The sequence below is a fragment of the Mesorhizobium sp. BHscii genome (assembly GCF_053848065.1).
In genome coordinates, this window is record NZ_JBSPKW010000002.1 from 1 (window position 1) to 108595 (window position 108595).

Genomic DNA, 108595 nt, shown 5'->3' on the forward strand with positions numbered 1-108595 from the left:
ACGGAGATCAGCGATCGCGGCTCGGGCGTCGAGTTTCCGGACAGGATATTCGAGCCGTTCTTTACCACGAAACAGCAGGGCATGGGCATGGGGCTGGCGATCTGCCGCTCGATCATCGAGTCTCACGGCGGGCGATTGTGGATGGAGAACGAGCCGCATGGAGCGACGTTCATCTTCACGTTACCCGTTGAAGCGAAAGCGGCGTCATGACGATGGACGATCATATTATCTTCATCGTGGATGACGATGAACGCATTCGGGAAGCCCTCAACGAACTCCTGGCTTCACACGGCCTGCGCGCCATCGCGTTTGGATCGGCCGGCGACTATGTCAGCGCGGACAAGCCGGACGCCCCGGCGTGCCTCATCCTCGATGTCGAGTTGCCGGATATTAACGGCCTTGATCTGCAGAGGCAGATCGCGGAGGGCGATCATCCGCCGATCGTTTTCATAACGGGACATGGCGACATCCCATCCTCAGTGCGCGCGATCAAGCATGGCGCCGTGGATTTCCTTACCAAGCCTTTCAGTGATGCGGACCTTATGGCAGCAATCCAGGCGGCGATCGCCCAGGATCGGAAAAAGCGATCAGAGCGCGCCGAACTTGGTGTGTTGCGGCAACGCTATCTTGACCTGACGCCGCGCGAACGTGAGGTGCTGCCGCTGGTGGTGAGTGGGCTTCTCAACAAGCAGGCCGCTGCAGAGCTGGGGATCAGCGAGGTCACGCTGCAAATCCATAGAAGGAATGTGATGCAGAAAATGGCGGCGGCGTCGCTCGCCGATCTCGTGCGTATCGCGGAGAGACTGGAGATACCGATCACTCACTCGCGCCGAGCGGGAGGGAACTGAACGTGACTAAGCGAAAACCTGTCGTGGCAGTTGTCGATGACGATCCAAGGCTGCTTGAGTCGCTCGAGGACCTTCTGGAGTCCGCGGGCTATGTGGTTCGCAGCTTCTCGTCGGCGGGATCGCTACTCATCGACGGGCTGTCGGGCGTGGACGTGCTCATCACCGACATTGGGATGCCTGGCACGGACGGCTTTGAGCTTCGTGACCTGGCGAAGAAGGCGCGTCCGGAACTGCCGGTGTTCCTGATCACCGGCCGTCACGAAATAGCGGATCAGTACCGCGCGAAGGGCATCAGCGGGTTTTTCCGCAAGCCTTTTGATGGCCAGGCCCTGCTTGCTGCCGTTGGCGACGCTTTACGCAACCAAGAAACCGAGGACAAACATGAGAGTTGACCAGCCGCTCTTACGGAAATCGGCGCCGTTGTCACAGCAGCGGAGGAGTGAATCGGCGCAGCCGCTCGTCATCATTGTCGATGACGATGCGTCTGTTCGAGAGGCGCTGTCCGAATTGATCCTGTCGGCGGGGTTTCTGCCGGTCTGCTTTACCTCGACCCGCGAATTGCTCGACGGCAACATACTGGACAGCCCCGGCTGCCTGATCCTCGACGTGCGCATGCCGGGGACGAGCGGTCTCGATCTGCAGCATCATCTAGCGAAAAACGGAAACCCCAAGCCCATCATCTTCCTGACCGGCCATGGCGACATTCCGATGACTGTCCAGGCGATGAAGGCTGGCGCCGTGGACTTTCTCACCAAGCCGGTGCGAGACCAGACGCTGCTTGACGCTGTGATCGCGGGCATCGCGATGGATGCCGAGCGGCGGGCTCAGGCAGTGGTCGTCAAGCGCAACATTGAGCGAGTCGAGACCCTGACGCCACGCGAGCGCGAGGTTCTGCATGAAGTGGCGCGCGGACGCCTCAACAAGCAGATCGCCTTCGACCTCGGCATCAGTGAAGTAACGGTCAAGCTGCATCGCGGCAATGTCATGCGAAAGATGGAGGCCGCTTCCATCGGCGAGCTGATCCGGGCATGGGAAACTCTGCCCGCGCCGATGCGCGAGCCCGACGCGACTTAAATGTGAGCTTTTAGCAGGTTGTCCATTCGGACCGGACCGAGGAGACTGGAGTTGTCAAGCTTCAGCACTCGGCAGAGGGTCCTATTGGGTGTCTCGCGGCAGATCTGCGCCGAAACTGGCTATCATTGAGGCGCTCTTTGGGGTGTGTGCCCGGCCATTGCTCGGAAGATTTGCGCGAGGCTAGCCAGCCCACCATCCGCTATTATGCAACTGCGCCTGCCGTGCCGCGTTCGGTCCTCTCCCGATCCGAGGCTAAGCTGACGTGCGTCGGTAAGAAGTAGGCCTGCCTCAGCTACGCCCCACGCCTGGCGTGCCTGTCCTGCACCTTGGCATCGCATGACAGATCCTTCCGTAGAATAGGTTCGCGGCCCGGATCGGCGCATCCTTCTTCGCAAGCCATCACGACCGTCGAGTTTAGACCGCTCCTTCGCCCGTCCCCCCCCCGAATGCGATCGCGCAGGTCGATCGATGGTCGTGATGGTGAGCCGGATGTTCAAAGCCGCACATCATGGATGGATGCGATGAAGAAGGATGGACTTTTCTGCGTTGGCGGATCTCGCCGCGATGTCTTGTTGGCCGGCTTAAGCGCAGTTGCAGCAGCCGGGCTGCCTCTCGCTGCTTCGGCCACAAGCCGAAAGCAAAACCTTCCCACCTCTCAATCAAGCAAAGGAACTAAGACGATGAGCTCCATCACGACCAAGGACGGCACGGAAATCTACTACAAGGACTGGGGCAAGGGCCCTATTGTAACATTCTCGCATGGCTGGCCGCTGAGTTCCGATGCCTGGGACGGCCAGATGCTTTTTCTGGCGCAGAACGGCTTCCGCGTGGTTGCGCACGACCGACGCGGCCATGGCCGGTCCAGCCAGGCCCCGTCTGGCAATGACATGAATGGCTATGCCGACGATCTCGCAGCGGTGATCGAGGCGCTGGATCTTCAGGGCGCCACGCTGGTCGGCCATTCCACCGGAGGAGGCGAGGTCGCTCGCTATATCGGACGCCACGGGACGAAGCGGGTCGCCAAGGCCGTTCTTATCGCCGCCGTTCCGCCGATCATGCTGAAGACGCCGGCCAATCCGGAAGGCCTGCCTCAGGAAGTGTTTGACGGCATGCGGAGCGCACTCGTCAGGGACCGCTCGCAATTCTACCGAGACCTGGCGCCAACATTTTATGGCGCAAACAGGCCGGGTGCCAAGGTTTCGCAAGGAACGCTGGATCAGTTTTGGCTGTGGAGCATGCAGGCCGGTCTCTTGAACGCCTATGAATGCATCAAGGCGTTCTCCGAGACCGACTTCACCGAGGATCTCAAGAAGTTCGACGTGCCGACCCTGGTCCTGCACGGCGAGGACGACCAGATCGTCCCCGTCAAGGACTCGGCAGTCAAGTCGGCGCGGCTGATCAAGGATGCCAGGGATATCTATTACCCAGGGGCGCCGCACGGCATCACCGCCACGCACCAGGATCAAGTCAACGCTGACCTGCTCGCCTTCATCAGGGGATGATGCTGCCTCAACCCACGGCGGCGTCATCCGCAATTCCTTGGAGCTCCCGATGACCATCTCTGGCAATTTTTCGCGCGCGTTGAACCGCATGTCAGGCGGCCCGCGAGGCCAAACGTTGTGCGCTCGCATTGCCGAGCGATGGCCTGAGTGCTGGTTCTGTCGGCTGATGTCTCGGACGGTCGAGCCGAACCACTGCGCCATCGAACTCGTTCGCTGGCGCCGACACGGGACGCACGCTGGGATACAAATGGCGCACGGACGGCCACTAGGGCCACAGCCGCCAAGGCGTGAAACTTCTTCCGAACAGGCGGGCTGTGCTTACGCGCAGCTCGTCCGCGACCTGGCGAACTGGTCGTTATTTGAGGGAGGGACAACGCTGGAGGTCCTGGAGACCTCCGGCCGCACTCCGGCCGCTGCGGAAGCGGTCGCAGGCGTTCGACACCACGTCGCGTTGTCGGCCGACGTCGGCGAACGCCTACAAGGCCAACGACGGGCCACGAAGGAGAATGCAAATGCCAAATTGGCCTCTACAAGGAAGCTGAGGTGGCGCTGTGGACCGCCGGCATCTGCCTCGATGTCGTCGGCTTACAATACAACCTCATTTCCATCGCCGAGATTGCAAAGGTCGTCGGTGAAATTCCCGCGCCTTGGAATGAAGCAACGGATGACCCGGTGGTTCTGTCATATCGCCTATCCTTCGGCTACGGCCGGGAGGCGCTCTTAGGAGGACGTCATGCGCGTTGGCAGTCTGCATACAGTAACATCTGTTCGTCTCATGGTGATCGACGTCGACGCCACACTGCGGAATGCAGCGCTCTCACTTTCCGATCCAGCCATAGGTCTGGTCGTCGTGTGCCACGGCAGTGGGGAGGCGGCAGGTGTGTTGAGCAAATCCGACCTCGTGCGTCATGTGGCGAATTCGGGATCGGCAGAAGCGCTCGTATCGACATTGATGAGCCGATCCATCGTCTCCTGCGGTCCCAGTGACGATGTGCATTCAGTCTGGCAGACCATGGTCGCACAACGACTTCAGAATGTCCCGGTTCTCGGGGCTGGCTCGAAACCGCTTGGCATTCTCGATATCCGCGATGCAATGAAGGCGCTCTTCGAGCAAGAGGAGCTCCAGGAGCGGCTGCTTGCCAACTACATTGGCGGGATCGGCTATCAATAACGGCAAGAGCAGGCGGGAGTGATTGTTCCTCCTTGTCGGTCATCGCAATCACAAAGGCTTCACCATGGATACGAGCAAGGCTCCCGAGACGATCGACCATAGTCGCCGACGCATTGTTGGCGCCGCGGCAATGACGTTTGCCGCCGCCACCGAGTTCGGCTTGAGCGCGCCGGCAAAGGCAGCAGCCAGTTGGACGAACCAGGCAACAGCGTCTGCGACGCAGGCGGCGCAGAAATCATTCGGCTCGCTCAGGCAGGTCAATGCCGGCGCGCTAAGCGTCGGATATGCGGAGCTAGGGCCGGCCGACGGCGCGCCCGTCCTCCTGCTTCACGGCTGGCCCTACGATATTCACACCTACGTCGACGTCGCGCCCCTGCTTGCCTCAAAGGGGCACCGCGTGATTGTGCCGTACCTGCGCGGCTACGGCACGACCCGTTTCCTTTCGGATGAGACGATGCGCAACGGCCAGCAGTCGGTGCTCGCCACAGATACAATCTCCCTGATGGATGCGCTAGGAATCGAAAGGGCCACGATCGCCGGTTGCGACTGGGGCGCCCGGACGGCGAACGTCGTCGCCGCGCTTTGGCCTGAACGCTGCAAGGCGATAGTCTCGGTGAGCGGCTACCTCATTGGCAATCAGCAAGTCGGCATGGGGCCGCTGCCGCCGAAGGCGGAGTTGCAATGGTGGTACCAGTTTTACTTCGCCACGGATCGCGGCCGCGCCGGCTATGAGAAATATACGCGCGATTTCGCCAGGCTGATCTGGCAGCTCGCTTCGCCAAAGTGGAATTTCGATGATGCCACCTTCGAGCGCAGCGCCGTGGCCTTCGACAATTCGGACCATGTCAGCATCGTGATCCACAACTACCGCTGGCGGCTCGGGCTGGCCGAAGGCGAGCCGAAACACGAAAACCTGGAAAAGCGGCTCGCCCTAGGGCCGGTCATTACCGTACCCGCCATTACGCTCGAAGGCGACGCCAATGGCGCACCACACCCGGACGCCAGTTCCTACGCCAAGAAATTCTCGGGCAGATATTCGCACAGGGTCATCAGCGGCGGCGTCGGACACAATCTGCCGCAGGAAGCTCCGGGAGCCTTTGCCGATGCCGTCATCGACGTCGACCGTTACTGAGTGCTATCGGGCCTAGGCCAACGAACAGGCAGGACACCATCACGAGCTTCTAAAATCATCGCCATCCAGGTATCTGCGGGGCAATGCGCAGCAGCGGAAAAGCGTTGGATCGGGTCACCCACAACATTGGAATCGTCGGGTAAAATTGTACTAGGCACTACCAAAGTAATTTCAATAACTTATTAGTTTTTTGGTAGCGGGAGAGGGACTTGAACCCCCGACCCCAGGATTATGATTCCCGTGCTCTAACCAACTGAGCTACCCCGCCAGGGCGGCGAAGGTCCGAAATCCGCCTTAAATCAGAAGGCATTTCGAAGCGTTCGCCAAGGTCGGGCGGATATAAGGTTGGGACGCCAGGCCTGTCAAGCATCGATGCAGCCGGCATGCGGCACATTCTATCGCATCGTGCTTCCGAAAACCGGAATCGATTTTCGGAAAGCGCGATGCGAAGGTTTACGGTCTTGAGACGCGTACTTGTGCGTCCCAATCGGACACGCGTCGCTCTGATGGCCGAAAAGCTTTGCCGGGCAGATAATTGCGCACAGAAATGCCGGGGTTGAGTTCGGCGGGGCCCGCCGCTATGTCTCGGCCACGAAATTCTAGAGTTGGAATTGATGAAACCGCGCATTGCAGTCCTCGGTTGCGGATACTGGGGCAGCAACCACATCCGCACCCTCAAGGCGCTCGGCGCGCTGCACGCGGTCTCGGACGTCAATCCTGCCCGCGCCGAAGGCTTCGCCAGTGAGCAGGATTGCCTGGCGATCGAGCCGGAGGCGCTGTTTGTCCGCAGCGACGTCGATGCCATCGTAATGGCGCTGCCGCCGCAGTTCCACGCCGATATGGCGGTGCGCGCAGTCCGGGGCGGCAAGGACGTGCTGGTGGAAAAGCCGATCGCGCTGACGGTGGCGGATGCCGAGCGCTCGGTGAAGGCGGCGGCCGACAATGGCCGCGTCTTCATGGTCGGCCATGTGCTGCGCTTTCATCCAGCCTTCGAGACGTTGAAGGCGCTGATCGACAGTGGCGAGCTCGGCGAGGTCCGCTATATCCATTCGCACCGCCTCGGGCTCGGCAAGTTTCATACCGAGAACGATGCGCTGTGGGACCTTGCGCCGCACGATCTGTCGATGATCCTGGCCATCACCGGCACGGAACCGATCGAGGTGCGTGGCGAGGGGGCAGCGCTCCTCGACAATCTCAGCGATTTCGCGCATTTGCACATGCGCTTTCCCAATGGTCTGCGCAGCCATCTCTTCGCGTCGCGGCTCAACCCTTACCGCGAGCGGCGGCTGACCGTGGTCGGCACCAAGGCGATGGCGGTGTTCGACGATGTCGAGCCGTGGGAGCGCAAGCTCGCCGTCTACCGCCACGCGGTGTGGCAAGACAGCGGCCAATGGGCCTTCACCACCAACGAGCCGTCCTATGTGGCGGTGGGCGAGGGCATGCCGCTGACGCGAGAGCTCGAGCATTTCCTCCAGTGCATCGAGACGCGGGCAGAACCGCGTACCAGCGGCGAGGAAGCCATCAGGGTGCTGCGTATCCTGACCGCTGGCACGGTTATCCACACCGGATCGTCTTCCTGAGAGAAAAATGCGGCTGTATCAGAGCCTGATCCATCCCGATAAAATCGGGATCTTTGTCTATTCGGCGGGAATCTGCGCCGGGCGGGCTGCCAGCCGCGTCAGCATCGCCTCGGCCTCGGCGCCACGCTCGGAACGCTCGATGAAGCCGCCGCCGAACACGCGGGCTTCGTTGCCGTCGTCGGAATAGAGCACGCAGGCCTGGCCGGGCGCGATGCCGGACTCGCCGTCGACCAGTTCAACCGAAGTGATCCCGGCGTTGTGATGCAGCACGGCCGGGCGCGGCGGGCGTGTCGAGCGGACCTTGGCGAAAAGCTCCAGCCCAGCCGTCGGGATATCTGACAGTGCAGCGTCGCCCAGCCAGTTCATGTCGCGCAAATAGATCTTATGCGTCTCCAGCGCCTCGCGCGGACCAACGACGACGCGGGCCCGGTCGGCGTCGAGATGGACGACGTAGAGCGGCTCGCCCGACGCGATGCCGATGCCGCGGCGCTGACCGATCGTGTAGCGCAAAATGCCTTCATGGCGGCCGAGCACGCGGCCGTCGATATGGACGATGTCGCCCGGATTGGCAGCAGTCGGCTTCAGCTTGGCGATGATGTCGGAATATTTGCCCTGCGGGACGAAGCAGATGTCCTGGCTGTCCTGCTTAGCGGCGACCGTTAGCCCCATTTCCTCGGCGATGGCGCGAACCTGCGGCTTCGACAGGCCGCCGAGCGGAAAGCGCAGATAGTCGATCTGCGCCTGCGTGGTGGCGAAAAGGAAATAGCTCTGGTCGCGGTCCGCGTCGACAGGCCGGTACAGTGCGCGATGGGCGCCGTTGGCTCCAGAGCGGATGTAATGGCCGGTGGCCAGCGCGTCGGCACCGAGCTCCTTGGCGGTCGCCAGAAGGTCGGCGAATTTCACCGTCTGGTTGCAGGAAACGCAAGGGATCGGGGTTTCGCCGGCCACATAACTCTCGGCGAAGGGATCGATCACCGCCTTGCGGAAGCGCTCCTCGTAATTGAGCACATAGTGCGGAATGCCGAGCGTCTCGGAGACGCGGCGAGCATCGTCGATATCCTGGCCGGCGCAGCATGAGCCGGCCCGGTGCGTTGCCGCGCCGTGGTCGTAGAGCTGCAGCGTGACGCCGACGACGTCATAGCCTTCATGCTTCAAAAGGCCGGCAACGACCGACGAATCGACGCCGCCCGACATGGCAACAACGATGCGGGTATCTTCGGGGCGTCCGGGAAGGTCGAGGCTGTTCATGGTTCTTTCGTTCTGCACGGCGCCCTGGATGACAGCGCTTGAATGCCAATGGCCGGAATATAGGTCAAGCTTTCCGGGTGCGCCAGCTTCGCGAGCCGGCCGATTTTTTCTAATGGATACGGCGCTTGCGGGCAGATGCCTCAAATGCCGACGAAAAGACTAACGCGCCGTTCATGATCCTTACCTAGCTATTAGGGTTCGCTTAGGCAATTTTTAAAGCTGTGGCGGTAATGTGGTGGGGATTGGGTCTTGAGTTTTTAGTAGAGAGTACGATGACCGATCTTGTTAGGCCGCGCGTCAAATATGTTATCGGGCCCGACGGCAGCCCCCTTACGATTGCCGATCTGCCGCCGACGAACACACGTCGCTGGGTTATCCGGCGCAAGGCCGAAGTGGTGGCGGCGGTGCGCGGCGGGCTTTTGAGCCTCGAAGAGGCATGCCAGCGCTATAAGCTGACCACCGAGGAATTCCTGTCCTGGCAAGCGTCGATAGACGAATATGGCCTTGCCGGGCTGCGCACGACGCGCATCCAGCAATATCGGCATTAGGGCTGGTCCAAGTAAGTCAAAGGCGCGACAATCCGCGCCCTTTTTTGCTTTGCCGCAACGGCTCTCTCTGCTTCAGACCGTCAGCACCATATTGCCGATCGGCATGGCGGCGGGAAAGGTATGGATTGCGCCTGCGTCATCGAGCAGGTCTTTGCCACATTAGGCGGCAAGCTCTTTCGCATCGACCTTGACAAGTTCCATAAGGCCTGCGCGGTCGGGCCCGCTGGACATCCGCTCGACGCGCCGAACTCGGCCAGAACCTGATGGGCTGCTCAATCAGATAAGGCCCTGGTCGGAACCGCATACGCCCGACATTAGGGATGCCCGGATGCGGCCGGTCGCGGAATATGAAGGGGATTTGGTGGCATAGGCCTGAAACTGGCGGCTGCTCGACCGATGAGCGGCGACGTTCCAGATGAGCAACGCCCTGATCGCTGGGTGTTGACTGGCCTTAAAGCCTTGCTTTCAGCCGATCATGGCGCTGCGGCCGCCGGTCTCGGCGTCGCGAATCTTGGTGTCGCGTGATTCGAGCATTTCCGCTTTGGAAAGCTCCGCTTCGGCTTCGCCGAGCAGTGATTCGGCAATGCTTCGCTGCTGGGCGAGGTCGCTTTGCGAATTTCTGAGATTGTCGCGGCGCAGGCGCGCTGCCTTGGCGAAGGTCGGATAGGCAAAATGGTTGATGTCGGTGATGCCGGCTTTCTTTTCTTCGGCAGTGATCTGAAGCTCCAGTTCGACAGCCATGCGCTCGAATTCGGCGATCATCATGTCGAGTTGCAGCAATTGCCGCCGCTTCTCGTTCACCTGAAACTGCTTCAGCCGAACGAGGTTTTCACGTGACTTCATGATTCGGTACTCCTGGAAACGCACACCTGCACATATCGTCCAATCCACCTGGCAAACTCAGGCTTCACCCGTCTCCACCGACTTTACCGGAACTATGGGAAACAAAATCCTAAAGTTTTTTGCCGGCGGTAACCATTCGTTTACGGGCATTGTTAATCATACGGCTCAGGACTTAAGGCCGGGTAAAAATTCCGGCTCTCGATGCGGAAGCACGGCCAGCGAGTCTCTGGAGTCACTTAGCCTGACTGATTAATGTTTTGCATTAGCGTTTTGGTTCTGTGATTCACTATTAGATTCAACAAGGTGTAGAAAGGGGTTAAAAAATCTGATACCGTCAACGGCACGGAATTAGGTTTTGTTAACCATTCGATGGCAGCCTCTGCTCAGGCAATCACTGCTCCGGTCCTGGACGGGTCGTGAAATGGTCCGGCAGCAGAAAAGGGGAATGAAATGCGTGTTCTGCTGATAGAAGATGACAGTGCGACCGCACAAAGCATCGAGCTGATGCTGAAATCGGAAAGTTTCAATGTCTACACGACCGATCTTGGCGAAGAAGGTGTCGATCTAGGCAAGCTCTACGACTACGACATCATCCTTCTCGATCTCAATCTGCCCGACATGTCGGGATACGAGGTCTTGAGAACACTTCGCCTTTCCAAGGTGAAGACCCCGATCCTTATCCTCTCCGGCATGGCCGGCATCGAGGACAAGGTACGTGGCCTCGGCTTCGGCGCAGACGACTATATGACCAAGCCGTTCCACAAGGACGAACTGGTTGCCCGCATCCACGCCATCGTGCGGCGTTCCAAGGGCCATGCCCAGTCGGTGATCACCACCGGCGACCTAGTGGTCAATCTCGATGCCAAGACCGTTGAGGTCGGTGGGCAGCGCGTGCATCTGACCGGCAAGGAATACCAGATGCTGGAGCTGCTCTCGCTGCGCAAGGGCACTACGCTCACGAAGGAAATGTTCCTCAACCACCTTTACGGCGGCATGGACGAACCGGAACTGAAGATCATCGACGTCTTCATCTGCAAGCTGCGCAAGAAGCTCGACGCCGCTTCCGGCGGCCAGAACTACATCGAGACGGTTTGGGGTCGCGGCTATGTGCTGCGCGAGCCGGAAGATATCCGCGTCAGCGCCTGAGCTGACGACGCCGATCCGATCGATTTTCCGACAAAAATCCAGCTTCGGCCGGACTTTTGCGATCGTAGCGCAGACATTAGAGCGCCGACCTCCGGGGCCATGTGCCAGGGGTCGGCGAATCAGGCTGCAATTCTCAGGGTGCGGAAGCACTCGAGAAGTTGCGGCCGATTGAATGGCTTCAGCAGATAGCCTTGAGCGCCGGCGCGCTTTGCTCGCATGATCGAAGCGACGTCGACCTCAACCAGCGAAATCAGGATCTGGGGCTGTATCGGACTTTCGATGGCGCGTACGCGGCGAATGACGTCCTCCGCCTGCATGTCCGGCAAGGCGCCGTCGACGACGATGATATCCGGCATGTCAGCAGTGCACATCTCGACCGCGTCAAAACCGCGCGCAGCTTCGATGACCAGCATGTCGGAACCACCCAGGATGCGCTTTGCGACCTTCCTGATGACGCTCGAATCGTCGATGAACATGCAGCGTTTCATTTCCGGGCCCTCTGTGCCATGCGGCAATCCGGCAGCGTCGCGGTACTGAAAGGCACGGTAGGATCAATCCGGTAAAGAAGCTGAAAAGCCAATAGATAAAATTTTTGCAAGACCAGCTTTTACGGAAACTTCTTGACGATGCTTCGGTCGAACTAGCCTGGAAGGTTCATTTCATTCATCCGTGAAGGCGTAAAACATTGTCTAAAAATAGTTGTCTATTCTCGCCTTAGTAACTTCAAGCGGCCGATAGCACGATTTCTTCTGCGGTTGCGTGTATCGATATCGTCATGTTCGCCTCGCGCGCCAGAAGCAGCGTGTAGTAGGGCTGCACCGAATGCGCGTCGATCGGTTCTTCAGGCTTGTTGCCGGAATGGAGTTCCAGGAATTTGGGCGGCACGCGCAGCATCGGACCGCTCGCGGCGAGCGCAAAGCGTGGTTCTGTGTCGAGGTTTTCAAGCGTAACCGCAAGCTTACCGCCACGCGGAATGGCGGCGTTGGCGACGAGAATTAGGTTGAGCAGGAGCTTCACCTTGTTCTTGGGCAGCAGCGCACGGGTTCCGTTCCAGACCAGTTCCGGCTTTTCGTTCTTCAAAAAGGCGATCGCAACGGCCTCGGCGTCCCCCGTGTCGATCATCATGCCGGCAGAACCGGCTGCGCCGAAGGCGATGCGGGCGAATTGCAGGCGGGCCGAAGCGTTTCTGGCGCTCTGGCGAATCAATTTCATGGCGTCTTCGTCGGCGCCGCCTTCGTCGAGCAGCTCAAGCCCGTTGTTTATGGCGCCGACCGGCGAAATGATGTCGTGGCAGACCCGGCTGCACAAAAGCGCAGCGAGATCGGGTGCGGAAAGGGTGAAAAGCTCGGCCATCGGCGAAAGTCCCTGCAAAATTTCACTAAAAATGGCCGGGCGATCAATGGTCACGCCTGTCCACACGAATCACGCTCTCTCCCAAGGCCTACTGAATACACAGCGCCTGAGCGTGCAGCAACAAATCCGGAATTGCCGTTATCGAAAATGGTGTGTTCACGCAGGGTGCGGATACTGCGCGGGCGACGCGAAACCGGCTCGAAACCAGCCTTCTAACCGCCATCTTCATGTGAAAGCTTAATGGTTGAAAAAGGATTACGGCATAGTTTGCCCATAACAGTCATCCTTAGCGGCCGCCAAAGAGCCGCACGGATGCGAGGCGTCGGCGAAAGTGCTCCCTGACGGAGATTGGAAGCATGTTTTCCCGATACTACGACCGGAGCTTTTTCCGTGTCATCACCGACCGGAGTTTTCTCCGTGTCGTCTCTGACCGGGTTTCCCGTGTCATCTCTGACCGGGGTTCCCGTGTCATCTCTGACCGGAGTTTTTCCCGTGTCACCTCAATGGCGATCGCTCTGATGGGCCTTGTCGTCGTCTTTTCAACCTCGCCTTCGCGGGCCCAGGAATACACCGCTCAGGAGATCGTCGATTCCGGGCATAAATTCTTCGGCGCAACATCGGGCGGGCTTGCCACCGTCGTCGAGAAGATTTTCGCCTCCTACGGCCTGCCTAATGGCTATTTACTTGGCGAGGAGGGCTCGGGCGCGCTGATCGGTGGCCTGACCTATGGCGAAGGCACGCTCTACACCAAGAATGCCGGCGATCACAAAGTGTTCTGGCAGGGCCCGTCGCTCGGCTGGGATTTTGGCGGCGAGGGCTCGCGGGTGATGATGCTGGTCTACAATCTCGACGATGTGAACAGCCTCTACAATCGTTTCGGCGGCGTTGCCGGCTCCGCCTATCTCGTGGCTGGCGTCGGCTTCAACGTGATGAAGAACAACAATGTGCTGTTGGTGCCGATACGTACCGGCGTCGGCGCCCGGCTTGGCGTCAATCTCGGTTATCTCAAGCTTACCCAGCGTGCCACCTGGAATCCGTTCTGAGCGGGCGGTTGCCTCGTCATCCCGATTGGTTCCAGGGTCGAAGACTTGAACATTGCTGCGGCAGACCCTTGCCGCAGCACTGGAATTCCGTCATGCGAACGTGGCACAGTCCCTAACGGTCCATAACGGATAGTCACCTTGGTTCAGTCGGTCCTGTTCTTTGTCCTCGGCTTTCTCTGCGCCGGCTTTGTGGCGCTGATGATTGCCCCGGCCATCTGGCGGCGGGCCGTGATGCTGACGCGCAAACGCGTCGAGGGCTCGATGCCGCTGACGCTGGCCGAGATTCAGGCGGAGAAGGATCGCATCCGCGCCGAGTTCGCCATGTCGACGCGCCGGCTCGAAATGAGCGTCAAGTCGTTGCGCGAAAAGGCGGCCGAACAGCTTGTCGAGATCAGCCGCGGCCGCGAGGCCCTGAAGGAGCTGGCGCTCGAGCGGAAGGACAAGAAACAGGCCCTTTCCGAACTCGAGGCCAAGGGCGAAGACCTTCGACAGCGCGAAGACCAGCTGCAGCTTTTGTCGGATCGGCTTGCTCAAACCGAACATGCCCTGGAAAAGCGTGTGCTCGAGCTGAAAAAACTGGAGCATATGTATGACGACGCCAGCTTTTCTTCCAGCAGCCGTCAGATCGAACTTGTGGCGCGCGAGTCCGAACTGCAAAAGCTGGCCGACGACATTTCGGTGCTGCGTGGCCAGCGCAAGGAGGCGGACAGGCGCCAACAGGAGAGCGCGGCCGAGAGCAAGGCCGCACGAGACGCGTTGAAGGCCGAGAAGAAAAGGACCGGCGAACTGGACAAGAAGGTCGAGCGCCTGCTCGCCACGCTTGCCGATTGCGAGGCCAAGCTTGACCGCCGCGAAAAGGAAATCGCGCGGCTTCGCCAAAAGTCGAAAAGCGAAAGCGTGGAAAACGCCTCGGCGGTGCGTCTCGTCGGAGTGCAAGGTAGTCAGGGCGATGCGGCCGTCAAGGACGACGACGACATCCAAAACGCCATCGCCAAGCTCGACAGCGACCAAGAGCGGTTGGAGGCGAGGCTGACGGAATTGGCCCGCGAGAACAAGAAACTGAAAACGGAGCTTGCCGCCTTCGAGGCATCCAAATCCGAAGACGGCGACGATGCGCGCCGCGCCAGCGCTGCATTGCGTGAGCAGATGAGCGACCTGGCGGCGCAAGTCGTCGCCCTGACGGCGAAGCTCGACGGGCCGGAGTCGCCGATCGCAAAGGTTCTTGCGGCACCCAACCAACCGGGAAGCGGCGAACGCAGCCTTGCCGATCGCGTGCGGGCGCTGCAGAAGGCCGAATCGACGCATTGAACCCAGGCAGTGATGCTGTCTTCTGCGGCTCAGGTGCTGCTTGCCGAAAAATGATGTAAGGCGATGGCTGACGCGGCGGCGACATTCAGGCTGTCGAAGCCTTCTGCCATATCGATCCGCACCGTCCGCAGACGGGCGAGCAGGCTTTCGGGCAGGCCTTCGCCTTCGGTGCCGAGATAGAGCGCCAGCCGTTCAGTCCTTTTCGCATCGCGGATGCCGGTTCGCCCGCGCGGCGACAAAGCGAACTGGCCGAAGCCCAGCCGGTCGAGCGCTGTGGTGAAGCCGATGGTCTCAGTGAAGGAGGCGAAGGGAACTTTCAGCGCGGCGCCGACCGAAACGCGGATCGCCTTGCGGTACAGCGGATCGCAGCAGGTCGAGTCTAGAAACACGGCATCGGCGCGGAAGGCGGCGGCGTTGCGAAAGATCGAGCCCATATTGTCATGGTTGGCGATGCCGACCAGCACGACGATCAACGCCCGGGCGGGCAGGGTATCCAGCAAGGCCTCTGCAGGCTGCGCCGCGCCTTTGCGGCCAATCGCCAATATGCCGCGATGCATGTGAAAGCCGGCAATCCTGTCCATGACCTCGCTGGCCGCCACGTAGACCGGAAGGTCCACGGGTGCTTTGCGCAGAGTTCCGTCGAGGCCTGCCAGCCGACTTTCGAGTACCAGCAGCGATTCGGCCGCAAAGCGTTTGGCCCCGAGCAGCATTTCGAGCACCACCTTTCCTTCGGCAACGAAACGGCCCTGCCGGCCGGCAAGATCGCGCTCGCGGATGTCGAGATAAGCGGCGACGCGCGGGTCTTGCGGGTCGTCGATACGAATGGGGCGCATGCTTGCCTCTGCTGACTCGCATCGGCCCGATCGTGGTGAGCTTTCCGACAGCACGACGCGTGGATCCAAAGTGTTAGAGCGTACTTTCTGCGTCCAACTGGACGCAAGTCGCTCTTAGAATCGTTATCGAGGTAAGGGTGCCCGGGCCAGTTCTTGCATTTATGGATATCGTTATCCCAAAACCGCTTCGCACCCTCGGTCAAAGCCCAAGGGCAGGCTTTTGGGCGACATGCATTGGCCGGTTACGTCCCGGAGCGACGCGGGCGGTATGCCATCTGCGATAGCTCACCCTCGCCGAAAATCCCGTCCAGCGTGTTGAGAAGTTCGCGCACGGCATCGGATTTACAGGAATAGTAGATCATCTGCCGGTCGCGCCGGGTCTCGACGAGATCTAGCGCCCGCAGTTTGGCCAGATGCTGTGACAGGGCGGATTGGCTGAGCAGAACCTTCTCGGCGATAGCGCCGACCGACATTTCACCGTCGGCCAGATAGTTCATGATCAACAGTCGTTTCTCGTTGCCCATCAGCGTCAGAAACGCAGCCGCTGATTCGGCATTGGCAATTAGCTTTTTCGAGACCATCGATCCCCCATGCCTTCCTGCTCATCCGGCGCTATGGGGGCAATAGCGTCTGATTCCATAGGCTCACTCGCGAATGTGCGCTGGCGATTCAACGCTACCGGGAAAGCGTAGAACATCTCGCTCAAACCTCAAGACTTGCTTTCGGCCCGACGCGATTAACTGGCGGACTGTGTTTAATCCGCCACTCGGCCGGTTTTTGCCATGTCGACCAGAACATGCCTAAGCTCGCGCGCCGTCCTCAATGGCTCGGGAAAGAACACCCGGCAGACATCGTCGCCCAGCGCCAGGTCCATGCCGTCGGCGTCGAAGCCGGTGACGACCCAGCCGTCGCCCACCGCCTTGGCGAAGTGGCGCGCGTAGACGGCGATTGCGTCGCTATGGTCGGCATTCATGTGGTCGAGGGCGGATTGTTCGCCAGCGGCAAGCTCTTCGACGATCGGTCCGGTCGTGACCAGATCGGCGCGTTCGAGCAGGTAGGCCTTGCCAAAGCCGCCGTTGAGACTGGCGCGCTCTGGCTCGAGGCGGAAGATCGAGAAGTCGCCAAGACCGGCATAGAGCTTCGCCTTGGGGTTGCGGTTGAGATAGCGCCGGTCGGCGCGGGCGTGCTCGCTGGATCCACGCTCAAGCCGTGCTGCCCGACAGACGAGCGTCAACCGCGGGTGCGCCAGCGGGTCGCCCTTGCCGGGCTCGCCGACAAGCAGCGAACAGCGCGGTTCGGCAAGGATCGCGCCGGTATGGGCGGACAGCATCGATACAAGGATCAGCGGCGTGCCGTCGAGATCGGTGGCGACGCCAACCCTGCTGGCCAGCGGCGAACCGGTCCCGGGTTCGATCACCGCCAGCGCGCCGAAACGGGCACTGCGGATCAGCGTCTTTGCCAGCCTGATCGCTTCGGCGTCGGTCTCGCGGATCACGTCCTTCCTTCGGTCGGCCAAAATCCACACCGTCTTAAGCTGATGTTTAGTCTCTGGTTATCAACCTATCACACCGGATTTGACAAGGGCTTCAGTTTCGATTTCGGGAAGGCCGAAGCGTGCCAGCACGGTCGCCGCATGACAATCGTGATCGGCCGGCATAGCGGCAACCGTCGGCCGGGAGCGCGAAAAACGCGGCGCCGGTGCGGGGCGCTAAAGCGGACCCGACGTCACAAAGGCGTTGCGAGCGCGATTGTGGGGATGATCCCTGGCTTCCCGCAGGGACAGAACCGGTGCAACACAAGAATCGGTCGCAGCAAAGAGGCGGTCCCAGTCGTCCCGTGTCTTCTGCCCCACTCGATCGACAATGGCGGCGCGCATCTGCGGCCACAATGTCCTGTCGTATTGGCCGCGTACAAAACGTTCGTCGAACGGCAGCAGTCTTGCGAATTCGACGAAGAACAGGGGTTCAAGGCAGCCGACGGCGGCGTGGCGTGCGCCCGCCGTCCCATAGGTCTCGTAGAAGGACGCGTCGGAATCGAGCAGGTTCGCGCCGCGCATATCACTCCACAGGCCCGCTGCCATCAAGGCGTGCACAGGTGTCGTCAGCATCGAAGCGCCCTCGGTCATCGCGGCGTCGATCACCTGGCCCCTGCCGGAGCGCGAACGCTCAAACAGGGCGGCCAGTGCGCCCGGCAACCAGCATCACGGCGGCGCCGCCATAGTCGGCGACGAGGTTGAGCGGTGGGACTGGCCGGCCTCCTTCCTGGCCGATGGCGTGCAGCACACCCGAATAGGCGAGGTAGGTGATGTCGTGGCCGGCACGATCCGATAGCGGTCCGTTCTGGCCGAATCCCGTCGTGCGGCCGTAGATCAGCGCCGAGTTGCGTGCCAGTACCGCGTCCGGCCCAAGACCAAGCTGCTCCATGACATCGGGACGAAACCCTTCGATCAGCTTGTCGGCCTTTTCGGCAAGGCGCAGCACCAGTTCGGCGCCTTCCCAGTGCTTCAGGTCAATCCGCAGGATGGAGCGGCCGTGACGGTCGATGTCGTATTCATCCGGTAGCGTCAGAAACGGCCGGGTCGACCCAGCCCGCTTGATGCGCAGCACCTCGGCTCCCATCTCCGACAGCATCAGGCCGGCTAACGGCACCGGTCCAATCCCGGCCATCTCGATCACCGTCAGGCCGGCGAGCGGGCCGGTCTTCGCCTGCGGGGCGACTTAGGCACTCATGGACGGCTACTTCGGCGCCATGCGGATGGCGCCATCGAGGCGGATGGTCTCGCCGTTGAGCATCTGGTTTTCGATGATGTGCAGCACAAGGGCTGCATATTCGGAAGGCTCGCCGAGACGGGACGGGAAGGGTACCGCAGCGCCAAGCGAATCCTGCACCTCTTGCGGCATGCCGGCCATCATCGGTGTCTTGAAGATGCCGGGCGCGATGGTGCAGACGCGAATGCCCGACCGGGCAAGGTCGCGCGCCACCGGCAGCGTCATGCCGACGACGCCGCCCTTGGAGGCTGAGTAGGCCGCTTGGCCAATTTGACCGTCATAGGCGGCGACCGATGCCGTGTTGACGATGACGCCGCGCTCGCCGCCCTCCAGCGGCTCAAGTTTCGCGGCCCGGTCGGCGACGAGGCGGATCATGTTGAAGGTGCCGATCAAATTGACCTCGATCACCTTGCGGTACTGATCGAGCGGGTGCGGGCCGTCCTTGCCGATCGTTTTCATGCCGATGGCGATGCCGGCGCAATTGACCAGGATACGGGGTTCGCCGAACTTTTTTACCACTTCCGCCACTGAAGCAGCACCGCCGTCGGCGCTGCTTACGTCGCATTGGATGGCGATGCCGCCGATATCGGCCGCAATCTTCGCCGCACGCTCGATGCCGAGGTCGAGGATGGCAACGTCCGCGCCCTTCGCGGCCAGTGCACGTGCCGTCGCTTCGCCGAGGCCGGAGCCGCCGCCGGTGACGATCGCAATCTGGCCGTTCGGGTTCATGTCGGCGTCCCCCACCTAAAGCGCTCACGTTATCTAAAGCGCGTCGCGTTGAAACGGATTCAATCGACGCGCTTTAAATCTCTGTTTTTATGCATGTCGTTACCCCAAAACCGCTGCGCACTTTTGGGCGACATGCACCATCGGCCACATGCTACGAAGCCCGACAGGACGGCGCAACCGCATCCGGACGGTCACGCCATCGCGGCGACGTTCGCGGCAATCCTTGCCTGATCGGCGTGGCAAACCTCCCCCACCAGCCTTGCCACCGCGCCCGGCACGATCTCGTGCGACAAAAGCCGGTCGAGATCGACCGGGCGCGGCATGGAGATTTGCCCACGCGGGATTCTCTTGAAGCCGAGAGGGCCGTAATAGGGCTCGTCGCCGACAAGCATCACGGCCGGCGTGCCGGCCTTGGCGGCGGCCTCCAGCGCGATTGCAACGAGCCGGCGGCCGATACCGAGATTCTTGAAGGCCGGCCGCACGGCAAGCGGTCCGAGCATCAGCGCGCGACCGGCGCCGGCCGCGATGCGCGTCATGCGCACCGAAGCGACAACGATATCGCCATCGACGGCCACGAAGGACAGGGCGCGTTCGTGCGGGCCGCCCTCACGGATCTTGTAGGCGCCCAGCACGAAACGGCCCGGCCCGAAGGCTTCGTCGTTTATGGCTTCGATTTCGGGGTCATGCGCCGGATTTTCCGGCAGGTATTTCACGTCGGCAAGGCTCATGGTCTTTGCGTCCGGTACACGGGAAAAGGTTTGCTGCAAACGGCAGCGTTCGCCAGTCAGCGCTTCATCAAGCGCGGGCGCCCTTTCGTCGTCGGTCGAACCGGATCAAAGCGAAGTCGAACATGCGGATTTTCCGCTAGCACCAATCTTCAGCCACTGCAATCGGCCGTTTGCTTGCCGCCCTTCGGTTGCCGCCCTGGCGATTGACGAACTGTTCAACGCCTGGCGATTTCCGCATTGTCGGTTTGTGCCTACATCCTACGAAGACGAAAGGACATCGCATGGGATTGTTGGTCGGCGGCAAATGGCAGGACAGCGGGTACGACACCAAGGGCAGCGACGGCGAGTTCGTGCGGGCGCAGTCGCAATGGCGCGACTGGGTCACGGTTGACGGTACGCCGGCCGAAGGCCGCAAGCGCGGCTTCAAGGCCGAGCCGGGCCGCTACCACCTCTATGTCTCGCTTGCCTGTCCCTGGGCGCACCGGACGCTGATCATTCGAGCATTGAAGAAACTCGAGGACGTGATTTCCGTCTCGGTCGTCCATCATTTCATGGGCGCCAACGGCTGGACCTTCCTGGCCGAGGACGGCGCCACCGGCGACACGCTCTACGATTTCGATTTCCTGCATCAGATCTACACCAAGGCCGATCACGCCTATTCCGGCCGCGTGACGGTCCCGGTTCTGTGGGACAGGCGAGAACAAACAATCGTCTCCAATGAGTCCTCAGAGATCATCCGGATGCTCAATTCAGTCTTCGACAAATGGGGCGATGCCAGCCTCGATTTCTATCCGAAAGCACTGCGCGGCGAAATCGACGCGGTCAATGCGCTGGTCTATCCCTCAGTCAACAACGGCGTCTATCGCGCCGGCTTCGCCACCACGCAAACGGCCTATGAAAAAGCGTTTGGCGAACTGTTCTCGGCGCTCGATCAACTCGAGGATCGCCTATCCCGCCGGCGTTATCTCGTCGGTGACCGCATCACCGAGGCCGATTGGCGGCTGTTCACCACGCTGGTCCGCTTCGATCCGGTCTATGTCGGCCATTTCAAGTGCAACCTGCGCCGCATCGCCGACTATCCGAACCTGTCGAACTATCTGCGCGACCTCTATCAGGTCCCAGGGGTCGCAGGCACGGTGAGCCTGCACCACATCAAGGCGCACTATTACGGCAGCCATGAAACGATCAACCCGACGCACATCGTGCCGGTCGGGCCGGAACTGGACTACGCGGCGCCGCATGATCGCAATCGGTTCAGGAAGGCGGCGTGACCTACCAGTAGGGCGACGCCGCCGCGCCGCCAAAAATCTCGGCAACCCGTCGCAGTGTGGCCGGCGTCGTTGCCTCCGGCAGGCGGTCGAGAGGAAAGAAACCGGCTGCGGCGATCTCGCGGTCCGGCAGCTTCGGCGCCGTCTGATTGAACTGCTCGACCAAATAGAGCCCGACATGGTCGCGGCGGCTGGCCCGACGGTTGAAATGCATCGATTTCAGCACCGGCGGCGCGGTCAATGCAATATTGCCCTCCTCGGAGAGCTCGCGCGCCAGCGCCTCGATCATCGTCTCGCCCAGCTCGACGCCACCGCCGGGAAGCTGCCAGCCCGGTACATAGGTGTGGCGAATGAGGAACACGGAATTGGACGTGCGGTCGTGGATCAAGCCGCGCACCCCGAGCGTCATCGGCCGCCGCAGCACGAAATACAGATGAAACAGCCTTGCCCTGAGACCCGGCCAGCCGGCCTGGCGGAAAACTTGTTCCAGATCGGGCTGCGTCATCACCCACGAAACCGTGGGTGGAAAGCAGCGCGCGCGTCGCTTATGAAGAGGGGATGTTCAGGCTCGCGCATATTTCCGATATCCATCTGGGACCGCTTCCCGGTGTAACCTATCGCGATCTCGCCTCCAAGCGGGTGGTCGGTTACGTCAACTGGCAGCGCAATCGCCGCCGCCACATGCGCGATGCCGTCATCGACACGATCGTCGCCGATATCAAGGCAAGCGCACCGGATCACCTTGCTGTCACCGGTGATCTGGTCAATCTGGCGCTCGACGGCGAGATCGAGATGGGCAAGCACTGGCTGGAGACGCTGGGTTCTCCCGATGATGTGTCGGTTGTTCCAGGAAACCACGACGCCTATGTGCCTGGCGCCTTCGACAAGGCCTGCCGGTCGTGGACGGCATGGATGACCGGCGACGGCATCAATACGCCGATCGATCGCGACGCCTTTCCGTATCTGCGCGTGCGTCGCAACGTCGCGCTGATCGGTGTGACGACGGCGCGGGCCACGGCTCCGTTCATGGCCAACGGCTTCTTTCTGGAAGACCAGGCGGAAAGGCTGCGCGAAGTGCTCGATGCTACGGCCAAGCTCGGACTGTTCCGGGTGATCATGATCCACCATCCGCCAGTGCGCGGCGCCGTTTCGCAGCCCAAGCGGCTGTTCGGCATTGCCCGCTTCCACAAGGTCGTTCAGCGGCACGGGGCCGAGCTTGTGCTGCACGGCCATTCGCACGAGCCGACGCTGTTCTCCATCAAAGGGCGCGGCGCCAAAATTCCGGTGGTCGGCGTCGCCGCCGCAGGGCAGGCGCCAGGCGGCAGGCGTCCGGCGGCGCAATATAATCTGTTGGAGATCGATGGCGATAAGGACAATTGGCGGATCAGGCTGACGCGACGTGGCCTGACCGGCCCGGCCATCCCGCCTTCCGATCTGGAGATTCTGGAGCTTGGCGCGGACGCTATTGCCTAGAGCCTATTCCATCTCGATGGAATCGGGATGGGGCTCTATCTTCTTGTTTGACCATGAGCTTTTCCGAAAACCGGATTCCACTATGGCTACGCGGACCTTCGGTTCAGGGTCATGGTCTAAAAACCAGTCCCATCGCAACAAGGCGGTCCCAGAACAACACGATCGATACAGCCAGCCCGACCAGGGCGCCGGCGGCGATCAGGCCAAGACCGGAGAGAAACGCCGACCAACCCTTGCCGCGCCGCACGGATCGCAGTGGCGGCTCGGCTTCCGGGACCAAGGCACGTTTCAGGCTGGCGACAGCCTGCTCGACCCCGCCTTCCATCATTCGCTGGCGTTCGACGACGCGCTCCGCGACGTAGCGCGTCACCTGATCGGCAACCGGTTTCATCTCGGTTGATTCGGCCAGCACCACCCGGCCGATGCGCGTGTCCTTGAGGAAGCGATAGGTGCGGCGGTCGCGCCCCATGGCGACATGGCTGACGGCGTCGATCCATAGGCGCGGCTGCAGCCCGGACGAGACGGCGAAGTCGAAATTGTCCATGTCGGCGGGCACGTCGGCGAAGATGGGCGCGAGTTCGGCAGCAAGCAAATCGAGCCGCATGCGATGCGCCTCGCGCATGTCGACTACGACGTCGTCGCGGTCGGCGAAGGCGTTTTTCACGTCGCGTATGGCGTCGGACAGTTTTCGCGACTGATCGATCTGGGTGATGTTCTCGCCTGCATCCTTCATCGGCGTTGCCTCGCGGGTTTGGTTAACACCGAATTAACACAGCCGTTGGCAAAATGCACTTGCGAGATCGACAGGCCTTAAGCGGCTTACAAGACCAAAAGCCAGCCCGAAGCCGCACCATCAGTCTTTGGCAGGCAGGGATCGATCCGCCGCGGCGGCGGATTTTGGACGATGCGGCCTGCTGCGGCGTTTCATGTTGCGGCGGACGATCTCGGCGATAAGGCCGGGCGCTTCCTCGACCAGCATATGGCCGGCCTCCAACACGTGGTGCAGGTGGAAATGCGCCGGCAGACTATCGGCCTGTGTGAAGGGCAGCACCGCGTCATCTATCCCCCAAACCACCATCACCGGCATATCAAGTGTTTCGAGCCGTTCGCGCGAGATGACGCCCTGCCGATCACCCCTGGTCATAGAGGCCGCGATCTCGACAAGTTTCTGCAACTGGCCGAGACGCGCACGCATTTCGCCAAGCATATCCACGATGCGCTCCGAGGGCAGGCTTTGCGGTCCGGACATGGCGGCCAGGCAGGCGCGAATTTCACTCTTGCCGGCAGCGGCGGCGTACCGGCGCAACAGCGGCCCGTTGATCTCAGTCCCAAAACCGCCCGGCGCCAGAAGCGTCAGCGAGGCTATCCTTTCGGGCTCGGCCAATGCCATCAGCACTGCCGCCGCACCGCCCATCGAATGGCCGACGAGATGCACCCTCCTAATTCTGCGTGCGGCGAGGTCTGCAAGAACGGCCCGAGCGGCCGCCTTGGCCGGGCCACCACCCGGGAAATCGAGGGATAGCCCATGGCCCGGTAGATCATAGGCCAGCGTCCGTGAACCAAGTGCCAGTATCGAAATCACCTCCTGCCAGTCCCCGTGACAACCGCCGAAGCCATGCAGGAAGACAACCGTCTTCGGGCCGGCGCCCCGTTCGGCAGCGTAAAGGGATGAAATCATGAATTTTATGGTTTTATTGCAAAATCAAACAGGACGCGAGATTCCAGATTTTGGCTCGACTGCGCCTTGTCCAAGCCGATGGCCAGTAAAATTTCCGCGATCAGCCGTGCGTTAGAAGCGCTAGCTGGCATTGCCGAGCCCGGCGGCACGCAAGGCCTCGACCAGCCGGTCGATCAGATCGGCGGGGTATCTCCGCTCGACAAAGGTTGCGCGCGGATCTGCAGCGAATTTCGGGAATTTGACAGTCATCTCGTTCGCGAGGTCGTGCGCCAGTTGATTGCGGCCGGTTGCCTTCGCGCCGATCAGCCGCGCAGCCAGATAGTGCGATTTCGTGGGCGTCGCTTGCAGCGCATCACTGGCAAGCGCGGCCTTATTCATATCGCCCGCCATGAACTGCCCGACGAAAAGCCCGTAATCCCACCAGGTCGGATGGGCGCTGGAAGTTTCGGCGGCGTGAGCTAGGATCGGTGTTCCCTCCCTATACCTGCCGGCAAAAATCAGCCCATAGGCGTAAGCTGCCGCCATGCTGAGGTCGTAAGGGTTAAGTTCGTAGGCCTTGTGCATCCAGCGGATCGATTCCTCCGAATTGCCGAGGCGGGAATTGAGATAGCCGTAGGCACGGTGGGCATAGGGACTGGTTGGCCCCATCTGCACGGCGCGACGGGCAAGCGACATCGCCTGTTCGATCGTGGCGCCGGCCGGATAGGCGTAGTGATCTGTGGCCGCCTCGAGATGCAGGGTCGCGAGCTCCGAATAGACGAGTGACGATTTCGCATCCTGGTTGATCAGGTTTTCGAGACAGCGATAGGCAGCCTCATGGGTTTTGGCGCCCTGGTCGAGATAGTACTTGTCGTTGAGCAGCAGACATTCCGTGAGGCCGGTCTGAAGGCCGCTCTGTTCGATGTAGTTGTAGATCGTGCCAGAGGCGGGAACGGCCGAACTCAAAATGCCGGCGACACTATCCTCGACGGTGGAGGGTGTGCTGTCGGCGGCAGTCAAGTTGCGTGACAGCAGGACCCGTCCGGTCGCCACACTTTGAAGCTCCAGAGTGACATCGCCCGCCGTTGGTCCCGGCAAGACATCGAATACGAAGCTGATTGCATCGGTGACCGGATCGGGCGGGCCGTCGGCGTCCCGACCGATGAAGTTGACCGTGTCGAAGCCGCTGAGGCCGGCGCGCAGCGATGCCGCGACGCGGGCAGCCTCGGCGCTGTTGGTTTTCACCGCAATGTAGACGAGCGGAAGGCTTTCAATCGGAGCCCATGGCGCAATGCTGCCGGTTGCCACCGCGTTTTCGATCGTCGACGCGGCATCGCTTCCCGCCAGCAATGCGCCGCTTCCCTGGCGAAGGATCAGCACGCCCAGCATGGCGATGACCAGAGCGATCGCCAACCAGAAGAACTGGAGATGGCGCAGCAGCGACGGCGCCGGCTCGCGAACGACAGGGGACATCAACGATACGGCAGGTGCGGCCATGCGGGGTTCTTCGAGCGATCCCGACAAGGTGGCAGCCGCCTCGGTGTGTTTCTTCGGCGCCGGCTCGGCCGGCAGGCGGATCGCGTTGAGTTCATAGGATGGAACATAGCCGCCACGCGGAATGGCGATGCGGATCGGCTCGGCAACGCCCTCATTGGCGAAGTAATGCTGCAGAAGCTCGCGCAGCCTGCCCGCCTGCACCCGGACCACGGCGTCGGTCGACGGATCGAAATCGCCGTCCTTGCCGAAAACATCCATCGCGATGGAAAAGCCCTTGAGCTTGTCGGCTTCGCCTGCCTGCTCGCGCTCGACCAGATAGCGAAGCAGCTTACGCGCTCGTTCGGATCTCCCGAACGTTTCGCTGGCTAGCAATCGCTCCAACGTCTCGCGCACTGCGGGGGCGGCAGGCGTGGCATGCTGCAAGTGTCGATCCTTTCGAAGTCGGCACAGGTTGAGACGCAATCATATAGAGCCTGCACTGCCATACAAGCATGCATCCATTATGCGATCGCGTACCCCACCGGATAATTTTCCGGTGGTTAACGGCGCGAAAGGCCAGAGCAAGAAGATACCATGTGGGTTCATCTTGCTCCAGCGCTGTTAGCTTTCGACAGCTTGTCTAGAGCGGTTCATCTTTGGTAGAACCGACGAACGGTTCTAAGTATTTGTTTTTAAGCAATTCGGACGGAAAACCGCTACACACTTTTCCTGGGATTGCTCTACTCGACCTTTCGGCCGACAATGCGATTGGCGGCGGAAACCACGGCTTCCAGCGAAGCGGCCACGATGTTGGTGTTGATGCCGGCGCCGAACAGCTTGCCGCCGGGATGCTCCATCTCGACATAGGAGATGGCCGAGGCATTCGAGCCGCGCTGCATGGAGTGCTCCGAATAGTCGAGCACCGACATCGGCACGCCGACATGGCGCGACAGCGCGTCGACAAAGCCGTCGATCGGGCCGGTTCCGGAGCCTGAAATCGTCACCTCCTTGCCCCTGTCGAGGATGATCGCCTCCACCGCACGCCGGCCCTTGGTCTCAAGGTCCGGATAGGTGTGGTGGTCGAGGAACTTGAGCCGCGCGCCGGGCTGATCGACATAGGTGTCGAGAAAGCGCTCATAGATGCGCCTGGCCGGCACCTCCTTGCCTTCGGCGTCGGTGATCGCCTGGATCGCTTGACTGAACTCGATCTGCAGGTTGCGCGGCAGGTTGAGGCCGTAGTCCGCCTGCAGCACATAGGCGATGCCGCCCTTGCCGGATTGCGAGTTGATGCGGATGATCGCCTCGTAGTTGCGCCCGACATCGGCCGGGTCGATCGGCAGATAAGGCACTTCCCAGTACGGCGTGTTGGCCTTGCGCAACGCCTTCATGCCCTTGTTGATGGCATCCTGGTGCGAGCCTGAAAAGGCCGTATAGACGAGCTCGCCGACATAGGGATGGCGCTCGGGGATCTTCAACTGGTTCGAATATTCATAGACGTCCTTCATCCGATTGATGTCGGAGCAGTCGAGCTCGGGATCGACCCCTTGCGTGTACATGTTGAGCGCCAGCGTGACGATGTCGACATTGCCGGTGCGCTCGCCATTGCCGAACAGCGTGCCTTCGACGCGGTCCGCGCCCGCCATCAGACCGAGTTCGGTGGTGGCAACGCCGGTGCCGCGGTCGTTGTGCGGATGCAACGAAATGAGCAGGTTCTCGCGGTTGTCGAGATTGCGGCACATCCATTCGATGCGATCGGCATAGATGTTGGGTGTCGACATCTCGACCGTGGACGGCAGGTTGATGATCAGCTTGTTTTCCGCCGTCGGCTTCACGATTTCGGTGACGGCGTTGCAGATTTCCAGCGCCACTTCGAGCTCGGTGCCGGTAAAGCTCTCCGGCGAATATTCAAAACGATAACCGCCGCCGGCCTTCGCCGCCATGTCGGTGATCATCTTGGCCGCATCGGTGGCGATCCGCCTGATGCCGGCAACGTCCTTCTCGAAGACGACGCGGCGCTGCAATTCGCTGGTCGAATTATAGAAATGCACGATCGGGTTGGTGGCGCCCTGCAGCGCCTCGAAGGTGCGGGTGATCAGTTCCGGTCGGCACTGCACCAGTACCTGCAGCGAGACATCGGCTGAGACATTGCCCTCTTCGATGCACCAGCGGGCGAAATCGAAATCGGTCTGCGAGGCCGACGGGAAGCCGATCTCGATCTCTTTGAAGCCCATGTCGAGGAGCAGGGCGAACATGCGCGCCTTGCGCTCGTGGCCCATCGGGTCGATCAGCGCCTGGTTGCCGTCGCGCAGGTCGACCGAGCACCAGATCGGCGCCTTGTCGATGACCTTCGAAGGCCAAATGCGGTCGGTGAGACCGACCGTCGGGTAGGGTTGGTATTTCCGGGCTGCCTCCGGCATGCCCCGGGCTGCCTCCGGCATGCCCCGGGCTGCATCCTTGCCCATCTCCCCGCTGTCTGCGCGGATCTCTTCTCGTGCGTTCATTGTCGTCTCTCCCGGCGGCTCGCGGGATCCGCCCTCAGGCGGATTTGGTGCCGAGCGGCGCCTTTACCAGATGTTCATTCACTTGATGTGACTTGCCAATTTTGAGACTGGCCAAGGAGCATGCGCGTGAGCGGCGGTTCGACCGCCGGGCGCTCCTTCAGCGAACCCGGCGATCGCCGATAAGGCCGAGAAGCAGCAGAGCGGAAGCAAGCGCGCGCACGGTCTCGCCAGCAAAGCCGGTCTGACGGGAAGCGACGGAGGTGGCGCGGTTGATCATGGCGGTTTTCATACAGGAGCAGCCAAAGAGAGGCAAGTGGGGCCGAACGACTGGCGTTTCCTATACCTACCCGACGCAGTCCTGTGCGACTTGGGCTGGTCCTTCAGCGGCCGCGAGCAGATTGCGTCGCGCCTGATCCATTTAGGTGACAGCGCCGCAGGTCTTTCTGGAGCCGCAAATTACCCTCTATTCCCTCAGACTTCGCGCCACCAGCCGCGCCACGCTCGGTCCGACCAGCAGCACGACGAGGAAGCGGGCCGATTGCAGCGCCATGACGAAGGAGATGTCGACGTGCTGTGCGGCGGCGGCGATGATGGCGACGCTGTCCATGCCGCCGGGGCTGGTCGCCAGATAGGCGGTCAGCGGATCGATGCCGAGCACATGACTGATCATGAAGCCGAGACCGCCGCAGAAGGCGATGAGGATGATGATCGAACCGACGATCTGCGGCAGCGCCCGCGTCGCGTGCTGCAGAATTGCCCTGGTGAAATTCAGGCCGATGGTCCAGCCGATCATCGTATAGCCGAGGGCAAGCAGCCAAGGCGGCAACTGCATCGGCACGCCTAGTCCGAGATGCACAGCAGTGCCGAAAATGAAGGTGCCGAGGAAGAAGGGTGACGGCAGCCTGAGCAGCTTTCCGATGAGGCTGCCGACGAGCGCCACGCCAAGTGTCCCGGCAAAGGCTGTTGGATCGATCGGCGGGAACCAGATGACGGCCGGGACCTCGATGCCTGATGTGTCGACCCACATCTTTGCAACAAGTGCGGCAGTCACCGAGACGAAGATGACGCGCAGATATTGCATGAAGGCGACGAGGCGCTGGTCGGCGCCGAAGGCGCCTGCCATCAGCACCATGGCGGTGGCCGCGCCCGGCGATGAGCCCCAGACGGCGGTGGTGCCGGGCAGGATGCGCCAGCGGCTGATCAGCCAGCCGAGCAGGCTGGACGCCGCAACGGTCGCCACCACGGTGCCGAGGAACAGCGGCCATTCCTTGTAGAAGACCGGAAAGATGTCAGGGGAGATCGAAGCGGCGACAAGGCAGCCAACGATCGCCTGGGCGGCGCCGAACAAAGGGCGCGGCACGCGCACCGTGGCGCCGTTGGTGCCGGCCAGGATCGCCGCCAGCATCGGTCCGATCAGCAGCGCTGCCGGCAAGGCGCCGAATTCAAGCGCGCCGGCAAACAGGATCGAGAAGATCAGCAGTGCCAGCCACTGCCAGACTTTGGGCACCCGCGCCATGCGTTCGACGGTCGGCTGGTCTGGCAGGGAATCCATTTTTCGGTCTTAGCCCCGAAGCGGGGAGATGCGAACCCCCGCGGCGGTGAAAATGCGTCAGCCGGTTTTGACGGCTGGCAGGCCGAAGCCGCCTACGGGCCGGGTCTCGACCTGGAATTCGAAGCCGGCGATGATCGGCCGCGCCTTGGCAATCGCCGCCTGGACTTCCGGCAGTTGCAGCGAAGCCTTGTGGCTTGCCTGGTCGGTCCACACTTCGGTCACCCAGATCGCGTCGGCATCGGCCGGATCGGTGGCGATGATGTAGCTCAGGCAGCCAGGCATGGCGCCGGTGCTGGCAAGCAGGACATCCATCATTGAGTCGCGCTGGCCGCGTGTCGCCCGCATCTTGCCGATCAGACCGTACATTGCCGTTTTCTCCGTTGGCTTCCGCGGCAAGTATGCAGGTCGCCGCTCACGGCATCAACTGGCCACCATTCACCTCGATCACCTGGCCGGTGATGTAACCGCTCAACAGAGCGGACGAGAGGAACAGATAGGCGCCGACGCAGTCCTCGGGCGTGCCGGCGCGGCCCTGCGGAATGGTAGCAACCATGCCCTTCATCTGCTCCTCGGTCGAATAGCGCTCATGGAAAGGCGTCGCGATGGTGCCCGGCGCCACCGCGTTGACGCGGATGTTGAAGCCGATCAGTTCCTTGGCCATGCCGCGGGTCACATTGGAGACGAAGGCCTTGGCCGAGCCATAAAGGCCGGCGCCGCCGCCGGCGCCATTGCGCGCCGCAATCGACGAGGTGTTGACGATGAAGCCGCCCTGGCGCTTCAGCCATGGCATCGCCTTGCGCGAGGCGGTCAGCACGGAGCGGGCGTTGAGGTCCATCACCGCGTCGTAATGCGCCTCGGTTTGCTCGGCATAGGGTACGCGCCCAAGCATGCCGCCGGCATTGTTGACCAGGCCATCGAGCCGGCCGAAGTGTTGCGCGCTGTTCTCGACGACGCGCTCGACATCGGCGGAGATCGAGAAATCGCCCTGGATCAGGAATACCTCGCCGCCTCCGTTGCGGATGGTCCCGGCCAGGTTTTCGGCAGCTGCCCGACTGGAATTGTAATGCAGTGCGACGCGGCATTTCTGCGCGGCGTAGGCCAGTGCAAGTGCCGCCCCGATGCCGGTCGAAGCGCCGGTGATCAGCACCGCCTTGCCGGCGAGGTCGGGGATGACCAGGGTGGGGGTGACAATGGCGGTTATGGTGGATGGCACGTCTATTCCTCCGGGACTCTCCCACCATTCGTAGGGCCTCGCCGCCCTCATGTTCAAGTCAGTAGCGGTTCAGGGCCGCAAATAGGCGTAGCCCTGGCGCTGCAATTCGGCGAGCTTGACGACACCGCCGGTCTCGGCGGCATGAAAGCCGTCGAGCAGATCGGTGAGCGCAACATCCATGCCATGCATGGTGTTGGCGCAAGCATGTGAGGTCAGCCCGTCCCGGACCAGGCCGGAAAAACGGCTGGAAATGGCAGCTGATGCGCTCTTCGACTTGAAAGCGGCGAGTGCCGGGCCATGCACGACCAGCACGATGTCGACCTTGCCGCCGGTGCCCTCATAGTGGTTCTTGATATTGCCCAAAACGAACCCGACCTTGTCGAGGTCGCTGAGGTGATAGGCGACCTTCTGCCTTTCCTCTTCCACGGCCGCTGCCTTGACGGGGCGCAGCCCGAAAAGGCTGGCGGATCCGGCAAGGCTCAAGCGGAAAATATCGCGGCGTCGCATCATGTCGTTCTCCAGAATGCCGTCCTCGCAAATTGCGTGGCTTCGGCCTCGATCCTAGCATAAATTGAAGTCACGTCCTGTCGGGCGAGGAGGGGCAGATGACATCGAATACCATTGTGGCCGCCGGACTTGGTGTCGCCTTGCTTGCCACTGTTGCCGGCACCGCCCTTGCCGAGGATACGCCTAAGCTCACCGAACTCAGCCCGGACGGCAAGGATGCCTGTTTCGGGCGTGTCTATGATGCCGCGCATCTCAAGGTACATCCGAACCAGAAGGTGGGACGGATTTTCTTCTACTACGGCAGCGATCCGGTCAGCCATCCCAACGAGGAGCCGAGCAGCGGTTCGTCCGGCTACAACGGCTTCATGGCGACGACGGTGCGCGGCGCCAAGAAACCCGAGTGGGTTGGCGGTTGGTGCGGCAAGGATGATCCGCAGTCGAGCGAGCTTCATTGCGGCATGGAATGCGACCGCACCATGGCCTTACTGAACGTTGATGAAAAAGGCCGGCTGATCGTCTCCGGCGTGCATCGCAACCTTTATCTCGATGCTGGCGCCGAGGATGAGCTGGGTGAAAAGGAATACGCCAAGCAGGCACTCGGCACAGAAGACGACGGCTTTCGGCTCGACCGTATGCCGACGCAGTCCTGCAAGGCCGAATTCGCGCGCATCGATCCGGTCGATCCGGCGCTGGGAGCACCGCTGCGTGAGCGGCTGAAACCGGACCAGCCGTTCTGCTACGGGCGCGACTACGATGCCGCGCATCTCGACTCGCATCCCGATCAGCTTACCCACACCATCAGGGTTTTCCGGGGCCCGATCGAGCTGGCCTCCTTCGCCAAGGGCGGCGATCCGGCAAGCTGGCCAAGCGGCGCCGACATAGCTGTTTCCGTAACCACGCGGCGGAACGCCGCCGAGGTCACGCAGAGCTACAGTTGTGACGGCGAAGCGGACCAGTGGCGCTGTGTCGCGAGCGGAAAGACGAGCGACTTTTCCTGCGACATCGCAGCCAAGGAGATTTATCTGCGCCGCGGCGCCAATGGCACGATGATGCTGGCCAATCCCAACAGCAGCCTGCCGATCATCGACCTATGCTCGAAGACGGCCGAAGGCGAGACCGCATCCGACGACAAGGTCTACCGGCTGGAGCCGATGCCGCAATCCGCCTGCACGCCTTGAGAAGTTTTGAGGGCCTACAGAACCGCCTCACGCGAACGGCACGGCCGTCGTGCCCTTGGGCAGCTTTGCCTCGTCGTCGGGCTCGACATGAATGGTGACGCGCACCGAGGGGATCTCGGCCTTCAGCGCATCCTCGATGCGGTCGCAAATGACGTGGCTGGCGCCCACCGACATATCGGCATCGACGACCAGGTGGAACTCGATGAAGGTGGCGCGGCCCGCAATCCGCGTCTTCAGATCGTGGACTTCCATTGCGCCCTTGCAATTGGCCGAAATGACGTCGCGGATGTGCATGTGCTCCTGTGTATCGACGGCGCGGTCCATGAGCCCGTTCATCGACGAGCCGATGACGTGCCAGCCCTGCCACAGGATGTTCAGCGCGACGATGACCGCAAGAGCGGGATCGAGGACTTGCCAACCGGTGAGCACGGCACCGACCAGAGCAATGAACACGCCGACGGAGGTCGCCACGTCGGTCATGATGTGCCTGCCGTCGGCAACCAGTGCCGGCGACTTCTCGGCACGGCCGGCACGGATCAGCGTTAAGGCCCAGAAGGCGTTGATCACTGTCGCGACACCGTTGATGGCGAGGCCGGTCCAGGGCTGTTCGAGTGGGGCGGGATGCCGCAAGGACCACCACACTTCGTTGAGGATCAGCAGGGCTGCCAGAACGATCAGCACGCCTTCCAGCACGGCCGAGAAATACTCGGCCTTGTGATGGCCGAATGGATGATCCTGGTCGGCCGGCTTGTAGCTGACCTGGATCGCCCAGTAGGCTGCGGCCGAGGCAATGACGTTGACGATCGATTCCAGCGCGTCCGAATACAGCGCCACGGAACCGGTGACGTGCCAGGCCGCCAGCTTCAGGCCGAGCACGACGAAAGCGACGACTATCGACCAGAAGGCGAGGCTGGCGACCTTGCGCTTGGCGGCGGTCTTCGGATCGATTGCGGTCATTGATTGCTTCCGGCCGCCGAAACCGGAGCTAAGCCGCCTTTTCCTTGGCCTTGCGCGGCAGATGCGCAACGATGTTCTCGATGATGCGCATGCCGGCATTGTGTCCGAGAGTCATGATCGATTCCGGGTGGAACTGCACCGCAGCGATCGGCTCCTTGCTGTGCTCGAAGGCCATGATGACGCCTTCTTCCGTTTCGGCCGTGACGACGAAACCATCGGGCAACCGCACCGGATCGGCGAAGATCGAGTGATAGCGGCCGACCGTCACCTCCTTGGGCAGGCCGGAAAAGATGATGCCCGGCTTCGACACGCGGATGCGCGACGGTTTGCCATGCATTGGCACGTGCAGCTGCCGCAGCTCTCCGCCATAGGCCTCGGCCAGGGCCTGCAGGCCGAGGCAGACGCCGAAGATCGGCAGGTCGCGCGCGCGGGCCCGTTTGATGGTGGCGGCGCAGTCGAAGTCCTTCGGCGTGCCGGGACCGGGCGACAGCACGACCAGGTTGGGTTTCAGCCGGTCGAAGACCTCGTCCGGCACAGGTGTGCGCACGGTCGAGACATTGGCGCCGGTCTGGCGAAAATAGTTGGCCAGCGTGTGGACGAAGGAGTCCTCGTGGTCGACCAGCAGGATGTTGACGCCGTCGCCGACGCGCGCGGTGGCGCGTTCGGTGTCGGCGGCATTGCCTGACTTGGCGTCGCGGATGGCGGAGATCATGGCGGATGCCTTCAGTTCGGTTTCGGCTTCTTCTTCCTCGGGAATGCTGTCGAAGAGCAGCGTGGCGCCGGCACGCACCTCGGCGATGCCATCCTTGATGCGGATGGTGCGAAGCGTCATGCCGGTGTTCATGTCACCGTTGAAATTGACCATGCCGATCGCGCCGCCATACCAGGCGCGCGGGCTCTTCTCGTTCTGCTCGATGAAGCGCATCGCCCATAATTTCGGCGCGCCGGTGACGGTGACCGCCCAGGCATGCGACAAGAACGCGTCGAAGGCGTCCATGCCTTCGCGCAGCCGCCCCTCGATGTGATCGACGGTGTGGATCAGCCGCGAATACATCTCGATCTGGCGGCGGCCGATGACGCGCACCGAGCCTGGGTCGCAAACCCGCGACTTATCGTTGCGGTCGACGTCCGAGCACATGGTCAGCTCGGATTCGTCCTTCTTCGAATTGAGCAATTTCAGGATCTGCTCCGAATCGGAAATGGCGTCGTCGCCGCGCTTGATCGTGCCGGAGATCGGGCAGGTCTCGACACGGCGGCCGTTGACGCGCACGAACATTTCGGGCGAAGCGCCGATCAGGTATTCGCCTTCGCCGAGATTGATGAAGAAGGAATAGGGCGACGGGTTGATGGTCTTCAGCTTGCGTGAAATGTCGGAAGGCGGTGTCTCGCAGCGCTCGTAGAACATCTGGCCGGGCACCACCTCGAACAGGTCGCCGCGTTTGAAGCTCTCCATCGCCTTGCGCACCAGATTGGCATATTCGCCCGGCTCATGGTCGCCGCGCGGCGGAATGCGGTCGGCGGTCTTGAACGGCTCGACGATCTCGTCGCGGGGCAATCCCTCCGTCGAAAACTCGTCGCCGGAATAGTCGTAGCGGTCGGTCCAGGCCTTGGTCGAATAGTGGTCGACGACCAGGATCTCGTCGGGCAGGAACAGCACAAGGTCGCGCTGGCTTTGCTGGCGCTCAAGCTTGTAGTCGACCGGATCGAACTGGAAGGCAAGATCATAGCCGAAGGCGCCGTAGAGGCCGAGATTGGCGTCTTCCTCCGTTTTGAACAGAGCGGTGATGGCGCGCAGCACGGTGAAAACGGAGGGAACGCGGCTGCGTTCTTCTTCAGTGAAGACACGGCCGGGCTTGGCTACATCAAGGCGGATGAGTTTTTTCGAGGTCTCGGCGATCGTCACGTCGTCAAGCCCGCCGAGTGCCTTGCCGATCACCGGCAGAAGCACCTCGCCACGGCTGTTCAGCGCCTCGATGCGCATGGCGCGGCCGCGCGCCGAGATCACCAGCGGCGGGTCGATGATGGCGGTGTCCCAGCGCGTATAGCGGCCGGGGTATTCGTAATTGGAGGAAAACACGGCGCCACGGCGTGAATTCAGCCCGTCGATATAGGCGTCAATCGCGCCTTCATAAGGCCGGTCATGGCGCTCGCGGGTAATCGTCACGCCACCCGCCGTGACGAAGCGCTCCGCCCCGTTCTCCAGAATTTTCGTCGTCATTGCCGTCTCCATCAGCGTCTTGGGTATATCAGCGGCTTGGGGCAACGGACCCGGGGCATGGCTTGAAAAAACAAATGGCCGCCCGGACATTCCGTTGCGGCCACCTTCTATTTTCACGCGCACGCGTTCGAACAGGCCGCTGTCAGCGAGCCCACCACCAAACGGTCTTGATCGAGCGCATGTTCATGGCGATTCCAATAGCGGCGATTGAACGGCCACGCAACTGGATTCAATGAAGCGCTTGGCGAAGGGCATAGGCCCTCAGTCCTCCAGCGTCCCCGACCTTGCGTCGGCGCTCTTCCTGTCGCCGACCAGCTTCAGCAGGTCTTCGCCGGCACGGATGATGCGCCGGGAACGCCGTGTCAGGATGATGCCCGACTGCGGTGCGAACACTTGCGTGCGGCCGTCGGGCTCACCTGGCGCATGGACGATGGTGGCAAGCAGTGCGCCTTTTGCCACACGGTCGCCGGGCTTCACCTCGTAAAGGACCGCGCCCGCTCGGGGCGCCGGCATCATGTCGATGTTTTCGAGCGGTGCGACAATGCCGGTGAAAAAATTAGGCCCGGCAAGGCCGCCGGGCTCGGGCAGGGTCTGATCCACGATCACGCCGCGTGCCACCAGCAGCCGATAGAGCCCTTCGGCATCTGAGGCGGCCAGAGCGCCATCGACATCGAGTATGCCGCGATATTCGACCGTGGTGGCGACGCGTCGATCGAGGCGCGCGACGTCGGCGGGAACGTTCTGGTACGGCATGATCGAGGCGCCCTCGAAGGTGCCGTCGGTGTCCTCATCCCACAGCACCACCGCGTCGACGCCCATGGCGGCCGCGCAATCCGCCATCGCCGGCCACAGGCTGGTGTGGACATAGAGGTAGGCGAGGCCCTCGTCGTCGCAATGCAGGTCGAGCACGATGTCGTGGCCGATGGAAAGCTGCAGCAGCCGGGTCTTCAGCCGCTGGTCGACGGTGCCACGCGTCGTGTTCGGCAGGAGTGAGATGTCGGGCGCGGCCAGCAGCGGAAAGCCGCGGTTGAAGTTGTTGCGGGTGCCCAGATGGAAGCGGCCCTGATGCTCGCCGAAATGATACTGGGCGCGGCCAATCGGGTTGGCTTGGGGTACGACGGTGATATTGCCCTTGATGCGGCCTTCCGCTTCGGCTTTTTCAAGCATCGGCATCAGCGCGTCGATGGCGACGACGCCCGGCAGTTCGCCGGCATGAAGCGCTGCCTGCAGATAGGCCGAAGATGCCGATTTGTCCGCTCCCTCCAAGCGGAACACCGGGAATTCATAGGAAACGCCCTCGCTGTCGCCGGCGATGCGCTCGATCGATTTTTGCATGATATTCCTCCAAGAAAGAGGCCGAACACATGCCCTTTCGCCGATACGCTGTCGATTGGTCCAGCTTTTCGCGCTATGGGCGCAAGACTCTGGCCGGCTCCCGAAGGGGCGCGGAGGACACTACTGGTTCCAAACGCCTGCCCGGCCTATGCCAGCGGCTTCAATTCCTGGGCAATGGTGGGCAGAAGTTCCGAGACATTGGGGTGGATATGGGTTGCCCGCGCGAGCGTGCTGACCGGCGCCTTGGCGTACATCAGATCGAGCACGCAGTGTATCGCCTCGTCGCCGCCGGGGCCGAGCACCGAACAGCCGAGGATTTCCTTGGTGCCGGCGTCGACCAGGATCCTCATGAAACCTTGCGTCTCGCCTTTCTCGACGGCGCGGCCGACGCGGGTCATCGGCCGCTGGCCGACCAGCGCGCGACGCCCGGACTTTCTTACCGCTGTCTCCGTCATGCCGCAGCGGCCGAGCGGCGGATCGGTATAGAGCGCATAGGCCTCGATGCGGTCGCTCACCTTGCGCGGATCGTTGTCGAGCAGATTGGCGGCGACGATCTCGTAGTCATTGTAGGAGGTGTGGGTGAAGGCGCCTTTGCCGTTGCAGTCACCCATCGCCCAGATGCCGGGCACGCTGGTGCGCAACTGGTCGTCAACGACAATGAAGCTGCGTTTGTCGACCTCGACGCCGGCTCTGTCGAGGCCGAGATCGTCGGTGTTGGGCGTTCGGCCAAGCGCCAGCAGCACATGCGAGCCGACCGCCGGCGCCTTGTCGGCGGAGAAGGTCACGGCAATTTCGTTGCCCTTTCTGGCGAAGCCGATGTCATCGGCGCCGAGATGGACCGTGATGTCTTCGTTTTCGAAGATGGACAGGATGGCGGCTGAGACATCCTCATCCTCGCGGCCGATCAACCGCGGGCTCTTTTCTATCACCGTGACCTCTGATCCGAAACGGCGGAACATCTGCGCGAATTCGAGCGAGACGTAGCTGCCGCCGACGACGACGAGATGGCGCGGCAACTCGTCGAGATCCATCATCGACGAATTGGTCAGGTACGAAATGTCGTTGACACCGGGCAGGTCGGGCACCGAGGCGCGGCCGCCGGTGTTGAGGAATATCTTCTCGGCGCTCAGCAGGTCGTCGCCGACACGCACGGATTTGGCCGATTCGAAGCGCGCATGGCCGCGATAAAGAGTGCATTTGTCCATGCCGGCGATCCAGCTTTCGAGGTTGCCGCGGGCGTCGTTCGACACCTTGTCCTTGCGCGCCTTGATCGCCTTGTAGTCGACGCCGACCGGGCCGGAGAGCGTCACGCCGTAGTCGGCGGCGCGGCGGGCAAGATGCGCGGCATAGGCGCTAGCCACCATGGCCTTGGTCGGCATGCAGCCGGTATTGACGCAGGTGCCGCCAACCAGTTTTCGCTCGATCAGCGCCACGCTCATACCGGCCGCCGTCAGCCGGCCGGCGAGCGACGGGCCGGCCTGTCCGGCGCCGATGATGATGGCGTCGAATGTCTTTGCCGTCATGCCACCGCCGCCACGATCAGCAGGCCACCGATGATCGCCACCGCGTCCTCGATAAGGGCGGCTGGCAGGTCCTTGCCGAAAGCGATCGCCAGGCGTTTGCGCAGCTCGGCGCCGCCCAGCGTGCCGATCACCGCGCCGATGGCGCCGGCGATCAGGCCGCCGATCGTGGCGCCGCCGGTCGCGCCGATCACTGCGCCGGTGAAGGCGCCCATGACGATGCGTGCGCCGAACTGCTGTGGGACCTTGCGGCTCGGCGTCGACGGCAGCTGGTCGGTGACGAGCTCGGCGACGGCCAGGATGGTGAAGATGCCGACGGTGATCCAATGGCCCATGAAACCAGCCCAGGTTATGGCGACCGGCAGCCAGCCTAGATAAGCGCCCCAGGCGACGGCGGCGGGCGCGGTCATGGCGCGAAGGCCGGCAACGACGCCGATCAGAAGTGCAAGGAAGTACAGCATGATTGATCCCCCCCTCGATCACACGGCCTGGGATGGCCCAGCCGGGGCAGGCTAGCATAGGATCGGCATTTGACCAGAGGCCTGCGATCTCTGCGTTACCCGATTTTTATGGACTGTGCTTTGACACCACGTTGAAACAGCAGGGTAAGACAGGAGGGCATCGCCTTGAACGAAAGCGAGCGCATAAATATGGCCGCGGGCGAGTGGTATACTTGCCTCGACTCAGAGCTGGAGGCGCTGCGCATCCTCGCTCGCGACGCGGTGTTCGAACACAACAGCTTGCCGCCCCGGCAACGTGGCGACGTCGGACCTGCCTTGAAGTCGCTGCTCGGCGCTGCGGGCGAGCGCGCCCGGATCGAAGCGCCGTTCCACTGCGCCTACGGCTTCAACATCTTTCTCGGCGACGGCGTCTTCCTCAATGCCGGCTGCATCATCCTCGATACGGCGCCAGTCCGCATCGGGAAGGGAACGCTACTCGGCCCCAACGTGCAGATCTACTGCGCCGAGCATCACAAAGAGGCAGCGGGGCGACAGGCCGGGCTGGAGATCGCCAAGCCGGTCGAGATCGGCGACAATGCCTGGATCGGCGGCAGTGCGGTCATCCTCGCTGGGATCAGCATCGGCGCCGGCGCTATTGTCGGAGCGGGTGCTGTGGTGACGCGCAATGTGCCGCCAAACACCACGGTTGTGGGCAACCCGGCGCGGCCGGTCAGGCGCGGCTGAGCATCCGGATCAACGCGAGGCGGCGTGCGCGTCCTGATCAGCGTTCTTCGAGAATTCGCGCCGGTACTGCGCGGGCGAGGTCCTGAGCCGTGCCGCGAAGTGCTGGCGCAGCGACGTGGCGCTACCGAACCCGGCCTCGAAGGCAACCGTGTCCATCGATTTTTCCGTTGCTTCCAGCAGCCGCTGCGCCAGCGCGACGCGCTGATCGATCAGCCAGTCGCCGAAACTGGTGCCGATCGTTTTCTGGAAGCGGCGCGTGAACGTCCGGCGGGTGAGACCGGCGGCGTCGGCGACGCTGTCCAGACTGTGCAGATCGCCAAGCGTTTTGCGCACCGTGTCGAGGGCCTGTGTGAAGCGATCCGCGTTGCCGGTCCTGGCGATGGGGCGTTCTATGAACTGCGCCTGCCCACCTTGCCGATGGGGAGAAAGCACGATCTGCCGGGCAAGTCGAAGAGCCGCCTCGGCGCCGTAGCGGGCTCGCACGATGTGGAGACAGCAGTCAAGCCCGGCGGCGACGCCGGCAGATGTCATGACATCGCCATTGTCGATGTAGAGCACGTCCGGATCGACGATCATGTCGGGATAAAGCGCCTGCAGCTGCTCGGTATAGGCCCAGTGCGTCGCGGCTCGCCGCCCCGAAAGCAGTCCGGTCGCCGCAACAGCGAAGGTGCCGAGGCACAGTCCGACAATCAATGCGCCGTTGCGGTGCGCTCGCAGCAGCGCCTCTACCAGAACCGCAGGTGGCGGATTTTCGAGATCTCGCCAGCTTGGGACGATGACGATGTCCGCGCCATCGAGGCTGCCAAGCCCTTGCGGCGCAGTCACGGTCAATCCTGCTTCGGTATGGATAGGCCGGCTTTCGATCGCACAGATGCGGAAGTCGAAGCGCGGCAGGCCGAGCGCGGCGCGGTCTTCGCCGAATACAAGGCACGGCACGGAAAGGTGGAACGGACTGATGCCATCGAAGGCGATGGCGGCAACGATCGGATCGGCCATGCTAAGCACCAATAAGGGTTAGATCCGAATTGTCCCAATCCTTTTGAATAATGTCAATTGGGACACTTTTGCGATCCGGCAGCAGGCCTATCCTCGACCAATCAAAGCCAAACGGGAAAGGAAACCTCAGTGTCTGAACCAGTCAAAGGCAAGGCGCCACGCCGCGCCCTCATCGTCGTCGACATCCAGAACGACTATGATGGCGGCAACCTGGCCATCCAATATCCGCCGTTTCGCGACAGCGTCGTCAACGCAGCACGAGCGATGGACGCAGCCGCCGAGGCAGGCGTCAAGGTCGTGGTCATCAAGCAGCTGGCGCCCGAAACGTCGCCGATTTTCGCCAAAGGGGGCCACGGCGCCGAATTGCATCCCGAGATATCTAGGCGAAGCCGCGATCATTACGTCGAAAAGACCTTGCCGAGCGCCTTCACCGGTACGGACCTCGAGGACTGGTTGCGCGCCAACGCCATCGATACGATCACCGTCGTTGGCTACATGACGCATAATTGCGATCTCTCGACCGTTATCCACGCAGTCCATATGGGTTTTGCGGTGGAGTTCCTGTCCGACGCCACCGGCTCGGTGCCCTATGCCAACAGCGCCGGCTATGCTTCGGCCGAGGACATCCACCGCGTGGTGACTATCATACTGCAGTCGCGCTTCGCTGCCGTTCTCAAGACCGCCGAATGGATCGACTGTCTGAAGACGGGCACGCTGCCCGAACGCGACACGATCCACGCTTCCAACCAGCGCGCGCTGGCACGGAACGCCGCTTAGAAGTCTGTCGTGGATAAGCAAAAGGCGCCGCAGCGATGCGGCGCCTTTATCATTCCGGCCTTCAAAATCTCAGAACAGACCTTCGATCTGGCCCATTTCGTTCAGGAAGATCTTCTCCGAGGACGGCGCCTTGGGCAAGCCGGGCATGGTCATGACCTCGCCGCAGATGACGACGATGAAGCCGGCGCCGGCAGACAGCCTGACCTCGCGCACCGGCACGGTGTGGCCAGTCGGCGCGCCGCGCAGGTTCGGGTCGGTCGAGAACGAGTACTGCGTCTTGGCCATGCAGACCGGCAGGTGTCCGTAGCCGGCGTGCTCCCAGGCGTGGAGCTGGTCGCGCACCGACTTGTCGGCGATCGCTTCGGAACCGCGATAGATGCGCTGGACGATGGTGTTGATCTTCTCGAACAGCGGCATCGCGTCGGGATAGAGCGGCGCAAACTGCGAGGAGCCGGATTCGGCCAGCGCCACCACCTTGTTGGCGAGTTCCTCGATGCCGGCCGAGCCGCGGGCCCAGTGCTTGCACAGGATCGCCTCTTCGCCCATCGAGGCGACGTAGTCCTTCATCGCCCTGATTTCAGCGTCGGTGTCGGAATAGAAATGGTTGATGGCGACCACGGCCGGCACGCCGAACTGCCTGATATTCTCGATGTGACGGCCGAGATTGGCGCAGCCCTTCTTGACCGCCTCGACGTTTTCCTTGCCGAGGTCTTCCTTCTTGACGCCGCCGTTCATCTTCATAGCGCGCACGGTGGCGACGATAACCGTGGCCGCCGGCTTCAGGCCGGCCTTGCGGCACTTGATGTCGAAGAACTTTTCCGCACCGAGATCGGCGCCAAAACCGGCTTCAGTGACGACATAATCGGCGAGCTTCAGCGCCGTCGTGGTGGCGACGACCGAGTTGCAGCCATGCGCGATGTTGGCGAAGGGGCCGCCATGGACGAAGGCCGGGTTGTTCTCCAGCGTCTGCACGAGGTTGGGCTGCATGGCGTCCTTGAGCAACACGGCCATGGCGCCGTCGGCCTTGAGGTCGCGGGCGTAGACGGCCGACTTGTCTCGGCGATAGGCGACGATGATGTCGCCGAGGCGCTTTTCCAGGTCCTTCAGGTCGGTGGCAAGGCACAGGATCGCCATGACTTCCGAGGCGACGGTGATGTCGAAGCCCCCCTCGCGCGGAAAGCCGTTGGCGACGCCGCCGAGCGAGCAGATGATCTCGCGCAGTGCGCGGTCGTTCATGTCCATGACGCGGCGCCAGACGACACGGCGGATGTCGATGCCGAGCTCGTTGCCCCAGTAGATATGGTTGTCGATCAGCGCCGAAAGCAGATTATGCGCCGTGGTGATGGCATGGAAATCGCCGGTGAAGTGGAGGTTCATATCCTCCATCGGCACGACCTGCGCATAGCCGCCGCCGGCAGCACCGCCCTTGACGCCGAAATTCGGCCCGAGCGAGGCCTCTCGGATGCAGACGATGGCCTTCTTGCCAATGCGGTTGAGACCGTCACCGAGGCCCACCGTCGTCGTCGTCTTGCCTTCGCCGGCCGGCGTTGGGTTGATGGCGGTAACGAGGATCAGCCTGCCGTCCTTGTTTGTCTTCACCGACTTGATGAACTCGGCCGAGATCTTCGCCTTGTCGTGGCCGTAAGGCAAAAGGTGCTCGCTTGGAATGCCGATCTTCTGGCCGATAGCCTGGATCTGCTTCTTGTCGGCGGCGCGCGCGATCTCGATGTCGGACTTCACTTCGGCCATGGCGGCTTTCCTCTGGATTGGACGGTGGAGGGGACGGGTTTGATCAGTGTGGTCGCAAGCCTGTTCGAAACAGCCTGGCACTTCAGGCGAGGGCACGTTCTAACCCTGTCGCTGCCGTGGCGTCAACTTGCATGCAACTATGTTTCCTATGAAGAAAGGCAGCTCTCTGTTTCCCGGTGACCTTTCCCGGATCTTCGCGCCCGGTTGTCGCGCCGTATAAAAGCCAGAGCACGCGCCGTCCTGCCGTCTCAAAACAGCCGCGGAATGCACGGAATGCGACAGGGTTCGAGCCTCGGTCGGCGCTTCGAACGGCCGCGTTAGAATGCGCCGATCTGGTGCATCAGCCCCAAGCCGTCAAGCTGGCCGAAATGTTCGACTACGATGCCGTTCTCAACGCGATCGATGTGAATCACACCAACCGATACGCATTTTCCGCTCGGCTCGACACCATGGAAGACGCCGGTGTGCGTGCCCTGAAAGCGGCCGCGCGTGACCACCTTGTCGGCGTCGCTGACACAGTCGTCGACGACGTGATGTCCGTCCGGAAATCCAACAAAGAACTCGGTCAGCGATTTGCGCCAGTCATCGAAGCCGATCGGGTTGGCACTGCCGAGATGAACGGCGAGATCTGGAGAGACCAAACTGGCCAGTTTGTCCCAGTCTTGCGTGTCGACCGTGGCGTAGAAATTTCGAGCAACTTCCTGGATATCCATCTCGTGTCCTCGCTGGCCGCCGCCCAGCGGTTGAACGACGACGAGGCAGTCAGGTTCCGCTCTCCGCGACATGCGGCTGCCTCGACAAGTTGCCGATTTCGACCAGGGACAGCGGTGATTTCAAGCCAGGACGTCTTTCACTATTGGCCCTTCACCGATCCAGAACGGACCTGACCTCGACGAGGTTCGATCGCACCCTAAGCACATAGAAACCCATCGTGGTGAGGTGGGTGGGCATGATCCAGCCATCCTCGCGGCCGTTCGAGATTATCAAAGGCTGGATGGCGAGCGCCGCCTTGAGCTGGCCTTCCACGCTGTTCCAAAGTGGTGTGAGGCCGCGATTGTCGAGGATCTGCTGGAAGTCGTGATGCGCCGCCGTCAGGATGCCGTAATAGCCGTAGAGCTGGCCGTAGGCGAACCAGAAGCGGTCGTCAGCCCGCGTGTCGAACCAGCCGCTGTTGAAATTCTGCGAACGGTCGCGGATCAGGTCCGACGTCGAGCCTATGTCACTCGCGATCCGGTCGACGAACTGCAACAGATTGTCGGCGCGCGCGTTGAAGACAACCTCGCATTTCATGAGCCGGTCGTTGAAGGCGCGAAGGCTGCTCGCCGCCGTGCGATAGAAACTCGGCGTCGGGGTTTTCGGACCAAAGGGCCTGAGGCCGAAATACCAGGTTTCCTCGTCGAAGGTGATCGCGCCGCGCGCATCCTGCAGGTTCTGATCTATCTGGCTGGTGCCGCGGACGCGGCCCAGCGTGTCGACAAGCTCGACAGCGGTGCGCCGGATGGCCTGATTGACCCCGCGCTGGAAGGAGGCCTTGTTGTCGAGAAACGGCGTGCGGTCCCAGTCCATGCCGAAGAACCCGAGCTTGTAGAGTATCATCGACGAGATCCAGGCGTTCTCGTTGACGTTGAAATCGATGAGATCGGCCGCGACCTGGACAATGGCCGAGTTGGTGCAGGTCTTGACCTCTCCCTCGACACCGGCGGTTTCCCCGGTGGCGGAAGGAGCGGGCTGCGCCGGGGCGGTTCCGGCCGGCTGTGTGAAATTATATGCCTCCGCATACGCGGGATTGAAATTGCTCCAGACCTGCGTGTTCCAGATGAAGTAGCCGTAGAGGCCGATCAGCATGAGCAAAGCGAGGCCGAGCACCGCCTTCAGGATCCAGCCGCGCTGCGTATACCAGTGCCCGGCCCAGATGAACGGCCACAGGATCACGCCGACGGCGAAGCCGATGCCACGGCCGATCCACTGGAAAATCCGTGTGAAGAAATTCACGATCGGATCAAGCATGGCGATGTCACCCCCTCGTCAGTCAGCCGGTCATTCAATCGGTAAGGCCGTAGAGGCGTGTGCGAAACGCCACCTTGTCTTTCAGATATGTGGTTTTCAGAACGTCCACAACATGTGATCTCCAGGCGTCGCTGAAGCCGTCATAGTCCCTGTAGAATCCCGGTTTGTTGAAGACGTAGCGAGAAACGAAGTCCTGCGGCACGAAATCCGAGATCAGCTGGTTGGTCAGCCAGGCGTCGGGATGGCCGGGCTTGGCCCGGATCACCAGGAAGCGCTGGTGCGGGAACACGTCTTCGATCTTTAGATAGCCAAGGTGAGCGATCTCGCGCTTGGCGGCGTTGAGGAAGGGAAAATTGCCGTCCCTGGTGATCAGGTCGGCATGGCCGTGGATCCAGGTCTGCAGCCAGACTTTGTCGACATCGGTCAGATTACGGTCGGGCTCGGCATCGCGGATCAGCGCGCGCACCACCATTTCGGCGCGATGTTCGAGATAGCCTGATGTTTCGATCCATGAGGCACGCGGCAGTTCGATGCGGCCGGTCGCGGCGAGGAACTTGAACACCCGGTCGGCATCATTGATCGAGAGGTAGCTCACTTGCCACGGTCGCGAGCGACGGAAGCCTGGGGCTGCCGGGTCGCTGATCACTGTCGTCATGTCCGGGTCAATGAACACATAGAGCCCGCCGAAATGGCTGGTCCAATAGGCGCTGTGACGAAAGATCACCTGATCCGGCACCAGCGCGTTCTCGCGGATGTCGCCGCAGATCTTGGCCAGCTCCACCATGTGGGTGAGCATGGCGTTGTCACGCCAGGCGTCCGGCTCCTGCTTCAGCTGGTCGACGAGCTTGCCGAGTTCGGCGGCCTTGCCGAGCACGTCTTCCGCCGACAGCACCTTGAACTCGACCTGGTTGATCGACAGCAGATCCTCGATGTCGTCGACCTTGGGGACCGAATCCTCGATCTCGCCGTAGATGACATCCTTGATGGTCAGCGCGTCGATGGCGCGCTGGTTCGTCGACATGAACTCGAACATCAGTTGCGAGGTATTGGAAAAGGCGGTGTGGACCACCGGCAGGTCGATCTGCGACGGCGTCAGGATGATGAAACGGCGGTTGATCTCGTTGGGATCTAGATAGTGGTAGTCGCCGCATTCCTCGGCCACCTGCGGCGAGAAGCCGGTGCGGTCGATCTCAAAACTCTTCAGCTTCGTCGGCTTCAGGCCGAAGGCGACCAAAGCCTTGTTGTAGCGCTGGATGAGATGCGGCTCGTCGATGGTCAGCAGCCGGCCATAGATCAGCTCGTTCTCGCGCAGCAGATCGGATTTCCTGGCGGGGCTCATCTATCCCTTCTCCCCGTTTACGGGGAGAAGGTGCCCGAAGGGCGGATGAGGGGCGGCGCAGACGCTCATCATCTTTCCTCTGAAGTTGCTGACGGCAGAAATTTCGCGTCGACAGCGATCATTTTTTTATCCAGTCGACCGTCCAGGACCGCTACGATCGTATCCAACACGCTTTTGCGACTCGCTAGGACATCAGCGTGCCACACCCGCAGCACCGACCAGCCGTTCCGGTTCATCGTTTCGTCCCTGTACCGATCCTGAGATCGATTTGCGTGCTGGCTTCCATCAACTTCCACAACCAGATTGGCTTCACGGCAGGCGAAGTCTGCAAAATATGGACCGATTGGCAGTTGACGAACAAATTTATGGCCATTCAATCTCCGTCCACGCAGTTCGCTCCAGAGTTTTTCCTCGGCGTCGTTTTCAACTTTCCGAAGTTGCCGGGCCTTTGATACTTTCGGTTCGTTTCCACCACGCATTGCGCTGCCCCTCGTCCGCCCTCCGGGCACCTTCTCCCCGTGAACGGGGAGAAGGAAGAACCTCAAGCATTCCACAAGCCCTTCTTCTTCAATTCCTCGATCTCGCGCACCGCGCGGTCGCGCAGGCGGGTGTCGCGGATCATCTTGGTCACCGCCGCGTCGTCGGACTTGTCGGAATAGCGGAACTCCGAGTCGGCGTAGCGGTTGACCTCCTGCATGACCATATCCATCGAGAACGGACCGCGCAGTTCCTCGATCATCGCCTTCTTGTCGTCGTAGCCCTTGTGCATGAAGACTTCCGGCTTCTCGAACCATTCGTCCGGCAGTTCGATATCCATGGCGCGCATCTTGATCGCATCGGTGACGTTCTTGATGGCGCGGCCGGTGAAGCGCGGCTCGGCCTCCTTGATCATGTGCAGATAGGTGCCGATGTCGGCCATCGATTTCGGTGCGCCGTTCTCCTTCATGTAGCGCTCATAGACCTTCATCAGCCCGTCTTCCTTGGGCTTTTCATGCTCTTCATAGGCTTCCATCACCGCGCGCTGGATTTCCTGGGCGGCATAGAGCTTGTGGTCGCCGAGCGGGATCTTGTGGTTCTTGCCGGCGAGCAGCACGAAGATGTCGATGTAGTCGTCGCGCGTTTGTGGCCCATCGACCAGCCAGCGGGCGCCGGCGCGCTGGCGCAGCGCGTCGTCGACGTTTTCGGGATAGTTGGAGAACATGCCGAAGGAGCAGTTGCCGCGCACCACGGTGCCGGCACCCGCAAACGCGTCCATCAGGACACCGGTGATTTCCTGCTGGCCTGCCGAGGCGCGATCGTCGGAGCGGCGTGCCGCCACCTGATCGATATCGTCGATGGTGCCGAAGCCGATGACGCGCGGGTTCAGCACATTGTTGATGAACTGGCGGCAGTTTTGGCCCGACTTGCCCTGGTAGGAGGAGATCTGGTCGACACCGAAATTCTCGTAGGCGAAGGGATAGCCGGCGACCTGGCAGTAGCCGTTGACGAGACCGGCGATCATCTGGATCAGCGTCGTTTTCCCGGTGCCGGGCGCGCCGTCGCCGATGAAGGTGAACAGGAAGCCGCCGAGCTCGACGAACGGGTTCAGCTCGCGCTCGAAATCGTAAGCCATCAGCATTTTGGCGAGCTTCACCGACTGGTACTTGGCGATGTGGTTGCCGACGACCTCTTCGGGCTTCTTGAAGGTCATCACCAGCGGCTTAGACCGCTTGCCCGGTGCGACGTCGAAGCCGTCAAGGGTGAAGTCGTCGATGTCGATGCGGATATGCGCGTTCTCGAACGGGCCGATGCCGTCGAAGCGGCCCTTTCGCGCCAAAAGCCCGTCGATGGCGACACGGGCAAAGGCGCGCGCCCGGGTCATCAAATCGGCGTCGTCCTTCGCGCCTGATATCGCCCTGTCGAGGCCGGCCACGATCGACTTCACCGCGTCCTGCGGCGTGTCGAACAAAAAGTCCGGCTCGGGCGTGTCGTTCGGGGCCTCGCCGTCGCTGTCGATCAGCTGGAACAGATACGAGGCGAGGCTGAAGGCCGAAATATAGGCCGAGGCCGACAGCAGCTTCTTGAAGGTGGCGGCCTCGTCGCCTTCGAGCGGCGCGCGGGCGTTTTTCGCCTGCAGGCTTTCGAGGTCGGAGCCTTCGGCGAAGACGTCTGAAATGGCCAGTGCGATCGCCAGCCCGCGCCGGGTGCGAAACAGCAGCATGTGCTGCGCAATGCTCAGCAGCTGGTCGCCGGGATGGACGGCGGCGACGGTCTTGGAAAGCTCGACCTCGCGCGTGCGGCGCACCGAGCCGACCGAGACGGTCGAGACGAAGCGGCGATTGGAGCCGGCCAGTGCGGTCCCGGCTTCCCGCGACGGGTCCTCGAGCACGACGATGCGGGTGATGAAGCTCTGCGCGGTGGCGCGGTGCTTTTCGATTGCCGCTTCCGAAATCGTGGTCAGGCCGGTGTCCATGAAGGATGCTCCGCGGTTTGACGGTCAGACGTCACTGATGACCTGTCCTTTGGACAGGATGTGGACCTTGTAGCCGGAAAAGATCTTCTGCGCCTCGCCGGCGGCGTAGAGCGCCTGATAGGCCTCATGCGGGATCAGCGCATGCTTCTCGTAGCTCGACACGCCCTGCCGCGCGGCCTCGAGATCGTCGGTGTCGATGAAGAATTCCTGCGTCGTCTTCTCGCTCGAAAACAACCCCTTGCGGCCGGGCTTTTCGGCCTTGGAGTAGACCTCCTGGATGGTCCAGGTCAGCAGCCAGGCGTTTTCCGGTTTGCGCACCTTGTCCAGAACGTCGCTGACCGTCGAATTGTTGTCGGTAATCCCGGCGGAATAGAACGGGCCGAGCACGACGCGGCGCAGTTGCTTGGGGTGGAGTTGCTCGAAATCCTTGTCGAGGTTGACGACGATCGTCGCGGGCGACAGCGTATAGGCGGAATTCTTCTCGGTGAAGTCGTCGAAGCGGTGGGCTAGCTCGGGATTGAGCAGGCCTTCGACGGGGAGCGGAATGTCGACCTTGTCGTTGAGCTTGCCGTTGCGGTCGACAAGCTGCCCGATCATCTCTTCGGAGGAATCCTCGACCGTCACCATGTAGACCAGCGGCAGGTTGGCGCTGCCGTCGAAGGCGGCCCAGTGGACGAGGTAGTAGGGCCGCCCGGTCTTCGGATTGACCGAGACTTTTGCCGTCTGCGCCAAGGTGAACGGCCCGAAGGTCGTCTCGCTCCTGACACCCTCCAGATAGAGCCGCTCGGCCATCGACTTCTGCAGCGCTTCGGGGAATTCCTTGTGGCGCAGGATGAAGTCGGCCATTTCCTCGCGCAACTCGTCGGCCAGCGGTATGTTGGCGAGACGCGTATCGGCCTGGCGGCGATCGTTCTCCAGCTCGAGCACGTTCTGGAAGACCGGAAAGCCGCTTTCGGCGCGCGAAATTCGGAACGTCTCCATGAAGCCCAGCCGGTTGCGCCAGCAGGAAAAGGAGTTGTCGAGCCGCGCAATATATTCGGCGACGATCTTGGCGACAATGCCGTGCCGGTAGAGCGGCGAGCGATCGTCGCGCATGAACACTTCGAGGCCGCTGAGTGCCGCCGTAATCGCCGAGAAATAGCGCGTTGCCGCTTCGTTTTCGGGGGTCATGCAGCCAGCCCTTCGGAGCGATGCGAGTGCAGCAATTATGACTGCACGTAGTTTGCCGCATTGTGCTTCTTCAGCACGTCGTCGAAGCGGCGGGCAAAGGCATCGTCGGCCAGCTTCTTGCGGCGCTGGATGTCGGCGGTCGCCACCATGTTCTTCTCGTGCATTTCGAGGAGATCGCCGATGTGCTTCTGCGAGGCCGCTCCGATGCCGGCCATGGTCTCCTCGGCGGTGTTGTCGACCTGGCTGCCCAGCGTGTTGATCTTGTGGGCGACGTCCTGCTGGGCGGCGGTCTTCAGCGAGTCTTCCAACGCCTTGTAGAGCACGATGCGCTGCTCGGTATCGATGGTCAGCTTGTTGATCAGCGTCGACTGCGCCGCGATCTGGTTGTTGAGCGAATCGACGAAGGTCTGGAACATCGACGTGTAGCGCTCCAGCGTCTGGCTTTCGGCCAGCAGTTCCTGCTCCTTGGCCTGCTTCTCGTTGTACTCCGTGGCCAGTTTCGAACGTTCGCCTTCGAGCTCGGTGCGCTCCTTCTGGCTGGTCGAGGCGGCGATCTTGTTCTCGATGTCGAGCAGCATCGGATTGAGCTCCTCGATGCGCTTCTGCACGGTCTCCAGATTGGACATGGTTGCCTTGCGGCGCTCGATCACCTGCGACAGGCTGGCCTCGGAGGTCTTGTAACGCTGGTCGAGGATCTGCTTCTGCGCCTTGAGGATGCCGACAATGGTGTCGGATTTCGCCAGCAGCTCCTGCAGATTGCCGGCCAGAGACATGTTGCGGACGCGGTCGGTGCGCATGCGCTGCTTGCTCTGGTCGGAAAATATACCGACGAAGCTTTCCCAGCCGGTGTAGTTCTTCATGCTCTCGAATTCGGCGCCGAAGACGTTGGTGGCGTCCTCCAGCCCGATGATCAGGTCGGCGATGTTGCCTTCCATCACCTTCTGCTGCTTCAGCACATCCTCGATTCGGGCGTTCTCGAGGTCGAAATTGGCGTCGCCGATCTTCTTGTCGGTCTTGGCGAGCGTGTCGAGCACCGTGCCGGACTGCTCGATTTTGGTGCGCATGTCCTGCACGACCTGCTTCGTCTTGGCAATTTCGGCATCGAAATTCTGCAATGTCGCCATTGGGGCCTCCCGCTTCGGCATTTGTTCGTGTCGCGAACCGCCGGAATATATGTGCGGCATAGGGGGAAGGGAAGGCGGAAGATTAGGAGTTTGCGAAGGATAGCGCGAAACCCGACACAAAAAACCCGCCTCGGCGGCGGGTCGTTGGCGCCCTCAGCACCATACCCAAACCAATAGCATAACTGCCGTCGCAAAGCAACGAAGCTCACCGATCGCAGTTTTTCTTGCCGCAGTTCTTCCCCCTCTGTCCTGGCACCGTTCGATCATGCGCACGCAACGCGGAATAGCGCTGGTCAGACTTTGGTGAAGCCGATGAAATCGTCGGGCGCGACGCGGCCCATTTCTTCTTCCCAATGGCGGCGGCAGAGCGAGACATAGACATCCTTGCCGATCGCCACCTGTTCGCCCTGTCTCGCCACCTTCCCGTCCGCGCCGAGGCGCACGACCATCGTGGCCTTTCGGCCGCAGCGGCAGATGGTGCGCACCTCGCGCAGATCGTCGGATATCGCCAGACGCGCGCGCGAGCCGGAAAACAGCTTGCCCTGGAAATCCGTGCGCAGGCCGTAGCACATGACCGGGATGTTCAGCCGGTCGGCGATGCGGGCAAGCTGCCACACCTGCTCCTCCTCGAGGAATTGCGCCTCGTCGACGAAGACGCAATGCACGGTCGTGTGGTCGTGATGCTCGGCGACCCGGGCGAACAGATCATCGCCGTCGCGGAACATCTCGGCCTCCGTCTCCAAGCCGATGCGCGACGAGATCAGCCCGGTATCGCCCTTGCGGTAGTGGCCGGCGACGAACAGCATCGTCGTCATGCCGCGCTCGCGGTAATTGTACGAGGCCTGCAGCAGCATCGTCGTCTTGCCGGCATTCATCGTCGCGTAGTGGAAGTACAGCTTGGCCATGCGCCCTTTTAAGCCGAGTTGTCCCGGCGCGGGGAGGGGCGTCCCTACATTCCACCGGAAAAGCGGCGAACGTGTCGCTGATCGGCCAGCCAGCGCCGTTGACCGCGATTGTCTTACCGCTTGAAACCGCACCAGAATGGTGTTTGGCTGACGAAACAAGGCGGAGACAAAACCGCAACTTCGCTTCGCCGATAGATCACAATGGGAGAATACATAATGTCGCGTATGAAACTATTCGCCGCCGGCTTCGGTCTGGCGGCATTTCTTTCCGCGGGCGGCGCATTCGCCGCCGAGCCGGAAAGCTGCAAGCCGGTGCGTTTTGCCGATGTCGGCTGGACCGACATTACCGCCACCACCGCTACCGCCAGCGTCATCCTCGAAGCGCTCGGCTACGAGCCCGACGTGCAGGTGCTGTCGGTTCCGGTCACCTACACCTCGCTGAAGAACAAGGACGTCGACGTCTTCCTCGGCAATTGGATGCCGACCATGGAAGCCGACATAAAGCCCTATCTCGAAGACAAGTCGGTCGAGACGGTCGTGACCAACCTCGAAGGCGCGAAGTATACGCTTGCCGTGCCGCAGCACACCTATGACGCCGGTCTCAAGGATTTCGCTGATATCGCCAAGTTCAAGGACAAGCTCGACAACAAAATTTACGGCATCGAAGCCGGCAATGACGGCAACCGCCTGATCCTCGACATGATCGCCACCAACAAGTTCGGCCTGAAGGATTTCGAACTCGTCGAAAGCTCGGAGGCCGGCATGCTGTCGGCGGTGCAGAAGGCTGCCGCATCAGGCGAAGACGTGGTCTTCCTCGGCTGGGAGCCGCATCCGATGAACGCCAACATCAAGATGGCCTATCTGTCGGGTGGCGACGAGGTGTTCGGCCCGAATTTCGGCGGCGCGACCGTCGCCACCAATGTCCGGGCCGGCTACACCACCGAATGCCCGAACGTCGGCGCGCTGCTCAAGAACATGGTGTTCTCGCTCAAGATGGAAAACGAGATCATGGGTGCGATCCTCAATGATGGCGCCGACCCGAAGGCCGCGGCTACCGAATGGCTCAAGGCCAATCCGGACGCGATTACCCCATGGCTCGCCGGTGTGACGACCTTCGACGGCGGCGACGCGGCGGCCGCCGTGAAAACTGCGCTGGGTTCGTAGCAGATTTACACCCTCCCCCTTGAGGGGAGGGTCGGCGCGGCACGCGCCGCGGTGGGGGTGGTGCAGAACGGAGCATAACCGTGACCACCCCACTCCGCTGCGCGGTTCGACCCACTCCGCCAGGGGGAGGGCGAAGTAGAATGAGGGGACATTTGCCATGGATCCGGTTTCGCAACTGATTTCGAGCTTCAAGATCCCGATCGGGCGGTGGGGCAAGACCTTCTTCGACTTTCTGACCACCAATTTCGAATGGTTTTTCGACAGTATCGCCGATGGGCTCACCGTCGTTCTCGACGGGTTGGTCGATCTTTTGCTGCTCGTCCCGCCGGTTCTCCTGGTTGCCGCCATAGCCGGGCTTGCCTGGTACCTGCAGAAATCATGGAAGCTGGCGCTTGCCGTCGCGCTCGGCCTCCTCTTTATCGTCAACCAGGATCTCTGGCAGGAAACGGTCGAGACGCTGGTGTTGGTCGTGGCCGCCGCTGCGGCCTCCATGGCCATCGGCGTGCCGATCGGCATCTGGGCGGCGCATAACGAGCGTGGCTACCGCTATCTCCAGCCAATCCTCGACCTGATGCAGACTATGCCGACCTTCGTCTACCTGATCCCGGTGCTCATTCTCTTCGGCCTCGGCATTGCTCCCGGCCTCATCGTCACCGTCATCTTCGCCGCTCCCGCGCCGATCCGCCTGACCCATCTCGGCATCACCTCGGTGCCGAAACCGATGATCGAGGCCGGCGAGGCCTTCGGCGCGACAAAACGCCAGCTCTTGTGGAAAGTAGAGCTGCCGGCGGCGCTGCCGACCATCATGGCGGGACTGACGCAGTGCATCATGCTCTGCCTCTCCATGGTCGTGATCGCTGCGCTCATCGGCGCCAACGGCCTTGGCAAGCCGGTGGTGCGCGCGCTGAACTCGGTCAACATCCCGCTCGGGCTCGAGGCCGGCCTCGCCATCGTCGTGCTCGCCATCATCCTCGACCGCATCAGCCGCATCGGCACGGGAGCCGCCAAATGAGCGCCGCGGTCGATTTCAAGAATGTCGACATCATCTTCGGCGCGGCGCGCAAGGAAGCGCTGGCGCTCGTAGACAGCGGCGCGACGCGTCAGGAAATCCTGGAGAAGACCGGCGCCGTGCTCGGCTGCGCCGGCGCCAATTTGACCGTCAACGAGGGCGAGATTTCCGTCCTGATGGGCCTCTCCGGCTCCGGCAAATCGACGCTGCTCCGCGCCGTCAACTTGCTCAACGTGCCGGCGCGCGGCAATGTCATGGTCAAGGACGGCGACCGCATGGTCGATGTCGCGGCCTGCGACGCCGCCACGCTGCGCAACATCCGACAGACGCGGGTCGCCATGGTGTTCCAGCAGTTCGGCCTTCTGCCCTGGCGCACCGTCGCTGAAAATGTCGGCTTCGGCCTCGAGCTGTCCGGCGTGCCCGACGCCGAGCGCAAGGCGCGCATCGAGCGCCAGTTGAAGCTCGTCGGCCTCGACCAGTGGGCGTCGAAATACGCCCACGAACTTTCCGGCGGCATGCAGCAGCGCGTCGGGCTGGCGCGTGCGTTTGCCACCGAAGCGCCGATCCTGCTGATGGACGAGCCGTTCTCGGCGCTCGACCCGCTGATCCGGACCAAGCTGCAGGACGAGTTACTGCAGCTTCAGGCAGAACTGAAAAAGACCATCATCTTCGTCAGCCACGACCTCGAGGAGGCGCTGAAGATCGGCAGTCACATCACCATCATGGAAGGCGGGCGCATTGTGCAGACCGGTGCGCCGGAAGACATCGTGCTGCGCCCCGCCAACGACTATGTCCGCGACTTCATCGCCAATGTGAATCCGCTCTCGGTGCTGACCGCCTGGAACGTGATGCGCGACCGCCGCGACCTCGAGCACGGCGAGGACGGCTGGGTGTGGCTCGACCGCCGCAAGACGACGCGTTTCAAGATCGACGAGCACGGGCTGGTGGCGGCTGCCGAGCGCGACGGCAAGCCGGCGTTCTGGGTGTCCTGCGCCGATGTCGAGGCGCAGCCGGAGGAGACGGCGCAGGTGTTCTGGGCCAATCCCGGCACCTCGCTGAAGACCGTGATGCTGGCCATGCACCGCTCGCAGACCGCACCCGTGGCGCTGTTCGACGGCCAGTCGCGCTTCGTCGGCGCCATCGGCATCAGGGACGTGCTGTCGGCGGTGTTGAGAAGGTAAGCTTTTTCTCATCGGAGGGAGGTCGACCCTAAGCCGCCAGCGGCAATCTCAGACTTGTGAACGGCGCGCCCGCCGGGAAGGGCGGTTTGTGCGGGGCTCAAAATGGACGCCCGCTTTTGGATATGCCAGAATAAACGCGAAGTTTTTTGCGCGCAGTTGCCGGTTCCGATGCCTGAGATCGTCACCAGACCCCGCACCAAAACGAAGCCGCAAATTGAACGGCCGAAGCTCTACAAGGTCATCCTTCTCAATGACGATTTCACGCCGCGCGAGTTCGTGGTGACGGTGCTCAAGGGCGAATTCAAGCTGAGCGAAGACCAGGCGCGGCGCGTGATGATCACCGCGCACCAGCGCGGCGTCTGCGTCGTCGCCGTCTTCACCAGGGACGTCGCCGAGACCAAGGCGACGAGGGCGACCGATGCCGGCAAGGCCAAGGGCTACCCGCTGATGTTCACGACGGAACCGGAGGAGTAGTGCCGTTTTCTCATTCTCCCCCTGTGGGAGAAGGTGGCCGAGCGCAGCTCGGTCGGATGAGGGGTGTTCCAGCTTGGCGTCGACGGCACTCCGTCCAGCACCCCTCAACCGTCTTGGCGCTGCGCGCCAATCCATATTCTCCCACAAGAGGAGAAGGATAAACCGCTGCGCTACCGCCCCTCGCGGTACCACATCGAGCCTAATGCCAGAAGCAGCAGGCCGAGACCGAGGAACCCGCCGAACAGCGGCACGCGCGAGACGGCCTTCAGCACGCTGTCGTCGGTGGTGCGCAGGCCGATCCAGTCGTTGCCGGCGGCCGCGCCCGTGGAGCGGACCGGGACGACCGACGGCAGCGTCACGCCGCCGGTGAGGTTGCCAAGGGCCGACGATTGCGCCAGCCGCCGCACGCTGCCGCCGGTGGCCTCGGCCGGCGCTTTCAGCCGGTTCTCGGTGGAGACGACGTCGGTGAATTCCGGCGCATTGACCGGGCCGACATGGGCAAGCGCCTTCAGATCGCCATTGCCGACCTGGTAGAGGCCGATCTCGCTGGTTTCGATGCTGCCCAGGAAGACGCCGGGTTCGGCTCTCTCTAGCTTGACGGTCATCGCCTTGCCGGACGGGGTGATGATCTGCGCCGGGCCGGGATCGTCGCTCATCGTCTGGCGGCGGATTTCCAGCATCATGCCGCGGCCGTCGGCGGTCAGCCGCTCCTCCTCGAGTTCAGGCTCCTTCATCAGCCAGTGGGCGATGCGGCGATAGAGCTGGACATGCGGGCCGCCGCCCTCGAAGCCGCGCGCCCATAACCAGCCCTGGTCGGACAGAAACATGCCGACGCGGCCTTCGCCCTTGCGGTCGAGCAGGAGCAGCGGACGGTTGTCGGCGCCCTTCATCACCGCCTCGCCCTCGGGGTTCTCGACGCCGATGGTGCGGAACCAGCGGCTCCAGTGCGGCGGCTCGGTGGCGGAACCGTCGAGCCCGCGCGTCACCGGATGGCGCTGGCCGAGCTCGGTGAGGCGCGGATAGAAGGCCTTGTCGACGACTTCTCCGGTCGGCATCGCCGGCAGTGCCGACATCAAAGGCGTGCGGGCGATGGAACTTTCGCCGGCATATTCGGGGCCTGCCGCGATCAGCAGCGCGCCGCCCTTTTCGACATATTCGGCGATGTAGTCGTAATAGAGGATGGGCAGCACGTCGCGGTGCTGATAGCGGTCGAAGATGATCAGGTCGAAATCCTTGATCTTCTCGACGAACAGCTCGCGCGTCGGGAAGGCGATCAGCGATAATTCGTTGATCGGCGTGCCGTCCTGCTTTTCCGGCGGCCGCAGAATGGTGAAGTGGACCAGATCGACCGAGGCGTCGGATTTCAGAAGGTTGCGCCAGGTGCGCTCACCGGCATGCGGCTCGCCGGAGACCAGCAGCACGCGCAAATTCTCGCGGATGCCGTCGATCAGCGCGATAGCGCGGTTGTTGGTGTCGGTGAGTTCGTCGGGCTCGGGATTTATAGCGAGTTCGACGATGTTGCGACCGGCGCCGGGAATGGTCACCTGCAGCGGCATGGCCTGGCCGATGGTGGCGCGCTCGACCGAAACCTGCTCGCCATTGACCGACACGCGCACGTCGACCGAGCCGGCCTCGTTGTTGGTGCCGAGGACGCGATAGGTCATTTCGAGCGGCTTGCCGACCAGACCGAAGCGCGGCGCATTCTCGAAGCGGATGCGGCGATCCTTTTCCTGGTCGTTGCCGGTGATCAGCGCGTGCAGCGGGGCGTTGAAGTCGGGTGTGCCGCCAGGGGCGTCGTGCACCTCGCCATCGGTGATCATGATGGCGCCGCCGATGCGCGAAGGCGGCACGTCGCGGAAAGCGCTTTCAAGCGCGCCGAAAAGCCGCGTTTCGGTGCGCTCCTCGGCGGCTTCCGACTTGCCGGCCTCGACAACGCGGACATCGAACTGCTTGAAGCGGCCAAGGCGCTGCTGAAGCCCGGCCAGCGCCTCGTCGGTCTGCTTGGTGCGCTCGCCAATGTCCTGGCTCTGGCTGCGGTCGACGACGACGGCCACGACGCTTTTCAGCGCCTCGCGCTCTTCGTCGAGGAACACCGGGTTGAGCAGGGCCGCAGCCAGCGCGAGCAGGCCGGCGAGACGGAAGACCGCGCCGCGCTGGCGAAACCAGAGACCGACCAATGCCAGCAGCAACAGCGGCGTCAGCACCAAGCCGAGCAGCGGCCAGGAGATGAGCGGTTCGAAGGCGAGCGACCAGTTCATGGCTTACTGCCCCAGCCGTTCGAGCAGCACCGGCACATGCACCTGATCGGATTTATAGTTGCCGGTCAGCATGTACATCATGATGTTGACGCCGGCGCGTAGCGCATAAATGCGCTGCATCGGGTCTGAGGGCACGGTCGGCAAAAGCGGGTCGCCATTCTCGTCGACCGCCCAGGCGCCGGCGAAATCATTGGCGGTGATCATGATCGGCGAGACGCCGTCGCCCGTGCGCACCGGGCGGTTCTCGGTGTTGGTGGCTTCGAGCGACGCCGCGACCCAGAGCGGGCCGCCGGCGAAACGTCCGGGAAACTCAGGCAGGATATAGAAGGATTTCGTCAGTACATGATCCGACGGCACCGGTTCCAGCGGCGGGACGTTGAGATTGCCGAGGATATCGCGCAGCCGCTCGGTCGCCGGACTAGCCGAATCCGCGCCGATGCCGGTGGCGAACTGGTCGCGCGTGTCGAACAGCACCGTGCCGCCCTGCTGCATATAGGCGTCGACGCGGCCGATCGCGGCCTGGCTCGGCATCGGTGCGGCAGGGTCGATCGGCCAGTAAATCAGGGGATAGAAGGACAGCTGGTCCTTCGAGATATCGACGCTCGCCGGCGCCCCCGGCTCGAGCGCGGTCTTCTCGATCAGGAAGCGGGTCAGGCCCTCCAGCCCGGCTTGGCTGATCGAATCGACGCTCCGTTCGCCGGTCTGCACATAGGCGATCCGGGTCTTCGAAATGTCCTCGATCGCCCGCTCGTCGCCGGGTTTGGAATCGTCGGCGCGGGCGATGTCGGTGTGGCCGACCAGCGCGCCGAGCGCAATCAGCAGAGCGGCTGTGGTTGCAGCAGCCGTGCCGGCGCGGCGCGGCCGGCGCGAGAACAGGCCGCCCATCCAGAACACGGCCAGTGTGTCGAGCACCATCAGCAAAAGGGCCGTCGCCACCAGCGGGCCCTTCAAATTGTGCGATTCGTCGAAGGCGTACTGGATGGTGGTGACCGGCACGGTGATCTGAGGACGGACCAGCGGTGCGAATCTGCTTTCAGCATTGAGCAGATTGTGGGCGAGGACGCCGGTTTCGGAGCCGTAGAGACCAGGCGGGTTCTCGAACGTCACCGGCAGCGGGCCGGCGCCCGGCACCAGCGGCCGTGCATCCGGCGTCGGCGGCACCAGCGTGCCGTCGGCTGATATCATGCGGTAGGGCGCCAGCGAGGTGGCGGCGGCTTCGGCATTGGCGACCGCTGCACCCTGATTGCGTGACAGTTGCACGATGCGGCGCAGCATCTCGACGAAGCTGCCGGAGATCGGCAGGTTCGACCAGGTCGCCTCCGGCGTGACATGGAACAGGACGAGCGTGCCCTTGCCCTTCTTCATCCCGGTCACTAGCGGCGTGCCGTCGGCAAGCGTGGCCCAGGTGCGCTCGACGATGTCGGGCGTCGGCTCGGCCAGCACCTGCCTGGTGACGGTGACTTCGGCGGGCGGAGCGAGGTCGGAGAAGGGACCGGTCTTCGGGAAGTCGGTGACCGGCTGCGGCGTCGTCCATGACAACGCGCCGCCGAGCGAACGCTCGCCGGTACGCAGCCTGACCGGCAGCAGGTCGTCGTCATTGCCGGCGGCCACCAGCCGCGAGCCGGCGAACCGCACCAGCGTGCCGCCATTGTCGACCCAGTCGACCAGCCTCTGCCGCACCTGCTCCGGAATGGTGCCGACATCGGCCATGACAATCATCGCCGGCTTCTGGTCGAGGAGCTGCGGGATGGCGTCGGCAAGGTCGGCGCTCGACGGCTCAGTCAGATCGGCGAAGGGCTGCAGCGCGCGGCGGATGTAGTACAGCGGCGACAAAAGCGGCTGCGCCTGGTCGGCTTCGGCCTGCGACAGCAGTCCGACGCGACGGCGCTTGGAATTCTCATCGAGCACGCGGACGGCGCCGGCCTGCCGCTGGCCGTCGAGCGCGATCGAGGCGAAGTCGTTGCGCAGTTCGAACGGCACCGCCATCGTGCCGGTGGCGGTGGATTCGCCCGGCGAGAAGGTCAGCGTGGCGTCGGCGATGCGGCGGCCCTTGTCGTCGAAGGCGCCGGCGGTCACCTGAGCCGGGGTCGAATCGCTCAGCGCGCGGATGGCGGTCAGCTCGAAGCCGTCCACCTGGTTGTCGGCGCCGGTCAGGCCGATCAAGCTAGGCCGGTCGGAGGCGGCCCAGACGACACGGGCGGCGTTCTTCGACAAAAGCGTGTTGAAGGCGGCCTCGTCGCCTTCCGCCGCCAGACCGTCGGCGAGCACCGCGACACTGGCGCCCGGCAAGGTCTCCAGGGTTGCCGCGACGCGGGCGTAGACAGCAGGGCGGTCGGTCGGGATCGGCCGCGGCTTTGCCGCGCGCAGCCGGTCGAGCGCGGTGGCGGCGTCGAAGGGACCGATCTCGGCGTTCGGCTTCTCGGCGGTGAAGGCGATGATAACGGGCACGTCGTTGGAGCTGGCATCGGTGATCAGCCGTTCGGCAGTGGCGACGCGCTGGCCCCAGTCGGCGGCACTTGCCCAGTCATTGTCGATGACCAGCGCAAGAGCGGCACCCTCGGCCGGCAGTCTTTCACGCGGGTTGAAGACGGGTTCGGCCAGCGCCGTAACGATAAGAGCCGCCATCAGCAGCCTGAGCAGCGTCAGCCACCACGGGCTCTGTTGCGGCGTCTCCTCGCGCTTCAGCACCCGGGCCAGGATCTTCAGCGGCGGGAAGACCTCGGTCTGCGGTTTGGGCGGGGTGAACCGCAAAAGCCACCAGATCACCGGCAGTGCCAGAAGGCCCCACAGCACCATCGGCGCCCCGAAGGAGAGCGGCAACCAACTCATGCGCGGATCCTCCCGGCTGAGCTGTCATCGACGGTCATCGCCATGTGGACACGCACCAGCGCATCGGAGGCGAGACGGTCGGTGTGGTTGACGGTGAAGCTCCAGCCGAGCCGCTTGCACCAGTCGGTCAGCTCCTGGCGGCGGGCGATGTAAAGCAGTCGGTAATCATCGCCCAGCGTTTCGGCGCGGCCGGCGGTCAGCTTGTCGCCGGTCTCGGGATCGGTGAACTCGGTGCGGCCGGCATAGGGGAATCTCTCCTCGGCGGGGTCGGCGACCTCGATCAGATGGGCACGCACGCCGTGGCGGGCGAGCACGTCGAGCCAGGCGATGGTGTCCTCGACCGGATCGAGGAAGTCGCTAACGATGACGATGTCGCAGAAGCGGCGGATGGCGGACAGATCGGGCTTTGCCGGCAATTCGCCGGCATGGGTGAGTTGTGCTGCGATGCGCTCGGCGCCGTTGCGGGCGGTAAACGGATCGGTCAGTCCGGGCCAGGCGATGCGTTCGCCGCTGCGCGACAGAAGCTCTGCCATGGCCAGCGCCAGCACCAGCGCGCGGGATTCCTTCGAGACGGTGGCGCCGGTCGATTTGTAGAGCATGGAAGGCGAGGGGTCTGCCCACAGCCACACCGTATGGGCGGCCTCCCATTCGCGGTCGCGCACATAGACGTGGTCGTCGCGGGCCGAGCGGCGCCAGTCGACGCGTGAGGAATCGCCTTCTACATAGGGCCGGAACTGCCAGAAATTCTCGCCGATGCCCCGCTTGCGGCGGCCGTGCCAGCCGGCGATCACGGTGTTGACGATGCGGCGTGCTTCGACCAGCAGGTCCGGCACCAGCGACGCCCGCAACCGACCGCGGGCGAGCGCGTCACGCGTCGCCGCCGGTGCCTGGGCCTCGCCTATACGCGCCATCAGATGCCTTTTGCCAGTTTCGCCACCACGTCGCGCACGGTCGTGCCCTCGGCACGGGCGGCAAAGGTCAGTGCCATGCGGTGCTGCAGCACAGGCTCGGCCAGCGCTCTGATATCGTCGATCGACGGCGCCAGCCGTCCGTCATAGAGGGCGCGGGCGCGGGCGCACAGTGTCAACGCCTGACTGGCGCGCGGGCCTGGCCCCCAGGCGACGTGCTTGTCGGTCTCGGCATTGCCCTGGCCGGGGCGCGCCGAGCGCACCAGTTGGAGGATCGCCTCGACGACGCTTTCCGGCACCGGCATGCGGCGAATGAGGGTCTGGATCTCCTTCAGCCGCGCCGGCTGCAGTACGTTCTGCGCCTTGGCGTCCTCGATGCCTGTGGTTTCCAGAAGAATGCGGCGCTCCGCCTCGATTTCCGGATAGAGGATGTCGACCTGCATGAGGAAGCGGTCAAGCTGCGCCTCGGGCAGTGGATAGGTGCCTTCCTGCTCCAACGGGTTCTGCGTCGCCAGTACGTGGAAGGGCGCCGGCAGGTCGTGGCGGACACCGGCAATGGTGACGTGGTATTCCTGCATCGACTGCAGCAGCGCCGACTGGGTGCGGGGTGAGGCGCGGTTGATCTCGTCGGCCATCAGCAGCTGCGCGAAGATCGGCCCGGAGATGAAGCGGAAGGAACGCTTGCCGAATTCGTCCTGCTCCATCACCTCGGAGCCGAGAATGTCGGACGGCATCAGGTCAGGCGTGAACTGGATGCGGCGGGAATCGAGGCCGAGCACGATGCCCAGCGTCTCGACCAGCTTGGTCTTGGCGAGGCCGGGCACGCCGACCAGCAGCGCATGGCCGCCGGCGAGCAGCGCCACAAGCGTGCGTTCGACGACGCTTTCCTGGCCGAAGATGACGCGGCCGACGCCATCGCGAACCCTGGAAATGTCGGCCAGCGCCGTCTCGGCCTGGGCGATCATGTCCTTTTCGCTGATCGGGCTTTCCTTGACCATCACGCTCATGCAGCATCGATCCTTCTCGTTGGAGATACCGGCTTGCACCTTCGACGCTGCAGAGTGCCGCGATTCGGCCTCGCATGGCGCCTGTCTTTGAACTTAAATCACTGGCTTAGGCTGACAAGCGGAACAACAGTGACTATTTCGTGACCATGACAGAACGCGCCGACGATCGTGAAGAGAGCCTGACGGCCGCCACCGAGGCGTGCGGACTGGAGGCACTGATCTCGCGTGCCGCCCGCGCGGGCAAGGGGCCGGCGCCGGTTGAGCGCTGGAATCCGGCCTTTTGCGGCGATCTCGACATGGAGATCAGAGAGGACGGCACCTGGTTCTACCAGGGCACGCCGATCGGCCGCATGCCGTTGGTGCAGCTGTTTTCCTCCGTGCTGCGCAAGGACGAAGACGGCAAGACCTATCTTGTAACACCGGTGGAAAGGGTCGGCATCCGCGTCGTCGACGCGCCCTTCATCGCCGTCGAGATGGACGTTTCCGGCACCGGCGATGGCCAAGTCATCACTTTCCGCACCAATGTCGGCGACGTGGTCGAGGCCGGACCGGACCATCCGCTACGCTTCGTCGATGAAGACGCGACCGGTGGCCTGAAACCCTATGTGCTGGTGCGCGGACGGCTGGAAGCGCTGGTGGCGCGGCCAGTCATGTACGAACTGGTCGAGCATGGCGAAGAGATTGATGTCGGCGGCAGAAGGATGTTTGCCGTCCGCTCGAAGGGCGCGGTCTATCCGATAATGCCCGCGGAAAAACTGCAGCGGCTGAGTGCATGATCGGCAGGTATGGTGGACCAGGTGACGCTATGGACCAAGTGACGCGGGCGCCGTTTTCGGCCGAGGATTTTCGCGCCCGCGTCGCGGCGCAGCCCCTGGCGCATGCCGCCGACGATTATGGCGACCATCGATTCAACCCCGGCCATCCGCGTTTGAAGCTCGCAAAGGCGCTGCGCGATGCCGCCGTGCTGATCCCGGTGGTCGATCACGGTCGCGATGCCACGGTTCTGCTGACCAAACGGGCGGAAAAGCTGCGAAACCATTCGGGGCAGGTGGCCTTTCCGGGCGGCACGATCGATCCAACCGATCCGAGCCCGGAGGCGGCGGCATTGCGCGAGACATTCGAGGAGATCGGGCTCGGCCAGGACCGGGTCGAGATCATCGGCCGCATGCCTGATTACGTCTCCGGCAGCGGCTACCGCATCGCCCCGGTGCTGGGAATAGTGCGGCCGGATTTTTCACTGACGCTGAATTCCGAGGAGGTCGACGCCGCCTTCGAAGTGCCGCTGCGCTTCCTCATGGACCCGGCGAACCACGGCCGCGAAAGCCGCATGTGGAACGACCTCGAATGGGTCTTTTACGAGATGCCCTATGACGGACAACGCATCTGGGGCGTCACCGCCGGCATCATCCGCACGCTATATGAAAGGCTCTATACGTGAGCGGCCGGGTGTCGCTCGCGGGCAAAGCCGACTGGCTCGGCGAAAAGCACCTGCAGCGCCTGCTGGCGGCGCTGGCGGATGGCGGCGAGGAGGCGCGTGTCGCCGGCGGCGCGGTGCGCAATGCGCTCATTGGCCAGCCGGTCGCCGACGTCGATATTGCCACCACGACCGTGCCTGATGAAACCATCCGCCGCGCCGAGGCGGTGGGCTTCAAGGCCGTGCCGACCGGCATCGAGCACGGCACCATCACGATTGTCGCCGGCGGGAAGCCGTTCGAGGTGACTACGCTGCGCGCCGACATCGAGACCGACGGACGGAGGGCCAAGGTGTCGTTCGGACGCGACTGGAAGGCCGACGCGGAACGGCGCGATTTCACCATCAACGCGCTCTATGCCGAGGCCGACGGGACGATCGTTGACCTGGTCGGCGGCGTCGCCGACATCGAGGCGCGCCGGCTGCGTTTTATCGGCGATCCGGAGGCGCGCATCCGCGAGGATTATCTACGCATCCTGCGCTTTTTCCGCTTCTTCGCCTGGTATGGCGACGGCCGGCCGGATGCCGAAGGGCTGAAGGCCTGCGCCCGGCTCAAGGAGGGGCTTGGCCAACTCTCGGTCGAGCGCGTCTGGTCCGAGCTGAAGAAGCTGCTGTCGGCCCCCGATCCATCGCGCGCCTTGCTGTGGATGCGCCAGGCCAGCGTGCTCACCAGGGTTCTGCCGGAAACCGAGAAATGGGGCATCGATGCGATCCATGCGCTGACCAGGGCCGAGAGGGATCTAGGCTGGACGCCGGACCCGCTGCTCAGGCTGGAAGCGATCGTGCCGCCGGACGCCGCGCGGCTGAAGACGCTCGCCGAGCGGCTGAGATTCTCCGTCAGCGATGCCGGCCGTCTCAGGCAGTGGGCGCTGACAGCGCCTGTCGAGCCGAAGACGACCGAAGCGGAACTCGCAAAACGGCTCTATCGTGGCGATCATCAGGGCCTTGTCGATCGCTTACGGCTGTCGCTCGCTTCCGCTCGAGGCCGCGCCGTCGAGGACAATGACGCGCTGCTCGAAGCCGGCGGCTTCTCGCGCCTGCTCGCCTTCGCCGGAAAATGGAAAAAGCCTGACTTTCCGCTCAAGGGCGCCGATCTGACGACGCTTGGCGCGTCGCCCGGACCGAAACTCGGCGCAACCTTGAAGAACCTCGAAAACGAGTGGGTCGAGTCCGGCTTTGCGCTGGATCGCGGCGCACTTCTCGAGCGCGCCGCAGAAGCACTCGAAAGTTAGAAAACGTTTGGAAACTCTACTCTGGCGGCCATCTGATGGCGTTTTCTGCGCTTCCGGTACTCACGGACCCAAATGTCCGCTGCGCTCCGGTTCTCGAAACCACCACCATATGACTCGCCAGAGCGAATTTCGAAACAGTCTCTTAGACATTGTCAGGCCGCGTCGCGGGGCTTTTCGATGCGCGAACGGATGGCTTCGATCATCGTCTCGCGGATGATCGTCTCGCCATGCGTCTCACGCATGTGCTCGACCGCACGACGCATGATCTCGGCTTCCTCGTCGGCGCGCGTATGCCAGTCACAACCCGGAACGAGCGAGCCGCAGTGGAATTCCTTCATCGGATTCTCCCTTTTTCCTCCTCGGAGCGCCGCATCTGCTCTGACACGGAAGCTCCACACCTTGATCGACGCATGATCCCTGGCGAACCGGAATCGGCATTCGGGTCATGCGCTGGCCGAGCCAGCATAACACGATCGAATGGTTTTGGTTGCGTTAGAGCGCCGCGCGTCCGGTGGACGCGTAAAGGACGCTCCAACGTTTTGTCATCTGCGCATGATCCTTCCGAAAACCGGAAGCGGTTTTCGGGGTCATGCGCGAGAAACCGAAAGGGCGGAGCTGCGCTGCTCCGCCCTCTTACGCTACCCCGGAGGCAAGACCTCGTCTTGCTCCAGCGAGCAGGCGATCACTTCACGATCCTGACTGCCTCGGCAATTTTGTGCTTGCCGCTCATGTCCCACGAAACGCGGACCTTTTCGCCGGCCTTCAGGCCAGGATTCTTGAAGGCCTTGGGCAGCGTAAAGGCAGATCCGTCATCCAGAACAAGACTCATGGTTGTTCCATCATAAGTTTTGACCGTGCCCGTGGTGTGCTTGACCGCTGCGAAGGCAGCGCCACCAGAGGCAAGAACGGCAGCAGCCGCAACCGACATAATAAGCTTGCGCATGGCATGCTCTCCTGGAAAATGAGGGCACCATTTTGGGAAGGTGCCCCACTCAATCATGGGCCGTCCGGTCGCGTCGGGTCGCGGTTCTAGGGGAGGATGAACCGCCGGCGTTTCCCGGCCCGGAACGAAAAATAGTCTTGCTTTTTCAATTGGATATTAGACGAAAAAGATATTCTGCGCGCCACATTCGCCGCCAAAATCAAACGATTTGGACCTGATTGCGACTCACGTCCAACTCACCGAGATTTTACGGCCATTTCACTTCCGGTGGCAGGCTGGACAGGATCGAGGCCACGTTGCCGCCGGTCTTCAGTCCGAAGATAGTGCCGCGATCGTGAAGCAAGTTGAATTCGACATAGCGGCCGCGGCGAATGAGCTGTTCTTCACGGTCGCCGTCGGTCCAGTTGTCGTTGAAATTGGCCCGCACCAGATGTCCGTAGACGACGAGAAAAGATCGCCCGACATCCCGGACGAAGTTGAAATCGGCGTTCCAGCCGCCTTTGTCCTCACCCGAATGCAGCCAATCGAAGAAGATGCCGCCGGTGCCGCGCGGTTCGTCGCGATGCGGCAGATAGAAATACTCGTCGCACCAGGCCTTGAATTTTGCGTGGTCGGCGACGCCAGCGTGCTTCTCGCAGGCGAATCGCATGGCCCTGTGGAAGGCAACCGTGTCCGGGTCGTCCTGGGTGCGGCGACGGTCGAGCACCGGCGTCAGGTCGGCGCCGCCGCCGAACCACTGGCGCGAGGTGACGACCATGCGCGTGTTCATGTGCACCGCCGGCACGTTGGGGTTCCACGGATGGGCGATCAGCGAAATGCCACTCGCCCAGAAGCCCGGGTCTTCCTCGGCGCCCGGCATCTGCTTCCTGAACTCCGGCGAGAACTCGCCATAGACGGTGGAGGTGTGGACGCCGACCTTCTCGAAAACGCGGCCACGCATCATCGACATGGTGCCGCCGCCGCCCTTGCCGGCGTCGCGCTCCCACGGCGTCCTTTCGAAGCGGCCGGGCGACCATGAGGCCTGCGGCCCCTGCAGGTCCTGCTCGATCTGCTCGAAGGCGGCGCAGATGCGCTCGCGCAACGTCTCGAACCACAGCCGCGCCTTCATCTTCTTCTGTTCGATGTCGGCCGGCAGCCCCGCCGGTATTTCGGGTCGTTGCAAATGCTGTCTCCGACTGTGGGGCGCGTACCCCGACAAATGACTCGTCTTTTCCGGCCGCGATCCCTAATCTCTTAGGTGCAAGGGTCAAGTGTGAATGGAGTTCTTTCGTGCGCACCCCGGCAAGACCGCCGCTGGATGGCCTGAAGAAGAGGCTCGACCGTTCGCGCGCCGAGCGCGGGCGCATGCCACGCGACGGGTTCCTGCGCGAGACCTTCGTCCTGCCGCGCTCCGATGCGCGGCTTAAGGCGAAGGAGTGGTTCGAGCGCTTTCCCAAGCAGGCCTACTGGACCGAGATCGAAAGCTGGTTCGAGCGGCCGGGCGACGTGATCGAGTTCACCATCAGGCGATTGCCGGCGGCAGATTAACGAGCGACCAACAACCGCCTTGCTCCTGGGCCTTGGGCGCTCAACCGGTCTTCCTTGTTCCGCAGCGGGCACTTGTCGATCGACATGCAGCCGCAGCCGATGCAGTCGGTCAGCCCGTCGCGCAGCTTCTTCAGCTGGGCAATCTTCTGATCGAGCTGGTCGCGCCAGGCCGTTGAAAGCAGGTTCCAGTCCTCGCGCGTCGGTGTGCGACCCTCAGGCAGCGATTCAAGTGCAGCACCGATCTCGGCCAGCGAGATGCCGACCTCCTGCGCGATCCTGATGATCGCCACACGCCTCAGCACGTCGCGGCCGTAGCGCCGCTGGTTGCCTGATGTGCGGTGGCTGCGGATCAGTCCGCGCGCCTCGTAGAAATGCAGCGCCGATACCGCCACCCCGCTTCGCGTCGCCACCTGGCCGACCGTCAGTTCCGTCACCGCCATTCGAATTTTCCGCTTGACCTCAAGTTAAGTTGAGCTTGTAACGAAGAAACCCTGGACATGCAAACCGCAGGAGAAGGCGATGTGCGCCTGGGTGAGAATAACAAGAGAGGGTGCGCTCGTCGGCCAGAAAGCGGCCGTGTTCGCTGCGCCAACTGAGGGTCTGCGAATGCTATCCGAGCTGCCGGTTCGCCTCACCGGCCACCATGGCGACGGACAGCGCGACGTTGATGCTGCGCGCGCCCGGCTGCATCGGGATGATCAGTCGCGCATCCGCCGCCTCGTGGACAGAATCCGGCACGCCTGCGGATTCGCGGCCGAACAAAAGAATGTCGGCGTCGGCGAACGCGAAATCGGTGTAGGTGTTCGCGGCTCTGGTCGACAGCAGCACCAGCCGCCGCGCTTCGCCTCTGCGCCAGTTCTCGAAGGCGTGCCAGTCGACATGCCGGGTCAGAGCCGCCAGTTCGAGATAGTCCATGCCGGCCCGTTTCAGCGCCCGGTCGGAGAGCAGGAAGCCGGCCGGTTCGATGATGTCGACGCCGAGGCCGAGGCAAGCGGCGAAGCGCAGGATTGTTCCGGTGTTGCCGGCGATATCCGGCTGGTAGAGCGCGATGCGGAGACGGTTGTTCATTTCCGCATCCTTCTAATAAGTGGCAGATCGGCCACAGCAGGCTCGCGGTTTTGGAAATTGCTGGACTGGCGGGTGGTCATTTTCTGCGAAGTTGGTTATACGCCGGGCATTGTCAACCCGAACCGATGGAGGGGTAATTCATGATGATCATGTACATCCAGCGCCCCTCTTGTGGGCTTACCAGCCTGCCGGCGGTTTCGGTACGACGATTCTCCTGACCTTTTAGACTTCGATCGCACCGATTCTTAGCCGAAACCCTTTTTCGGCCTTCGAAGGAATCCTGCGATGTTTTTCAAGCTGTCGAAGGGGCTGAACGCCCCGCCTGAACACGCCTCTGTTCAATCCCTGCCTTTCGCCGGCCATTGGCCCGCGAACAAGCCGGACTTTTTTCTGTATTTTCACATGGAGGACGGACCGATGTTCGATCCCTGCAAAATTCCCGGTTCAAGAAGCCTGCACGAGCGCAGGATGGCGACATGGGCGCTTTTGATCGGCGAAACCTATTCGTCTGCGGCTCACGCCGAGACACGCCGGCGCCCGCATCGCGGCATGCTGCCGGACGTCGATTTCTCGCGCGCGGTTCCCGACCGCAGCCGGCCGTCGCTGGTGCGCCGGATCATCGGGCTGATCCGGCCTGGCGCAAAAACCGGCGCGAAACTCCGGGTCGTCGACACAGCACTGTCAGGATCGTCAAGCGAGCCTGTCGGCGAAAAGCCCGCGACATCCTATATTGCGCGAAGCAGGACCGGCGGCCCGAGTGATTCCGGGACGCCGGCCCTTGCCGCCACGCGATCCCATGGCGCTACGCGCCCCAAGGATGCCACGCGCTCCGCGCCGTGTGAGCGAAAAGAAGCATATGAGTACCAAGACAATGTTCCGCTGGTTTGAAACAAGGCTCGATCCGTTCCCTGCCGAGGAGCCGGTCGAGCCGCCGAAGACGCTGATCGCCTTCTGCGTGCACTATACGCGCGGCGCCTGGCCCTACATCGTTGTCGATGCGACGCTGGTGACGGCTATCGCCCTTGCCGAGGTGTGGATGTTCGGCTTCATGGGCCGGATCGTCGACTGGCTGTCGGCACAGAATCGCGAGACGTTTTTGCAGACCGAGGGCTGGAAGCTCGCCGGCATGGCTTTCATCGTGGTTTTCGCGCTGCCGGCGACGGTCTGGTTCCATGCGCTCCTCAACCAGCAGACGCTGATGGGCAACTATCCGATGCGTATCCGCTGGCAGGTGCATCGCTACCTGCTCAAGCAGTCGATGGCCTTCTATCAGGACGAGTTCGCCGGACGCATCGCGACCAAGCTGATGCAAACGGCGCTCGCCGTGCGCGAATGCGTCATCAAGCTCATCGACGTGCTCAACTATGTCGTGGTCTATTTCCTCGGCATGCTGTTCATTGTCGGATCGGCCGACTGGCGGCTGGCGGCACCGCTTGCCGTCTGGCTTGCCGGCTATATCCTGCTCTTGCGCTATTTCATCCCGCGATTGGGCAAGGTCGGCGAGGAGCAGGCCAATGCGCGCTCGACCATGACCGGCCGCGTCGTCGACAGCTACTCCAACATCCAGACGGTCAAGCTGTTCTCGCATGCGCGGCGCGAGGCGTCCTTCGCGCGGGAAGGCATGGCCGGCTTTCTCGATACCGTTTACCGGTCGATGCGGCTGGTGACGCAGCTCTACGGCCTGCTCTACATCCTGAATTCGCTGCTGTTGTTTTCGGTCACCGCGATCTCGCTGTGGCTGTGGCTCGGCCAGGCGGTGACGATCGGCGCCGTCGCTCTGGTCATCGGCCTCGTGCTTCGGCTGTGGGGGATGTCGCAATGGATCATGTGGGAAATGTCCACCCTGTTCGAGAATATCGGCACGGTGCAGGACGGCATCAGTTCGATCTCGCTCCCGCGCCTCGTCGAAGACAGGCCTGGGGCCAAGGACATTGCCGTGACCAAGGGCGAGATCCGTTTCGAGGACATCCGCTTCCACTACGGCAAACAGAAGGGCGTGATCGAAAGCCTGTCGCTGACGGTGAAGCCGGGCGAAAAGGTCGGCATCGTCGGCCGCTCGGGCGCCGGCAAGTCGACGCTGGTCAACCTTCTCTTGCGCTTCTACGATCTCGAGAGCGGCAAGATCCTGATCGACGGCCAGGAAATCGCGGCGGTGACGCAGGATTCGCTGCGCGCCCAGATCGGCATGGTCACGCAGGATACCTCGCTGCTGCATCGTTCGGTGCGCGAGAACATCCTTTATGGCCGACCGGACGCCAGCGACGAGATGCTGGTCGAGGCAGCTCGCCGCGCCGAGGCGCTTGATTTCATATCAAGGCTTTCGGACGCCAGTGGCCGCACGGGTTTCGATGCGCATGTCGGCGATCGCGGCGTCAAATTGTCCGGCGGCCAGCGGCAACGCATTGCCATTGCCCGCGTTATGCTGAAGGACGCGCCGATCCTCATCCTCGACGAAGCGACGTCTGCGCTCGATTCCGAGGCCGAAGCGGCGATCCAGGAGAACCTCTACAAGCTCATGCAGGGCAAGACCGTCATCGCCATCGCGCACCGGCTCTCGACCATCGCGGCGATGGACCGGCTCGTCGTCATGGATAAGGGCCGCGTCATCGAGGAAGGTTCGCATGAGGGACTCGTCGCCGCCGGCGGGCTTTATGCGCAGCTTTGGCAGCGCCAGTCGGGCGGCTTCCTGCTCGACGACGGTGCCGCCGCCAACGATGCCATCATCAAGGGTCAAGCAGCAGAATGAGGGCAGCAGAATGATGGCCGCCGAATGATGATTGCCGTCTATCGCTGGTTCGAGAACTGGGTCTATCCGTTCAGGGAGCCCGCGGACCTTCGGCCACCGATCAGCGTCAGCGGTTTCCTCTGGCACTATGTCGGCCAGGCGAAGGTCGCCTTCTTCGCCATGCTGGTCATCGGCGGTATCGCGCCGCTGGTCGAGGCCGGACTGTTCTACTTCGTCGGCAGGCTGGTCGACATTCTCGACCAGCTCCCCGGCGAGCGCAGCTGGGACACGCTGTGGACCGCCGCCGGTCCCGAACTCGTCTTCATGGCCGCCGTGGTGCTGGTCATCCGCACCATCGTCGTCGGCCTGGCGGCGCTGGTCGACGAGCAGACGATCACCCCCGGCTTCTACAATCTGGTGCGCTGGCAGGCGCACCGCCATGTCTCGCGCCAATCCTACGACTTCTTCCAGAACGATTTCGCCGGCCGCATCGCCACAAAGGTCTGGCAGGCGGGGCAGGCGACCGGCGATTTGATGGAAAGCTTCATCGAGGTCGTCTGGTTCATGATCGTCTATACGGTGACGACGCTGGTGCTGGTCGCCGGCCTCGATCTCAGGCTGGCGGTGCTGGTGGTGATCTGGATCACCGCCTTCGGCTGGCTGGCCAAGCGCTATCTGCCGGCGATCCGCAAGCATGCCGAGCAGACAGCTGAGGCCGGTTCGATGATCACCGGCCGCTTCGTCGATTCCTATTCGAACGTGCAGACGCTGAAGCTGTTCTCGGCTGATGGCGACGACCGTTACATCAGGAGCGGTTTCGATATCTATCTCGACGCGCTGCGGCCGTTCACCCGCAGGCTGACCGGCGTGCGCATGGCGCTGACGACGCTGTCGGGTATCATGATCACCGCGATCGCCTGTTTTGCGGTCTATCTCTGGGTCGAAGGCTCGATCACCGTCGGCGCCGTCGCCTTCACGCTGCCGCTGGTGTTGCGGCTCAACATGCTGCTCGGCCGACTGATGATGCAGCTCAACGGTATCCTGCGGAATCTCGGCGTGCTGGAAAACTCCAAGGCGCTGATCTCCCAGCCGCTCGGCCTGACCGACGCGCCCGACGCCAGGGAGCTTGTCGTGGTCGGCGGCCGCATCGACGTGAAGAAGGTCGAGTTCCACTACGGCAAGGGGTTCGGCGTGCTCAACGGCATCGACCTCGTCGTGCGGCCGGGTGAGAAGGTCGGACTGGTCGGGCCATCCGGCGCCGGCAAGACGACGCTCGCCAATCTGATCCTGCGCCTCTACGACCTCGAGCGCGGCAAGATCACCATCGACGGGCAGGATGTTGCCAAGGTCACGCAGAATTCGCTGCGCGCCAATATCGGCGTCGTCAGCCAGGATACCGCACTTTTCCACCGTTCCTTGCGCGACAACATCAAGCTCGGCATGCCCGAAGCAACTGACGCCGAAGTGGTCGCGGCCGCGAAGAAGGCCGCGGCGCACGACTTCATCCTCGACTTGCGCGACAATCGTGATCGCCAGGGCTATGAGGCCTTTGTCGGCGAGCGCGGCGTGAAATTGTCTGGCGGCCAGCGCCAGCGCGTGGCGATCGCCCGCGTCTTCCTCAAGGACGCGCCGATCCTGATACTCGACGAGGCGACGTCGGCGCTCGATTCCGACATCGAGGCGGCCATCCAGGAAAATCTGGCGAGGCTGATGGAGAACAAGACTGTCATCGCCATCGCGCATCGGCTGTCGACCATCGCGGCACTCGACCGCCTGGTGGTGCTCGACGGCGGCCGTATCGTCGAACAAGGCACGCATGACGAACTGGTCGCGCTCGACGGGCTCTATGCGCGGCTGTGGAAGCGGCAGTCCGGCGGCTTCCTGTTCAACGAGGAGAGCGTGCTGGAGGAGACGCGGCCGGCGGAGTAGGCCCAGGATTCAGCAAAACCGGAGTGGAGCATGTCGGTGCGAATGCCATCGAATTTCGGACGGTCGGGAGCGCAGGAGAGCGCGCTCGACCTGCTCGGCCATGAAATCCTCGGCGAAAAGGCGGCGGCGCTCGGCCGTGCCGGCCGCCGCGTGGATGAAACGCTGGCGAGGTTGCGTGAACATGGCGACGATGGCGAACATCGTGCCCGGCTGCTCAGGGACGCGGCGGAGGCCGTCCACGGCTATTTCATCCAGCGCGAATTGTGCGGCTTGCGCAAGCACGACGCAGTGATCCGGGAATACAACATCCCCAAGGCCGTGCTGGCCAGGCTCGGCGCGAAATAGACAATAGTGTTGAAAACCTGATAGTACCGAAGACGAAATACCGATTTCGACCCGTTCCAGAAGTTCGGGTGCGAGCGCATTATGGCGCAAGTCGGCCCGATTGCCGACTTTCCCGCACTCAATGTTCCTTGCGAAGGACGACCCTACATTGAGCGCAATCAGCGCTTGTACGCCCCTAAGACTTCAAAGGTTTAGCGGCCAACCGGTCTTCTGCCGGGCCGCATACGCGGTCACTCCGGCAACCCCGCGAACCGCATGTGTCCGATCCAGCGCTCGAGGCTCCCGGGGGCGGTGTAATTCTTCTCCCACTGCTTGCGTTGTTGGCTGATGGAGTCGCCGGGCGAGTCTTTGAGGAAAACCGCAAGCGCTTCCTTTGCCTCCCGCTGGTTTCCCAGACAAGCGTGGATCCCCGCAAGCATTCGGTGTGCGCCGCTCGGGATTCTGGACATTTTCCGCATCGCCGTCAGCGCGGCCTCGCAATCGTTCTTTTCCCAGAGCGCCCAGCCCATGTCCCAGTGGTACCAATCAGGGTGGAAAGGATCGATGCCCATCGCCTGCTTGATCCGATCGATAGCTTCGTCGATTCGGCCGACAAAGAGCAGCGGGGATGCACTGCCGGCGAGGACATTCGAGGCGCGGCGATCGCCTGATCGTACCGCGCAATGGCCTGCTCGACCTCTCCGGCTTCGGTATGGATGCGGGCTCGGGCATAATGCGCGTTGGCATCGTCCGGAGCGAGCTGGAGAGCCTGGTCGGCGTATTCGGCGGCGTGCTTCAACGCCTCGTCGGGGTTATTTTCCTGCTTGTGCCAGAAAACCGCGTCATTGCGATAGGACCAGGCCAGCCCGATATAGCCGAACTGGCGTTCGGATACGCTTCGATCGCCTTAAGGCTGAACTGCCGTAGCAGCCCGTTGCCCGCGCCTCGCCGTTGCCGCGTGGCGCATAGCGAGCGCCGTTGCCAACTCGCCAACGTCCGAACCAGGACCATCAGTTTGCAAGGCACTCGGGAAGACGCACCGGTTTGTCGATCTTCGCCAGTAGCTCGGGCCTGGCGCAGGGCGGGAAACCGGCAATGCGCATGGTTTCTATGAGACGCTTGCGGTCCGCATCCGTGTTGACAAGAGGTTCGTTCACCCTTCCCTCGATCGTCAGGTCGGGGAACCGTTTGAGGGCCTCGCTGATCAGGGTTTTCGCCTCCGCGGTACGACCAACTGCCGCCAGCGCGGCCGGGCGATATGTCCATCCCCAGATCCCATAATTCTCCGGCGCCAACCGGTCCATCATCAGCAGCGCGTCGTCGTAGCGGCCGACCATAAAATAGGCGTGGGCAAACATCCTGGTGCTCCACAACGGGTAGTTCGGATTGAGGTGGATCGCCCGATCAGCCATTTCGGCGCCCCGCTCCGCCTCGCCAAAGGTCGAAGCCCAAGGCACATAAAAAGTCATTACCTCGAACTGATTTGGAGCCATTCGCAGGGCCGCGTCGAATTCCGCCTTGGCCCGCGCGAGATCGCCCTTTACGACCAGGCTCCGGGCCAGAACGGCATGCGCTTCGGCATCGGCCGGATCGAGCGCGACTGCACGTTTAGCGGCTTCGGCGGCGATACGTCGATTCTTTGCGGGTTCGACGTCGAAACTGGCCAGCACAGAATGCGAATGATGCAGTTCCACCCAGGCGCGGGCCAGCGTAGGGTCCAGTTCGATGGCGCGGCTGAGAAGTCTGATGGCTTCCTCGACGTCGGCGCGATTGATTTGTTCCAGCTTCTCGGTCCCGAGGAGGTAGAGTTCGTAGGCGTTGAGGTTGCGGGGAGGTTTGCGGTGCGCCGTTATCCGGCCTGCCTCTTGGATAAGGCCGGCGCCGCCGCCAAGCCGGTTGGAGACCTGCTCGGCAATCTCCGTCTGAATCGCAAACAGGTCCCGATCCGGCCGGTCCCACCGGTTCGACCATAGATGCCTACCGGCCTTCGAATCGATGAACTGAGCCGTAATCCGCACCCGATCGGCTTGGCGTTGAATCGAACCTTCGACCACAAAGCCCGCGCCGAGCGCTGCACCGACCTCAGTCGGGTTGGCCGGCTTGCCTTCGTAGACTTCCGTCGAGTTATGGGCAATGACCCCGAATTCCGGAAACTGGGCGAGATCGGTGATGATCTCCTCGGTGAGCCCGCCGGCCAGACGCTGCACACTCGCTTCACCGCCGATCGCTTGAAACGGCAGCACCGCGACGGATGGCAGGACCGTGTCAGAACGCTTCTCGATGGCGAGACCCATGATGAGCCAGACTGCGCCTGACGCCAACAAAATCAGCAGGCCCAGCGCCACAGCCGCCGCGGTCCAATTCCTCCTTGCCGGCGCCGAATGCTGGTCCGCGGCCGCGATCACCAGCCTGTATCCGCGTTTCGGCACGGCCTTAAGGACTGACTGGCTCTCGTCATGAAGCGCGCGGCGGATGTCGCGTACGCATTGCACCAGACTGTCGTCGGTGACGAATACGCCTGGCCACACTGCCTGCATCAGCTCATCTTTGGTGACCAGTCGGCCGGCGTTTTCCAGGAGATATTTCAGGAGGTCGAAGGCCTGCGGTCTGAGGGCGATCTCGCGCCCTTCCCGGTCACGCACAAACCCTCCGGCAACATCGACGATGACGCCGTTGATGGCGAATGTCCGGGCAGCCCGGGAATCCATCCTCCGCCTCCCACGGGGGGATTTCCAATTTATTATAGCAGATTCCTGCAAAGGCTTGAATGCTGACGGAACATCTTTGTTTTCGGCAAATTTTCACCGAACGATCATCAGTCGTTCGTTACATTGGGTGCGGCGACGATCCAATGTCTCAGTCGTTCCGAAGATTTGGAATCGGTTCAATGCTGAGACCCCGTCCCCTGCCGACCGTTGCCGCCATTTTCGTGGGCGGGGCTCTTTGTTCGCCGGGTGTCAGCGCGCACGATGCAGGAACGGGATGGTACTACCCGCCCAGCTGCTGCAACGGCGATGGCGCCTTCGGCGATTGCCAGATGATCCCGGCCAACTCAGTGACGGAAGCGCCGGATGGTTTTGCCGTAGTGCTGTTCCCCGGCGACCACCATCTGGTGACGCGAAAACAGAGCTTCCGAATCCCGTACGGCAGCGAGATCAGGTCGAGCGACGGCAACTATCACATCTGCCTTTACCCGACGCAGGCCACCGTCTTCTGCTTCTTTGCGCCGCCCGGATCAGTGTGACTGCTGCGGGGTCATGACCACGTCGGTGCCAGGATGTCTGCTGCAGCCGGCATTTACAGTGCAGCCGAATTGCCAGTGCCCGGCGCGGTCGCGCCACAAGCGGACCTTCGTGCGATCCGACCTCTTTGGCGGCAGGCGCTCTCGGGGTGGCCCGAAATTTGGTCGTGCCGTAAGGCGGCACAGATGCTATCTTAGTAGCAGCTAATATTGTGGTAGCAGCTAATATTGGGTCGAGGGGCAACCATGCAAAGGAGGACCGACCATGAAGCCGCATTCTCTCAGCGCCCGCCGTATTGGCGTGCTTCTGTTCTCACTGTGTGCTTTCGGGCTGATGACGTCAGCTTCAATGCCGGCAGAAAGCAAATTCGCCGTCGAGCCGGTGGTTGAGAAAAAGCTGAAGGAACTGCCCTCCGGACCGTTGTACTGGCGGCTGGAAAATTTCCCAACGCTGGCGCAGGCCCAGAGCGCTGCGGGCCCGACCTCGCTTGCGGCGGAGGTCGCGGGCAAGGTCTGGCTGTTCACGCTTGGGCCGAAGGATGGCTCGACGCCCGGCGGAGCCAAGGTCGTCGAGATCGGACCCCTTCCGCCGATCAGCGCCAGCGAGTATTTGCTGCGCGTCAACCGCGCCGGCGGAGCGCCCGGTGCCAAGACGCCGATCCATACGCATCCGGGACCGGAGGCCTTCTATGTGCTGGCCGGCAAGCTCGGCCAGAGAACGCCCCACGGCGTAACCTACGCCGAAGCCGGCAAGGCCATGACCGGACACGGGGCCAACACGCCGATGGAAGTGTTCAGCGCCGGCACAACCGATCTCGATGAGCTGGCCATCTTCGTGGTCGACGCCAATCAGCCGTTCTCGTCGCCGGCCAGCCTCGACTGAGACGACATTTCCCGGGGTGGCGCGAATGTTCGGTACGAGCTGAGGCGGCACCCCAGCGTCAGATTTTCACCACCAGTTGTACCCCGATCTATTCCGAAAACCGCTTCCACTTTTCGCTGACGCGGACCTTCGGGATCATGGTCTACTCCAGCCAGTCGGTGATGAAGCTGCCGTTTTCGTGGATGTCGGTGGTCTCCAGCGGGCCTGGGCCGAGATTGGTGAATTTGTGCGGCGTGTTCGGCGGCACGATCAGGATCTGGCCGGCCGACGCCTCGATCTGCCGGTCGCCGACGGTGAACAGCCCGGTGCCAGTGCGGATGATGAAAATCTCGCAATAGGGATGCATGTGCAGCCGCGGGCCGCCGCCGATCTCCTGCAGATAGTTGAAGATCAGGCAGCTTTTGGAGCCGTAGGTGCCGCACTGCAGCTCGCCTTGTCAATGGTCGGGCCAGCGGTCGCGCGCCTTGGCCCATTTGTCGCGGTCGATGACATGCGCCATGAGCCGAGGATAGACCGAGGCCGGGGCTTCTGTCGAGGCAAACGCAGGCGCTGCTTTGCGGTTGATTTACGGTCGTTTTCGGCGTGTTCGACATGTGCCCGTCGCCACGCCGTCCGCCGTCGAATTGCGTCCCCGCGACAATCTGCCCTTGTGCCTTCACCCGTCTGGACAAAAACGGGCTTCACGCATAAACCGAAGGCCAATTGCCGGAGGAATTCGCAAGCCTGTTCGCCATGCGCTGTCGGGTTGGCGTGAAAGAGCGGGGAACAAGCCTCGGCCACCGGCACGGAAGAGGCGAAAGGATCAGGCACCCGTGAGCGCAACCGACATCCAGGATCCCAACCGTCGTGATTTTCTCTATGTCGCCACGGGCATGGCCGCGGTGGTCGGTGCGGGTGCCGTCGCCTGGCCGTTCATCGACCAGATGCGCCCGGATGCCTCGACGCTGGCGCTGGCCTCGGTCGAGGTCGACGTCTCCTCGCTGACGCCGGGAATGTCGCTTGTCGTGAAGTGGCGCGGCAAGCCGGTGGTGGTGCGCAACCGCACCGAACAAGAGATGAAGGACGGCGAGGCGGTCAATCTGGCCGAGCTCAAGGATCCGCTCGCCCGCAACGCCAATCTGCCGGCCGATGCGCCGGCGACGGACGCCAACCGCACCATGCCGGGCAAGGAAGCCTGGATTGTAATGGTCCAGGTCTGCACCCATCTCGGCTGCATTCCGCTCGGCCAGGAAGGCGAGTTCGGCGGCTGGTTCTGCCCGTGCCATGGTTCGACATACGACACCTCCGGCCGCGTCCGCGGCGGGCCGGCGCCGGAGAACATGTCGGTGCCGGTGTTCCAGTTCATTTCCGACACCAAGATCCGTATCGGCTGAGGCTAAGGGATATTTCGATGAGCGAGGGACACTCGACCTATACGCCCAAGACCGGTATCGGACGCTGGTTCGACGCCCGCATGCCGCTGCCGCGGCTGGTCTATGACAGCTTCGTCGCCTATCCGGTGCCGCGCAACCTCAACTATGCGTGGACCTTCGGCGGCATCCTGGCGCTCATGCTGACGGCGCAGATGCTGACCGGCATCGTGCTGGCCATGCACTATGCGGCGGACAGCACTCTCGCCTTCGATTCGGTCGAGAAGATCATGCGCGACGTGAATTCGGGCTGGCTGTTGCGCTACATGCATTCGAACGGCGCGTCGTTCTTCTTCGTTGCCGTCTACATCCACATCTTCCGCGGCCTCTACTACGGTTCCTACAAGGCGCCGCGCGAGCTTCTGTGGATCCTCGGCTGCATCATCTACCTCCTGATGATGGCGACGGGCTTCATGGGCTATGTGCTGCCCTGGGGGCAGATGAGCTTCTGGGGCGCGACCGTCATCACCGGCTTCTTCAGCGCCATCCCGCTGGTCGGCGAATGGATCCAGCAGCTTTTGCTCGGCGGCTTCGCTGTCGACAACCCGACGCTGAACCGCTTCTTTTCATTGCACTATCTGCTGCCGTTCATGATCGCCGGCGTCGTCGTGCTGCATATATGGGCGCTGCATGTGGTCGGCCAGTCGAACCCGACCGGCATCGAGGTCAAGTCGAAAACCGATACCGTCGCCTTCACCCCCTACGCGACCATCAAGGACGCGTTCGGGATGCTCGTGTTCCTGTTCATCTTCGCCTACTTCGTCTTCTACCTGCCGAATTTTCTCGGCCATCCCGACAATTACGTCGTCGCCGACCCGCTGAAGACGCCTGCCCATATCGTGCCGGAATGGTACTTCCTGCCGTTCTACGCGATCCTGCGCGCCATTACCTTCAATATCGGGCCGATCAACTCCAAGCTTGGCGGCGTGCTCGCGATGTTCGGCTCCATCGCCATGCTGTTCCTGGTGCCGTGGCTCGACACCTCGAAGGTGCGCTCGGCGGTCTACCGGCCCTGGTACAAGCTGTTCTTCTGGCTGTTCGTGATCGATGCCGTCCTGCTCGGCTGGCTGGGTTCGCAGCCGGCTGAAGGCAGCTATGTCTTCATGGCGCAGATGGCGACATTGTTCTATTTCGCCTTCTTCCTGGTCGCGCTGCCGGTGCTTGGCCTGATCGAGACTCCGCGGCGGCTGCCGAATTCGATCACCGAGGCGGTGCTCGAGAAGAACAAGCATGGCGGTGGCGGGCATCCGGCTCGCGCGACAGCCGCATCGGAAACCAAGGGCTGAGCATGACCCCGAAAAGTGGAGACCGGTTTTCGGACAAGATGATGGTCGAGACGACGACAGCGCGGCAGAGAATCTCAAGGGGATTTGGTATGAAGAAGATTCTCACCTCGCTGGCGCTGCTCGGCCTTGTGTTGGCAGGCACTGCGGCCGCGACCACAGGGGCGATCGCCCAGGAGGAGGCGCACAACGAAGCCGCGCCGACGCATTTCCCGATACACGAGCCCAAGGAGATGGACTGGAGCTTCGCCGGGCCGTTCGGCACCTACGACAAGGCGCAGTTGCAGCGCGGGCTGAAGGTCTACAAGGAAGTCTGCGCGGCCTGCCATTCGATGAAGTTGGTGGCGTTCCGCACGCTGGAAGACCTTGGCTATTCGGAAGCGCAGGTCAAGGCGCTGGCGGCCGAATACACGATCAATGATGGCCCCAACGATGCCGGCGACATGTTCGATCGTCCCGGCATACCGTCCGACTATTTCCCGGCGCCGTTCCCCAACGATCAGGCGGCAGCAGCCGCCAATGGCGGGGCTGCCCCACCCGACATGTCGCTGCTGGCCAAGGCGCGCGGCGTCGAGCGCGGCTTTCCGCGTTTCGTCTTCGACATCTTCACGCAATACGCCCAGGGCGGTCCCGACTATATCCACTCGCTGCTGACCGGCTATGACGAGCAGCCGCCGGCGGGCATGGAGATTCCGGAAGGCACGCACTACAATCCCTACTTCATTGCCGGCGTGTCGCTGAAGATGCCCAACCCGCTCTCCGACGACCAGGTGACCTATGACGACGGCGCGCCGCAGACGGTCGACCAGTATTCCCGCGACGTGTCTGCCTTCCTGATGTGGGCGGCCGAGCCGCATCTGGAAGCCCGCAAGAAAACCGGCTTTCGCGTGCTGGTCTTCCTGTTGCTGTTCGGCGCGCTGGTCTATCTGACCAAGCGCAAGGTGTGGGCCGGCGTGGCGCACTGAGCTACGCCACCAGATCAAAAGGGCGTCGAAAGGCGCCCTTTTGCATTTCCGAACACTGCCTCCGAAGACCGCCGGCCCAGTCCTTTGCCGGACAATTTTCTTCCAGCCGCCATATCGCGGTAGCCGTCGCCGTCCGCGCCGGGTTACGATCGGCCGGAGTTCCTTTTCACGTCTTCAAGTCGTATCGGACGAATGCCCGGAGAGCCGCCCCATGAAACCTTCGCTCGAAGACACGCTGCTTGCCGCGATCCGCACCATTCCGGACTACCCCAAGCCGGGCATCCTGTTTCGCGACATCACCACGCTGCTAAGCAATGCGCGCGCCTTCCGCCGCGCCATCGACGAGCTGGTGCATCCCTATGCCGGCCAGAAAGTCGACAAGATCGCCGGCATCGAGGCACGCGGCTTCATCCTTGGCGGCGCCGTCGCCCATCAGCTATCGGCCGGCTTCGTGCCGATCCGCAAGAAGGGCAAGCTGCCTTACGAGACGGTGCGCGTCGCCTACAGCCTCGAATACGGGCTGGACGAGATGGAGATGCACAGGGATGGCGTGTCTCCGGGTGAGAAGGTCATCCTCGTCGACGACCTGATCGCCACCGGCGGCACCGCGGAAGCAGCGGTCAAGCTGTTGCGGCAGATCGGCGCCGACATCCTCGCCGCCTGCTTCGTCATCGACTTGCCGGACCTCGGCGGCCGCGAGAAGCTCGAAGCGCTCGGCGTGCCGGTCAGGACGCTGATCGGATTCGAAGGGCATTGATGCAGCATTTCCTTCTCCCTTTTTTGTGGGAGAAGGTGGCCTCGCGAAGCGAGGTCGGATGGGGGGTGTTGGACCGATCGCAGCGCTGAACAATCATTGGATTTTTGCCGTATCACTTCTTCCAATACCCCTCATTCGTCTCGGGGCATCGCGCGATCCACCTTCTCCCATAAGGGAGTGGGCGCTTCACCCCATCTTCACCAGCACGGCGCTTTCGAACTCGATGACCTTGTCGCCCGTCGAATCGAAGGCCTCCGAGCGAAGCGTGAGCAGCCGCCAGCCCGGCCGTGACATGATGGGGCGGTGGGCAAGCGCTGTGCGGGTGAAGGTCACGGTTTCTCCGGCATAGACGGGCTTCAGCCATTTGAGGTTCTTGAAACCGGGCGAGGGGCCGAATTCGGGTGCGGGTCCTGCGCCGACCCAGCGGGCGCCCCCAGCCTCCACGCCGGCCTCGAGGTTCAATTTCATCCAGGTTGCAGCTGTGTGCCAGCCCGACGCGCACAGGCCGCCGAATACGCTCTTCTTCGCCGCCTCTTCGTCGAGGTGGAATATCTGCGGATCGTATTTCCTGGCGAACGCCTTGATCGCCTCGGGTTCGAATGTATGCGACCCAAGCGTGACGGTGACGCCGATGCAGAAGAACTCGTCGAGGCTCACGCGCTGGCCCCTCGCGTCAGGAACATGACGGTGTTCTCGAGTTCGAAGACGCCTTCGCCACGCTGGTTGAAAAGCTCGCTGCGCAGGGTGACGAGGCCGAGCTGGGGCTTGGACCTGGACAGGCGCTTGGCAAGGACGGTGGTGTTGCCGCGCAAGATGTCGCCGGCCAGCACCGGCTTCTTCCACCGGACCTGGTCGACGCCGGGGGCGCCTTGCGAGGTCGAGTCCAGCAGGAAGGCGTCGCACAGCATGCGCATGAACATCGCGCAAGTATGCCAGCCGGAGGCCGACAGCCCGCCAAGGATGCTGGCCTTGCCCGCCGCCTCGTCGAGATGCATCGGCTGCGCATCGAACTCTTGCGCGAATTCGATGATCTCGGCCGCACTCACCAGCTTCGTCCCGAGGTCGAGCGAGGCGCCCTCGACGAAATCCTCATAGGCCCAGGTCTTTCCGGTCATGGTCTGGAATCCGGTTCAAGTTTGTACGATCGCCACGGATCGGGGTTCCCGGATGCAGGCAGGGCGCAATTTGGTCAAGTAATTTCTGGTGCGCCAGGCCATCGCGCCCAACGGAATAGAAGCTACAACCAGCCGCGGCGGCGGAAATACCAGAAAGGCAGGATCGCCGACACGATCATCAAGCCGATGGCCAAGGGATAGCCGAGCTGCCATTTGAGCTCGGGCATGATGTCGAAATTCATGCCGTAGATCGAAGCGACCAGCGTCGGCGGCAGGAAGATGACTGCGGCGACGGAGAAGATCTTGATGATCGCGTTCTGCTCGATCGAGATCATGCCGAGCGTCGCGTCGAGCAGGAAGTTGATCTTCTGGGACAGGAAGGTGGCGTGGTCGGCGAGCGACAGCACATCTCGCGACAAGGTCTTGATGCGCGCGCGGATGTCCTTGCTCATCTTGGTCTGGGTCGAGGCGTGGGCCAGAAAACCGGCGAGCCGCTGCAGTGAAATCAGGCTGTCGCGGATCGAGGAGGCGATGTCCTCCTTGCGGCCGATCGCCTTGAGCAATTCCTGGAAGTCGCGGTTGCGCTTGGAAACCTTGGTCGAGCGTGCCTCGAAGATGTCGCGCGAGATCGTCTCGATGTCGCGGCCGGCGCGCTCCAGAATGTCGGCGAGGCGGTCTACGATCGCCTCCAGCAGGCCGATCAGGATGGTGTCGCCGCTGGTGCAGCCGGTCGCCACCTTCTCGGCGCGCAGCGGAAACGTCTTGAAGGCCTTCGGTTCGTGATAGCGCACGGTGATCAGCCTGTTGCCGGCCAGCACGAAGGTGACCGGCGACATCAGGGGATCGTCGGCCTCGGTTTGGGCCGGCAGAATGGCGGTCATGAAATAGGCGCCGTCCTCGACGTAAAGGCGGCTGGAAATCTCGATCTCCTCCATCTCCTCGCGCGTCGGAATGGCAACACCGAGCCAGGCCTCGATGGCCGCTTCCTCTTCCTTTGTCGGGTTCAGGAGATCGGCCCAGACGATCTTGTCGCTGTTTGCCAAGAGATCGTCGGCGAGGCGCAGGCGATCATTGTCCACGACGAATGCCTTGATCATCACCGGGTCTCCCTTGCTGAGGCCAAAAGGATGGGTTCGAGCGGGCGCGTCGTTTCGGATTGCACGGGACAGGCGCTTTCGACGAAAGCACGGGCCGGTGCAGACGCCCCTTAGACCGGGCATTGCGGGCAGTCAAGCCGCGCGGAAACGGCCCGTGCGGCGTGCACGAGGCTGTCATCGCACCGGCGGCCATAATGGCTTCCGGCGAGCCGTCGGTCAGCTCAGGTGTTGAACTTGAACAGCATGATGTCGCCGTCCTGGACGACATACTCCTTGCCTTCGTCGCGCGCCTTGCCGGCTTCCTTGGCCGCCACTTCGCCGCCCAGCGTGACGAAGTCGTTGTAGGCGATGGTCTGGGCGCGGATGAAGCCGCGCTCGAAATCGGTGTGGATGACCCCTGCCGCTTGCGGCGCCTTGGCGCCCTTGTGCACGGTCCAGGCGCGTGTCTCCTTCGGCCCGACGGTGAAATAGGTGATGAGCTGCAGCAACTCGTAGCCGGCGCGGATCACCTTGTTCAAGCCAGGTTCCTCAAGGCCGAGCGAAGACAGGAATTCCATCTCCTCTTCGTCGCTGAGCTGCGCGACCTCGGCTTCGATCGCCGCGGAAATCACCACGGTGCGGGCGCCTTGCGCGGTAGCCATCTGTTCGACCGCCTTGGTGTGCGCGTTGCCGGTGGCGGCGTCGGCCTCGGCGACATTGCAGACATAGAGCACAGGGTGCGACGTCAGCAGGTTCAGCCCCTGCAGGATGCGCAGATCCTCCGCGGAGATACCTTTGAGCAGAATGCGGGCGGGCTTGCCGGCCTGCAGGAGTTCAAGAGCTGCTTCCATCATCGGCAGCACGGTCAGCGCCTCCTTGTCCTTGCCGGAAGCGCGCTTGCGGAACTGCACGATGCGGCGCTCGAGGCTGTCGAGGTCGGCGAGCATCAGCTCGGTCTCGACGGTCTCGGCGTCGGCAACGGGATCGATGCGGCCCTCGACATGGGTGATGTCGTCATCCTCGAAGCAGCGCAGCACGTGGACGATGGCGTCGACCTCGCGGATATTGGCCAGGAACTGGTTGCCCAGCCCTTCGCCTTTCGAGGCGCCGCGCACCAGGCCGGCGATGTCGACGAAGGAGATGCGGGTCGGGATGATCTCCTTCGACTTGCCGATCGCCGCGATCTTCTGCAGACGCGGGTCGGGCACCGCCACCTCGCCGGTGTTCGGCTCGATGGTGCAGAACGGATAGTTGGCGGCCTGCGCCGCCGCCGTCCTGGTCAGCGCGTTGAAAAGCGTCGACTTGCCGACGTTGGGCAAGCCAACGATGCCGCATTTGAAACCCATTTTTATCCGGTCCTATCGGGAAATCGAAATTTGATGAGGGCTATGGGCGAAAGCGCCGACGATCGTCAAGCCCTCCAGCCCCGATCCGTGGCGAGGCTTACTCCTTGCCGCCAAACAGCTTCTTCAGCATGGCGGCCATGGGGCCGGTTTCGGGCAGCTTGACTGCCGGCTGCTGCGGCCGCGCCTGACGGACGTGGCTCTGCTGTTTTGCACCCTGTTGTTTTCGCCCGGGCTTTTCCGGCTCGGGCGCGACGCCGGTCTTTCGCTGGACGGCAACACTGACCTTGTTCATGAAGCCGGGCTCATCACCCCTCACGATCAAGTCGGCATGATCACCGATGGCGTCGAGCAGCGGCTCCAGCCATTCGCGATCGGCCTTGGCGAAATCGCCAAGCACATGATGCTGGACGAATTCCTTGACGCCGGGATGGCCGACGCCGATGCGCACGCGGCGGTAAGTGTTGCCGACATGGCCGTCGATCGAGCGGATGCCGTTGTGACCGCCGGCGCCGCCGCCGGTCTTGACGCGGACCTTACCGTCGGCGAGGTCGATCTCGTCATAGAAGACGGTGAGCGCCGAGGGAGTGAGCTTATAGAAGCGCAGCGCTTCGCCGATCGACTGGCCTGAATTGTTCATGAAGGTCTGCGGCTTGATCAGGATGATCTTTTCGCCGGCAAGCGTGCCTTCGGCGATCAGCCCCTGGAACTTCTTCGACCAGGGGGAAAAGGAGTGGCGGCGGGCGATTGCGTCCGCCGCCATGAAGCCGACATTGTGCCGATTGTCAGTGTATTTCGCGCCCGGATTGCCGAGGCCTGCAAACAGCAGCATCGTCACCTCTAGTGTGGTGGATTTGAAGTTCCTGCCGCTTTGAAGGCATCAGCGTTCAGGAACTTCAAATTCAAAAACCACACCAGAACTTTATGGTTGCCAGTGTGGCCTTAGATCCGAAATTCGCCCGGTGCGCGGCTCCAAAGTGATGCGAATTTCGGATTCGCCACACCAGGCGGGAAGGGATTACTTCTCTTCGTCGGCTGGAGCCTCTTCAGGTTCCGCCGCTTCGGCCGTCTCTTCTGCCGCCTCCGGCTTCATCGCCGAGGAGCCGGCAATGGTCGCGACGGTGAAGTCGCGGTCGGAGATCACCGGCTGGACGCCGGCCGGCAGCTTGATTGCCGAGATGTGGATCGAATCGCCGATATCGGTGCCGGTGAGATCGACGGTGATGAACTCCGGGATCGCATTGGCCGGGCAGTGGAACTCGACCTCGTGACGCACGATGTTGAGCACGCCGCCGCGCTTGATGCCGGGCGACTTGTCCTCGTTGATGAAGTGGACCGGCACGTCGACATTGACCTCGGTGTCCTTGCCGATGCGCAGGAAGTCGACATGGACCGGAAAATCCCTGACCGGGTCGAGCTGGTAGTCCTTCGGCAGGACCTGGATCTTCTTGCCGTCGACATCGATCGTGGCGATCGTGGTCAGGAACCCGCCGCCATGGATCTTGTAGTAGATGTCCTTGTAGGTCAGCGCAATCGCCAGGGGAGGCTGCTTGTCACCGTAGATTACTGCAGGCACTTTACCGTTGCGGCGAACTGCACGGGCGGACCCCTTACCGACCTGTTCGCGCGCTTCGGCCTTGAGCTCGTAAGTATCGCTCATGGCATTTCCTTTCACGTTGTTCTGGAGCGTTCGCGGCTGGCGAGGTGCCTGGGGCCGTAAACGTCGAAAGCCGTCATGGCCTTACATGATCTGGTCCAAAACCTTTTTGGGATCACGTGAGGCCGGACAGCCTTCCGCCGCGTTGCCTCCAAGGGTGTCTACGCGGGTGGCGGCTCTATAGCGGAAGGTGGGGCGGGGTGCAAGCCAAAGGCAGGTGGCGAAGGCGGGTGGGCAAGGCGGGTCGGCAGTGTCGCGCTTTTGCTTGCTCCCATTTTCAAAATATTGGGGTTGTGTCTTGAAGCCGACGGCAATCGATCAGATCGGGAACAGGTGTGCGGAAAACAACGCAGCGGCATACAGCCCGACGCCGAAGGATAGATGAGTCATCAGGCCGCGCAGACGCGCGGTGCTCGGACTGGGCGTCTTCGAGGCTGCAATTCCGGCGCCAAAGGCCGGCTGCATTATGAAAAACGGGGCGACGACTGTGGACATGCCGACAACAAGGGCGGGAAGCAATGTCGGGTCTCGTGCCCAGTCGAGGCCCCATACTCCCATCAGCAATGCAGCAAAGACGATGCCGATCGCGTAATGCGCGACCCATCCAATCGGCGTTTCGCCCCGAATTCGGGGAGCCTGCGCGATGTTCGCATGCGCGAAACGCCCTCGCGGAAAGTGGCCGATCCAGCGGCCGACCCAGGCATAATCAAGCGGCGGAATCGCCAACGTTCGTTTCAGAAACAATCCCCAAAGATCCATCACCGCCGTCGCCCCCGTTCCCATCGCGGCTGCGCGGACAACGAACTCCAACTGCTCGTTCATTTCTATGCTCCTCTGGTCCATGCTTCTGTCGCGGGCATCCGACACTAGCCGATTAAAATCAGTCATTCAATGTATTGATTGATTGATTGATTTATGATAGAATCGCAGTATGAAAAACGCTGATGGCCATCATCCGATCTTTGACGAGATAGCCGATCTCGCCCGCACGCTGGGGCATGCACACCGGCTGGTTCTTCTCCGCCACATTGCCGACGGCGAACTGGCCGTGGAGCAGCTGACGCAACTTTCCGGGATCGCCCTGGCCAACACGTCGCAGCATCTTCAACAGCTCAAGCGGGCTGGCTTGGTGCAGACCCGGCGAGACGGGAAACGCGTGCTCTATCGTTTGGCCGATGGCCCGATCGAAAACGTGCTCGCGGCCCTGCGAAGCCTTGCGAGCCACAGGCGCGAGCAAATCCGCGAGCTTATCGATGACACCATGAGCCGGCCGGACAGGCTGGAGAACATCTCGCGCGAGGAACTCGTGCGCCGCATGCGGGACGACGAAGTCGTGCTGCTCGACGTTCGGCCGCAGGAGGAATACGCGGCGGGGCATTTGCCGGGTGCGATCAACATTCCCGTGAGTAAATTGGAAGAACGGCTTGCGGAGCTTCCACGCGAGAAGGTCATCGTCGCCTATTGCCGGGGTGTCCAGTGCGTTCTCTCTGCCGACGCGCTGGCAATCTTGAGGGCGCGAGGCTGGACCTCACGCCGGTTCGAAGGCGGCTTTCCCGAGTGGCTGACCTCAGACCTTGAGGTCGACGGCATGAACTACGAAAGCGGCTGACAGCCTCCGAGGCCGGCGTCGCCGGCCAAAGCCCCTAAAATGATCGAACTTAAAACCGCTGCCGAAGCGAATGCCTGCGGCAGCTGGACGGCGCGTGCCGGAAGCATGGAAGGGAAGCCAATGAAGACCTATTCGCAAACAGGAAGCGGCATTTCGGAAGGGAAGACACGCCTGGCTTTCACAATGCTCGCCACGGTACAAGCCACGCTGATCTTCACGATCGCGCTGATCATGGTGCCGCTGCCGAAAATCGCCATCGACTTCGGCCTCATTTCAACGGATCTGTTGCTGCTACAGGTCGCCTACGGACTGCCTTTCAGCGGCCTGCTTCTGTTCGGCGGCCGATTGGCTGACCGCTATGGTGGCCGGCGCATGTTCGTGCTGGGGCTGACAGTCTTCGGTGCCGCCTCACTCGTTGCCGCCTTCGCGCCGAGTTACGGCGTGCTGGTGGCGATGCGCTGTGGTCAAGGAATCGGCGGCGCCATGACCGCGCCTGCTGCGATGGCCGTCCTGCGCGCGCTTGTTCCAGCTCCGGCTGCCTATGGCCGGGCGATGGCCACATGGGGCGGGGTTTCGGTCCTCGGCGCAATCATGGGCTTCGTCGTCTCGGGTATCCTGACCACCTGGATCTCGTGGCGATGGATGTTCGCGGTCCCGGTTTTCGTGGCAATGGTCGCGCTGGCCACGACCTCCGTGTTGCTTCCGATGGATCGTGACGACAGGTCTGCTCATCGGCCACGACTCGATCCCATCGGGGCATTGCTTGCCACCTTCGGTATCGCCGTCGGCAGCTATGGCCTGATAGCAAGCGGGGATCATCGCTGGATGTCGTTGCCAGTCATCGGTTCGCTGGTTGCCTCCGGTATTCTCCTCTCGGCCTTCGTGATGCTTGAGCGGAAGACAAAAGATCCCCTGCTGCCACCGAGCTTCCTGGTCGATTCTTGCCGGATCACCGGCCTGGCTGGAATGCTTCTGGCTGCAGCCGGTTCGGTCGTGATCGAATATGTTCTCTCGCTTTACCTGCAGCAGGTGAAGGGATGGTCGCCACTGATGACGGCGATCGCCTTTCTCCCCTTCGCCGCGACGTTGATCGTGGCAAACTGCCTCTCTCCCCCGTTGGTGGGCCGCTTCGGCGCCTTGCCGGCCACCGGTGGCGGGCTGACAGTCGCGGCCATCGGGCTTGGAGTGCTGGCCGGTATTGCCAACGACACGATCTATCTTTCCGGCCTGTTGCCCGGCATAGTTCTACTCGCGGCCGGGATGTCGCTGGTCTTTTCCGGATCGGCCGTGCTGTCGACGATGAAAGTCCCGCAGCATCAGGCAGGGCTTGCCGGTGGCGTCATGAACACGGCGATGGAACTCGGCCCGACGATCGGGTTGGCGGTACTGATGTCGGTAGCTGCGACACAAAATGATGTCGTGCAAGGTTATCGCTGGGCATTCGGCGCGGCATGCCTCTTCTATCTGGCCGCGGCCGCGGCCGCGGCTGCGATGAGGCTTTCCAGGCAGGGTGCTTGCGCTCGGATCGCTCCGAACGCTTCTCCCATTTGATCGAACCGGGTGAAGCTTCACTCGGTTGCAGTCCCTGCCTCCATTGCTGCTGCTTTGGCGTGGCGCGCCAGCATGACCTCGCTTTCGGCGACGGCGCTCGCCACTGCCGAGGGCAATGACAGCTTAAAGCGCGTCGCCGCATGAATGGATTCATGCGACGCGCTTTAGGTATTGTTTTTATGTTGTTATCGCCAAACCGCTGCGCACCCTCGGTTCAAGCCCGACGGCATGCTTTTGCGCGACATGCCTTAGGTCAAAGCCGAAGTCCAAACCCACGACTTTACCCGATCATGGCCTCCCCCTCGAGCTTCCTCGCTTCCTTCATGTTCGGCAAAAAAACCGTCAGCAGCCCGAGCAGCGGCAAATACGAGCAGACCTGAAAGACGAAGTCGATGCCTTTGATATCGGCGACGACGCCGAGCACGGCGGCGGCGATGCCGCCCATGCCGAAGGCGAAGCCGAAGAAGATGCCGGCGATCATGCCGACGCGGCCGGGCACCAGTTCCTGGGCGAAGACGACGATGTTCGAGAAGGCCGAGGACAGGATCAGGCCGATCAGCACGGTCAGGATCATCGTCCATTCGAAATTGGCGTAGGGCAGGGCCAACGTAAACGGCAGCACGCCGACGATCGAGAACCAGATCATCGACTTCTGTCCGTAGCGGTCGCCGAACGGGCCACCGAGCAGGATGCCCAGCGCCGAGGCGCCGAGGAACAGGAACAGCATGACCTGCGACATCTGCACCGAAACGTCGAATTTATCGATGGCGTAGAAGGTGTAGTAGCTGGCGAGGCTGGCGATGTAGGCGTTCTTGGTCAGCACCAGCAAGGTCAGCACCGCCAACGCGCCCATCACCTTGCGGCGCGGGAAGGGCGATACAAAACCTGCCGCCTTGCGGTTGGCGAGCGAAGCGCGCAGGCGGCTGTACCAGCCGCCGACCCGCCACAGCACGATGATACCGATCAGCGATCCGACGGCAAACCACGCTATGCTGGTCTGGCCGAAAGGCACGACGATGAAGGCAGCCAGCAGCGGCCCGATGGCCTGGCCGAAGTTGCCGCCGACCTGGAACAGAGATTGCGCCAGGCCGAACCTGCCGCCCGAGGCGAAGCGGGCGATGCGCGAGGATTCCGGGTGGAAGATCGCCGAGCCGATGCCGATCAGCGACGCGCCGATCAGCAGCAGCCAATAGTGTCCGGCATAGGCCAGCACGATCAGGCCGATCAGCGAGGACGCCATGCCGTAGGGCAGCGAATAGGGCATCGGCCGCTTGTCGGTGACCATGCCGATCAGCGGCTGCAGCAATGAGGCCGTCACCTGGAAGGTGAACGTCAAAAGGCCGATCTGCCAGAAATCGAGACCGTAATTGTCTTTCAGCAGCGGATAGATGGCCGAGAGCAGCGACTGCATGATGTCGTTGACACAATGGCAGAAGCTCACCGCAAGAATGACGCTAAAGGCCGTCGCTTGCGCCGAAGTGTGACTGGCCGTCGCAGGCGTGGCGGCGGTGGTGGCTGTCGTATCGGTCAAGGCATGCTCCGTGGTCTTTTTGGCGGGCGCTCGCGCAGGCGGCCTCATAGCCGGGTTGCCTTATAAGTCACTTGCCGGGCGACTTCTTTCGTGGTTTGGTCCAATAGTTTCGCGAGTGGGCCATTACTCAATGCCGCGTGGCAATGAAATCTTCAAAGTGGGCGACACCGATCTCGGCCAGCTTGCCGACCTCGGGCAGTTGCATGAGCGCCGCTGGCAGTGGCTGGAGCAGGCCGTCGGGCCAGCGGTGGCCCTGCCGACCGAATATCCCGACGGCTACCACGTGCCGCAGCACCGTCACAGTCGCAGTCAGTTGCTGCATGCGCTTGTCGGCGTCGTGCTGGTGACGACGCGGCATGGCCGCTGGATGGTGCCTCCAGATCATGCCATGTGGATTCCCGCCGGCACCGAGCATTCCGTCGAGATGCTTGGCGACGTCAGCATGCGTTCGGTCTATGTGATGCCGGACGCCATTGCGGGGCTGCCGCATGGGCTGCGCGTCGTCGGCATTACAGATCTGATGCACAGCCTGATCGTGGAATCGGAAAAGCTGCCGCAGGGCGCCGAGCTGGAAGGGCGCGGCGGGCTGATCATGAGCCTCCTGCTGCATGAAATCCCGAACCTGCCGGAACGGCCGCTCGGCCTGCCTTTTCCTTCAGATCCAAAGCTTGCGGCACTGTGCCGGCGCTTCGTCGCAGCACCCTCGCCGCACGCGACAATCGACGAATGGGCCGATATCGTCGGCATGAGCCGCCGTTCCTTCACCCGCGCCTTTCATCGCCAGACCGGATTGTCGCTGTCGACATGGCGCCAGCAGGCCTGCCTGTTCGCGGCCTTGCCGAGGCTGGCCGATGGCGAGCCGATCACAAGGGTGGCGTTCGACCTCGGCTATGACAGCGTGCCGGCCTTCATCACCATGTTCAAGCGTATGCTGGGGGCATCGCCGCGGGGCTATATGCGAGGGTCAAGGGACAATATCAGGGTGTCGAACGGGTAACGCATGACCCGAACCTTCGGTTCGCTTCAGCGAAATCGGAACCGATTTCGCTGGGGACCATGCGCAAAATCAAAATGCTACAGCGTCCCTTGCGCGTCCACTGGACGCGCGGCGCTGTAGCGCTGGCAGATTTCAGTCGAACAGGCTCGATACCGATTCCTCGGTCGCCGTGCGCGAGATCGCCTCACCCATCAGGTCGGCGATAGAGATGACGCGGATGTTGCTGGCGTCGAGCACCGCCTGGGTCGGCTGGATGGAATCGGTAATGACCAGTTCCTGCAGCTTCGAGGCGCCGATGCGCGCGATGGCGCCGCCCGACAAAACGCCATGGGTGGTGTAGGCAGTGACGCTGGTGGCGCCGCCGGCAAGCAGTGCATCGGCCGCATTGCACAAGGTGCCGCCCGAATCGATGATGTCGTCGATCAGCAGGCAATCCTTGCCGCGCACGTCGCCGATGACGTTCATGACTTCCGATTCACCCGGGCGCTCGCGACGCTTGTCGACGATGGCGAGTTGAGCATCGATGCGTTTGGCCAGCGCGCGGGCGCGGACCACGCCACCGACATCCGGCGACACAACCATGACATTGGCAAGCTGCTTATATTTCGCCTTCACGTCGCGGGCCATGACCGGCACCGAGAACAGGTTGTCGGTCGGGATATCGAAGAAGCCCTGGATCTGGCCGGCGTGGAGATCCAGCGTCAAGACGCGATCGACGCCCGCCCGCGTGATCATGTTGGCGACCAGCTTGGCCGAGATCGGCGTGCGGCCCGAGGCGCGGCGATCTTGCCTGGCATAGCCGAAATAGGGAATGACCGCCGTGATGCGCTTGGCCGACGAGCGCATAAAGGCATCGATCATGATGAGCAGTTCCATCAGGTGATCGTTGGTCGGGAACGAGGTGGACTGCAGGATGAAGACATCCTCGCCGCGCACATTCTCCTGGATCTCGACGAAGATTTCCTGATCGGCGAAGCGCCTGACGCTGGCTTTGCCCAGCGGGATGTTGAGATAGCGGGCGACCGCTTCGGCCAGCACCCTGTTGGAATTGCCCGCGAAAAGCTTCATGCACCGTTCCTGGTGAAGGATGGAGACTCTGGCAGACTCTCTTGAGCCCCTTAGTCGGGGCTTTTAGCGGCCCGTGCCGGTATTGCAAGCGTCGTGAGCGGAATCCGCAGGCTAATCTCAATAAACGTCTACGACGAGGGAAGCCGGCAACATGTCAGCCCGCCAGTCACCCCGCTTGGCCGCCAAGCCATGTGGCAAACTGGTCGATCGTCTGGTCGGCGATCGCCTGCATGGTCTCCGGCGCGACCGCAGCCCAGCCTTCGCCACCATTGGCCGAGGGCGCCTTCTGCTGGCCGTTGATGCGATGCAGCCGGTTGCCTGCCGGGTCATAGACGTCCCAGACATAGATGACGGTGGTGTCCTTGCCTTCCGACATCGTCGAGAAATAGCCCTTCAGCACGTGCGTAGGGGTCTGGCCGGCGCTACCGGCCAAGGTGATGCCGCGCTGCTTGGCTCGCGTCTGAAGCTCCGCGGTCAGCGGTGTCGCGGCTTCCACCGAGGCGCCGACGATCGGCGCTACCTGCAGGCGGGTTCGTGCGATGACGGCGGCGCTCTTTGCGGGCTGCGAGGGGGTGGAAGGCTGTGCCGTTGCGGATGGATGGGCGGTCGTTGCAGGTGTGGTGGGCGTTGCAGCCGTGCCGGTTCCGGTCGTTGGTACGGCCTGTGTCGACTGCGAGGCGATGGCAGAGGGTTCGAGAACGTCCTTCGCGTTGGTGCAGGCGGCCAGCGTCAGCGCCGCGAGCAATGACACGGTCGTCACATGCGATCGCCTCATTTGCCTCAAAACTCCCTGGCGATGAACGCCCCTTGCATTCTTACCATTATGGATTCATTGCACAATCAAGTCGAGATCATGGCGGGACAGCGGTTTCGGCTGCGATTCGGTCGTCAGATACGTACGGCCGAGCGTCATTGCCGTCTCGGTTTCGGAGTCCATGATGATCATGTGGGCGAACAGCGTCATGTTTGGCGCGATGGGTTCGGGATTGCCCTGATAGAACATCGGCATGTCCATCCATGATGGGGTGAAGCGGGCGCCGAGCGAATAACCGCAGGCGTTGAGCCGGTGTTTGGTCAAGTTGTGCGCCTCGAGCGTGCGGGCATGCGCGTCGAACACGTCGCCGAAGGTATTTCCGGGCGTCATCACCTTTTCGACGGCCAGAAGTGCGGCACGCGCGGCATCGAACAGTTCCTGGTGACGTTTCGACACTTTGCCGGTCAGCACCGTGCGCATCATCGCAGCATGGTAGTGGTGGAAGACGCCGGCCCATTCGAGCGTCACCTGGTCGTTCTTGCTCAGCTTGCGGCGGCCAGCCTTGTAACGGCAAAGCAGTGCGTCCACGCCAGAGCCGATGATGAACTCGTTCGCCGGATAGTCGCCGCCGCCGGCAAAGATCGCGCCCTGCATGGCAGCAAGGATCAGGGCTTCGTCGCCACCCTGCTTGATCAGCGGCATAGCCGCATCCAGCGCGTCGTCGGCGAGATTTGCGGCCTTTTCCACCTTGGCGATTTCGGCCGGGCTCTTGAACAGGCGCAGCCGGCTGACGATGCCGGACGCGTCGGCGATCTGGCCAAAGGTCTGCAATTGCTCGTCCAGGCGCCGGCCATTGTAGGCGGTCAGGCCGTGGGTGTCGTATTCGACTCCGATGCGGGCGCCGAGCAGGTCGAGATCGTTGAGCAGATTGCGCAGGTCGATCGCCGGATTGGCGCCGTCGCGATCGGTCCACAGCACGATGTTGTCGATAATCGAGGTGTGGCGCGCCTGGCGCAGATCGGCCGAGCGCGTGAGCAGGATCATCGAACCGTCTGCCTTCACCACCAGGCACTGAAAGAAGCAGAAGCCGAACGTGTCGTAGCCGGTCAGCCAGTACATGCTCTCCTGCGCAAACAGCAGGACGGCATCGAGCTTCTTCTCGGCGATCTCGATCATCAGCCGATCGCGCCGCGCGTCAAATTCCGACCGTTCGAAATGCAGCGCCATTATTCAGTCTCCAAAACGATTGCCGAAATCTGCCGCCCGTAATCCGGCTCCTTGCGATGGGTGCTGCGCCGGTAGGAATAGAACAGATCCTCCTCGGTGTAGGTGCAGCGGCCAAGCCCATCGGCGGTAACGCCGGCTCGAGTCAGCCGATCGACCGTATAGAGGTTGAGGTCGAACATTGCATGTCCCGACTTCGCGGACGGCGCGAAATAGCCGATGTTGTTGGCATCGGCCTCGACGAAGCGGGCGACGAATTCCGGTCCTACCTCGTAATTTTTGGGGCCGATGGACGGACCGAGAACCGCAACGATGCGCTCGCGCCGGGCGCCGAGGCCCTCCATCGCGGCAATGGTGTTTTCCAGCACGCCCGAAAAGGCGCCCTTCCAGCCGGCATGGGCTGCGCCGACGATACGCGCCTCGGCATCGGCGAACAGCACCGGTCCGCAATCGGCGGTCGAGGCCCCGACTGCGATGCCTGGCCGGTCGGTGACGACGGCGTCGGCCTTCGGCCGCACGCCGGGAAAAGGCTCCCTGACGATGACGACGTCGGGCGAATGGATTTGGTGGGCGGTCAAGAGATGGCTCGCCGGCACGCCCATCCAGTCGGCGACGCGGCGGCGGTTCTCGGCTACCCGCGTCTGGTCGTCGCTCGAGCCGGTGCCGATGTTGAGGCCCCGATAGATGCCGCTGGAGACGCCGCCGACGCGGGTGAAATAGCCGTGGCGAATGCCTTGCGCCCGCGCCTTTTCCAGCAAGGGCGACCGAACGGGATCCGGTTTGGTCTGATTCAGCATGGCGGCGTTGTTGTCCGTGTGGGCGATTTCGTCAAGCGACAGTCCAAAAATCGGCGACATTCCAAGATGAGCTACAGTCCAAAGATCGGCGACAGTCCAAAATGGGCGACAGTCGGAAATTGGGAGAGTGGGAGAGGCGGCAGCGAAAAGTCAATCCGCCGTTGCAAAAGGCGGAACGGCGATGCCGGCTGGCAGGACGGCAAGCACCTTGAACAGGTTGCCCATGGCTTGCGGGCCGGCGAGGCGTTCGACCTCGCCTGCAATCTTTTCGCGAGCCGCCTCATTGGCGTTGGCGCCGAGCTGGCCGGCGCGTTCGAGAAGACCCATTTCCACCAGGAATTCGCCTTGCGTGGAGAGATGGGCATCGAGGCCATGCGCCCGCACAATCGCGGCAAGGGCGGCGAAATCGACATGGGCGGTGAGATCGGCTTCGCCCGGCTTGGCCAGCACATCTTCGTGATCGTGCTTGCGCACGGCCTGCAACGTGTCGCCGACCCCTGGTCGGAGATAGCCATAGTCGAGGAACAGGCCGGCGCCACCGAGCCGGGCCAATCGCTCAGCGATGGTCGCCATCAGCGCGGCTCGGGCCGGCGCGACCTCGACGATCGCGCCCTGTGGCGCGTTTTCGGCATCGTCCGGCAACAGCGTCGGATCGACCGAGCCGGCGCCGGCGAAGAAGTGCAATTCGTCAGCGTCATCGAGGCCGATCATCCGTTCGCGCCAGCCTGTTCCGGCACGGACGAACTGGCGGATCGGCACCGCATCGAACAATTCATTGCCGACGATGAAAAGCGGGGTCTGCGGCAGCGTCTCGATGCTTTCGTGCCAGCCGATCGCGGTAGGCGTGGCGGCAAGCGTTTGCTTCTGGACATCTGCAAGCCTCGGGCTGGTTTCGATCATGGCGAACGATGCGCCGGCGGTCAGCGCCGGATCGAGCCGCGAAAACGTGCGCAGCATGTCCTTCATCAATGTGCCCCGGCCGGGGCCGATCTCGGCGATGGTGACCGGCATCGGCCGGCCGTTCGCAAGCCAGGCTTCGTAGAGCCAGACAGCGACCAGCTCGCCGAACATCTGGCTGATTTCCGGCGCGGTGACGAAGTCGCCGGCAGCTCCGAACGGCTCGCGCGTCGTATAGTAGCCGTCCCGCGGATCGAACAGGCAAAGTGCCATATACTGGTTGACGGGGATCGGCCCCGCCGCACCGATCAGCTCGACGATGCGGGCTTTCAGTCGGGTCATACCGGCTGTGGCTGTGTAACCGGCTTTGCCGTCGCCATCGCCCAGATGCCGGCCAGCAGCATCGGCAGCGACAGCACCATGCCCATCGTCAGCCAGCCAGTGCCGAGGAGGTAGCCGAGCTGCTGATCGGGCTCGCGGAAGAATTCGACGAAAATGCGTGAGAGACCGTAGCCGGCGATGAAGGCGCCGCCGACGAAGCGCGGTGTCTTCAGCTTGAGCGGCGAATGGGTGAGGAAGCGCAGGACCAGAAACAGCACCAGGCCTTCGAGCAGCGCCTCGTAGACCTGGCTCGGATGGCGCGCGAATGGCCCGCCATTGGGGAATTCGACCGCCCATGGCACCTCGGTCGGCCTGCCCCAGAGTTCGGAGTTGATGAAATTCGCCATGCGGACGAGGCCAAGGCCGACCGGCACGCCGGCCGCCACCACGTCGAACAGCGACCATGTGCGGATACCGCGCGACCAGGAAAACAGCGTCATGGCGAGAATGACGCCGAGCAGCCCGCCGTGGAACGACATGCCGCCCTGCCAGACGGCAAGGATATCGAGCGGATGGGCGATGTAACGTGGCAGGTCGTAGAACAGCACGTAGCCGACACGCCCGCCAAGCACCACGCCGATGGCCGCCCACACAATGAAGTCGTCGAGATCCTCGGGCTTCATGGGCACGGTGCCGCCGGGCCAGAGCCTTGCATTGGTGACGAGCCGCTTGGCATACCACCAGGCAAAGAGAATGCCGACGATGTAGCCGACGCCATACCAATGCACCGCCAGCGGCCCGATCTTGACGATGACCGGGTCGATATTGGGAAAGGGCAGGGCGGCCAACGGCAGCATAAAATATTCGCTCAACAGGATCTCCCGGTTGCGATCATGTTCGGGCGCGACCATGCGGCAGGGTTTTGGCGGGGTCAAGGCGACGTGGATGCTTGCATTCCGCGTCGCGCGCCACTACGTCAAATCGAGCAAGCGAGGATTTGCCATGTCGACCGGACCGAATCGCATTCTCGATGAATTCGCGAAGCTGATGACCGACGCTGCGGGTGCCGCGCAAGGCGTGCGCCGCGAAGTGGAAACCGCCTTCAAGGGGCAGGCCGAGCGCGTTCTCAACTCAATGGACCTGGTGCAGCGCGAAGAATTCGAGGCCGCCCGCCATATGGCGGCGAAGGCCAGGGAGGAAAACACCCGTCTCGCTGCGCGCATCGAGGCGCTCGAGGCGAAGCTCGCCGAATTGACCGGACAGGCCGCACCTGCGGCTGCGGCAAAGCCCAGATCAAAAAATAATCGTTAAACTTTTCCACAAAGCACAATCGCAAAAAGCGCTTTGTCGTGAATCGCTTACCGGCATTGCGTGAATCTTTGTGACAGCGGCTTTCCACATGCGAATGACGCAGTGCGAAAAATTGGGCTGGTCACGCGACTCCCGATCAATAGACTGAATTTGTTGCATGATTCGGAGCAGGGTCATGCGCCGGGCGGTGGGGTCCGGTCTGGGTCTTTGCGTTGACGAAGTCCCGGCCGTCCGAGTTCTAGACAAGATTGTTCGTTGTGTGTGCCCCCGCGGAGCGTGTGGCGCTCACTAGAGCGACGTGCGTCCACTTGGACGCACAAAGTACGCTCTAGAACTTTGAACGTTCGCGTCGTGCTTTCCGAAAATCGAACCGATTTTCGGGCCGATGCGAAGGAACGACAGGAAGCATTCATGGAACTTCTCGAACTCGAATTCTCGCGCGAAATCCATCCCGTGGATGTTATCGAGCAGGTGGCCCACAACAACGACTGGTCCTTCGAACGGGCCGGCGATGACGAGATTTCGATTTCGGTTGCCGGAAGCTGGACCGACTACCACGTCTCATTCTCCTGGATGGAGGATTTCGAGGCGCTGCATCTGGCTTGCGCTTTCGACATCAAGGTGCCGGAGGCGCGCGCGCTCGAAGTGATGCGGCTGCTTTCGCTGATCAACGAGCAGATGCTGTTCGGCCATTTCGACCTCTGGGAACAGGAAGGCGCGATCATGTTCCGCCAGTCACTGCTGCTCGCCGGCGGGGTCGAACCGTCGAGCCAGCAGGTCGAGGTGCTGTTGTCGTCGGCGCTGGAAGCCTGCGAATGCTATTTCCAGGCGTTCCAGTTCGTCGTCTGGTCGGGAACCTCGGCCAAGGATGCGCTGGCCGGCGTCCTGTTCGAGACCTACGGAAACGCCTGAGCCAGACCTGACCCTCAATGAGTTCGAGCAGCCAGCGCAAGCCCGACATCAGCTTCGCCGATTTCGACCGGGTCGATATCCGCGCCGGCACGATCGTCGAGGCCGAGCCGTTTCCCGAGGCGCGCAAGCCGGCGATCAAGCTGAAGATCGATTTCGGCCCGGCGATCGGGGTGAAGAAATCGTCGGCGCAGATCACCAAATATTATGCGCCCGAGACGCTGGTCGGCCGGCAGGTGTTCGCGGTGGTCAATTTTCCGCCGCGGCAGATCGGACCCTTCATATCGGAAGTGCTGACGCTTGGCTTTCCCGACGAGGAGGGTGCTGTCGTCCTCGGCGCAATCGAACGCAGGGTGCCTGACGGTGGCCGACTGTTCTAGCAAGGCCTTCTCAGGCGGCTAGTTTTCGCGTGGTGCCCAGCGCCTCTTCAACCGTCTCCAGGAACATTTCCGCGCAGGCCTTCCAACTATAGCGCATTGCCCGTTGGCGCGCCTCGGCGCGGTCGACGTGGAGCGCGGCGAGCGCGGCTTCACGCAGATCGTTCGACACCGCTCCGCCAACGCCGTCGCCGACAATGTCGATCGGTCCGGTCACCGGATAGGCTGCGACCGGCGTGCCGCTGGCCAGCGCCTCGATGATGACATTGCCGAACGTGTCGGTGCGGCTGGGAAAGACGAAGACATCGGCCGAGGCGTAGATTTCGGCCAGTTCGTCGTTCGGGCGGTGGCCAAGGAAATGGGCATCGGGGTATCTGGCCTTGAGCCTGGCCAACTCCGGTCCCTCGCCGACGATTACCTTGCTGCCGGGCAAATCCAGGTCGAGGAAGGCGGCCAGGTTCTTTTCGATCGCAACGCGGCCGACACAGAGGAAGATCGGTCGCTTGAGCCCCAGATCCTTCTCCTTGTCCGGGCGGAAATGGTCGGTGTCGACGCCGCGCGTCCATGGCCTGAGCTTGGTGAAGCCGCGCGCCGCCAGATCGTCCGCCAGCGATTGTGTGGCGACCAGTGTGCCTTGTCCGGAATTGTGGAAATCGCGAAGCCAGCGATAGGCCCAGGCTTCCGGTATTGGCAGCCGCGCGCTCAGATATTCCGGAAAGCGCGTGTGATAGCTTGTCGTGAACGGCCGGCCGGCCTTGCGGCAATAGCGCCGCGCCATGATGCCGAGCGGGCCTTCAGTGACGATATGGATATGATCGGCGTTACGCGCTTCGATCAGGCGCGCGACGTGGCCTGGCCTCGTCAGCGCCAGCCGGATATCCGGGTAGGTCGGCAGGGGCAAGGTGCGAAATATGTTCGGGGTCAGGAAGTCCGTCTCGACGTCGAAGGATTTGAGGGTTTCCGAAAGCCGTTCCAGCGTGTGGACGACGCCGTTGACCTGCGGGCGCCAGGCGTCGGTGACCATCAGGATGCGCATAGCAGCCCTTTGCTTGAAAGGTCGTCGGTTTCCTTGATGCGAGGCCGCAAGGCCGAATCAATCAGGATCACCCGCTTCATGCGCGCTCTTCAGCATGGTTTCATGACGCCCCGATGAAGGCATAGCCGATGGCCGTCTACAACCACAGGAAAGCACGATGCGTAGGTTCAAAGTGTCAGAGCGTACTTTGTGCGTCCAATTGGACGCACGTCGCTCTAATCAGGCCGGAACCTTGATGACGGCGCGCAAGCCGCCGAGCGGGCTCTTGTCCAGCATGATGTCGCCGCCATGGCTACGGGCAATGTCGCGTGCGATGGCAAGGCCAAGGCCGGTACCGCTGGCATCGAGATTGCGGGCCTCGTCAAGCCGCACGAAAGGCTTGAACACGTCCTCGCGCTTTTCGGGCGGAATGCCCGGACCGTCGTCGTCGATGGTGACGAGCAGCGAGCCGCGGCCGTGGTTGGCGTTGATCTCCACCGTCTTGGCATAACGGAAGGCGTTGCCGACGACATTGGACAACAGCCGGGCAAAGGCGTGGGGCCGCACATGCAAATTTGGGTCGCCGGCGAGCGTGGTCGACAGTTTGCGTTTGCGCAGCGTGGCCTCCTCGCCGAGCTTGTCGAAATAGGCTTCAAGATTGAAACGGCCGGCGTCTTCCGTTGCCTCGCCGCGGGCAAAGGCGAGATAGCCTTCCAGCATCGACTGCATGTCATCGATATCCTGGCCGAGCGCCTCGGTGTCGGCCTTGGTCCCGGTCAGCGCAAGCTGCAGCTTGAAGCGGGTGAGGATGGTTCTCAAATCATGACTGACGCCGGTCAGCATGGCGGTGCGCTGTTCGAGCTGGCGTTCGATACGCTCGCGCATCTGGATGAAGGCAAAGCCGGCGCGGCGAACCTCCTCGGCGCCGCGCGGACGGAAATCGAGCGGCATCGGCCGGCCCTTGCCGAAACTTTCGGCGGCCTCGGCCAGTGTCAGGATCGGCCGGATCTGATTGCGCAGGAAAGGGATGGCGATCATCAGCAGCACCAGCGAGGTGCCGACCATCCAGATCAGGAAAATGTGCGTGTTCGAGGCATAGGCCTGGCTGCGGCGCACGAAGGCGCGCAGCACCTTGCCCTCGAGCTGGACACGGACCTCGATGATATTGGAATTGCCGACCGTATCGATCCAGAACGGACGGTTTATCTGATGGGTGATCTCGGACGAGAGAATTTCGTCGAGGATCGAGAAGAACGGCTTTGGACCGGGCGCCGGCAGCGGATCGGGCGGAAGCAAGTCGATCTTCAGCTGCATGCGATCCTGCGCGATGCGGATGATGTTGGCGTAGTCGGCGTCGTTCGGATAGGTTTCCACCAGGTCGACGATTGCGGCAATGTCGCGGACCGTGGCCTGCGACAGGCGCTGTGTCACGGTCTGCCAGTGGCGTTCCATAAAGACAAAGGCGAGGACCGATTGCAGCAGGATCATCGGTGCGATGACGATGATCAGCGAGCGGGCATAGAGCCGCTTCGGCATGTAAAGCGAAACGAGGCGCCAGAACCGTTTCCAGGCGAGCGGCACCACCTTCAGTGCCCGCGTGGCGCGAGCGCTCAAGCCGCGATCTCCCGGCCGTTCCAGTTGCGTGGTCGCCATTCGCCCTTTTTGCTCATCTTCAGCCACTCAACAAGGGGCTGTGGGCGTCAGTCTATTCCACGCTGAGCCGATACCCAATACCGCGCACGGTCTGCAGCCAGACCGGATTGGACGGATCGCGTTCGATCTTGCGGCGCAGCCTGTTGATCTGGACGTCGATGGTGCGTTCGCCGACTTCGGACTCGTCGCCGACAAGCTCATGACGCGGTATCGTTTCGCCGGCCCGCGCCGCGAAGATCGCCAGGATCTCCTGCTCGCGGTCGGTCAGCTTCAGAGCCTCGCCGCCGCGCTTGAGCTCCCGCCTGGCGATCTGGAACGTGTAAGGGCCGAAGACCAGTTGCTCGACTTTGGGCGTCGTTGCCGGACCGCCGCGGCGCAGGATGTTGTTGATGCGCAGGATCAATTCGCGGGGATCGAAAGGCTTCGGCAGATAGTCGTCGGCTCCGGCCTCGAGCCCGGTAATCCGGCTGTCGGTCTCGGAGAGCGCGGTAAGCATCAGGATCGGCACGTTCTTGCTTGCCCGCAGCGCCTTGGCCAGATCGACACCGGTTTCGCCCGGCATCATGATATCGAGCACGAGCAGATCGAAATCGAGGCCGGCGAGCTTGCGCCGCGCTTCGCCGGAATTTCCGGCAACGGTGACGCGAAAGCCGTTTTCGGTCAGATATTGTTTGAGAAGATTGCGGATACGGGTATCGTCATCTATCACCAGCAGATGCGGCGCGTCGTCGTCCGGTGCTGCCGGTTGATCAACCCTTTCAATGGTCTCCATGGCTTTTCCCTGACGTTTTTGCGGGCACAATGTCGATCTGCGCTCTTAGTTCCGGATTGACCATTGCTTCCAGGAAGCGCTCGATCAAGGTGCGTTCGGTGGCTCCGGCATCTTCCAATGCAGCATGGATGCGGCGTGACTGTGGCCGTGCCAGCGCCAGTGCCAGAGCGCGGCCCTTGGCTGTCGGATAGAGCTCGCGCTGGCGGCGGTCGCGCGGGCCCTGCAGCTGGACGATGTGGTCGGTGTCGATCAGCTGCTTGAGCACGCGCGCCAGACTCTGCTTGGTGATCTTCAGCACGTCGAGGAGTTCGGCGACCGTCAGGCCAGGCCTGCGATTGACGAAATGCAGAACCCGGTGATGGGCCCGGCCGAAGCCATAGTCGGACAGGATCTGGTCCGGATCGGAGGTAAAATCGCGATAGGCGAAGAAGAACAGTTCGATGATGGCAAAGTCGATGCCGTCCTCGTCGGTGATCGCCGTCCTGATCGGTTTTCCAGCTGGGTGGCTGCGATCTGTCATCTTTTCTCCGTGCGAAAGGGAAATTATGTCAGTACTATTGACGTAATTTCCCGGCAATGCTAATTTTTGACAAGCTTTTCGGCGGATTGCGAACGAAAAGGCAAGGGAAGGCCGTTTTTCCGGAACTTCCTGTGTTTGCCAGAGCTTATATATCCGCCTACGCTTCGAGATACCGGCCGCCCGGTGCGGCTGACAAGAAACGCGCAACGATAATGTGCGGGCGGCCGCCCGCGGGAGGTTACCATGGCATCCGTTCCCTTTGACCAAATGGACGGCTTCATCTGGATGAACGGCGAGTTCGTCAAATGGGCCGACGCCAAGATCCACGTGCTGACCCATGGCCTGCACTACGCCAGCGCGGTGTTCGAGGGCGAGCGCGCCTATGGCGGCGAGATTTTCAAGCTGACCGACCACAGCGAGCGCCTGCACGAATCGGCACGCCTGCTCGGCTTCAAGATTCCCTATTCGGTTGCCGAGATCGACGACGCCTGCCGCACGCTGTTGAAGAAGCAGGGTTTCCAGGATGCCTATGTTCGGCCGATCGCCTGGCGCGGCAGCGAACAAATGGGCGTTTCGGCGCAAAACAGCCGGATCAACTGCGCCATCGCCATCTGGCAGTGGCCGAGCTATTTCGATCCGGCACAGAAGCTGAAGGGCATCCGTCTCGATCTGGCCGAATGGCGCCGCCCCGATCCGCGCACCGCGCCGTCGAAATCGAAGGCTGCCGGCCTCTACATGATCTGCACCATGTCCAAGCATGCCGCCGAAGCCAAGGGCTATGCCGACGCCATGATGCTCGACTGGCGCGGCCAGGTTGCGGAAGCGACCGGCGCCAATATCTTCTTCGTCAAGGACGGCAAGATCCACACGCCCACCCCCGATTGCTTCCTCGACGGCATCACCCGCCGTACGGTGATTGGCCTTGCCAAGGATCGCGGCTTCGAGGTGATCGAGCGCACCATTATGCCGGAAGAGCTCGAAGGCTTCCAGCAGTGCTTCCTCACCGGAACAGCAGCCGAGGTGACGCCCGTTTCAGAGATCGGTCCATACCGATTCGAGGTGGGTGAAATTGCCAAGACTCTGATGAACGACTATTCTGCAGCCGTTCAACCCAAGCACGCAATCGCAGCAGAATAACGAAAGTCACAGCTTTTTTTATAAGTAGGGGCGGTTTTCGGGCCGCCCCTTTTATTTAAGCACTTCTGCATTTGACTTTCGTCCAATTCGGCGTCTCATGATGCTGTCGGCCCGGGAGGCTGGCAGCTATGGAGGGACTGGTAGTATGGACATGAACACGCTTCTTCCGATCATTGTTCAGGTGATTATGGGTATCATCGGTGGCCAGGCGGTGGGCGCGGCGCTCAAGACAGCGGCAGCGGGGCAGCTTACCAAAATCCTGGGCGGCGCCCTTGGCGGCGTCGGCGGTGCGGCCATCCTCGGCAGCCTGCTCGGCGGTGGCACGATCGATCCGGCTGCGGCCGCAGCGGCAACGAGCGGATTGGGCAGCGCGCTGAATGTGCAGAACATCCTCGGCGGTGCCGGTGGTGGCGCCATTCTGACGGCCATCATCGGCGCGGTCATGAATGCGACGAAGAAGTCAGCCTAGCGGTTTCGGGCTTTTGCATGGGCGGCTTCGGCCGCCCATTTCTTTTTTGCGTTGTGGCGACAGCCGGATGCGGTGGACGACGTTCGCGTGTGGATCTACATCAGGGGCGACACAGCGAAAGGACGATCATGGGTCAGCTCAACGCCGGCGTCGTGCCGGTCACGGCCTTCCAGCAAAACTGCACCATCCTCTTTGACATGGACGACAGACATGGCGTCGTCGTCGATCCGGGCGGCGACATCGAGAAGGTGCTGGCGGTGCTCAAGGACAATGCGATCAACGCCGGCGCGATCTGGATCACGCATGGTCATATCGACCATGCCGGCGGCGCCATGGAGCTGAAGGAGGCGCTCGGCGTCGAGATCATCGGCCCGCATGAGGCCGACCGTCCGTTGCTTGCCAATCTCGAGAAACAGGCGAAACACTACGGCATCACCGATCCGGTACGCAATTGCGTGCCCGACCGCTTTCTCAGCGAAGGCGATACCGTCTCGTTCGGCCAGCACGCGTTCGAAGTCTTTCATTGCCCCGGCCACGCGCCCGGCCATGTCGTCTACTACAATCGTGCTGCTAAGTTCGCTCATGTCGGAGACGTGTTGTTTCGCGGCTCGGTCGGGCGCACCGACCTGCCGGGCGGCGACCACGCCGCGCTGATCGCCTCGATCAAGGACAAGCTTTTGCCGCTCGGCGACGACATCGGCTTCATCTGCGGCCATGGTCCCGGCGGCCGCTTCGGCGAGGAGCGCCGCAGCAATCCATTCCTGATTTAAAACGCGTTGCGGCTGAGGAGCCTCACGCGACGCGCATCGGTCTCCTGCCTTTATGCATGCCTACGACCAAAAAGCGCTGGCCTGGCGGACAGCGCTTGTTTTTTGGGGGCAGGGAAGCCTCAGTTCGCGGTGCAGAAATGCTGTTCGCCGTCATAGCCGGTGAACGTGCCGGTGCGGGCGTTGAAAGAGCGATAGCGATCCGAACAATATTCATACCAGCCACGGGTCCATGGCTCGGCATAGCCGTCATTGTAGACGACTCGCGGTTCCGCGTAGTAGCGGCGCACCGGGGCGGGCCGTGGATAACGACCATAATCGTCATAGCCGGGGTCGTAATAGCTGGGCTGCGGGTTGTTGAGCGCACCAACGATCAGGGCGCCGGCCGCGAGGCCAAGGACGCCTGCCGCGATCGCATCGCCATTGTCACGATGGTGGTGCCGGTGACGCCAGTCACCAGCGCTGGCCGCTGGCAAGGTCGCGAGCGTGGTCGCAACAATCGCGGCGGACAGGATGGTGGTCTTGAAAATTCGGTTCATGTCGGTCTCCTTCGTGCCGGCCCGGTAATTTGGGGGATGCGGTCCGGCTTTACCGAAGCTAATAGGCGACCGTGGCTGAACGGGGGCTGAACGAAATTGACGGGATGGGACCAGTCGATATTCGATCAAGCATGGCGCAAGGCACAAATATCGTACGCTCAACAAGGAGCGGACCTGCACGACGGGA

General features: G+C 62.4%; 111 protein-coding genes and 1 tRNA gene. 44 read left to right on the forward strand and 68 right to left on the reverse strand.

Annotated features, from left to right (window positions below; all coding sequences use genetic code 11):
- The 7 genes from ACWTU7_RS02730 to ACWTU7_RS02760 all read left to right on the forward strand — a co-directional run.
- Positions 1-210, forward strand: a 210-nt coding sequence (locus tag ACWTU7_RS02730) for a sensor histidine kinase (RefSeq protein WP_455846491.1), incomplete at its 5' end; no start/stop codon positions are given.
- The gene (locus tag ACWTU7_RS02735; RefSeq protein WP_455837985.1) at positions 207-848 is read left to right on the forward strand and encodes a response regulator transcription factor; all 642 of its coding nucleotides are present in this window, start codon (positions 207-209) and stop codon (positions 846-848) included. The genes ACWTU7_RS02730 and ACWTU7_RS02735, both read left to right, overlap by 4 nt.
- 2 nt (positions 849-850) lie before the next feature.
- Positions 851-1240, forward strand: coding sequence for a response regulator (locus tag ACWTU7_RS02740; RefSeq protein ID WP_455837984.1), 390 nt, complete (start codon positions 851-853; stop codon positions 1238-1240).
- A complete protein-coding gene (locus ACWTU7_RS02745; RefSeq protein ID WP_455838013.1) occupies positions 1230-1922 on the forward strand; it encodes a response regulator transcription factor in 693 nt (230 codons plus the stop codon). The genes ACWTU7_RS02740 and ACWTU7_RS02745 overlap by 11 nt, the downstream gene beginning before the upstream one ends.
- Before the next feature lie 521 nt (positions 1923-2443).
- Positions 2444-3424: an alpha/beta fold hydrolase gene (locus tag ACWTU7_RS02750; RefSeq protein ID WP_455837983.1), complete on the forward strand. Its 981-nt coding sequence runs from the start codon at positions 2444-2446 to the stop codon at positions 3422-3424.
- 733 nt (positions 3425-4157) lie between these two features.
- On the forward strand, positions 4158-4595 hold the full coding sequence (locus ACWTU7_RS02755) for a CBS domain-containing protein (RefSeq protein WP_455837982.1): 438 nt from the start codon (positions 4158-4160) through the stop codon (positions 4593-4595).
- A 64-nt stretch (positions 4596-4659) separates the two neighbouring features.
- Positions 4660-5727 carry an alpha/beta fold hydrolase gene (locus tag ACWTU7_RS02760; RefSeq protein ID WP_455837981.1) on the forward strand — a complete coding sequence of 356 codons (1068 nt, stop codon included), beginning with the start codon at positions 4660-4662 and terminating at the stop codon, positions 5725-5727.
- A gap of 191 nt (positions 5728-5918) precedes the next feature.
- On the opposite strand, the gene ACWTU7_RS02765 is transcribed toward ACWTU7_RS02760, so the two are convergent.
- A tRNA-Met gene (locus ACWTU7_RS02765) sits at positions 5919-5995 on the reverse strand.
- 346 nt (positions 5996-6341) lie between these two features.
- Here ACWTU7_RS02765 and ACWTU7_RS02770 point away from each other — a divergent pair.
- Positions 6342-7307, forward strand: coding sequence for a Gfo/Idh/MocA family protein (locus tag ACWTU7_RS02770; RefSeq protein ID WP_029349781.1), 966 nt, complete (start codon positions 6342-6344; stop codon positions 7305-7307).
- A 57-nt stretch (positions 7308-7364) separates the two neighbouring features.
- Here ACWTU7_RS02770 and mnmA read toward each other — a convergent pair whose 3' ends face one another.
- Positions 7365-8555, reverse strand: coding sequence for a tRNA 2-thiouridine(34) synthase MnmA (mnmA, locus tag ACWTU7_RS02775; protein ID WP_065012039.1), 1191 nt, complete (start codon positions 8553-8555; stop codon positions 7365-7367).
- 272 nt (positions 8556-8827) lie between these two features.
- Between mnmA and sciP the strand changes: the two genes are divergently transcribed.
- Entirely contained in the window at positions 8828-9103 is a 276-nt protein-coding gene (gene sciP, locus ACWTU7_RS02780) for a CtrA inhibitor SciP (protein WP_006203587.1), read from the forward strand.
- 465 nt (positions 9104-9568) lie between these two features.
- On the opposite strand, the gene ACWTU7_RS02785 is transcribed toward sciP, so the two are convergent.
- Positions 9569-9946 carry a flagellar export protein FliJ gene (locus ACWTU7_RS02785; protein ID WP_292190762.1) on the reverse strand — a complete coding sequence of 126 codons (378 nt, stop codon included), beginning with the start codon at positions 9944-9946 and terminating at the stop codon, positions 9569-9571.
- Between the two features lie 450 nt (positions 9947-10396).
- Here ACWTU7_RS02785 and ctrA point away from each other — a divergent pair, with 450 nt between their 5' ends.
- Complete coding sequence (ctrA, locus tag ACWTU7_RS02790; protein ID WP_006203583.1) at positions 10397-11092, forward strand: response regulator transcription factor CtrA; 696 nt, start codon at positions 10397-10399, stop codon at positions 11090-11092.
- A gap of 119 nt (positions 11093-11211) precedes the next feature.
- On the opposite strand, the gene ACWTU7_RS02795 is transcribed toward ctrA, so the two are convergent.
- Together ACWTU7_RS02795 and chpT are read right to left on the reverse strand one after the other, a co-directional pair.
- Complete coding sequence (locus tag ACWTU7_RS02795; RefSeq protein WP_065011886.1) at positions 11212-11580, reverse strand: response regulator; 369 nt, start codon at positions 11578-11580, stop codon at positions 11212-11214.
- 235 nt (positions 11581-11815) lie between these two features.
- Complete coding sequence (gene chpT, locus ACWTU7_RS02800) at positions 11816-12445, reverse strand: histidine phosphotransferase ChpT (protein ID WP_455837980.1); 630 nt, start codon at positions 12443-12445, stop codon at positions 11816-11818.
- Between the two features lie 503 nt (positions 12446-12948).
- On the opposite strand from chpT, the gene ACWTU7_RS02805 reads away from it, so the two are divergent.
- Positions 12949-13488: a DUF1134 domain-containing protein gene (locus ACWTU7_RS02805; protein ID WP_051694969.1), complete on the forward strand. Its 540-nt coding sequence runs from the start codon at positions 12949-12951 to the stop codon at positions 13486-13488.
- A 138-nt stretch (positions 13489-13626) separates the two neighbouring features.
- Positions 13627-14796, forward strand: a complete 1170-nt coding sequence (locus tag ACWTU7_RS02810; protein WP_455837979.1) for a hypothetical protein — start codon at positions 13627-13629, stop codon at positions 14794-14796.
- A 29-nt stretch (positions 14797-14825) separates the two neighbouring features.
- On the opposite strand, the gene ACWTU7_RS02815 is transcribed toward ACWTU7_RS02810, so the two are convergent.
- The 7 genes from ACWTU7_RS02815 to ACWTU7_RS02845 form a co-directional block, all read right to left on the reverse strand.
- Positions 14826-15629 carry a TrmH family RNA methyltransferase gene (locus ACWTU7_RS02815; RefSeq protein WP_455837978.1) on the reverse strand — a complete coding sequence of 268 codons (804 nt, stop codon included), beginning with the start codon at positions 15627-15629 and terminating at the stop codon, positions 14826-14828.
- 242 nt (positions 15630-15871) lie between these two features.
- Entirely contained in the window at positions 15872-16210 is a 339-nt protein-coding gene (locus ACWTU7_RS02820) for an ArsR/SmtB family transcription factor (RefSeq protein WP_065011891.1), read from the reverse strand.
- Between the two features lie 173 nt (positions 16211-16383).
- Complete coding sequence (locus ACWTU7_RS02825; protein ID WP_455837977.1) at positions 16384-17145, reverse strand: HugZ family pyridoxamine 5'-phosphate oxidase; 762 nt, start codon at positions 17143-17145, stop codon at positions 16384-16386.
- A gap of 192 nt (positions 17146-17337) precedes the next feature.
- Positions 17338-17769 carry a CoA transferase gene (locus ACWTU7_RS02830; protein ID WP_455837976.1) on the reverse strand — a complete coding sequence of 144 codons (432 nt, stop codon included), beginning with the start codon at positions 17767-17769 and terminating at the stop codon, positions 17338-17340.
- Between the two features lie 25 nt (positions 17770-17794).
- The gene (locus tag ACWTU7_RS02835) at positions 17795-18295 is read right to left on the reverse strand and encodes a CoA transferase (RefSeq protein ID WP_455837975.1); all 501 of its coding nucleotides are present in this window, start codon (positions 18293-18295) and stop codon (positions 17795-17797) included.
- 69 nt (positions 18296-18364) lie between these two features.
- Positions 18365-19126, reverse strand: a complete 762-nt coding sequence (locus ACWTU7_RS02840; protein WP_455837974.1) for a 3-hydroxyacyl-CoA dehydrogenase — start codon at positions 19124-19126, stop codon at positions 18365-18367.
- Between the two features lie 191 nt (positions 19127-19317).
- A complete protein-coding gene (locus ACWTU7_RS02845) occupies positions 19318-19854 on the reverse strand; it encodes a GNAT family N-acetyltransferase (protein WP_127316792.1) in 537 nt (178 codons plus the stop codon).
- Between the two features lie 281 nt (positions 19855-20135).
- Here ACWTU7_RS02845 and ACWTU7_RS02850 point away from each other — a divergent pair, with 281 nt between their 5' ends.
- Entirely contained in the window at positions 20136-21125 is a 990-nt protein-coding gene (locus tag ACWTU7_RS02850) for a glutathione S-transferase family protein (RefSeq protein WP_455837973.1), read from the forward strand.
- A gap of 1 nt (position 21126) precedes the next feature.
- On the opposite strand, the gene ACWTU7_RS02855 is transcribed toward ACWTU7_RS02850, so the two are convergent.
- On the reverse strand, positions 21127-21627 hold the full coding sequence (locus ACWTU7_RS02855) for an NUDIX domain-containing protein (protein ID WP_287092283.1): 501 nt from the start codon (positions 21625-21627) through the stop codon (positions 21127-21129).
- 53 nt (positions 21628-21680) lie between these two features.
- Here ACWTU7_RS02855 and ACWTU7_RS02860 point away from each other — a divergent pair, with 53 nt between their 5' ends.
- On the forward strand, positions 21681-22595 hold the full coding sequence (locus ACWTU7_RS02860) for a metallophosphoesterase family protein (protein WP_455838012.1): 915 nt from the start codon (positions 21681-21683) through the stop codon (positions 22593-22595).
- A gap of 109 nt (positions 22596-22704) precedes the next feature.
- Here the strand turns inward: ACWTU7_RS02860 and ACWTU7_RS02865 are convergent, their stop codons facing one another.
- The 8 genes from ACWTU7_RS02865 to ACWTU7_RS02900 form a co-directional block, all read right to left on the reverse strand.
- The gene (locus ACWTU7_RS02865) at positions 22705-23328 is read right to left on the reverse strand and encodes a hypothetical protein (protein WP_095519236.1); all 624 of its coding nucleotides are present in this window, start codon (positions 23326-23328) and stop codon (positions 22705-22707) included.
- A 120-nt stretch (positions 23329-23448) separates the two neighbouring features.
- Complete coding sequence (locus ACWTU7_RS02870) at positions 23449-24273, reverse strand: alpha/beta fold hydrolase (RefSeq protein WP_455837972.1); 825 nt, start codon at positions 24271-24273, stop codon at positions 23449-23451.
- A 120-nt stretch (positions 24274-24393) separates the two neighbouring features.
- On the reverse strand, positions 24394-26172 hold the full coding sequence (locus tag ACWTU7_RS02875; protein WP_455837971.1) for a tetratricopeptide repeat protein: 1779 nt from the start codon (positions 26170-26172) through the stop codon (positions 24394-24396).
- 296 nt (positions 26173-26468) lie between these two features.
- A complete protein-coding gene (gene leuA, locus ACWTU7_RS02880) occupies positions 26469-28145 on the reverse strand; it encodes a 2-isopropylmalate synthase (protein WP_455838011.1) in 1677 nt (558 codons plus the stop codon).
- Between the two features lie 547 nt (positions 28146-28692).
- Positions 28693-29781 carry an AbrB family transcriptional regulator gene (locus ACWTU7_RS02885; protein WP_065011902.1) on the reverse strand — a complete coding sequence of 363 codons (1089 nt, stop codon included), beginning with the start codon at positions 29779-29781 and terminating at the stop codon, positions 28693-28695.
- A 57-nt stretch (positions 29782-29838) separates the two neighbouring features.
- Positions 29839-30147 (reverse strand): putative quinol monooxygenase, encoded by a 309-nt coding sequence (locus ACWTU7_RS02890; protein WP_455837970.1) that lies wholly within the window; start codon positions 30145-30147, stop codon positions 29839-29841.
- A gap of 46 nt (positions 30148-30193) precedes the next feature.
- Positions 30194-30994, reverse strand: coding sequence for an SDR family NAD(P)-dependent oxidoreductase (locus ACWTU7_RS02895; RefSeq protein WP_455837969.1), 801 nt, complete (start codon positions 30992-30994; stop codon positions 30194-30196).
- A 69-nt stretch (positions 30995-31063) separates the two neighbouring features.
- Positions 31064-31501 carry a DsrE family protein gene (locus ACWTU7_RS02900; protein ID WP_455838010.1) on the reverse strand — a complete coding sequence of 146 codons (438 nt, stop codon included), beginning with the start codon at positions 31499-31501 and terminating at the stop codon, positions 31064-31066.
- 98 nt (positions 31502-31599) lie between these two features.
- Between ACWTU7_RS02900 and ACWTU7_RS02905 the strand changes: the two genes are divergently transcribed.
- Entirely contained in the window at positions 31600-32679 is a 1080-nt protein-coding gene (locus tag ACWTU7_RS02905) for a hypothetical protein (protein ID WP_455837968.1), read from the forward strand.
- 27 nt (positions 32680-32706) lie between these two features.
- Here ACWTU7_RS02905 and ACWTU7_RS02910 read toward each other — a convergent pair whose 3' ends face one another.
- From ACWTU7_RS02910 to ACWTU7_RS02930, 5 genes are all read right to left on the reverse strand, one after another.
- The gene (locus tag ACWTU7_RS02910; RefSeq protein WP_455837967.1) at positions 32707-33636 is read right to left on the reverse strand and encodes a cation diffusion facilitator family transporter; all 930 of its coding nucleotides are present in this window, start codon (positions 33634-33636) and stop codon (positions 32707-32709) included.
- Positions 33637-33664: 28 nt separating this feature from the next.
- Positions 33665-35854 (reverse strand): anthranilate synthase, encoded by a 2190-nt coding sequence (locus ACWTU7_RS02915; protein WP_455837966.1) that lies wholly within the window; start codon positions 35852-35854, stop codon positions 33665-33667.
- A gap of 261 nt (positions 35855-36115) precedes the next feature.
- Entirely contained in the window at positions 36116-37189 is a 1074-nt protein-coding gene (locus ACWTU7_RS02920; RefSeq protein ID WP_455837965.1) for a peptidase M14, read from the reverse strand.
- A gap of 146 nt (positions 37190-37335) precedes the next feature.
- On the reverse strand, positions 37336-38712 hold the full coding sequence (locus ACWTU7_RS02925; protein WP_455837964.1) for an FAD-containing oxidoreductase: 1377 nt from the start codon (positions 38710-38712) through the stop codon (positions 37336-37338).
- A complete protein-coding gene (locus tag ACWTU7_RS02930) occupies positions 38709-39170 on the reverse strand; it encodes a DUF4126 domain-containing protein (protein ID WP_455837963.1) in 462 nt (153 codons plus the stop codon). The genes ACWTU7_RS02925 and ACWTU7_RS02930 overlap by 4 nt, the downstream gene beginning before the upstream one ends.
- A gap of 165 nt (positions 39171-39335) precedes the next feature.
- On the opposite strand from ACWTU7_RS02930, the gene ACWTU7_RS02935 reads away from it, so the two are divergent.
- On the forward strand, positions 39336-39893 hold the full coding sequence (locus ACWTU7_RS02935) for a sugar O-acetyltransferase (protein WP_455837962.1): 558 nt from the start codon (positions 39336-39338) through the stop codon (positions 39891-39893).
- 9 nt (positions 39894-39902) lie between these two features.
- Here the strand turns inward: ACWTU7_RS02935 and ACWTU7_RS02940 are convergent, their stop codons facing one another.
- Entirely contained in the window at positions 39903-40889 is a 987-nt protein-coding gene (locus ACWTU7_RS02940; RefSeq protein ID WP_455837961.1) for a helix-turn-helix domain-containing protein, read from the reverse strand.
- A 129-nt stretch (positions 40890-41018) separates the two neighbouring features.
- Between ACWTU7_RS02940 and ACWTU7_RS02945 the strand changes: the two genes are divergently transcribed.
- Entirely contained in the window at positions 41019-41666 is a 648-nt protein-coding gene (locus ACWTU7_RS02945) for a cysteine hydrolase family protein (protein WP_455837960.1), read from the forward strand.
- 69 nt (positions 41667-41735) lie between these two features.
- Here ACWTU7_RS02945 and ACWTU7_RS02950 read toward each other — a convergent pair whose 3' ends face one another.
- The 9 genes from ACWTU7_RS02950 to ACWTU7_RS02990 form a co-directional block, all read right to left on the reverse strand.
- Complete coding sequence (locus tag ACWTU7_RS02950; protein ID WP_455837959.1) at positions 41736-43415, reverse strand: formate--tetrahydrofolate ligase; 1680 nt, start codon at positions 43413-43415, stop codon at positions 41736-41738.
- Positions 43416-43732: 317 nt separating this feature from the next.
- Complete coding sequence (locus tag ACWTU7_RS02955) at positions 43733-44128, reverse strand: ester cyclase (RefSeq protein WP_455837958.1); 396 nt, start codon at positions 44126-44128, stop codon at positions 43733-43735.
- Between the two features lie 151 nt (positions 44129-44279).
- Entirely contained in the window at positions 44280-45422 is a 1143-nt protein-coding gene (locus ACWTU7_RS02960; protein ID WP_455837957.1) for a DUF2333 family protein, read from the reverse strand.
- Positions 45423-45456: 34 nt separating this feature from the next.
- Positions 45457-46761, reverse strand: coding sequence for a DUF6638 family protein (locus tag ACWTU7_RS02965; protein ID WP_455837956.1), 1305 nt, complete (start codon positions 46759-46761; stop codon positions 45457-45459).
- Positions 46762-46829: 68 nt separating this feature from the next.
- Positions 46830-47240 (reverse strand): endonuclease domain-containing protein, encoded by a 411-nt coding sequence (locus ACWTU7_RS02970; protein WP_095494434.1) that lies wholly within the window; start codon positions 47238-47240, stop codon positions 46830-46832.
- A 62-nt stretch (positions 47241-47302) separates the two neighbouring features.
- Complete coding sequence (locus ACWTU7_RS02975) at positions 47303-49213, reverse strand: ATP-binding protein (protein ID WP_455837955.1); 1911 nt, start codon at positions 49211-49213, stop codon at positions 47303-47305.
- Positions 49214-49237: 24 nt separating this feature from the next.
- The gene (locus tag ACWTU7_RS02980; RefSeq protein ID WP_455837954.1) at positions 49238-50383 is read right to left on the reverse strand and encodes a hypothetical protein; all 1146 of its coding nucleotides are present in this window, start codon (positions 50381-50383) and stop codon (positions 49238-49240) included.
- Between the two features lie 35 nt (positions 50384-50418).
- Positions 50419-51507 (reverse strand): hypothetical protein, encoded by a 1089-nt coding sequence (locus ACWTU7_RS02985; protein WP_065011917.1) that lies wholly within the window; start codon positions 51505-51507, stop codon positions 50419-50421.
- 293 nt (positions 51508-51800) lie between these two features.
- Complete coding sequence (locus ACWTU7_RS02990; RefSeq protein ID WP_455837953.1) at positions 51801-52412, reverse strand: thymidine kinase; 612 nt, start codon at positions 52410-52412, stop codon at positions 51801-51803.
- A 216-nt stretch (positions 52413-52628) separates the two neighbouring features.
- Between ACWTU7_RS02990 and ACWTU7_RS02995 the strand changes: the two genes are divergently transcribed.
- From ACWTU7_RS02995 to clpS, 4 genes are all read left to right on the forward strand, one after another.
- A complete protein-coding gene (locus ACWTU7_RS02995) occupies positions 52629-53576 on the forward strand; it encodes a choline ABC transporter substrate-binding protein (protein WP_455837952.1) in 948 nt (315 codons plus the stop codon).
- Between the two features lie 157 nt (positions 53577-53733).
- A complete protein-coding gene (gene choW / locus ACWTU7_RS03000) occupies positions 53734-54588 on the forward strand; it encodes a choline ABC transporter permease subunit (protein WP_065011919.1) in 855 nt (284 codons plus the stop codon).
- The gene (gene choV / locus ACWTU7_RS03005; protein WP_455837951.1) at positions 54585-55766 is read left to right on the forward strand and encodes a choline ABC transporter ATP-binding protein; all 1182 of its coding nucleotides are present in this window, start codon (positions 54585-54587) and stop codon (positions 55764-55766) included. The genes choW and choV overlap by 4 nt, the downstream gene beginning before the upstream one ends.
- A 168-nt stretch (positions 55767-55934) precedes the next feature.
- Complete coding sequence (gene clpS / locus ACWTU7_RS03010; RefSeq protein ID WP_455837950.1) at positions 55935-56240, forward strand: ATP-dependent Clp protease adapter ClpS; 306 nt, start codon at positions 55935-55937, stop codon at positions 56238-56240.
- Between the two features lie 170 nt (positions 56241-56410).
- On the opposite strand, the gene ACWTU7_RS03015 is transcribed toward clpS, so the two are convergent.
- The 4 genes from ACWTU7_RS03015 to ACWTU7_RS03030 are packed head-to-tail and all read right to left on the reverse strand — an operon-like array spanning position 56411 to position 63242.
- Positions 56411-58498 carry a hypothetical protein gene (locus tag ACWTU7_RS03015; RefSeq protein ID WP_455837949.1) on the reverse strand — a complete coding sequence of 696 codons (2088 nt, stop codon included), beginning with the start codon at positions 58496-58498 and terminating at the stop codon, positions 56411-56413.
- Positions 58499-58501: 3 nt separating this feature from the next.
- Positions 58502-61327: a DUF4159 domain-containing protein gene (locus tag ACWTU7_RS03020; RefSeq protein ID WP_455837948.1), complete on the reverse strand. Its 2826-nt coding sequence runs from the start codon at positions 61325-61327 to the stop codon at positions 58502-58504.
- Positions 61324-62238, reverse strand: coding sequence for a DUF58 domain-containing protein (locus ACWTU7_RS03025; RefSeq protein ID WP_455837947.1), 915 nt, complete (start codon positions 62236-62238; stop codon positions 61324-61326). Before ACWTU7_RS03025 ends, ACWTU7_RS03020 begins: the two co-directional genes overlap by 4 nt.
- Complete coding sequence (locus tag ACWTU7_RS03030; RefSeq protein WP_455837946.1) at positions 62238-63242, reverse strand: AAA family ATPase; 1005 nt, start codon at positions 63240-63242, stop codon at positions 62238-62240. Before ACWTU7_RS03030 ends, ACWTU7_RS03025 begins: the two co-directional genes overlap by 1 nt.
- A gap of 146 nt (positions 63243-63388) precedes the next feature.
- On the opposite strand from ACWTU7_RS03030, the gene ACWTU7_RS03035 reads away from it, so the two are divergent.
- Genes ACWTU7_RS03035 through ACWTU7_RS03045 form a run of 3 tightly spaced genes read left to right on the forward strand, consistent with a single transcriptional unit; the run spans position 63389 to position 65945 of the window.
- Positions 63389-64018, forward strand: coding sequence for a DUF1285 domain-containing protein (locus ACWTU7_RS03035; protein WP_128340725.1), 630 nt, complete (start codon positions 63389-63391; stop codon positions 64016-64018).
- A 29-nt stretch (positions 64019-64047) separates the two neighbouring features.
- Positions 64048-64680, forward strand: coding sequence for a CoA pyrophosphatase (locus tag ACWTU7_RS03040; protein ID WP_455837945.1), 633 nt, complete (start codon positions 64048-64050; stop codon positions 64678-64680).
- On the forward strand, positions 64677-65945 hold the full coding sequence (locus ACWTU7_RS03045; protein WP_455837944.1) for a CCA tRNA nucleotidyltransferase: 1269 nt from the start codon (positions 64677-64679) through the stop codon (positions 65943-65945). Before ACWTU7_RS03040 ends, ACWTU7_RS03045 begins: the two co-directional genes overlap by 4 nt.
- Before the next feature lie 152 nt (positions 65946-66097).
- On the opposite strand, the gene ACWTU7_RS03050 is transcribed toward ACWTU7_RS03045, so the two are convergent.
- The 3 genes from ACWTU7_RS03050 to hemF all read right to left on the reverse strand — a co-directional run bounded on the left by ACWTU7_RS03050 (position 66098) and on the right by hemF (position 68050).
- Positions 66098-66283, reverse strand: a complete 186-nt coding sequence (locus ACWTU7_RS03050) for a DUF1059 domain-containing protein (protein ID WP_029349897.1) — start codon at positions 66281-66283, stop codon at positions 66098-66100.
- Positions 66284-66627: 344 nt separating this feature from the next.
- Complete coding sequence (locus ACWTU7_RS03055) at positions 66628-66888, reverse strand: DUF1344 domain-containing protein (protein ID WP_029349900.1); 261 nt, start codon at positions 66886-66888, stop codon at positions 66628-66630.
- A 247-nt stretch (positions 66889-67135) separates the two neighbouring features.
- The gene (gene hemF, locus ACWTU7_RS03060) at positions 67136-68050 is read right to left on the reverse strand and encodes an oxygen-dependent coproporphyrinogen oxidase (protein ID WP_029349902.1); all 915 of its coding nucleotides are present in this window, start codon (positions 68048-68050) and stop codon (positions 67136-67138) included.
- Between the two features lie 107 nt (positions 68051-68157).
- On the opposite strand from hemF, the gene ACWTU7_RS03065 reads away from it, so the two are divergent.
- A complete protein-coding gene (locus ACWTU7_RS03065) occupies positions 68158-68415 on the forward strand; it encodes a hypothetical protein (RefSeq protein WP_455837943.1) in 258 nt (85 codons plus the stop codon).
- Here the strand turns inward: ACWTU7_RS03065 and soxR are convergent.
- Together soxR and ACWTU7_RS03075 are read right to left on the reverse strand one after the other, a co-directional pair.
- Positions 68412-68855, reverse strand: a complete 444-nt coding sequence (gene soxR / locus ACWTU7_RS03070) for a redox-sensitive transcriptional activator SoxR (RefSeq protein ID WP_029349905.1) — start codon at positions 68853-68855, stop codon at positions 68412-68414. The two genes, ACWTU7_RS03065 and soxR, sit on opposite strands and share 4 nt — an antisense overlap.
- A 169-nt stretch (positions 68856-69024) precedes the next feature.
- Complete coding sequence (locus ACWTU7_RS03075; RefSeq protein WP_455837942.1) at positions 69025-69483, reverse strand: tRNA (cytidine(34)-2'-O)-methyltransferase; 459 nt, start codon at positions 69481-69483, stop codon at positions 69025-69027.
- 417 nt (positions 69484-69900) lie between these two features.
- On the opposite strand from ACWTU7_RS03075, the gene ACWTU7_RS03080 reads away from it, so the two are divergent.
- Genes ACWTU7_RS03080 through ACWTU7_RS03095 form a run of 4 tightly spaced genes read left to right on the forward strand, consistent with a single transcriptional unit; the run spans position 69901 to position 74482 of the window.
- Entirely contained in the window at positions 69901-70371 is a 471-nt protein-coding gene (locus ACWTU7_RS03080) for a hypothetical protein (RefSeq protein ID WP_455837941.1), read from the forward strand.
- Entirely contained in the window at positions 70355-72229 is a 1875-nt protein-coding gene (locus ACWTU7_RS03085) for an ABC transporter ATP-binding protein (RefSeq protein ID WP_455838009.1), read from the forward strand. The genes ACWTU7_RS03080 and ACWTU7_RS03085 overlap by 17 nt, the downstream gene beginning before the upstream one ends.
- Positions 72230-72253: 24 nt before the next feature.
- Positions 72254-74137, forward strand: a complete 1884-nt coding sequence (locus tag ACWTU7_RS03090) for an ABC transporter ATP-binding protein (RefSeq protein WP_455837940.1) — start codon at positions 72254-72256, stop codon at positions 74135-74137.
- A 30-nt stretch (positions 74138-74167) separates the two neighbouring features.
- Positions 74168-74482 carry a DUF6665 family protein gene (locus tag ACWTU7_RS03095; protein ID WP_029349917.1) on the forward strand — a complete coding sequence of 105 codons (315 nt, stop codon included), beginning with the start codon at positions 74168-74170 and terminating at the stop codon, positions 74480-74482.
- A gap of 230 nt (positions 74483-74712) precedes the next feature.
- Here the strand turns inward: ACWTU7_RS03095 and ACWTU7_RS03100 are convergent, their stop codons facing one another.
- The 3 genes from ACWTU7_RS03100 to ACWTU7_RS03110 form a co-directional block, all read right to left on the reverse strand.
- The gene (locus ACWTU7_RS03100; RefSeq protein WP_203546946.1) at positions 74713-75033 is read right to left on the reverse strand and encodes a tetratricopeptide repeat protein; all 321 of its coding nucleotides are present in this window, start codon (positions 75031-75033) and stop codon (positions 74713-74715) included.
- The gene (locus ACWTU7_RS03105) at positions 74946-75332 is read right to left on the reverse strand and encodes a tetratricopeptide repeat protein (protein WP_455846496.1); all 387 of its coding nucleotides are present in this window, start codon (positions 75330-75332) and stop codon (positions 74946-74948) included. Before ACWTU7_RS03105 ends, ACWTU7_RS03100 begins: the two co-directional genes overlap by 88 nt.
- A gap of 139 nt (positions 75333-75471) precedes the next feature.
- Positions 75472-77220: a winged helix-turn-helix domain-containing protein gene (locus ACWTU7_RS03110; protein WP_455846492.1), complete on the reverse strand. Its 1749-nt coding sequence runs from the start codon at positions 77218-77220 to the stop codon at positions 75472-75474.
- A gap of 128 nt (positions 77221-77348) precedes the next feature.
- Here ACWTU7_RS03110 and ACWTU7_RS03115 point away from each other — a divergent pair, with 128 nt between their 5' ends.
- On the forward strand, positions 77349-77705 hold the full coding sequence (locus ACWTU7_RS03115; protein WP_455837939.1) for a hypothetical protein: 357 nt from the start codon (positions 77349-77351) through the stop codon (positions 77703-77705).
- A gap of 262 nt (positions 77706-77967) precedes the next feature.
- A complete protein-coding gene (locus ACWTU7_RS03120; protein ID WP_455837938.1) occupies positions 77968-78585 on the forward strand; it encodes a cupin domain-containing protein in 618 nt (205 codons plus the stop codon).
- Positions 78586-78727: 142 nt separating this feature from the next.
- Here ACWTU7_RS03120 and ACWTU7_RS03125 read toward each other — a convergent pair whose 3' ends face one another.
- On the reverse strand, positions 78728-79012 hold the full coding sequence (locus ACWTU7_RS03125; protein WP_455838006.1) for a cupin domain-containing protein: 285 nt from the start codon (positions 79010-79012) through the stop codon (positions 78728-78730).
- A gap of 385 nt (positions 79013-79397) precedes the next feature.
- Here ACWTU7_RS03125 and petA point away from each other — a divergent pair, with 385 nt between their 5' ends.
- The 4 genes from petA to ACWTU7_RS03145 all read left to right on the forward strand — a co-directional run bounded on the left by petA (position 79398) and on the right by ACWTU7_RS03145 (position 82999).
- Positions 79398-79958: a ubiquinol-cytochrome c reductase iron-sulfur subunit gene (gene petA, locus ACWTU7_RS03130; protein ID WP_455837937.1), complete on the forward strand. Its 561-nt coding sequence runs from the start codon at positions 79398-79400 to the stop codon at positions 79956-79958.
- Positions 79959-79975: 17 nt separating this feature from the next.
- The gene (locus tag ACWTU7_RS03135) at positions 79976-81280 is read left to right on the forward strand and encodes a cytochrome b (RefSeq protein WP_455837936.1); all 1305 of its coding nucleotides are present in this window, start codon (positions 79976-79978) and stop codon (positions 81278-81280) included.
- Positions 81281-81369: 89 nt separating this feature from the next.
- The gene (locus ACWTU7_RS03140) at positions 81370-82242 is read left to right on the forward strand and encodes a cytochrome c1 (RefSeq protein WP_127317476.1); all 873 of its coding nucleotides are present in this window, start codon (positions 81370-81372) and stop codon (positions 82240-82242) included.
- Positions 82243-82453: 211 nt separating this feature from the next.
- The gene (locus ACWTU7_RS03145; RefSeq protein WP_029349931.1) at positions 82454-82999 is read left to right on the forward strand and encodes an adenine phosphoribosyltransferase; all 546 of its coding nucleotides are present in this window, start codon (positions 82454-82456) and stop codon (positions 82997-82999) included.
- Positions 83000-83185: 186 nt separating this feature from the next.
- On the opposite strand, the gene ACWTU7_RS03150 is transcribed toward ACWTU7_RS03145, so the two are convergent.
- From ACWTU7_RS03150 to ACWTU7_RS03180, 7 genes are all read right to left on the reverse strand, one after another.
- A complete protein-coding gene (locus ACWTU7_RS03150; RefSeq protein WP_455837935.1) occupies positions 83186-83656 on the reverse strand; it encodes a MaoC family dehydratase in 471 nt (156 codons plus the stop codon).
- Positions 83653-84114 (reverse strand): MaoC family dehydratase, encoded by a 462-nt coding sequence (locus ACWTU7_RS03155; RefSeq protein ID WP_127211201.1) that lies wholly within the window; start codon positions 84112-84114, stop codon positions 83653-83655. Before ACWTU7_RS03155 ends, ACWTU7_RS03150 begins: the two co-directional genes overlap by 4 nt.
- Before the next feature lie 122 nt (positions 84115-84236).
- Positions 84237-85211, reverse strand: a complete 975-nt coding sequence (corA, locus tag ACWTU7_RS03160; protein ID WP_029349936.1) for a magnesium/cobalt transporter CorA — start codon at positions 85209-85211, stop codon at positions 84237-84239.
- A 221-nt stretch (positions 85212-85432) separates the two neighbouring features.
- Positions 85433-86536, reverse strand: coding sequence for a redox-regulated ATPase YchF (gene ychF / locus ACWTU7_RS03165; protein WP_455837934.1), 1104 nt, complete (start codon positions 86534-86536; stop codon positions 85433-85435).
- A 97-nt stretch (positions 86537-86633) separates the two neighbouring features.
- Positions 86634-87365, reverse strand: coding sequence for an aminoacyl-tRNA hydrolase (gene pth, locus ACWTU7_RS03170; protein WP_455837933.1), 732 nt, complete (start codon positions 87363-87365; stop codon positions 86634-86636).
- A gap of 186 nt (positions 87366-87551) precedes the next feature.
- Positions 87552-88193, reverse strand: coding sequence for a 50S ribosomal protein L25/general stress protein Ctc (locus ACWTU7_RS03175; protein ID WP_455837932.1), 642 nt, complete (start codon positions 88191-88193; stop codon positions 87552-87554).
- 315 nt (positions 88194-88508) lie between these two features.
- Positions 88509-89057: a DUF2938 domain-containing protein gene (locus ACWTU7_RS03180; RefSeq protein ID WP_455837931.1), complete on the reverse strand. Its 549-nt coding sequence runs from the start codon at positions 89055-89057 to the stop codon at positions 88509-88511.
- Between the two features lie 64 nt (positions 89058-89121).
- On the opposite strand from ACWTU7_RS03180, the gene ACWTU7_RS03185 reads away from it, so the two are divergent.
- Positions 89122-89799, forward strand: coding sequence for an ArsR/SmtB family transcription factor (locus ACWTU7_RS03185; protein ID WP_455837930.1), 678 nt, complete (start codon positions 89122-89124; stop codon positions 89797-89799).
- Positions 89800-89982: 183 nt separating this feature from the next.
- Complete coding sequence (locus ACWTU7_RS03190; RefSeq protein WP_455846493.1) at positions 89983-91350, forward strand: MFS transporter; 1368 nt, start codon at positions 89983-89985, stop codon at positions 91348-91350.
- A 280-nt stretch (positions 91351-91630) separates the two neighbouring features.
- Here ACWTU7_RS03190 and ACWTU7_RS03195 read toward each other — a convergent pair whose 3' ends face one another.
- Positions 91631-92881: an MFS transporter gene (locus ACWTU7_RS03195; protein ID WP_455837929.1), complete on the reverse strand. Its 1251-nt coding sequence runs from the start codon at positions 92879-92881 to the stop codon at positions 91631-91633.
- Between the two features lie 130 nt (positions 92882-93011).
- Here ACWTU7_RS03195 and ACWTU7_RS03200 point away from each other — a divergent pair, with 130 nt between their 5' ends.
- On the forward strand, positions 93012-93878 hold the full coding sequence (locus ACWTU7_RS03200; RefSeq protein ID WP_065011959.1) for an AraC family transcriptional regulator: 867 nt from the start codon (positions 93012-93014) through the stop codon (positions 93876-93878).
- A 132-nt stretch (positions 93879-94010) separates the two neighbouring features.
- On the opposite strand, the gene ACWTU7_RS03205 is transcribed toward ACWTU7_RS03200, so the two are convergent.
- From ACWTU7_RS03205 to lgt, 6 genes are all read right to left on the reverse strand, one after another.
- Entirely contained in the window at positions 94011-94946 is a 936-nt protein-coding gene (locus ACWTU7_RS03205; protein WP_065011960.1) for a ribose-phosphate pyrophosphokinase, read from the reverse strand.
- A gap of 166 nt (positions 94947-95112) precedes the next feature.
- Positions 95113-95721 (reverse strand): hypothetical protein, encoded by a 609-nt coding sequence (locus ACWTU7_RS03210; RefSeq protein ID WP_455837928.1) that lies wholly within the window; start codon positions 95719-95721, stop codon positions 95113-95115.
- A 54-nt stretch (positions 95722-95775) separates the two neighbouring features.
- Entirely contained in the window at positions 95776-96927 is a 1152-nt protein-coding gene (locus ACWTU7_RS03215; RefSeq protein WP_292311010.1) for a M24 family metallopeptidase, read from the reverse strand.
- Positions 96927-97721 carry a peptidoglycan editing factor PgeF gene (gene pgeF / locus ACWTU7_RS03220; protein ID WP_455837927.1) on the reverse strand — a complete coding sequence of 265 codons (795 nt, stop codon included), beginning with the start codon at positions 97719-97721 and terminating at the stop codon, positions 96927-96929. The genes ACWTU7_RS03215 and pgeF overlap by 1 nt, the downstream gene beginning before the upstream one ends.
- 150 nt (positions 97722-97871) lie before the next feature.
- Positions 97872-98960 (reverse strand): class I SAM-dependent methyltransferase, encoded by a 1089-nt coding sequence (locus ACWTU7_RS03225; protein ID WP_455837926.1) that lies wholly within the window; start codon positions 98958-98960, stop codon positions 97872-97874.
- Positions 98957-99811 carry a prolipoprotein diacylglyceryl transferase gene (gene lgt, locus ACWTU7_RS03230; RefSeq protein ID WP_455837925.1) on the reverse strand — a complete coding sequence of 285 codons (855 nt, stop codon included), beginning with the start codon at positions 99809-99811 and terminating at the stop codon, positions 98957-98959. Before lgt ends, ACWTU7_RS03225 begins: the two co-directional genes overlap by 4 nt.
- Before the next feature lie 130 nt (positions 99812-99941).
- Between lgt and ACWTU7_RS03235 the strand changes: the two genes are divergently transcribed.
- From ACWTU7_RS03235 to ACWTU7_RS03245, 3 genes are all read left to right on the forward strand, one after another.
- Complete coding sequence (locus ACWTU7_RS03235) at positions 99942-100250, forward strand: accessory factor UbiK family protein (protein WP_455838004.1); 309 nt, start codon at positions 99942-99944, stop codon at positions 100248-100250.
- A 411-nt stretch (positions 100251-100661) separates the two neighbouring features.
- Positions 100662-101162 (forward strand): type III secretion system chaperone family protein, encoded by a 501-nt coding sequence (locus ACWTU7_RS03240; protein WP_006202532.1) that lies wholly within the window; start codon positions 100662-100664, stop codon positions 101160-101162.
- A 17-nt stretch (positions 101163-101179) separates the two neighbouring features.
- Positions 101180-101539 carry a tRNA-binding protein gene (locus tag ACWTU7_RS03245; protein WP_455837924.1) on the forward strand — a complete coding sequence of 120 codons (360 nt, stop codon included), beginning with the start codon at positions 101180-101182 and terminating at the stop codon, positions 101537-101539.
- A 10-nt stretch (positions 101540-101549) separates the two neighbouring features.
- Here the strand turns inward: ACWTU7_RS03245 and ACWTU7_RS03250 are convergent, their stop codons facing one another.
- From ACWTU7_RS03250 to ACWTU7_RS03265, 4 genes are all read right to left on the reverse strand, one after another.
- Positions 101550-102572 (reverse strand): glycosyltransferase family 4 protein, encoded by a 1023-nt coding sequence (locus ACWTU7_RS03250; protein ID WP_455837923.1) that lies wholly within the window; start codon positions 102570-102572, stop codon positions 101550-101552.
- Between the two features lie 219 nt (positions 102573-102791).
- On the reverse strand, positions 102792-104204 hold the full coding sequence (locus tag ACWTU7_RS03255; protein WP_455837922.1) for an ATP-binding protein: 1413 nt from the start codon (positions 104202-104204) through the stop codon (positions 102792-102794).
- A 52-nt stretch (positions 104205-104256) separates the two neighbouring features.
- A complete protein-coding gene (locus tag ACWTU7_RS03260; protein WP_036267167.1) occupies positions 104257-104976 on the reverse strand; it encodes a response regulator in 720 nt (239 codons plus the stop codon).
- The gene (locus ACWTU7_RS03265) at positions 104963-105496 is read right to left on the reverse strand and encodes a MarR family winged helix-turn-helix transcriptional regulator (RefSeq protein ID WP_029349986.1); all 534 of its coding nucleotides are present in this window, start codon (positions 105494-105496) and stop codon (positions 104963-104965) included. The genes ACWTU7_RS03260 and ACWTU7_RS03265 overlap by 14 nt, the downstream gene beginning before the upstream one ends.
- Positions 105497-105739: 243 nt before the next feature.
- Between ACWTU7_RS03265 and ACWTU7_RS03270 the strand changes: the two genes are divergently transcribed.
- From ACWTU7_RS03270 to ACWTU7_RS03280, 3 genes are all read left to right on the forward strand, one after another.
- Positions 105740-106633, forward strand: coding sequence for a branched-chain amino acid aminotransferase (locus tag ACWTU7_RS03270; RefSeq protein WP_029349987.1), 894 nt, complete (start codon positions 105740-105742; stop codon positions 106631-106633).
- Between the two features lie 145 nt (positions 106634-106778).
- Positions 106779-107102 (forward strand): hypothetical protein, encoded by a 324-nt coding sequence (locus tag ACWTU7_RS03275; RefSeq protein ID WP_455837921.1) that lies wholly within the window; start codon positions 106779-106781, stop codon positions 107100-107102.
- A 128-nt stretch (positions 107103-107230) separates the two neighbouring features.
- Positions 107231-107872, forward strand: a complete 642-nt coding sequence (locus ACWTU7_RS03280; protein WP_029349991.1) for an MBL fold metallo-hydrolase — start codon at positions 107231-107233, stop codon at positions 107870-107872.
- A 119-nt stretch (positions 107873-107991) separates the two neighbouring features.
- Here ACWTU7_RS03280 and ACWTU7_RS03285 read toward each other — a convergent pair whose 3' ends face one another.
- On the reverse strand, positions 107992-108408 hold the full coding sequence (locus ACWTU7_RS03285; RefSeq protein WP_029349993.1) for a BA14K family protein: 417 nt from the start codon (positions 108406-108408) through the stop codon (positions 107992-107994).
- Positions 108409-108595: the final 187 nt, after the last annotated feature.

What these genes read in the sequence shown, in the direction of transcription:
- ACWTU7_RS03020 (WP_455837948.1), bottom strand. Translation starts at nt 61,327, where the DNA reads ATGAGTTGGTTGCCGCTCTCCTTCGGGGCGCCGATGGTGCTGTGGGGC.
- ACWTU7_RS02995 (WP_455837952.1), top strand. Translation starts at nt 52,629, where the DNA reads ATGTCGCGTATGAAACTATTCGCCGCCGGCTTCGGTCTGGCGGCATTT.
- ACWTU7_RS03235 (WP_455838004.1), top strand. Translation starts at nt 99,942, where the DNA reads ATGTCGACCGGACCGAATCGCATTCTCGATGAATTCGCGAAGCTGATG.
- ACWTU7_RS03285 (WP_029349993.1), bottom strand. Translation starts at nt 108,408, where the DNA reads ATGAACCGAATTTTCAAGACCACCATCCTGTCCGCCGCGATTGTTGCG.
- ACWTU7_RS03175 (WP_455837932.1), bottom strand. Translation starts at nt 88,193, where the DNA reads ATGAGCGATACTTACGAGCTCAAGGCCGAAGCGCGCGAACAGGTCGGT.
- ACWTU7_RS03200 (WP_065011959.1), top strand. Translation starts at nt 93,012, where the DNA reads ATGCCGCGTGGCAATGAAATCTTCAAAGTGGGCGACACCGATCTCGGC.
- ACWTU7_RS02815 (WP_455837978.1), bottom strand. Translation starts at nt 15,629, where the DNA reads ATGCGCCCCATTCGTATCGACGACCCGCAAGACCCGCGCGTCGCCGCT.
- ACWTU7_RS03225 (WP_455837926.1), bottom strand. Translation starts at nt 98,960, where the DNA reads ATGACCCGACTGAAAGCCCGCATCGTCGAGCTGATCGGTGCGGCGGGG.
- ACWTU7_RS03280 (WP_029349991.1), top strand. Translation starts at nt 107,231, where the DNA reads ATGGGTCAGCTCAACGCCGGCGTCGTGCCGGTCACGGCCTTCCAGCAA.
- choV (WP_455837951.1), top strand. Translation starts at nt 54,585, where the DNA reads ATGAGCGCCGCGGTCGATTTCAAGAATGTCGACATCATCTTCGGCGCG.
- ACWTU7_RS03190 (WP_455846493.1), top strand. Translation starts at nt 89,983, where the DNA reads ATGCTCGCCACGGTACAAGCCACGCTGATCTTCACGATCGCGCTGATC.
- ctrA (WP_006203583.1), top strand. Translation starts at nt 10,397, where the DNA reads ATGCGTGTTCTGCTGATAGAAGATGACAGTGCGACCGCACAAAGCATC.
- ACWTU7_RS02925 (WP_455837964.1), bottom strand. Translation starts at nt 38,712, where the DNA reads ATGACGGCAAAGACATTCGACGCCATCATCATCGGCGCCGGACAGGCC.
- ACWTU7_RS02900 (WP_455838010.1), bottom strand. Translation starts at nt 31,501, where the DNA reads ATGCGACGCCGCGATATTTTCCGCTTGAGCCTTGCCGGATCCGCCAGC.
- ACWTU7_RS03040 (WP_455837945.1), top strand. Translation starts at nt 64,048, where the DNA reads ATGGACCAAGTGACGCGGGCGCCGTTTTCGGCCGAGGATTTTCGCGCC.
- ACWTU7_RS03145 (WP_029349931.1), top strand. Translation starts at nt 82,454, where the DNA reads ATGAAACCTTCGCTCGAAGACACGCTGCTTGCCGCGATCCGCACCATT.
- ACWTU7_RS03210 (WP_455837928.1), bottom strand. Translation starts at nt 95,721, where the DNA reads ATGAGGCGATCGCATGTGACGACCGTGTCATTGCTCGCGGCGCTGACG.
- ACWTU7_RS02855 (WP_287092283.1), bottom strand. Translation starts at nt 21,627, where the DNA reads ATGACGCAGCCCGATCTGGAACAAGTTTTCCGCCAGGCCGGCTGGCCG.
- ACWTU7_RS02940 (WP_455837961.1), bottom strand. Translation starts at nt 40,889, where the DNA reads ATGGCCGATCCGATCGTTGCCGCCATCGCCTTCGATGGCATCAGTCCG.
- ACWTU7_RS03090 (WP_455837940.1), top strand. Translation starts at nt 72,254, where the DNA reads ATGATGATTGCCGTCTATCGCTGGTTCGAGAACTGGGTCTATCCGTTC.
- ACWTU7_RS02905 (WP_455837968.1), top strand. Translation starts at nt 31,600, where the DNA reads ATGACATCGAATACCATTGTGGCCGCCGGACTTGGTGTCGCCTTGCTT.
- ACWTU7_RS03055 (WP_029349900.1), bottom strand. Translation starts at nt 66,888, where the DNA reads ATGCGCAAGCTTATTATGTCGGTTGCGGCTGCTGCCGTTCTTGCCTCT.
- ACWTU7_RS02820 (WP_065011891.1), bottom strand. Translation starts at nt 16,210, where the DNA reads ATGGTCTCGAAAAAGCTAATTGCCAATGCCGAATCAGCGGCTGCGTTT.
- ACWTU7_RS02970 (WP_095494434.1), bottom strand. Translation starts at nt 47,240, where the DNA reads ATGCGTGGTGGAAACGAACCGAAAGTATCAAAGGCCCGGCAACTTCGG.
- ACWTU7_RS03255 (WP_455837922.1), bottom strand. Translation starts at nt 104,204, where the DNA reads ATGGCGACCACGCAACTGGAACGGCCGGGAGATCGCGGCTTGAGCGCT.
- ACWTU7_RS03085 (WP_455838009.1), top strand. Translation starts at nt 70,355, where the DNA reads ATGTTCCGCTGGTTTGAAACAAGGCTCGATCCGTTCCCTGCCGAGGAG.
- ACWTU7_RS03115 (WP_455837939.1), top strand. Translation starts at nt 77,349, where the DNA reads ATGCTGAGACCCCGTCCCCTGCCGACCGTTGCCGCCATTTTCGTGGGC.
- ACWTU7_RS03030 (WP_455837946.1), bottom strand. Translation starts at nt 63,242, where the DNA reads ATGAGCGTGATGGTCAAGGAAAGCCCGATCAGCGAAAAGGACATGATC.
- ACWTU7_RS02920 (WP_455837965.1), bottom strand. Translation starts at nt 37,189, where the DNA reads ATGCAAAAATCGATCGAGCGCATCGCCGGCGACAGCGAGGGCGTTTCC.
- ACWTU7_RS02770 (WP_029349781.1), top strand. Translation starts at nt 6,342, where the DNA reads ATGAAACCGCGCATTGCAGTCCTCGGTTGCGGATACTGGGGCAGCAAC.
- ACWTU7_RS02885 (WP_065011902.1), bottom strand. Translation starts at nt 29,781, where the DNA reads ATGGATTCCCTGCCAGACCAGCCGACCGTCGAACGCATGGCGCGGGTG.
- ACWTU7_RS02890 (WP_455837970.1), bottom strand. Translation starts at nt 30,147, where the DNA reads ATGTACGGTCTGATCGGCAAGATGCGGGCGACACGCGGCCAGCGCGAC.
- ACWTU7_RS02745 (WP_455838013.1), top strand. Translation starts at nt 1,230, where the DNA reads ATGAGAGTTGACCAGCCGCTCTTACGGAAATCGGCGCCGTTGTCACAG.
- ACWTU7_RS03050 (WP_029349897.1), bottom strand. Translation starts at nt 66,283, where the DNA reads ATGAAGGAATTCCACTGCGGCTCGCTCGTTCCGGGTTGTGACTGGCAT.
- ACWTU7_RS02985 (WP_065011917.1), bottom strand. Translation starts at nt 51,507, where the DNA reads ATGGCGACATTGCAGAATTTCGATGCCGAAATTGCCAAGACGAAGCAG.
- ACWTU7_RS02980 (WP_455837954.1), bottom strand. Translation starts at nt 50,383, where the DNA reads ATGACCCCCGAAAACGAAGCGGCAACGCGCTATTTCTCGGCGATTACG.
- soxR (WP_029349905.1), bottom strand. Translation starts at nt 68,855, where the DNA reads ATGGCGGTGACGGAACTGACGGTCGGCCAGGTGGCGACGCGAAGCGGG.
- corA (WP_029349936.1), bottom strand. Translation starts at nt 85,211, where the DNA reads ATGATCAAGGCATTCGTCGTGGACAATGATCGCCTGCGCCTCGCCGAC.
- ACWTU7_RS02990 (WP_455837953.1), bottom strand. Translation starts at nt 52,412, where the DNA reads ATGGCCAAGCTGTACTTCCACTACGCGACGATGAATGCCGGCAAGACG.
- ACWTU7_RS02755 (WP_455837982.1), top strand. Translation starts at nt 4,158, where the DNA reads ATGCGCGTTGGCAGTCTGCATACAGTAACATCTGTTCGTCTCATGGTG.
- ACWTU7_RS03185 (WP_455837930.1), top strand. Translation starts at nt 89,122, where the DNA reads ATGAAAAACGCTGATGGCCATCATCCGATCTTTGACGAGATAGCCGAT.
- ACWTU7_RS03035 (WP_128340725.1), top strand. Translation starts at nt 63,389, where the DNA reads ATGACAGAACGCGCCGACGATCGTGAAGAGAGCCTGACGGCCGCCACC.
- ACWTU7_RS03100 (WP_203546946.1), bottom strand. Translation starts at nt 75,033, where the DNA reads ATGGGCATCGATCCTTTCCACCCTGATTGGTACCACTGGGACATGGGC.
- ACWTU7_RS02955 (WP_455837958.1), bottom strand. Translation starts at nt 44,128, where the DNA reads ATGGATATCCAGGAAGTTGCTCGAAATTTCTACGCCACGGTCGACACG.
- ACWTU7_RS02750 (WP_455837983.1), top strand. Translation starts at nt 2,444, where the DNA reads ATGAAGAAGGATGGACTTTTCTGCGTTGGCGGATCTCGCCGCGATGTC.
- ACWTU7_RS03275 (WP_455837921.1), top strand. Translation starts at nt 106,779, where the DNA reads ATGGACATGAACACGCTTCTTCCGATCATTGTTCAGGTGATTATGGGT.
- chpT (WP_455837980.1), bottom strand. Translation starts at nt 12,445, where the DNA reads ATGGCCGAGCTTTTCACCCTTTCCGCACCCGATCTCGCTGCGCTTTTG.
- ACWTU7_RS02795 (WP_065011886.1), bottom strand. Translation starts at nt 11,580, where the DNA reads ATGAAACGCTGCATGTTCATCGACGATTCGAGCGTCATCAGGAAGGTC.
- ACWTU7_RS02975 (WP_455837955.1), bottom strand. Translation starts at nt 49,213, where the DNA reads ATGGACACCGGCCTGACCACGATTTCGGAAGCGGCAATCGAAAAGCAC.
- pth (WP_455837933.1), bottom strand. Translation starts at nt 87,365, where the DNA reads ATGCTGCTGTTTGCAGGCCTCGGCAATCCGGGCGCGAAATACACTGAC.
- ACWTU7_RS02845 (WP_127316792.1), bottom strand. Translation starts at nt 19,854, where the DNA reads ATGAGCCTTGCCGACGTGAAATACCTGCCGGAAAATCCGGCGCATGAC.
- choW (WP_065011919.1), top strand. Translation starts at nt 53,734, where the DNA reads ATGGATCCGGTTTCGCAACTGATTTCGAGCTTCAAGATCCCGATCGGG.
- ACWTU7_RS03205 (WP_065011960.1), bottom strand. Translation starts at nt 94,946, where the DNA reads ATGAAGCTTTTCGCGGGCAATTCCAACAGGGTGCTGGCCGAAGCGGTC.
- ACWTU7_RS02960 (WP_455837957.1), bottom strand. Translation starts at nt 45,422, where the DNA reads ATGCTTGATCCGATCGTGAATTTCTTCACACGGATTTTCCAGTGGATC.
- ACWTU7_RS03015 (WP_455837949.1), bottom strand. Translation starts at nt 58,498, where the DNA reads ATGAACTGGTCGCTCGCCTTCGAACCGCTCATCTCCTGGCCGCTGCTC.
- ACWTU7_RS02785 (WP_292190762.1), bottom strand. Translation starts at nt 9,946, where the DNA reads ATGAAGTCACGTGAAAACCTCGTTCGGCTGAAGCAGTTTCAGGTGAAC.
- ACWTU7_RS02735 (WP_455837985.1), top strand. Translation starts at nt 207, where the DNA reads ATGACGATGGACGATCATATTATCTTCATCGTGGATGACGATGAACGC.
- ACWTU7_RS02965 (WP_455837956.1), bottom strand. Translation starts at nt 46,761, where the DNA reads ATGAGCCCCGCCAGGAAATCCGATCTGCTGCGCGAGAACGAGCTGATC.
- ACWTU7_RS03260 (WP_036267167.1), bottom strand. Translation starts at nt 104,976, where the DNA reads ATGGAGACCATTGAAAGGGTTGATCAACCGGCAGCACCGGACGACGAC.
- ACWTU7_RS03095 (WP_029349917.1), top strand. Translation starts at nt 74,168, where the DNA reads ATGTCGGTGCGAATGCCATCGAATTTCGGACGGTCGGGAGCGCAGGAG.
- mnmA (WP_065012039.1), bottom strand. Translation starts at nt 8,555, where the DNA reads ATGAACAGCCTCGACCTTCCCGGACGCCCCGAAGATACCCGCATCGTT.
- ACWTU7_RS03245 (WP_455837924.1), top strand. Translation starts at nt 101,180, where the DNA reads ATGAGTTCGAGCAGCCAGCGCAAGCCCGACATCAGCTTCGCCGATTTC.
- ACWTU7_RS03250 (WP_455837923.1), bottom strand. Translation starts at nt 102,572, where the DNA reads ATGCGCATCCTGATGGTCACCGACGCCTGGCGCCCGCAGGTCAACGGC.
- ACWTU7_RS03025 (WP_455837947.1), bottom strand. Translation starts at nt 62,238, where the DNA reads ATGGCGCGTATAGGCGAGGCCCAGGCACCGGCGGCGACGCGTGACGCG.
- ACWTU7_RS02870 (WP_455837972.1), bottom strand. Translation starts at nt 24,273, where the DNA reads ATGATTTCATCCCTTTACGCTGCCGAACGGGGCGCCGGCCCGAAGACG.
- ACWTU7_RS03135 (WP_455837936.1), top strand. Translation starts at nt 79,976, where the DNA reads ATGAGCGAGGGACACTCGACCTATACGCCCAAGACCGGTATCGGACGC.
- clpS (WP_455837950.1), top strand. Translation starts at nt 55,935, where the DNA reads ATGCCTGAGATCGTCACCAGACCCCGCACCAAAACGAAGCCGCAAATT.
- ychF (WP_455837934.1), bottom strand. Translation starts at nt 86,536, where the DNA reads ATGGGTTTCAAATGCGGCATCGTTGGCTTGCCCAACGTCGGCAAGTCG.
- ACWTU7_RS03215 (WP_292311010.1), bottom strand. Translation starts at nt 96,927, where the DNA reads ATGGCGCTGCATTTCGAACGGTCGGAATTTGACGCGCGGCGCGATCGG.
- ACWTU7_RS03140 (WP_127317476.1), top strand. Translation starts at nt 81,370, where the DNA reads ATGAAGAAGATTCTCACCTCGCTGGCGCTGCTCGGCCTTGTGTTGGCA.
- ACWTU7_RS02840 (WP_455837974.1), bottom strand. Translation starts at nt 19,126, where the DNA reads ATGAACCCGAACGGCCAGATTGCGATCGTCACCGGCGGCGGCTCCGGC.
- ACWTU7_RS02835 (WP_455837975.1), bottom strand. Translation starts at nt 18,295, where the DNA reads ATGGCCGGGATTGGACCGGTGCCGTTAGCCGGCCTGATGCTGTCGGAG.
- sciP (WP_006203587.1), top strand. Translation starts at nt 8,828, where the DNA reads ATGACCGATCTTGTTAGGCCGCGCGTCAAATATGTTATCGGGCCCGAC.
- ACWTU7_RS02860 (WP_455838012.1), top strand. Translation starts at nt 21,681, where the DNA reads ATGTTCAGGCTCGCGCATATTTCCGATATCCATCTGGGACCGCTTCCC.
- ACWTU7_RS03270 (WP_029349987.1), top strand. Translation starts at nt 105,740, where the DNA reads ATGGCATCCGTTCCCTTTGACCAAATGGACGGCTTCATCTGGATGAAC.
- ACWTU7_RS03075 (WP_455837942.1), bottom strand. Translation starts at nt 69,483, where the DNA reads ATGAACAACCGTCTCCGCATCGCGCTCTACCAGCCGGATATCGCCGGC.
- ACWTU7_RS03080 (WP_455837941.1), top strand. Translation starts at nt 69,901, where the DNA reads ATGTTCGATCCCTGCAAAATTCCCGGTTCAAGAAGCCTGCACGAGCGC.
- ACWTU7_RS03240 (WP_006202532.1), top strand. Translation starts at nt 100,662, where the DNA reads ATGGAACTTCTCGAACTCGAATTCTCGCGCGAAATCCATCCCGTGGAT.
- ACWTU7_RS03155 (WP_127211201.1), bottom strand. Translation starts at nt 84,114, where the DNA reads ATGACCGGAAAGACCTGGGCCTATGAGGATTTCGTCGAGGGCGCCTCG.
- ACWTU7_RS02910 (WP_455837967.1), bottom strand. Translation starts at nt 33,636, where the DNA reads ATGACCGCAATCGATCCGAAGACCGCCGCCAAGCGCAAGGTCGCCAGC.
- ACWTU7_RS02805 (WP_051694969.1), top strand. Translation starts at nt 12,949, where the DNA reads ATGGCGATCGCTCTGATGGGCCTTGTCGTCGTCTTTTCAACCTCGCCT.
- ACWTU7_RS03120 (WP_455837938.1), top strand. Translation starts at nt 77,968, where the DNA reads ATGAAGCCGCATTCTCTCAGCGCCCGCCGTATTGGCGTGCTTCTGTTC.
- ACWTU7_RS02760 (WP_455837981.1), top strand. Translation starts at nt 4,660, where the DNA reads ATGGATACGAGCAAGGCTCCCGAGACGATCGACCATAGTCGCCGACGC.
- ACWTU7_RS02850 (WP_455837973.1), top strand. Translation starts at nt 20,136, where the DNA reads ATGGGATTGTTGGTCGGCGGCAAATGGCAGGACAGCGGGTACGACACC.
- ACWTU7_RS02915 (WP_455837966.1), bottom strand. Translation starts at nt 35,854, where the DNA reads ATGACGACGAAAATTCTGGAGAACGGGGCGGAGCGCTTCGTCACGGCG.
- ACWTU7_RS02950 (WP_455837959.1), bottom strand. Translation starts at nt 43,415, where the DNA reads ATGGCCGAAGTGAAGTCCGACATCGAGATCGCGCGCGCCGCCGACAAG.
- leuA (WP_455838011.1), bottom strand. Translation starts at nt 28,145, where the DNA reads ATGCCGGAGGCAGCCCGGAAATACCAACCCTACCCGACGGTCGGTCTC.
- pgeF (WP_455837927.1), bottom strand. Translation starts at nt 97,721, where the DNA reads ATGCTGAATCAGACCAAACCGGATCCCGTTCGGTCGCCCTTGCTGGAA.
- ACWTU7_RS03265 (WP_029349986.1), bottom strand. Translation starts at nt 105,496, where the DNA reads ATGACAGATCGCAGCCACCCAGCTGGAAAACCGATCAGGACGGCGATC.
- ACWTU7_RS02930 (WP_455837963.1), bottom strand. Translation starts at nt 39,170, where the DNA reads ATGCTGTACTTCCTTGCACTTCTGATCGGCGTCGTTGCCGGCCTTCGC.
- ACWTU7_RS02865 (WP_095519236.1), bottom strand. Translation starts at nt 23,328, where the DNA reads ATGAAGGATGCAGGCGAGAACATCACCCAGATCGATCAGTCGCGAAAA.